The following is an 86970-nucleotide window of genomic DNA, read 5'->3' as shown; positions in this document are numbered from 1 at the left end:
CTGTGCACCGCCGGCCTGAGTGAGGCGGACAGCGCGCGCGTGCTGGACGCGCTGGCGTTCGTCGAGCCGCTGTACGCCGACAACGTCATCACTACCGGCCAGAGTACGCTCGACTTTTCGCAAGGCGTGGCCAGCATCCTGGCCTTGCTCGATACCGATGTCGAAACCCGCATCGCGGCCCTGCTGTTCGAGTTGCCCTTGCTGGACGCCAGCTATGCCGACACCATCGAACAACGCTTCGGCAAGGAAATATCAGATCTGGTCGGCGGCATCCGCCAGCTGATGCGGCTGCACGGCTTTACCTTCAGCTTGCCGCAGGAAGTCATGCGCGGCAAGAACGCCGCGCAACAGGCCGCCAGCCAGGTTGAAACCCTGCGCAAGATGCTGCTGGCGATGGCCACCGATATGCGGGTGGTGCTGGTGCGCCTGGCTTCGCGCGTTACCGCGCTGCGCTATTTTTCCGAACAAAAAATGGAAAACGAGCGCACCAGCCAGTACGCGCGCGAGACGCTCGACCTGTATGCGCCGCTGGCCAACCGGCTCGGCATCTGGCAGCTCAAGTGGGAGCTGGAAGACCTGTCGTTTCGTTTCATCGATCCGGTCACCTACAAGCGCATCGCCAAGATGCTGGAAGAGCGCCGCATCGAGCGCGAAGGTTTTGTCGATGCCGCTATCACGCGCTTGCGCAGCGAGCTGGCGGCGGCCGATATCAAGGCCGAAGTGTCGGGGCGGCCCAAGCACATCTTCAGCATCTGGAACAAGATGCAAGGCAAGGACCTGGATTTTTCCGAGCTGTACGACGTGCGCGCTTTCCGCGTGATCGTCGATGACGTCAAGACTTGCTATACGGTGCTGGGCATCGTCCACAACATCTGGGTGCCGATCCCGAAAGAATTCGACGACTACATCTCGCGGCCGAAGCAGAACGGCTATCAGTCGCTGCATACGGTGGTGCTAGCCGACGACGACCGTGCCCTTGAAGTGCAGATCCGCACCAACGAAATGCATCATTTCGCCGAATACGGGGTGGCGGCGCACTGGCGCTACAAGGAGTCCGGCAGCTCCAATTTCTCGGCGCAGAAATACGACGAGAAAATCGCCTGGCTGCGCCAGTTGCTGGCCTGGAAAAGCGAAGTGGTGGATGCCGTGGTGGAGCACGAGGATAGCCGTCGCGAATGGCTGGAAAAGCTCAAGCAAGCCACCCTCAATGATCATATCTACGTCCTGACGCCGCAAGCGCGCGTGATTGAATTGCCGAGCGGCGCCACGCCCATCGATTTCGCCTACTACCTGCACACCGACGTCGGCCATCGCTGCCGCGGTGCGCGGGTGGACGGTAGCATGGTGCCGCTGAACACGCCGCTGAAAAACGGCCAGACGGTGGAAATCATCACCGCCAAGAATGCCCCCGGCGGCTCCGGCCCCTCGCGCGACTGGCTGACGCCGGGCTATGCCGCCAGCGCCCGTACCCGTTCCAAGGTGCGCGCCTGGTTCAATGCCATCGAACAGCAGGAAACCCTGGCCACCGGCCGCAGCCTGCTGGACAAGACCTTGCAGCGCGAAGGCAAGACCGCGGTCAACCTGGAAGAGCTGGCGCGCAAGCTGGAGTTCGCCAAGCTGGAAGATCTGCTGCTGGCGCTTGGCAAGGATGAGTTCAGCCTGCGCCACGTCGAACAGGCGCTGCACGACGACCCCAGCATCAAGCCGCCGGAAAACAGCAGCGAGTTCGAAGAAGCGGCGATCACCCGCAAGAGTCGTGCCTCCAGTGTGGTGCATGGTGGTAAATCCGGCGTGCTGGTGGTCGGCACCGATGGTTTGATGACCCAGTTGGCCAAGTGCTGCAAACCGGCGCCGCCCGATCCGGTGGTCGGCTTCATTACGCGCGGGAAGGGCGTATCGATCCATCGCGAAAACTGCAAGAACTTCGCCGAGATGCGCATCAAGGCGCCGGAGCGGGTGATCCAGACCACCTGGGGGGCGCAGGAAGCGGAAACCGTTTATCCGGTAGACATCTTCGTGCTGGCCAGCGACCGCCAGGGCTTGCTGCGCGATATCTCGGAAGTGTTCCTGCGCGAAAAAATCAACGTCATCGGCGTCAGCACGCAAAGCGCCAAGGCCCATGCGCGCATGGCATTCACCGCCGAAATCGCCTCTACCGCCCAGCTGCAGAAGGCGCTGACGGTGATCCGCGAGGTGAAAGGGGTATTGGAAGCCAAGCGCCAGTAAATCCGGCGCAACAGGCGCGGAGAGGGCGCTCAGCTTTATCTCCGCGCCTGCTTTATTTTCCGGAAAGTTTATGTCATAATGGCGGCCTCTCCGGGAGGTTAGCTCAGGGGTAGAGCGATCGCCTCACACGCGATAGGTCACAAGTTCGAAACTTGTACTTCCCACCAGAATTCCTGTTTTAAATCAATAAGTTAAGCCAGTATTGAAAATCTCTGGAACAGTTCAGGGATATTTCATCAGCATGAGCGGCGATTTCGCTCATTTCTGTCATCTTCCTTGTAAAACATCTCCAAGTCTTTTGATGCTTCCATTTCTGGAGCGCTCGCTTGTTGCGACGCGAGGTCAAGCTCGAAAGCTTCCCCCATCCATTGAGCCGAACTGGCGCGATCCGCCTGATTGTTGCCGCTGAGCGGATGCACAGGCGCCCTTAATCCTGATGACGCGATGATGGGGTGAGCTGCCACAAAATTTTCCTTTGCAGCATGAACGACGTTGTCAGCACAGTTGGGGCGCGATAAACTCCTGCCATGTCCTCCCCAGCTCTTTTCATCATCGCCTCCCTGATCTGGGGCTCCACATTCTGGGCCATTACTTTGCAGCTGGGCGAAGTCGCGCCCGCTATCTCGGTCTTGTATCGCTTCGGCCTGGCTTCGGCCATCTTGTTCGCGTTGTGCTACCTGCGCGGGGGGCGTTTGCGCCTGCCCTGGAAAGCCCAGCGGTGGGTGATGCTGCAAGGCTTTGCCAGCTTCGGTCTAAGTTATATGTGTACATATAGCTCAGAACAGTATCTGGTGTCTGCACTCGTGAGCGTGTTGTTCGCACTGATGGTGTTCTGGACGCCGATTTGCAGCCGCATTGCCTTCGGCACCAGGCTGACCTGGCGCGTCTGGTGTGCGGCAGCTGTGGCGATATTTGGCGTGGCCTTGCTGTTCTCTCAGTCGATTGCTGCTGCGTGGCAGGAAATCATGGGCGGGGGCAGCGGCCATTTCCTGATCGGTTTCGCGCTGGCGCTGGCCGCCACGCTTGCCAGTTCGGTCGGTAATGCATTGGTAATCAAAGTACGGCAGCAATCGTCGAACGTGATGCTGACGATGGCGTGGGCCATGCTATGGGGTTGCGTGCTGGTAGCGGTCTGGGTCTTGGTGAGCGGCCAGCCTTGGCGTCTGCCGTCCAAGCCGCGTTATTGGATGGGCTTGTTTTATCTCGCCATTTTCGGATCCGTGATTGCGTTTGCTGCCTACTTCACGCTGATCGACCGCATTGGCGCGCAAAAAGCGGTGTATATCGGTGTCGTCACGCCAGTCATTTCGGTGCTGCTATCGATTCAACTCGAGCATTACCACCCAGGGCTGATCGAGTGGACCGGAATGATCCTGTGCCTTTCAAGCGTAGCCTGGGCGTTGAAATCGCCATCCATAGACCGCGCCGCACCGAAACCGGCCGGCGCCATCCCGTTCAACGCTTCCCGGGAAGCGTCTTCTATTTCTCCTGTATCCGCGTCGATAGAATAAGTCACTCCTCTACGACGTTGAAATCCTCCTGATTGATCGCACTGTCCGCAGATTCGATAATTTGTTGAAGTTCTTGCGCTTTCGTTTTCATACACACCTCCTGTTCTGAATCCGGCAAAGGCTTGTCCGGCAGACAAATGCGCCCATCGACATGTGGGGTTCCGGGTAAGGATCAGACATTCGTCTCGGATTACACATAATTTAACAAATGACCAAAAATTTTTGAGACAAATCCTATTTTGATAGATCCGCTCAAGAAAGATACTTCGTCTTCGCCGAATGTCAGACTTTTCTGACGTTATTGCTCAAAGATGAGCATGAACAGAAGTCATTCGGTGTCGTGGTCCATTTGTCCGGACTGCTTTCTGAAGTTATTTTTAATCGAGTGGAATCTTATTATCATGAAAAAATTAGTTGCTGCTACCGCTGTCATCGCTCTGTTTTCTTCCATCGCTCACGCAGCGCCAGCGACCGGCAATCCAGGCACCATCCGTTTTGTCGGCGAAATCGTTTCTGGCGCTTGCGGCATCGATCCTAGCTCGCTGGACCAGACTGTTTCTCTCGGCCAGGTGCCGTCGAACCGCTTCAAGGCCGTGGGCGACCGTTCCGACCCTACCAAGTTCGACATCATCCTGACAGACTGCGACACCTCGACGCAAAAGAATGCGCGCTTCACCTTCACCGGCACGCAAGATCCGGTTGTTCCGGGCTTATTCGCCACCACCGGCCTGGCACAGAATGTCGGCATCCGCCTGCAGGCTAGCGCCGGCGAGTTTCTCGATAACGGCACCGAGCAAGTTGCTCCGGTCTCCCTGCAAAACGGCAACAACACCGTGACTTTCGCCGCGATGTATGAAGCGACGGCCGCATCCGTGACCACTGGCGAAGCGGATTCCGTCGCCAACTTCACCGTTGCCTACAACTAATCGCCGATCAGTCGGATCTTGACCCAAAAAGGGGGCGTAAGCCCCCTTTTTTATCGAGCGCTGCAATCATTTCCGAAGGGTATTAGTTGTGTCATATCGCAAGTTCCTATTTGTAGCAGCGCTGCTTGCAAGCGATCAAGCCAGGGCGATCGAGTTCAATGCGACGTTCCTGAACATCGACGGCAACTCTGACGTCAATCTGGAGCAGTTCGCCCGCGCGAATTACACGACGCCAGGAAAATATCTGCTGGATGTCGCTGTCAACCGCCAATTTTATGCGCAGCAGTCGATAGAGTTCAAGCCGGATGACAACGGACAAGACAGCTACCCCTGCCTGCCACCGCAGCTGGTCGCCATGTTCGGCTTGAAGCCCAAGGTTTTCTCCGAACTGCCGCGTACCGGCGACGGCGCCTGTGTGCGCCTGGACGCCATCGACAGCGTCAGCATCAAGTACATCAAGAAAACCGGTCGCCTGGCGATCAGTATTCCGCAGGCGTCGTTTGAATATGACGATCCGAATTACATACCGCCGGCTGGCTGGAGCGACGGCGTCGACGGCCTGCTGCTGGATTATCGGGTGATTGCCAATACACGCCGCTCAAACCTGTATGGCAGCAGCAATCAGGTCAACACGCTGAGCAGCTATGGCACTGCAGGCGGCAATTGGGGCTCGTGGCGCTTGCGCGCCGATTACCAGGCGCAAAACAGTTCCGGCGACAAAGATTTTGGCTCGGACAACAAGCCGTTCCAGTTGAATCGGCTGTACGCCTATCGCGCGCTGCCGGCACTCCGTTCCGACCTTGCGATCGGCGACAACTATCTGAATTCCGACGTATTCGATACCTTCGCCTTGCGCGGCGCGACGCTGAGCAGCGACGACCGCATGCTGCCGCCCAATCTGCGCGGCTATGCACCGCTGATCAATGGCGTGGCGCGCACCAATGCCACGGTCACCGTGGCTCAGCAGGGCCGTGTGCTGTATTCCACCAAGGTCAACCCGGGCGCCTTCAGCATCCAGGATCTCAACAGCAGCGTGCAAGGCACGCTGGATGTGACGGTGCAGGAAGAAGACGGCAGCGAGCAGAAATTCACCGTCGCCACCGCGGCAGTGCCGTTCCTGTCGCGCCAGGGCGAATTGCGCTACAAGATCACTGCCGGCCAGCCGCGCCTGTTCGGTGCCCGCGGCATTACACCGGTTTTCACCGCTGCTGAAATTGCCTATGGCTTGCCGTTTGACTGGACCATCTATGGCGGCATGATTGCAGCATCTGGCTATACCGCGTTGGCAGGCGGCACCGGGAAAGACTTCGGCGCCTTCGGCGCATTGTCCGCTGACGTGACCACTTCACGCGCCAGGCTATGGTGGAACGGGCAGGCGACTTCAGGCAATTCCTACCGGCTGAACTATTCCAAGCATTTCGACAGGATCGATACCGATCTGCGTTTTTTCGGCTATCGTTTTTCCGACCGCAGCTTTACCAATTTTTCGCAGTTTTCCGGCGACCAGTCGTCCTATTCGCTGAACGCCGGCAAGCAGCGCTATTCGGTGACTTTGGCAAAACGGTTCGCCGGCGTGTCGACCAATTTGTCCTACGATCATTCGACCTATTGGGATGTGGCGCCGACAGACCGCTTCGGCGTGTCGCTGGCACGCACGGTGTCGATCGGTTCACTCAGGAACGTCAGCCTGAATTTTTCTGCGTATCAGAGTAAAGACTACACCGGCAGGAACTCGCAGATCTACGCTGGCCTGACCATCCCGCTGGGGACGATGTCGATGCTGTCGACCAGCGTACAAAGCACCAGTTACGGCGGCAGCTCGACTACGGTCGGCTACAGCGGGGATAACGGCGACGGCGCTAACTATCAACTATACGGCGGCGTAGCTGGCAGCAATCCTTCGCTGAGCGCCTATGTCGGTCAGAAGACTGCCTTCTATCGCGCGAATCTCTCCGTTTCCGCGGATGCCAATAACTACAGCGCTGCATCGGCTGAAATCGACGGTTCAGTGGTCGTCACCAAATTCGGCGTGACGCCGCACGGTAACGGCTCCAACGGCGACACGCGCCTGCTGGTGTCGACTGACGGCGTACCCGACGTAGCATTCTCAGGCCAAGTGCATTCGAACAACGCCGGCTACGCCGTGATTGATAGCTTGCCTGCGTTCCAGGCTTACGATGCGCGCATCAACATGAACAAGCTGCCGCTTAACACGGATGTGGGCAATCCAGTGCGCCACCTGGCCTTGACCGACGGCGCCATCGGCTATGTCAATTTTTCGGTGGAGCGGGGGCGCAACGCCTACCTCATCCTGACGCAAGCCGGCGGCAAGGACGTGCCCTTCGGCGCCTCGGTTCAGGATAGTAACAGCAACAAGGAAGTCGGCATTGTCGGCGAACACGGCATCACCTATCTGACTGGCGTCAAGGCAGATGCAAAGCTGGTAGCGCGCTGGGGAGACGATCAAAGCTGCGCGCTGGCCGCCTTGCCGGAGGACCAGGCTTTGACTGGAACGGCATCTCCGCTCGCTTGCCGGTCCGATGAAAATGAAACTACAAATCGTTGAAATGAAATCCAGGAAAACCAATATGAGTACCAATGCAGAAATCTTGCGAAATACCCGTCCTTTCATCCGTATCGGCGCTCGTCTTCTGACGCTCCTGGTCCTGGGCGTGCCGATTCTGGCGAATGCGGCGATCGTACCGGATCGCACCCGCGTCATCTATCACGAGGGCGAGCCGTCGGTGAGCGTGACGGTCAGCAACAAGAATCCGAAACTGCCGTTCGTGGTGCAGTCCTGGATTGAAGATGAGAAGAGCGTCAAGATTTCTTCTCCCTTCATGGTGCTGCCGCCTTTGCTGCGGATCGAGGCGAACGACAGCAACGTCCTGCGGATTGTCAAATTGCCAGGAGACGCGTTGGCGCAAGACCGCGAATCGGTGTTCTACCTTAACATCCGTGAAATTCCGCCGAAGAGTGAAGCGGTGAATGCGATGCAGATCGCCTTGCAATCCAAACTCAAATTTTTTTACCGACCCAAGGGAATACAGCCGAAACGCGGCGAAGACGTCGGCTTGCGTCTGAATCTGCAATACGATCCGCTGGCAAAAAAAATGACGATTGATAATCCTACGCCGTTCCACATCACCGTAGTCGGCTTCATGGCGGGAGTGGAAAAGAGCAAGGTGCCGATGGAAACCGTGATGATCAGCCCGATGAGCAAGGTTGAGGTGCCGCTGAATGCGCTTGCTGCCGGCAAGCTGTATGTCTCGCACATGAATGATTTCGGCGGCCAGACCGATTCCGAATTCAACTGCGCTGCGAATGCCTGCAGCGGCGTGCAGCCATGAGCACCTTGCATCGCTTGTTGCAGCTGGGGCTGTTGTGCTGCACCTGTCTTTTTGCACAGTCGGCCTTGGCCTTGCAATGCAGTTCCTTGACGGACGGCAGCTACCTGACGGAATCGATAGGTCCGGTATCTGTACCGGATTCTGTTCCAGACGGCACCATCATTTGGTATTCAAAGACGCATTCAATTCCTGCCAAATGCTGGAAAGTACGTGACCAGCATTTTGCCGAGGACGATCCCATTTATTTTTATGGCAATCCGGCAAATCTGAATACCCAGGGATGGGGCATAGAATTCGGTCTGCTATACAAAGGCAGCTACGCCTGGGATGGCGATTGGAGCTCGGTGCCGCGCGCGGGCGTATTTAGCGGATTTACTTCCCCTGGATGCCCGGATGCGGCCAACAATCAGGACATGCTGGCTTGTTCGCTGGTGCAGCCGGTCATCACGTTCCAGGTGGTGATCCGCAAGCGCGGCTTGCTGCCGTTCCAGCGTCCACCGCAAGATACCTACGACGTCTTTCAGTTCGACGGCGCCTATGGCTTGAATGGCGGACCGAGTAATCCGTTCGGCAATTTCCGTTATCAGCTCAGCGGTTTGCAGAACATTGTCGGTACGCCTTGTACGGTGGATGTGACCGTCACGCCGGAGCCGGGGATCATTGACTTTGGCTCGGTGCAAAAGACCAACGCCGGTTTTTCCCCAGCGGCGCCGACTAAACCGTTCAGCCTTGCGCTGGATAAGCAGTGCAATAGCCCGATCAGCGTCGGCGCCTATTTCAACACCGCCAACCAGAGCGGTCAGAATACGATCCTGCCGGCCAGCGACAGCCAGTTTGGCATCCAGATCAAAGACGGCAGCGGCAATCTGTTACCGGTAAACGAACCATTCCCGCTGGCTAATTTTGCCGCCGACGTCAGCCATATAGATGTGCCTTTCAGCGCCACCATGGTGCCCCTGGGCGATCCGAAAATAGGCCCGTTTGAGGCGGTAGTCGTGGTGCAGATCATTTATTTTTAGTGATTTTATTGTTAATTTATTTTCTCTTGTTTTAATTAACATTAAAAATCATTTCTCAACAGTCAATTGAAGTATAGTTTTATATAGGGAGATGTTGTTTATATTAGCCCCTGCGCGGCGCCGGCCGATGAATGTTATCCATCCATGTGCATGGGGGCGGCGCGGGTCATGGCTATTCAATAAGCTAGATAGAAAACATCATGCTCAGAACCGCCGAAAATCCGATTCGCCTCGCCTTGCTGGACGATCACGCCATCGTCCGGCACGGGCTCAGCAACAGATTTTCCAAGGAGCCGGATCTCCAGGTGGTTGGCATATACGCCACCGGCCGCGAAATGATCGGCGGTTTGCGCGTCACGCCGGCGGAGGTGCTGGTGGTCGATTACTCGCTCGGGCCGACCGAAATCGACGGCATCAATCTGCTGCAGGTGCTGAAGATCAAATACCCTTTGAGCAAGATACTGGTCGCTTCTTCGCACAATAATCCAGCCACGGTAGAGCTCATGATGCGCGCCGGTGCCAAGGGATTTGTCGCCAAGACGGAACCGCTTTCAGCCATGATTGAGGCCATCCGCGTCATTGCCGCCGGCGGCACTTACGCGCGAGGTGTCGAGGAAGATCTTCCTGAAGAGCCTGGATTGCCCGTGGCTCCGGACGAACGCGCCATCGATGCCACTGCGGTGCTGGAAGCGAAGGAAAAAAATCGCTCCTTGTCGCCACGCGAGCGCGAGGTGATCCGATGCTGCCTGGATGGCATGTCAGTCATCGAGATTGCGCAGAAATTTTCCAAGAGCCGCAAGACCATCAGCAACCAGAAGCAATCGGCGATGAGCAAGCTGGGCCTGCGCACCGACAGCGAGCTGTTCGAATTGCGGGAGCAGGGCAATGACTTCATTTAGTTATTGCTGCAGATAGCGGACGATTTATTGTTGCCAGAGATTTTTAATGGATGCCGGCTGGCGGAATTCAGACATATCCGATATCCAGCATTATTGAGCTCAGGCAAAATCATTCCTGTAGTTAATTTGCTGAAAAACCGTATTCCTAGTGGCTGCTGATCGACGCCAAGGCGCTGGTTCCCTACGCAGGGTGGGCGCAAGCCGGTTGGCGTCAAGGCCGTGCTGTGGCAATGAATTTATTGAGAGATTTTCAAGATGAACTGGACAGGAGCGACACCGCTGCATATCGCATTGCTGGATGATCACACGGTTGTACGTCATGGTTTGCTTGAGCTGTTGGGCGAAGAATCGGATTTTCTTGTCGTCGGAGCGTTCGCTAGCAGTCGCGAGCTGATCGCAGAATTGCGGACCACGCCGGCGGAATTGCTGTTGATCGATTTTGCACTGGCGCCAGACGATGTCGATGGCCTGAACCTGATACGGGCGTTGTCGATACGCTTCCCGGAAAGTAAAATCCTGGTGATATCCGCCCACTACAACCCGGCCACGGTAGCATTGGCCCTGCGTGCCGGCGCGCGCGGTTTCGTCGGCAAGAACCAGCCGTTGGCGGATATTGTCGGCGCCATCCGCACCGTCGCCCGCGGACACACTTATTTGAATCCGGCGCTGGAAGTCGAATTTGCCTACCTGTTGTCGGACGCAGCGATACAAGACGACCACACGGATGCGGTTTCTCCAGTGCTTGTACAAGACTCGTTTGCTGAATTGTCTCCTCGCGAGCGGGAAGTATTGCGATGCTGCCTGAACGGGCTTTCGGTGACCCAGATTGCCGAGAAATTCGACCGCAGCACCAAGACCATCAGTACCCAGAAGCATGCAGCGTTTCGCAAGCTGGGAATTCGCACCGATAATGAGCTGTTCAAAATGCATCGTCAGCTAGGAATGTTATGAGTCGACGGCTTCTGCGCCTGCTGTTCTGGATCACATTCGCGTCGTCGTTGATGGCGGCGGCCCAGTCTGCACATGCAGCGAAGAATCTGAACCTGTTCTCCGCCGAAGAACGCGCCTGGATCGCAGCGCATCCGGTGGTGCACATCGCCGTGGATCCGGACTGGCGCCCGCTTGAATACGTCGAAGACGGCGTGCACAAAGGCCTGACCTCGGAATATGTGGCGGCGATCTCGGCCGTTACCGGCATCCAGTTCCTGCTGGTGCCTGGCCAGCATTGGGCCGATGCGCGGCAGGCGCTGATAGAGGGACGGGTCGATATGCTGCCGGCAGTGTCGCGGCAGTTTGCGCCGCCTGCCTTGAGAGACATTGTGCTCTTCAGCGAACCTTATTTCGTCGGCTCCACCATCATCCTGACCACGCAAGCTGAACCCATCATCTTCGATGCCCGCAAGCTGAACGGAAAGGTGGTGGCGATCAAAGGCGGCGGCGCCTATGAGCGGCTGCTGCGCGAGCGCTATCCCAAGATCCGCCTGATGCCTTTGCAGAGTCCGGAAGCCGCGCTGCAGGCGGTTGCCGATGGCCGTGCAGATGCCGCGGTAGGCGTCGATACTGCCATGCTGCCGCTATTGCGCCGCAAGTTTCTCGGCACTTTGCATATCTCCGGCACCATAGGCGAAATGCCGGCGACGGTGTCGATGGGGGTGCGCAAGGAGCTGCCGGAACTGGCGTCGATTGTCGAAAAATCACTGGAGTCGCTCACCGCCAGGCAAACCGACGACATGATGGAGAAATGGCTGCAGGGAACCGACTATGGCGCTCCATCCATCAACACGCTGCTGAAATACTATGGCCCTCAGCTAGCCATGCTGGCGGCGGCCGTGCTGCTGATTCTGATATTTGCCCAGCGCGCCCGCTCCGCGCGCCGCGCGGCGGAGCAAAGCGAACAGGCGAAAACAAAATTCCTGGCCGTCATGAGCCACGAGATACGCACGCCGATGAATGCCATTCTTTCGTCAGTGGAGCTGCTGCAACGCTCGTCGCTGGATCGGCGCCAGCACCAGCTGGCCGACCTCGCGGGGTCGGCGGCGGAGACGCTGCTGAACCTGCTTGACGACGTGCTCGACCTGTCAAAGCTGGATGCCCACCGCATGCAGCTGGAAGAAGTGCCAACCAATGTTTCGGCGCTGACGCAGAACGCCATCGACATGGTGCAAATCAAGGCGCTGGAAAAGAAACTGGCGATTCAGCTGGACCTTTCCGTGCCTGAGGATACAGACGTCATCATCGATCCGACCCGGATCCGGCAGGTACTGCTCAATCTGCTGTCGAATGCCATCAAGTTCACCGATCAGGGTGGCGTTACGGTTTCTGTCCGTCTGTCGAACATTGCGCCGGCATCGCATTCGACGGCAACTCTGCAGGCGACGGTAGCGGATACCGGCATTGGCGTATCGGTCGAGCAACAGGCGCGCTTGTTCCAACCTTTCGTCCAGGCAGACAGTTCGACGACGCGGCGCTATGGCGGTACCGGGCTGGGCCTGGTGATTTGCCGCGAACTGATCGAAACCATGAAAGGCACCCTGGATCTGCATAGCGAGGTCGGGATTGGTACAGCGATTACATTTGCCATCCCGGTGACTACGCGGCCGCGCGAAGCCGGCGGCCCATCTGCGGTTGCGGCCGGGACGGCGGCCCCGACAGGTATCGCGGCCGCCAGCGGGCCTACGATTCTGGTGGTAGATGATCATCAGAATAACCGGCTGGTCATCCAGCGCCAGCTGGAAGAGCTGAACTGCGATGCCGTGCTGGCTGAAGACGGCCCCACGGCGCTGACCCTGCTGGATCATCGACAGTTTTCCATGATACTGCTGGATTGCTATCTCCCTGGCATGGACGGCTATCAGGTAGCGCGCACGATACGCCAGCGGGAGCAAGGCAGCCAGCGTCACCAGCCCATCATCGCCATCTCGGCGGCCGTCGATAGCGGCCACATGCAACGCTGCATGGAAAGCGGGATGGACGGCGTCCTGAAAAAGCCTTTGCGCCTGAATGAACTGCAATCCATGATCGAAGCCTGGTGCGATATCGAACTGACATTGCGGCGGCATCCACCGAGCTTGCCTGTGCACAGTTCAACGGAACTGTTCCGCGACGGCGCGCAGCTGGATCTGGACCAGATCCAGCGGGCGCTGGCCAGTGGCGACCTCGACCTGCTGACGCACTACGTTCACAGGATGAAAGGCGCGGCGCTGATTGCGGACATCCCGGCGATCGCCGAGGCGAGCGAGCGGATAGAAAGCCTGCTGCGCACCGGCTTGCCGGCCGACAAAGACAAGCTGAACGCCGCATGCGCCATGCTTGGCGCGCAGATTGCACAGCTTTAGCGTTTGTTTGCTATCCGCATTCGTGGCGCCGGAAAACGCGATGGTTTTCCATTGCTTTCAGACATTTCCTATATTGTCGTGCATCCAACGTCGATACAGTGCTGAACCTGTACTGCCAGTCCATTTCTGCCTTCTCCTGGATTCTCTGGGCAAGGCGACGAGAGGAAGGACGGGGCAGCAGACACTTTTTACAGGTGAACACGATGTATGAAATCAAGGAATGCACGATGCTGCTACGCAATGAACAATGGCGAGAATTAGAACCGCTGCTGACAGGAAGGCCGGGTGATCCTGGCGTCAGCGGCAAGAACAATCGCCTGTTTGTCGAAGCGATTCTGTGGATCGCGCGACATGACTGCGCATGGAATCGCCTGCCGCAGCATTTCGGAAAATCGCCAGCGATCTACATGCGCTTCCGACGCTGGAACGAGTGTGATTTTTGGCGCCAGCTTTTGCAAAGCGGAGTTAAAGACAAAGAGTTATTGCTGATGCTTGAACGGATCGTTATCTATGGCGATCAATATACCCGCCGCCTGACGCAGCGATTGACAAGACAGGTCAAGAAAACTGCTTATAAATCGACCTTGGGTGTGGCGGCCGATGCTGCTTCGCTGCGTTGCCTGCCGTCTGCGGATGAATCTACCCTGCATTGGGTCGGATTGGTCGCTTCTGAATAGTCCTGCACGAAATCCTCTGCCTCTCGTGGGCAACATTTCTTTCCCTCTGGCGGCATGCGGATTTAATGCGACAAGGGGAGGGCTGGCACCCGCCAGTTTTGTTGCCGAAAACATAGATTTCACCTGGGGAAGTGCGGATCCGGAGTGCATCTGCCGTGTTCTGAATCAAAGTGTTGTTGTAGGATCTTTCCGATTATTCTGTAGGATTATTTGGGACAAATCCTATATTGACGCTTGCGCGTTCTCGATAAAGTTCGATCCATACAAATTGTTTTGGATCGGGAATCGAAATGAACAGAATTTATCGGGTGGTATTCAATCATGTCAGCGGTACCTGGGTAGCTGTCGCTGAAACTGCTAAAGGCCGTACCAAGAGCAAGACGTCTGGTATTGCTAAATCGCTGGCGGTCGTGCTTGCTGTTGCGGCTGTTGCCGGCGTTGCGGTGCCGCGTCGTGCCGAAGCCTACGTGGCAGGTGCAGGAGCCGTGCAAGGCAACGCTGCCAATACCGTGATCGGCGACGGCGCTTCAGGTCCGACCGCTGCTTGCGTCAGCGGCAGCGGGATACCAGTTGCCTGTTCGACGGTTATCGGCAATGGCGCAAACACCACTTTTCAGAACAGCACAATCGTTGGCGACCATGCTAGTACGACGGGTGGCTTTTCGGTCGCGCTTGGTGCCTGGGCAACGGCTGGATCATACTCGCAGGCAATTGGAACCAATGCACAGGCCAGCGGCGACCATGCCACCGCCATCGGTCAAAGCGCGCTGGCGACCAAGACCGATGCTTCGGCCATCGGCACCAATGCCCAGGCCACTGGCCTGCGTGCAGTATCGATCGGTAGCGGAGCGAAAGCAATCGCTGATGATGCGTTTGCCATTGGCTGGGGCACAACGGCAAGTGGTGTCGGTTCTATGGCAGTTGGTAAGGGCGTGACGGTATCGGGCACCAATTCGATCGCCTTTGGCACCAGCAGCACGTCAGCCGGCAATGGATCGGTTGCCTTTGGCGGAAGTTCGAACGCAGCGGTAGATAATTCAACTGCAATCGGAACGAATGCAACAGCTGTTGGCACGCAGGGAGCTACCGCCATTGGCTGGAAAGCAAGTGCGGATTCCGGAATGACTACAGGAGCTTGGAGCGGAACTGCGGTTGGTACTAATTCCGGGACGCTGGGTGACGGCTCTGTAGCCGTTGGCGACTCGGCAAAGGCACTCGCCGACAGGGCCAGTGCCATAGGCCGCGGTGCCCAAGCAAGTGCGCAGAATGCAACCGCCATGGGTGCTGGTGCGGGAGCCAACGCAGCCAATACGCTGGCTCTTGGCAGCGGAGCCACCGCGACGACGGCCAACTCTGTGGCGTTAGGCGCCGGTTCGGTCACCAGCGCAACAGCGCCTGCCGGCGTCGGCTACTTGACGAATACTGCGGCACCGGCTTCTGAAGTATCGGTAGGCTCAGCCACGGCGCGACGCCGTATCACAAATCTGGCGGACGGCTCGGCCCCGCAAGATGCCGTCACTGTTGCGCAATTGAGTACCGGCGTTAACAGTTTGTCGACCGGCATTGCGTCCGTATCAACCGGTTTGAGTACAACCAACAGCAGCGTGACATCATTGTCGACCTCTGCATCGACCGGCCTGAGTACGGTTACCAGCAGCGTTGCGTCGCTGTCTACTGGACTGAGCTCGACCAACAGCAGTGTGAATTCCTTGTCGACCTCGGCTTCGACAGGCCTGAGCACGACCAATAGCGCGGTCAATTCGCTGTCGACTTCGGCCTCCACCGGTGTTGCATCCTTGTCGACCGGCCTGAGCTCGACCAACAGCAACGTGAATTCCTTGTCGACGTCGGCTTCGACAGGTTTGAGCACGACCAATAGCGCGGTTAGTTCGCTGTCAACTTCGGCTTCCACCGGCGTTGCGTCCTTGTCGACGGGCTTGAGTTCGACCAACAGTAGCGTGAATTCCTTGTCGACCTCGGTTTCGACAGGCTTGAGCACTGTCAGCAGCGATCTGGTCAAGGCTACCCGCTATTTCAAGGCCGACGGCAAGAACGATGGCAGCGATGACGCAAGCGTCGCCGCCGGCAGCAATTCGGTCGCCATCGGTGCTGGATCGGTTGCTACTCGTGACAATGTGGTTGAAATAGGCAGTCGCCAGATCAGCGGCGTGTTGGCGGGCACGGAAAATACCGATGCAGTCAACGTACAGCAATTGAAGGATGCCGGCCTGGTGGATAGCGGCGGCAATCCATTGGAAGCTGTGGTCTATGACGCCGGTTCCAGCAAATCGAGCGTGACTTTCGGCGGCGCAGCAGGTACGCAGTTGAAAAATGTTGCGGCCGGCGTGGATGGCAAGGATGCGGTGAACGTGGATCAGCTGACCTCGCTGTCGACCTCGACCTCGACAGGCCTGAGTTCGGTCAGCAGCAGCGTCACGTCATTGTCAACTTCGGCTTCAACCGGCCTGAGCACAGTCGCCAGCAACGTCGCATCGTTATCGTCGGGCTTGAGTTCAACCAACAGCAATGTGGCTTCGTTGTCGACCTCAACTTCGACCGGCATGAGCACGATCAGCAACAACCTGACCAACGCCACGCGTTACTTCAAGGCTGACGGCAAGAACGACGGCAGCGATGACGCCAGCGTCGGCGCGGGCAGCAACTCGGTTGCCATCGGTGCCGGTTCGATCGCGACCCGCAACAACGTGGTCGAGGTTGGCAATCGCCAGATCACTGGTGTGGTGGCGGGTGAGCAGGATACCGATGCAGTCAACGTCAAGCAGCTGAAGGACGCAGGCCTGGTCGATTCCGGCGGTAGTCCGCTAGAAGCCGTGGTCTACGATGCCGGTTCGAGCAAAGGTTCCGTGACCTTCGGCGGCGCGGCAGGTACGCAATTGAAGAACATCGCTGACGGTGTAGATACTGGCGACGCCGTCAATGTCGGGCAGTTGAATGCAGCCAAGACCGACCTCAGCAACCAGATCGGCGACGTCTCCAATAACCTTACCAATGCTACCCGCTATTTCAAGGCGACCGGAAAAAATGACGGCAGCGACGATGCGATCGCTACCGGTAATAACGCGGTAGCTGCGGGCTCGAACGCGCAGGCAAAATTCGATGACACCATCGCAATCGGCAACGGCGCAGCAGCCAATTGGACTAGCGCGATTGCCATCGGCTCCGGCGCAGCTGCGGCACAGGAATCCGTGGCTCTGGGTCACAATGCCAAGGCACGAAATTCCAACGATACTGCGATTGGCTCTGGCGCGACGGCAAACCTGCAATCCACAGCAGTTGGCGCCGGTGCGACAGCCATCTCGGCAGGTACAGCGCTTGGCCAGGGGGCACAAGTGCTGGGAGCAAATGGCGTGGCGCTCGGTGTTGGTGCGATGGTAGCGCCGACCATCAGCAATGCAGTGGCATTGGGCGCCGGTTCCATCGCTACCCGCAACAGCACGGTGGATGTCGGCGGCCGTCAGATTACCAGCTTGGCGGATGGCGTTGAAGCTAACGATGCGGTCAATGTGTCGCAGCTGAAAGGCGTGCAGGATCAGATCGGCGATCTGAACGCTCTGGCGGTGACTTATACCGATGCTGGAAAAACCGACATCAATCTCGGCAACGGCGCCGGCGGCACCACCGTGATTCACAATGTGGGTGATGGCGTGGCAGCGACCGATGCGGTCAACAAAGGCCAGCTGGACACCCAGATCGGCAACGTCACCAATAACCTGGCCAGCGCTACGCGTTACTTCAAGGCTGACGGCAAGAACGACGGCAGTGATGACGCCAGCGTTGCTGCAGGCAGCAACTCGGTGGCCATCGGCGCCGGTTCTGTCGCCATCCGCAGCAACGTGGTGGAAATTGGTGGTCGCCAGATCAGCGGCGTCGCGGCGGGTACTGAAGATACTGATGCGGTGAACGTCAAGCAGCTGAAGGATGCCGGCCTGGTCGATGCCGGCGGCAATGCGCTCGACGCGGTTGTTTATGATGCCGGCTCCAGCAAGGCTTCGGTGACTTTTGCCGGCGTCAACGGCACGGTGCTGAATAACGTTGCCGACGGCAATATCGCTGCCGGCAGCCGCCAGGCTGTGAACGGCGGCCAGATTGCGGCGCTGCGCGACAGTCTGCAGAATCAGATCACCAATGTCGACAATCGTGTCACCAACATTGAAAGCAATGGCGGTGGTTCCGCCCCCGACCCGCACTTCGTCTCTGCCGGCGACAAGAGCCAGGCGGCGGTGGCGACGCCAGGTTCAGCCAGCGTCGGCGTCGGCGAAAATGCCCAGGCGACCGCCAGCAACGCAGTGGCTATCGGGGCCAATTCGGTGGCTAACCAGGCCAACACGGTGTCGGTCGGCTCGGTCGGGAATGAACGCGCGATCGTCAACGTGGCGGAAGGCGTAGCCAGTACCGATGCGGTCAATGTCGGCCAGATGAACAACATGATCAACAACAGCGCGGCGCAGACCTTACAAAGCGCCAATGACTACACCGATCAGCGCTTTAGCCAGGTGAACAATGCGATCAATGAGGTTGACAAGGCCGCAAGTCGCGGCATTGCGGCGGCAGCGGCGTTGAACAACGTGACGCCTTATGTACCAGGCAAGACGTCCCTGAATGCAGGCATCGCTAGCTATCGCGGCAGCACCGCACTGGGGGTTACCGTATCGCGCTGGAATCAGCGCGGCAACGTCAACCTGAACGCCGGCTTCTCCAGCGCCGGCAACAACAGCACCATCGTCCGCGCCGGTGTCGGCGTGGTGTTTGGCAACTAGAGGGAGCAGTCATCGCATCGATTAACATGAGCGATGAATAGAGAAATTTGGTCTGCTGCCACAAGCGGCAGACCAAAATTTCCAAGATCAAGACGAATCTGCAAACCGCGTCTTGGAGTGATTTTTAGCAATATTTTCGGGGGTGGTTCGGTATTTCAGGGGGAATCCTGAATAGGTCCCTTCTACCGATGGATGCGTTGGTCAATAGCGGTCAATGGCCCTTTTCTAACCTTACTCCCACAACCAGTTCCAGAATCCGGGCAGGCGCACGGCTTGTGCGCTGTCACGTATGCTTCTTGCCAGGGCCGCACGTTCCAGCACCGCCTTGTCGTCGTAAAACGGCTTGGCGGCGGTCGGTAATTGGACCGCATGTGCGCAATCCATCAGTATCTGCAGATATTCCGCCATGTGATCGGCAGTGTAGCTGTTGACATCGTGAAAACTCACCACCACCGGAATACTGCCGTCGACCGTCGGCAACTCGCCCGCGGCTATCCGCTCGCGTACATCGGTCAACAGATGCAGCATGTTGGAACGTCTTCTCAGGCTGGCCTTGATGCCATATATCTTGCCGTCGTTCGCGCTCAGATCCGTCAGCAGCACGTGCATGCCGTGCTGCTGGTAAGCGGCAAAAGTGCGCTTGTCGTAGTTCCAGAATGGCGGCCGGACCAGTGTCGGCGCGCTGCCCTGGATGGTAACAATGTCGGCAATGCCATCGTTCAGCGATTGCTCGAATGCTTCGGGTTTGAGGAAGCGATGGTTGGCATGGTGTGGCGTGGCGGTGTGAAAGCCGAGCAGATGTCCTTCATCGGCTTCACGCCGCAGTATGCTGCGCCCGAATTCCGTCTCGCCGGCGCCGGATGAACGGGTTTGCACAAAAAAGAGGACCTTGATGCCGGGTTGCAGCGGGTTGTGGGCCAGCGTGTCCAGTATGGACAGCGTCGGATTGTCCGTCCTTGGCCTAGCCGGGCCATCGTCGAAAGTCAGCAGAAAGCGGATCGGCGCCTGGGATTTCAAGCGCTCGGCAGTTTGCGGCGACATGGGAACCGGTTCAATGGCACATCCCGCGGCACTTATTGTCAGGACAACCACGATCAGGCCGAGAGTGATCTTTTTGACATGCCGCGATGAGGGGCGGATTACGTGGCGCAACGGAGCTAATGAAACGGAAAGCGAAGACATACGGTGACAGACTAGGGCAGTGATTGGCTTGGGAGGGACGCAGCGCGAATGATACGCCCTCAACCGCCGCCGTTCGCCGGCTGTTACAAACAACTACAGTTCGTACGCCGTGCCCTGTTTTGCCGTTGCACCCGCTACGCCAGGCTCCCTGCCATAGCCGAAAAGCCGCAGCAGCGGAACCGTCATTGCCGTGGTTGCCAGCGCCATGATAAACAGCATCGTGTAGGCGGCAGGCGGCAGGATGCCGGCCTTCAGGCCGATTGTCAGGACGATAAGCTCCATCAGCCCGCGTGTATTCATTAACGCTGCAATTACGCTGGCATCGCGATGGCGGGCGCCCGCTATGCGCGCCCCCAGGTAGCTGCCGCCGAACTTGCCGGCGACTGCGCCGGCAAGGAATAAACCAAGCCACAGCCAGAAATTCGGCAAGGAAATGCTTCCCGTAGCGGCCTGGATGCCTGCCAGCGCAAAAAACACCGGCATCAGCAGCAACGCCACAAATCCCTCGAGCTTGGCGCGCCATTCAATTTTCAGCCCCGGCAGGTCGCGCAGCACCAAGCCGGCCATCAGGGCGCCGAATGCGCTGTGAAAGCCGATTTCAGCCGTGATCCAGGATGACATCAATACATAGCAGATCACGGCGGGCAGCATGCGCGGCGTCACGCTGGCGCTCGGCCCGCGGGCAATGATCCTGCTCCAAAGCGGCCGCGCGATCAGCATGGAGGCCGCAACAAACACCAGCAGGAGCGCTACATTGCGAGCGATATGCTCCCATGTGAAGCCGCCTGTCGAGATCGCTGTGATCGCTGCCAGCAGCAACCACCCAAGCAGATCCGTCAGGGATGCCGCCGCCAATGCCACTGTTGCGGTGTATGTGCCTTCCATCCGCAGATCCATCACGATGCGCGTCATCACCGGCATGGCGGAAATGGACAATGCCACCCCGCAAAACAGCACATAGCCGAGAGCGGGCACCTGCGGTGCGATCGCCGTCCTGGATGCGAGCGCAATGGCGCAGCCGATTGTGAACGGAACGACAATTCCTGCCAACGCGACAGCGACGGGCATGCGTATCGGCACGCGCCCCTGGAGGCTTTTCAGGTCCAGGTGGAGTCCGAGCTGGAACATCAGGAAGACCAGGCCGAGTTCCCCAAGCTGCGACATCATCGGCATTGCCGCATGGGAGAACAGGAGATTGTAGAAATCCGTATTGACTGCACCGAGGACCGCCGGTCCGAGCAGCAGGCCGGCAGCGATCTCGCCGACCACGCGGCTTTGTCCCAGCCGTTTGGCGAGGGCGCCGCACAGCAGCGTGGCGAGAATGATGATACAGAGTTGAACCGGCCAGATCGCCATTTTGAATCCCGATGATGCATTCGCCGCCGCCCCGTGTCGGAGGCATGCTGAAGCGGTTGAAACGAAAAAGAGGCATGCAATGCAGATGTCGAATGCGTTGGGATTTTACACTGCGGGCGGCCTGGCGATGACTTGTAAGCGCAGGTTTATGCGTCTTTTCAAAGCATAGTCGAAGCCCGCTGTTGCCGGTTCGCGCGGCGCCATGGATTTACCGCGAGGATGTAATCGAGGTATATTGCCACCGAGGTTGCCGGAGCAATATCTGACCAGGACAGCCGATTCGACGGACGCGAACCATGACACAGAAAATCTTTTGGCAAGATCCCTATCAGACCGAACTGAATACCGCTGTCGCTGCCGTCCGTGGCGACCAGGTGTATCTGCAGTCGACGATTTTCTTCGCTTTCTCGGGCGGGCAGGAAAGCGATGCCGGCACTCTGGGCGGCTATCCGGTGCTGGCGGCGGCCAGGGATGGGCTGGACATCGCCTACACGTTGCCGCCCGGGCACAGCCTGCAGGCGGGCGACGCGGTCGAGCTGAGGATCGACTGGGAGCGGCGCTATCGCCTGATGCGCTTGCATTTCGCTGCCGAGATGATCTTGCAGCTGGTGTACCGGCATTGCCCAGGCATCGAACGCATCGGCGCCCATATCTCAGCCGAGCGGGCGCGCATCGACTTTGCGCGCGACGACAGCATCGCCGTGCTGTTTCCGGCGCTTGAACAGGAAGCCGGCGCTCTGGTCACCGCCGGCAAGCCCATAGAAACGGCATTTTCCGATGAACCGTCCCAGCGCCGCTACTGGGAAGTCCAGGGCTTTGCCCGCATGGGTTGTGGCGGCACCCATCCCAGGTCGACCGCTGAAATCGGCCCGCTCACGCTGAAACGCAAGCGGCTCGGCAAGGGCAAGGAACGTATCGAAATCACTTTGTCTGCTCCGGCGGGGATTTTGATTTGAACGATGTGCGCTAGCGTACATACAGAAAAGCAGTGCCCCGGTAGATTGAAGTCTCTAACCGGAGGTCATCATGTCAAACCATCAGCTTCCATTTCCATCAATTCCCGCTTTATTCAAGCGTCAGGCCGTTTGCCTGACGGCGTTGCTGGCCTTGTGCATGTCGTTCTCGGCAATGGCCGCAGGCGATTCTGCCAGCGCAACCGCACGCTATCAAGCCGACCGGGCCGCTTGCAACAACGGCCGCTCGAACCAGGATCGCGCAACATGCCTGAGAGAGGCCGGAGCCGCATTGGCGGAGTCGAGAAGGGGACGGCTGTCCGACGATCCGGACAGGGACAGAGCGAATGCGTTGTTGCGTTGTAATGCGCTGCCGGCGGACGACCGCGATGCCTGCCAGCGCCGCATGAACGGCGAAGGCACGACCAGCGGCAGTGCGCTTGAAGGCGGCATCAGCCGCGAGCTGACCGTGCCGGACAGAAAATAGGATATGCTGCGCGCAACGTATCCTTACAGAAGACATTGCCATGGTTCAAACAAAGGGTTTTCCCTATAAGGGGAACGCCGTGTTCCCGTCGCCGGAAAAACAGGACAGCGGAAAGTATGCCGCATGCTTTACGATCCGCTCAGGAAAAGATGGCGCCGGCGAAATCCGCTACGCGCGCGCGATGCCGAGCAACGAATTCGACACCGAAGATGAAGCCATCTCGTACATCCTCGATTTCGCCGGCGACTGGATCGACCACAATCCGGCCTGACCCCTGGGTCTTGAAAGCCAGGCCGGCGCTTTGGATTACGCGCCCTGTTCTTGAAGCAGCATCAAGCCATCGCTGTCAACTTTGATGCGCACCGTTTGGTAGCTGTTGATCGATGGATGAGAGGTCGCCAGCGGATGGAAATGTGTCGCGGTAACTACCATCACCGTGGCGCCCGCAGCTTCGCCGGCAGCAATGCCCACAGCCGCATCTTCGAATATCAGGCAGTCGCCGGCGTCCACGCCCAGCTTGCTGGCTGCCAGGAAATAGCCATCGGGATGCGGTTTTCCGGCAGCGACATCTTCGGCCGTCACCAGGATCGCCGGAACGGGAATGCCTGCTGCCAGCATGCGCCGTGCCGCCAGGTCTCTAGGCGCGGAAGTCACGACGGCCCACTTGTCCGCCGGCAGCGAGCGCAGGAAGTCGGCCGCGCCGCTGACTTCTACTATCCCTTCGACATCGGCAATTTCCGCCTGCGTGATGCCTATCGCTTCCAGTTCCGGATCTACCCCGGGCAATCCCAGCCGCGCGACGGTATCAACCGCCCGCGCGCCGTGTATGGTCGGCAGAAAGGACGCCACATCGAGGCCATGGCGCAGCGCCCATGCGCCCCAGATGCGTTCTGCAGCTGCGATAGAGTTAAGGATGGTGCCGTCCATATCGAACAGGAACGCACTATAGCGGCCTGTGGCTGCCGTTGAATCGCTGCCAGACATTTTCTGTTTCCTTCAAGTGTTAACCAGGTTGTCATTATTTCTGATGCCGCTGAAACCGGAGCGTTACTGATCCAGTTTGATGCATGCAGGCTGCGCCGGCATGAAGCGCGGATTGACGCTTGCCGTCTGCACCGGCCTGCCGGCCAGTGCGTTGAGCGCTTGCTGCAACTGCCAATCCTTGCTGCTGCCGAATTCCTTTTGCGGCAACGCGCTCCTGAGCGGATCCGGCTTGGCTTTGGCGCGCTGGTCGCGCCGGCGCTGGCGCTCCTTGCGCACATCGGCGAAGGGATCGGGGTTGGGCTTGTTGGCGTAAGGCGCGCGCGGGATGTCGACTTCGCGGTAGAGGAGCAGGACGCCCTCCATGTCGGCATCCCTGCGCGGCCCGACGATCCAGTCCGGCACCACGCCGTAACCCTCCATCGGACAGCCATTCGGCCGCAGGTTGCGGGCGTTGGTCCAGTTGAGATAGGTGCCGTCGCGCGTGCCGATGCCGGTTTGCGCCATGCCTTTGCCGTAGGTCGGGGTGCCCAGCAGCCGGGCGCGGCCGAGGTCTTTCAGGGCGGCCGCGGTAGCTTCTGCAGCCGAAGCGCTCTGACCATCGACCAGCACGATCAGCGGCACGCTGCGCCACCAGCTATCGGTTTCCAACGGTGCGAGCGGATCCTGGCCTTTCAGCACCGGCAGGTCGTAGTCCGGCCAGTTGGTGCTGATGCGGTGCTGGATCTTGTCGTCGCGCTGCAGCGTGACCATCGCGGTTTTATTGCGGCCGGTGAAGAGACCGATGATGCCGATGGAGGCGTTCAAGGCGCCGCCGCCATTGAGGCGCAGATCGAGAATCACGGCCTTGACCGGCGCACCGTCTTTCCGTGCTGCCTGCACCGTGTCGATGTAGTCGCCGATGGCAGGTTCTGGAAAGCTGCTCATGCGCGTGTACAGGATGTCGCCGGGGAGACGTTTGGCGCTTGCCGGCCGTTGCTTGATAATGGCGCGCAGCAGCGTGAATTCGAGTCGTTGCTGTTTCGGGCCGCGCAGCAAGGTCAGCTTGAGCGGCGTACCGACGTCGCCGCCGGCGTATTTGGCGATGTCGGTATTGTTGATGCCGGCCATGCTGTTGCCATCCATCGCCACCACCACGTCGCCGCTGCGCACACCAGCCTGGGCTGCCGGCGCGTCCGGCGTGACGTCGATGATATGCAAGCCGTCCGCCAGCGTCTCGAAAATGATGCCGATGCCAGGCGTGCCGTTGCGCGTGCGCTCGTCCTTCTTGATCTGTTCTTGCTGTTCCGCGGCATTCATGAACTTGGCGTAAGGCAGGGTCTTGACGCCCAGGCGTATGGTTTCGTCGAGAAAGGCGGGGACGTCGATTTCCGTCAGGTGATCTTTCTTGAGTATTTCCACCACCGACTTCAGCTGGCAGATCTGGGGTTCCCAGTCCGGCGGGCATGGCGTGGGCTCGGCGGCTGGCGCCGGGGTGGAAAATGCCAGGGTGGCGAGCAGGCCGGCAAACGCGCTTGCAAGGCGGCTGGGTGGGGCGATGGCGGCCGGCTTAATCTGACGGGCCGTCGCTGCTAAAGAAAATTCGCCTGGTTCTACCGTCATCTGCTTTACACCCCCTGGAGATATCGCCCATTCTAGCGTTATTCCACGACCTGGGTCTGCTCCTTGTCAAGCGCCGCGCGTACGCGCGGCAGACTTTCCGGATAGTCGCGGGCGATGAAGCCAATCATGGCTTCGCGGATGGCGCAACGCAGGTCGAAGGCGCTGCCGGAATCCCTGGCGCTGACCAGCAGGCGCAATTGCATGGCGCGATCGCTGGCGTCTGTCACATGCAGTACGCAGACGCGGCCATCCCACTGCGGCGATGCCTTGCAGATGCGTTCGAACTCGGCGCGCATGGCCGGCACCGGCACGCCGAAATCCAGCCATAGGAAGACGGTGCCGAGGATGGTGGAGGAGGTGTGGGTCCAGTTTTCGAAAGGATTTTCGATGAACCACTGCAGCGGCACGATCAAACGTCTTTCATCCCAGATGCGGATCACCACGAAGGCGCCGGTGATCTCTTCGACGCGGCCCCATTCGCCCTGGACGATCAGGACGTCGTCGATGCGGATCGGCTGGGAAAAAGCGATCTGCATGCCGGCGATGAAATTGCCCAGCACCGGACGGGCGGCGATGCCGGCCACCAGGCCCGCCACGCCGGCCGAGGCCAGCAGGCTGGCGCCGAACTGGCGCGCCCCGGGCAGCGTCAGGAGGACGAAAGCGAGGCCGAGCAGGGCGGCAATGAAATAGGCGCTGCGCGTCAGCACCCTGGTCTGGGTCAGGACGCGCCGTGCTTTCAGATTGTAGGCGACGGTGGCGGGGTTGAGCTGGGTCACCGTGGCGCCGAAGGCGGTAATGGCTTGCATGGCCAGCCAGGTCAGGGCGATGATCAGCGCCACTGAACTCAGGTAGGAGAGCGGCGCCAGCCAGGGCGTGTCGTCCGGCGCGCCGGTCAGCACCAGGCGCACGGCGAACAGGACCAGGCACATCCTGCTGGCGCGGTAAGCCATGAAGCTGAGATTGTTGAGGAATGGCCGGCTCCCGCTCAGGCGGCGCAGCAGGGCGATGCCCGCATGGTGCACGACAACGGCCAGCAACGCCGCCAGTAGCGCGGCGCCGAGGACATACAGCCCCAGGCGCAGGTATTCCAGGTCAGGAAAGATAGACAGGTTCATCCAGGCGGCTCCGGTTGGTTGATCAAGCGCAGGGCTGCGTTCTTCGCGAAGAGATCAGATTGCCAGTAAAGATCGACAGCATTCCAGAGCCCGAGTTCGCAAAGAAAATCTTGCAGCGGCTGCATCGATGAAGCCCCGGGGAGGGGGGATGGATGGCGGAGTTGTCGTTTTGAGCAGTGCTTGCGGCTTTTCGCTGGCCCGGCCGCGCTGCCGCGCACGCACTGTCGTAACGATTAGTTCAATAGAGGCTGGCCTGCACCCGCGCCGGCAGCTCGCGGTCATAGGTTTCGGCGTCAAAGCCAGCCTGGCTGAGGCGCTTGAGCATGGCGCCCGGGCTGGGGAAGCTGGCGTGTTCGGCTTGCTGTGCAGGATCCCACAGCTTCGAACGCACCAGCGCCTTGGAACAATGGAAGTAAGCGGCCTCTATCCTGACGACGATGACCGTGCGCGGCAGCTTGCCGTCGACGGCGAATTTTTCCAGCATGGCCGGCTCCGCGGAAATCTCGGCGCGGCCGTTGACGCGCAAGGTTTCGTCTATGCCCGGCACGATAAACAGCAGGCTGATGCGCGCATCCCTGATGAGGTTGCGCAGGGTGTCGATGCGGTTGTTGCCCGGACGGTCGGGGATCGCCAATGTGCGCTGGTCGAGGAGCTGGACGAAGCCAGGCCGGTCTCCCTTGGGCGAGCAGTCCATGCCTTCCGGACCGCAAGAGGCCAGCACCACAAAGGGCGAGGCGTTGACGAAGGCCTGGTAATCCTGGTTCAGGTGGTCGATTTCCTTCCACAATGAACGTTCATGGGGCTTGCCGTATATTTCCTCGAGCTGGGCGACGCTGGTCAGCATTGGTGTTCTCCAATGGTGGATTTGCGGCAATTTTACCGGGAAATCCTGCTGCCCGCCGTTGGCCGGCAGGTGTGGACAGATGCTCGCGGTTGGACAATGGACACGGCATGGGACTCGCAAGTACACTGTGTTGGTTTTGGGCAATCACGGCCTGGCAGCATTCAACGCAGGGAAAATCGCCGGCCACGGTAAAACGGCGTAGGCTGGAAATCTAAAGGCAAGGGGACACCATGCGTCGTTTGGCTGTGATGTTGTTATCGAACCTGGCTGCAAGCCTGACGCTGGCAGCACCGACGCCGCCAGCGGGAGAGGCCGAGCAGCAGGCGCTGCTCGACCAGGATATCCCGCAGCTGCTGGAACAGGATGCGATTCCCAGCGTCTCTATCGCTCACATCAGGAACGGCAAGGTGGTGCTGTTCGCCGCCTACGGCGAACAGAGCGACGGCGTGCCGGCCACGCCCGCCACGCTGTACAACGCGGCCTCGCTGACCAAGCCGCTGACAGCTGAAATCATCTTGCGGCTGGCGTCGAAGGGTGAAATCGAACTGGACGAACCGATGGACCGCTACTGGCTGGATCCGGACATCGCCGCCGATCCGCGCCATGCCTTGCTGACGCCGCGCCTGGCGCTCAGCCACCGCACCGGCTTTCCGAACTGGCGCGACAGCAAGGAAGGCCTCAGGATCCTGCGCCAGCCTGGCGTCAAATGGGGCTATTCCGGCGAAGGTTATCAATACGTCGCGCACTTTGCCGAAAACAAGAGCGGCCAGGATTTCGAAGACCTGGCGCAGACCTATCTGTTCAAGCCGCTGGCCATGACCGAGACCTCGTATAGCGGCAAGGACTGGTTCAAGGGCCGCGTCGCAGTGCCGGTGAATGCCGCCGGCGAGGCCTTGCAGCCGCAGCTTGCCAGTCGTTTCAATGCCGCCGATCTGCTGTACACCACCGCCTATGACTACGGCCTGTTCATGGCCGGCGTGCTGGCCGACCAGGGTCTGAGCCCGGCCGTGGCGCGCGAGCGCGGCAAGATCCAGGTCAGCATGATGGATGAAATGTGCCAGGGCAAGCTGGCCGAAAGCTGTCCGCCCAATGCCGGCTTTGGACTGGGCTGGCAGATACTGGCATTCAAGGATGAGACGCTGCTGATGCATACCGGGAAGGATGAAGGCGTTTTCACGTTCGCCTATCTGAACCGCAGCAGCCGCGACGGCGCGGTCATTCTGACCAATAGCGATAACGGCTATAAGATCGTGCTGCCGGTGCTGGAGCGCCTCAACAGCAGCCCGGCTTTCCTGCGCTACCTGCGCGGGCAGATACAGTAAATTTCTCCAGGCGGCGTCGAGCTGAAACGGCTGCCGGCGCTAGGGCTGCGCGGCCGGGGTGTCAGCTTGCGCACTGATCCAGGCGCAGGCTGCTTGCACCTGTGGATCGCTCTCCCTGCCTTCCGGATACACCAGATAGAAGGCATAGGTATTGAGCACCGGACCGAAGGGCTGCAGCAAGACGCCGCTGTGCAATTCCGCTTCGATCAGGGAGGTGCTCAGCAGCGCCACGCCCTGGCCGGCGATGGCGGCCGAGATGGCGTGGCTTTCATCGGAAAACATCATGCCGGCGCGGCTCTCCAGCTGATCGATGCCGGCCGCCCGGGCCCAGGCGCGCCAGGTCGACGGCTTGCGCAGCGTGCTTTGCCATTCGCAATGAATCAGGGTTTGCTTGAGCAGGTCGGCCGCTTTCTTTACCTTGAGCCGTGGGCTGCAGACCGGCGCGATGCGATCGTCAAAAAGTTTTTTGGCGACCAGCCCGGGCCATTTTCCAAGGCCGTAGCGGATGGCGATGTCGGCGGTATTGCCGTCCAGCGCCGCAATTTCCACCGATGTGTGCAAGCGCAGATCCTGGTGCGGATAGGCGGCGCGGAATGCGCCCAGCCGCGGCAGCAGCCAGCGTGCCGCAAGCGCTGGCGTGGTCGAGATGGTGAGCGCTTGCGGCGTTTCTCGGGCCTGGATACGGCTGACGACGGCGGCGAATGCATCGAAGCCGTCGCGCAGTACTGCGTACAGCTCGGCGCCGGCGGCGGTCAGGTGCAGTTGCCGCGGCTGGCGCTGGAACAATGCGATGCCGAGCGTTTCTTCCAGGCGCCGGATCTGGTGGCTGACAGCCGTCGGCGTCACCGAAAGTTCCGCCGCAGCGGACTTGACGCTCACATGCCGCGCTGCCGCTTCGAACGCTTTCAGCGCTGCCAGCGGTGGCAGGCGGCGCGCTTTCGAGTTATCCATATAGATGAGTTTTATTTTTTAATTCACCACGAAAATTGTCGTTTATCTCAATAATTATAGGCATTTACAGTGGATCCCAAGATTGATGGATAAGATTAATTCACATTGATGAAGGGTAACTGAAAATGACGACGATATTGCATCTGGATGCCAGCGCCCGTAGCGGACGCTCTGACCGGCAATTGCATGGCTCCCATACGCGCCGCCTGTCGCACCGTTTCGTCGGACAATGGCTGCAGCAACGTCCCGGCGACCAGGTGCTGGTGCGCGATGTCGGCCTGAACCCGCCGTCGCCGGTCACCGGGGCCTGGATACATGCGGCATTTACCGCTGTCGCGCAACGCGAACCATGGATGGATGAGACGCTGGCGGAAAGCGACGGCTTGATCGATGAAATACTGGCCGCCGATATCTTGCTGTTGGGCGTGCCCATGTATAACTTCAGCGCGCCGGCCCAATTCAAGGCCTGGATCGACAATATCGTCAGGGTGGGGCGCACCTTCGGCTTCGACCGCCAGCGCCAAGGGGAACCCTATTGGCCGCTGCTGAAAGACGCCGGCAAGCGGGCGGTGCTGCTGTCCTCCCGGGGCGACTACGGCTACGCCACAGGGCAAAGAATGGCATCGATGAACCATGTCGAGCCAGGCATTCGCAGTGCACTCGGCTACATCGGCATTGAGTGCCTGCACAGCATCGCAATCGAATACGACGAGTTCGGCGATGTTCGGCTGGGTGAGTCGATTGCGGCGGCGGAGGCGGAGGTCAGCAAGCTGGTGAGCAGTTTGATAGTCGGCCTGGACTAGTGGACTGTTACAGTTCACTAGTGTCGCTGGGTTGCTTTATGGTAATTGTGTGGGGTAGGATCTGCTTTCTACACGCCAAGGAATCCAGATGCCGTCTTTTAAAGTTCGAACCCCTGCCATTTTGCGCTTTTCCATGTTTGCGCTCGCCGGTTTTTCAATCCCCGTTTTTGCTGATCCGCTGCAGCCGGCGGCGCCAGCCTGCCTTACCGGCGCCTACCGCTCGTCGGCCGGCGAGATTGTCACCTTGACCCAGCGCCCGGGCTTTCCGCAGACACTGTTGGCGACCGATTTCAAGGGCCGCAGCGGTGTCTTTGAAGCGGCTGGGGAGAACGCTCTGAACGCGGCGCCCGATGTCGGAAATCCAGCCAGGCTGGCCGGACGTTTGAGCTATGCGGGATGCCAGGCCGGCGCGATCGGCTTGCAGTTTTCCGGCGCTGAAGAACAGCAATGGACGCGTCTGCCGCTGCGCATCAGCCGCACACGTTTCATGGCAGGCACGGTGCAACTGAATGGCGAACTGATAGAACCGATGGCGGCCGGCGGCAAGCCGCCGCTGTTCGTGCTGGTGCATGGCTCCGAATCGACCGCCGCGGTCGATTCCAGCAATCATGCGTTTCTGATGGCCAGCCAGGGCATCGCCGCGTTCGTGTTCGACAAGCGTGGCACCGGCGCGTCAGGCGGCGCCTATACCCAGGATTTTGAAGTGCTCGCGGATGATGTCGCCGCCGCGGTAGGCGAGGCGCGCAGGCTAGGCGGCGATCGCATCGGCCGCATCGGCGTGGCCGGTTTCAGCCAGGGCGGCTGGGTCGCGCCGCTGGCCGCCAGCAAGGCGCAGGTGGATTTCCTGGTGGTCGGCTATGGCGTCATCGGCACGCCGATCGAGCAAGACCAATGGCAGGTGGATTACCAGCTGCGCCAGCTCGGCTATGGTGAAGACGTGATCGGCAAAGCGCGTACGCTGACCAAGCTGGCCGGCAACGTGGCAGCCTCGAATTTCTATCGCGGCATGCCGCAGCTGCTGCAGGCCAAGGAGAAATACGCGAACGAGCCTTGGCTGGCGAAAGTCGATGGCCAGTACAGCGGCGAACTGCTGCGCGGCGAGGTGGAACGGGCGCGCAGTGAAAGTCCACAGGTGATCTGGCATTACGATTCGTTGACGCCGTTGCGCCATCTTGCCATTCCGCAGCTGTGGGTGTTTGCGCAAGACGATTCGGTTGCGCCCAGCGCGCCGACGATTGCCCGGCTGGATGCCTTGCGCGGCAGCGGCAAGGACATCGCGATTGCGGTTTTCCAGCAGTCGGATCACGGCATCCGCTCCTTTGCTCTGATGCCTGACGGTAGCCGTAAATATCTGGGCTACGCGGCCGGCTACGACCAGCTGCTGGTGGACTGGATCCTGCAGAAGCCCTTGTCGCCGCAGCTGCAGGAAAGGATGCTGGCGCCGTCCGCGCTCAGGTTTTGAACTTGTTCTTGAGTGCGTCCAGCTTTGAGCTGGATGCGGCCGGGCTGTCGCTTGCCTCGCTATGCCAGTCTTCCTGCTCATCCTCGGCGAATTCTTCCGCCAGGTCTTTCCAGCCTTTGCTGGCCGCGAACGCATTGAATTCTTCCGGCGCTTCCAGCACGATCAGCTTGTCGTCCTGGAGGCCGAGGTCGCCGTGGCCGAAGTCGGGACCGGCATAGCCGATCTGGCGCAGCCTGGCCAGCACCTGGGCTATCAGTTTCTGGTCCTCAAACAGGCGCTCCTTGCCGATTGCCGCGGCGAAATCGACGTAGACGTCGATGATTCCATAGCCTTCGTCGAAGATGCGGATTGCTTGAATGTCATGCTTGCGGCCGGCAGCATCGGTGACGCTGAAGGGGCCGCTGAGTTGGATATCGGTTTCGCTGTTCATAGATGGCAGGATACACCAAACGGTGCCGCCTGAGCAGGGCCGGCATGGCCTCAAAAGGTCACGGTAGCGACCACGGTATCGGTAAAAGTGGCGGCGATGCCGGACTGTCCGGACGGCACGCGCGCATACACGGTGAGCGGCGTGGCGCTGCCGGTGGCGCTGGTGGCGGCGGGCGCGGTGGCCGTGGTATTGCCCCAGGTGGTGGTGCGGCCGGTATCCGAAAACAGTGAATAATTGAGATAGGTCGGCGTGGCGCCGCCAGTGGAGAGGCGCCGCAGCGGCACGGTATCGGTCGAGCCGGTGTTGGCGTTGGCGCCTTGCCCCAGCGTGATCACAGGCAGCGCACCCGGCGTGCAGGTGGTGCTGACGCTGGCGGTGATGTCCTGGTTGGCGGTGGCGTTGACCACGATCGGATCATAGGTCGTGGTGAAGCCGGTAGTGACGATGGTGCAATCGTTGCCGATGGTGACCGTGTTGGTCATGGTGGCCGTTGCGGTCGCTGCAAAAGCGCTGCTTGCCGCCGCAATGCCGATGATGACGGTAATGATCAAAATGCCATGTTGCATAGACTTCTGCATGACGAATCTCCCGATTGCCACTTCTGTTATTCAAGTCCGGCTGATTGATTGTCGCGTGTTGTTGTATATCTATAGCACAAAGATTTCCACATGGAAATATTAATTTGTTAATAATAATGCTAGCAGTGGGGGGATTTCAGGAAGCAGCTTGCGCGGAAGGTCGCGCAAGCTGTCGTGGGGACTTAGAGGGTAGGCAGCTGCAGGGTCGATTGCTGGGCAGGATTGAACTCAAAGCGGACGCCAAAACGCTCGCCCGGATTGACCGGCGAGGCGTATAGGCTGTCGGCGGTGTCTAGCACCACGCCGATGTGATGGCCGGCCGGCACGTCATAGGCAGTGGCCGAGAATTCGATCGGGAAATCGATGGTCTGCCCCGGCGTTGCCCAATGCAGGGTGGTGGCGCCATGGGTGATCAGGATGCCGGTGCCGATGGCGTCGACGTCATACAGATAGGCGACCACCTGCGCCCGCGCCTGCGATGGCGTGACTCGCAAGTTCAGTTTCGGAATGCCCCTGATTTTCTGTGTCGCCGACAAGGCTGGCGCTTCGTAGCGTACGCCGGCTGCCAGGCTGACTGTCAGCAGCGAATTGACCACCGGCAGATTGACGGTTTCGCCCAGGGTCGAGAGGATAGGGATCAGGCCGCTGGTGGCGGTGGTGTCGAAGAAATTCTGGATGGTGTCGGCATCGCTGCTCTTGTTGGCTGTGGCGGAAATGGTGCCCTTGTCGCCCTTGCCGCAGAAGCAGCCGAGGTCGAAGCGGACCGGGCCGCGTGGGCCGAGGTAGTAGGTTTGATTATTCAATTCTGGCGCGGGCCAGTTGGAGAACGATTCGCGGCGATCGGTGAACTTGATTTGCATGGTCACCTTCGGTTCGGTATCGACGCCGTTCTGCTCGCCTTTCAGCCAGCGGTTGAACCAGCGGTGCGCCTGGTCATAAGGATAGTTGGGCGCGCCCAGCAGGGCGCCGGTCAGTTCCGCGGAAGCATGGATGCCGGCGTTGAGCAGTATCTTCTTCGGCCCGGTCAGCGCCGCGAACATCGCCAGCGACGAGTTCGGCGTGAACATGTCGTCCTGGAAATTCTTGCTGAGGAAGACCGGCGCCTTGCGCTGATTGATGGCAGCGATGTAGCTGGACGGCGAGCGTGGCTTGGCCCAGGTGGTGATGCCGGCGATGGTGGCGGCGCTGCTGTTCGGATCAAGCAGCGCGAGGATGTTCTGATTCACCTCGGGCGCAGGGCGGCCAGTGACGCTGCCAGCCAGGCCGAGTACGCTGGCCCAGGTCAGGTTGGGCGAGCCGGCGGTGTACAGCTGGTCGGCCAGGGTGGCCCAGCCGGACAGCGCCACGGCAGTCTTGAAGCGCGCGTCCTGGCCGAGCGCGATCAGCGACAGGCCGGCGCCGTAAGAGATGCCGCTGGCGGCGACGTTGTTGATATCGATAGGCGCATTCGCCTGCAGCCAGTCCAGCAGCGAGGAAACATCGCGCACGTCTTCCGGCGCGGCGACGTCGACCTGGCCGCCGGACAGGTAGAAGCCGCGCGCGGTGTAGCTCACCACCACGTAGCCGTCCTGCGCCAGTTTCTGCTGCTGGCCGATATATTCGACGCGGCCGGGAGCGGCCCAGCTGGCAATCATCACGATCGCCGGAAATTTCTGGTCTGCGCTGCTGCGTTTGGGCAGGAACAGGTTGGCCGCCAGCTTGGTGCCGTCGAAGCTGGTGATGGTCATGGCGGGAATCCAGCAGGTGCCGTCGATCGGCGAGACGATGCCGGGCGATTGCATGGGGCTGGCATAGCTGGCCGCTTCAGCAGCGCTGGCGCTGCGGCACAGCTCGGCGTTGGCGGCGGCTGAAGCCAGGCTCAAGCCCAGCGTCAGGGCAATGCCGGGCAGGGATAAGAAAGACGGGATGCGCATGCGACGTTCTCCTAAACATTATTGATTATTTTGTGCCAAAGTAGGCATGCGATGAGCAGGCTGTTGGCGCGAGAAACCATGTTGCAGGGATGATGATTGTTGCGATAGTTCGAACTGCGGATTGCGGCACAGCGGATGGTAGTGATCGATCAATATCTGGCCGGACGCCTGCTGGTGCATGTGGGGCGGCGGCAGATCTGACGAAATGATTTATAAGTGAACGATCGTTCTTTTATTCTGAAATTATTAAGCCACGCATCGCGATGCAGCATCAATTAAAAGATTAGAAGTCCGTGCCTAACTATCGCGGTGCACTGTGGGAAGGCGAAAATTAACAGGAGGTAGCGTGTTAAAACAGGTCGATGCAGGTGTTCTCAATGTTACCTACGACGAGCACGGCGACAGCGCTGCCCCCGCGGTTTTTCTGCTGCACGGTTTTCCCTACGATATCCATGCGTATGACGAAGTGGTTCCTGCGTTGACGGCGGCAGGCTGCCGGGTGATCGTTCCTTATCTGCGCGGTTACGGGCCGACCCGTTTTTTGGCAGCCGACACGGCGCGCTCCGGCCAGCAAGCGGTACTTGCCCATGACCTGCTGGCGCTGATGGACGCGCTGGCGATTCCGCAGGCGCTGCTGGCGGGCTACGACTGGGGCGGCCGCGCCGCCTGCATCGTTGCCGCTTTATGGCCGCAGCGCGTACGCGGCCTGGTGTCCGTGGGCGGCTACAACATCCAGGATATTGCCGGCGCCGCCAGGCCGCAGTCGCCGGAAAACGAATTGCGCTACTGGTACCAGTACTATTTCCATGGCGAGCGCGGACGGGCAGGGCTGACGCAGAACCGCTACGAATTCTGCAAGCTGCTGTGGCGGCTGTGGTCGCCCAACTGGCGCTTTGATGAGGAGACTTACCGGCGCAGCGCCGTTGCTTTCGATAATCCCGATTTTGTCGACGTGGTGATTCAGTCTTACCGCCATCGCTACGGACTGGCGCCTGGCGACCCGGCAGTCGAGAGTACTGAACGGCTGCTGGCCGCGCAGCCAAGCATCGGCGTGCCAGCCATCGCGCTGGATGGCGGCGGCGACGGCGTCAGCTTGAGCGGCGGTTCGGAGCAGCACGCGCGCTTTTTTAGCGGGCCCTACCAGCGCCGGGTGATTCCGCTGATGGGACACAATTTGCCGCAGGAGGCGCCCGCCGATTTCGCGGCGGCGATCCTGGCGCTGGTCTGAACGGCAGGCTGCGCTACGACTAGCGCGGTTCCGCTTCCATCTTCCCCAGCAGCCACTGCAGGCCCGCCAGATGCTGCTGGTCGTGGCTGCACAGATAGTGCACCAGGCTGCGCAGCGTCAGGGCGCCGTAGCCTTCGAATTCTGCTTTGCGATCGAATTGTTCCGGCGCCAGGCCAGCGATGAGGGAGATCGTTTTGGCGCGGGCGGCGCGGAACGAGGTGAAGACTTCGGCCGGGTTGGCGCTGGCGTAATTGCGCTGGCTGGCAAGGATGTCGCTGTCGATGGATGGCAGCAGCGGGTTGTGCTCGTCGAGGGTACGCTGGAAGCGCAGATGATAGCCGTCGATCTCGATATCGCGCACATGGCAGATCTGCTCGATGGCGCTGAACGGTTCGCTCGGCACGCCTTCCCAGGAGGCCGGTTTCCAGTTTGCGTAAAGGTGCGGGATGGCGGCGTAATGCTGCTCCAGTTGCAGCGGAAAGGCGGCGAGTGTGCTCAGGGTGATCGGATTCATGGATGGATGGCCGGATGCGTTGGTTGCAATCGGGTAATTATATGGCAGGCCGCGCAATCCGTTGCGCGGCCCCCCCGATTGCTTGCCGCCATCCGCCAGCCGCAGCGCCAACCCGTGTTTCAGGACGCTTTCTTCTTATCGCCCAGGAACGAAGACAGCAAGTCCATCGGCAGCGGAAACACTACCGTGGTGTTCTTGTCGGCGCCGATCACGGTCAGCGTTTCCAGATAGCGCAGCAGGATGGCCTGCGGCTCCTGCGCCAGCACGTGGGCGGCCTGGTAGAGTTTTTCCGAGGCTTGCAGCTCGCCTTCGGCATGGATCACCTTGGCGCGCCGCTCGCGTTCCGCTTCGGCCTGGCGGGCGATGGCGCGTATCATCGATTCGGTCAGGTCGACCTGCTTGATTTCGACGTTGGAAACCTTGATGCCCCAGGAGTCGGTCTGGGCGTCGAGCGCTTGCTGGATATCGAGGTTCAGCCTTTCCCGTTCCGCCAGCATGTCGTCCAGCTGGTGTTTGCCCAGCACCGAGCGCAGCATGGTCTGCGACAGCTGGCTGGTGGCGTTGAAAAAATTGGCGACTTCGACGATGGCCTTGCGCGGATCGACCACCTTGAAATACACCACCGCGTTGACCCTGACGGAAACGTTGTCGCGCGAGATGACATCCTGCGTCGGCACTTCCAGCACCACGGTGCGCAGATCGACCCTGACCAGCTGCTGGATCGCAGGAATCAGCAGCACCAGCCCCGGGCCGCGCACGCCGGAAAAACGTCCCAGGGTGAAGACTACGCCGCGCTCATATTCGCGGAAGATGTAAATCGATGCATTCAGCAGGATGAGCGCGACGAAGATCAGCGCCACCAGTCCGAACCAGGCGAAATTCAAGGGCATTTTGTGCCTCCTTCCTTGTCGAGGACGACCTGGCGGGATTTGCCGAAGTAGGCGCAAGCCGGGTTGGGAAAGCATCGCGCAGGTCGTCTAACCAGTATAGGCGACCGTACGACACATAGACATCTCCGCGGGAGCGGCGGGGGTGTGCTAAATTGCTGTTTCTTAAATCATAACAAGCTGGTTTATATGGCCGTAACGGAGCCTGGCCGCCAGCACTGCCGACTCTTAGACTTTGACGCTCGTTGCGATCAGGAGAAAACCATTCATGGAACTAGCGCACACCATTCCCATCATCCGCGTATTTTCAGTCGGAGGGTGGGCAGATTTTCTGCCCACGCTGAGCGCACTCCTCGATTGACCGATGTTCCGCGTGGGCACAGGTGCCCACCCTACCATCCATGACGCTCGTTGCTATCAGGAGAAACCATTCATGCATCTAGCGCATCCCATCCCCATCTTCCGCATATTTTCGGAATCCAAGGCCAAAGAGTTTTATCTGGATTTTCTCGGCTTCACCCTGGAGTGGGAACACCGTTTCGAGGAAAATTTCCCGCTGTACGCCGAGATCAAGCGCGGCGACCTGACGATACACCTGAGCGAACATCACGGCGATGCGACGCCGGGCTCGGCCATGTTTGTGCCGGTGCAGGATATCGATGCCTTGCAGCGCGAGCTGCTGGCCAAGAACTACACTTATGCCAAGCCGGGCGTCGAAGTTACGCCTTGGGGTCGCGACATGGAGATCGCCGATCCTTTCGGTAACCGGATTCGTTTCAGCGAGCGTTCAAGCGCCTGAGCGAATAGTCGTCAGGCCGGCCGCCGGCGGAACCATCCGGCCAGGGACATGCGATCGCGGGTCGCAGGCAGCACTTCGTGCAACATGTCGGCGGACAGGAACAGCACCAGCCGGCTGCCCAGCGGCGCAATGTCTTCGCTGTCTTGTCCGGCCGGATGCAGGCGCAGTGCGCCGCCTTGTTCCGGCAGCCAGTCGTGGTTCAGGTAGATCACCACCGAGACGGTGCGGCTGTCGTCGTCGCGGAAACGGTCCAGATGCGGATGGTAGGAGGCGCCCGGGGCGTAAAAGGCGAAGTGGCTTTCGTACTCGTCCAGTCCCAGAAACAGGGTGCGGTTCAGCATCACGCGCAGGGTTTCCATGATCAGCAGATAGCGGTCGCATGCCGCCGATTGTCCGGCCTTGAGCCAGAGAATCCGGTCGCCGCGGATATCGCTGCGCACGGCTTGCGCCGCGCCGCGGCCGACGGCAGCAAGATTCAAGGCGCCGACCAGCTCCAGCGCACGGCATTCCGCGGCCAGAGCCAGGGTCAGGTCAGCCGGCAGGAAAATGTTTTGCTGCGACCAGCCATGCGCGGTCAGGCTATCGGCCATGCGGCGCAGCAGCGCCTGGTCGAGACGCTCGGGGGATTCTGACAACATCGCTGCAACTCTTCCTGGGTACGTGCATTCGCTACGAATCGTCAATATCCCGGAAACGTTGTTTCAACGATGCCGCCATGCAGGGGAGAGGTCCGCGGACCCGTAATGCATGGCTGGCAAATCAGTGTAACACTTGCGCCTGACAAGCATCAGCTTGAGGGAGGAGCGGGCGGGCGGAAACCTGCTTCAGGTCTCGCTCCATTGCCGCATCAGGTTGTGATAGCAGCCGATCAGGCTGCGCCGCGCGTTTTCGTCGGCATTGGTCTGGTTGAGTGTCTGGATGGCGTTGTCCATCTCGAACAGCATGCTGCGCTGGCCGTCGTCGCGCACCAGGCTTTGCACCCAGAAGAAGCAGGCAGTGCGCAGGCCACGCGTGATCGGCGTGACCTGATGCAGGCTGGTGGCGGGATACAGCACCATGTCGCCGGCCTGCAGCTTGACGGCGTGGCTGCCGTAAGTGTCGTTGATCTGCAGCTCGCCGCCATCGTAGGACTCGGGATCGGACAGGAACAGCGTGGCAGAAATATCGGTGCGCAGCTTGCGGCCGCTATGCGGATCGATGCGCACGCTGCCGTCGACATGGGCGCCGAAGGTCATGCCCTCGCCGTAGCGGTTGAACATCGGCGGATAGACGGTATTCGGGAGCGCCGCGCTGATGAAGCGCGGGTGGCGCTCCAATGCCGCCAGGATGATCTGCTGGCATTGCTGCGCCACTTCCGAGCGCTCATCGATCTGCTGGTTGAACTTGACCGCCGCTCCCTGGTAGCCGGCGGTGACGCGGCCATCCACCCATGCCGCGCCGGCATGGTCGAGCAGCTGGCGTACTGCTTCCAGCTGGTGAGCATCGAGTACCTTGGGAATGGCGATCAGCATGGGCGTTTCTCTGATTACATACGATAGTTGAGCGACAGCATGGCGGTACGGCCGGTGCCTGGCACGGAACGGCCGCCATCTGACTGGATCAAGGCATCGTAATACATCTTGTTGGTCAGGTTGAACAGATTCAGGCGGATATCGTATTTCGGTTGCGTATACGCCACCGTTGCATCCCAGCGCGTATAGCCGCCGGCCTGCACCGTGTTGGTCGGGTTGGCGAAGCGCGCCGACATGTAGCTGGCGCCGCCGCCGACTTCCCAGTGCGGCGCAACCTTGTAGGTGGTCCAGCTGGTCAGCGTATTCTTCGGCGTGTTGACCGGGATCTTGCCCAGCGTGCCGTCGAGGCCGGACGACTGGATCACCTTGGCGTCCAGGTAGGTGTAGCCGAGCGCGACCTGCCAGTCCTTGCTGAGGTGGCCGACGGCGCCGGCGCGCGCGCCGTTGACCCTGACCGTGCCGTCCAGTACATAGACGCCGGTGCTGACCTGGCTGCGCGCATTTTCCTTCTTGATCTGGAAGATGGCGGCGTTGAGCGACAGCTTGTCGTTAAGCATGTCCCACTTGCCGCCCAGTTCGTAGGAACGGTTCTTTTCCGGATCGAGGTTCTGCTGGCCGGTGGTGCCGGTCAGCTGTTCCAGCGATGGATTGAACGAAGTGCCGTAAGACAGGTAGTAGGACTGCGCCGCGCTTGGCTGCCAGATGCTGCCCAGGCGCACGCTGGTGAAGTTGACGGTTTGCTGGGCCGAAGGCAGGGTGGTGTTCTTGGCCGCTGCCGGTGCTGTCTGCGAGTTGAGCGAGTTGGTGATGCTGGCGATGTAGCGGTCGAAGCGCAGGCCGCCGACCAGCTTGAATTGATCGGTGAGCGTCGCGGTGTCGTTGAGGTAGGCCGCGACCGTATTGGCGGAGCCGCCGGCGCGGTTGCCGGCCTGGCTGACGACATTGCTGCCGGCAGTGCTGTAGCTCGGATTGACCAGCGGCACGCAGTCGTTATAGCCGGCTACCGTGGACGGTGCATTCAAGGCCACGCCGTTGCAGCTGCCGTTGCGGTAGTAACCCTGGTTGTCATAGCCGTCATGGCCGACTTCAAAGCCCGCCAGCAGCTCATGCTTGACGCTGCCGGTGCTGAGTTTGGCCGACAGTTCGGTCTGGTTGAAAATCGAATAGTCGCGGATGTCGCGGTCATGGCTTTGGCCGCGCACGTACAGGCTGCTCAAAGGCAGCGCGCTGACGGCCGAAGTCGGCAGCAGCGTGAAGCCGGCGGCGGACACCGTGCCGATGGTGTTCGGTGCGGTTTCTACCGCATTGGTGTGCACATAGTTGAACTGCGTCTGGTTGCGCAGCACGATGTCAGGGGTGATCTTGTGGCGGATCGTGCTGTTGAGCGACACCACGTCCTGGTTGGTGCGGTCGCTATCGAGGCCGTAGGCGGTATCGCGGCCGACCGGCGCTGGATGGCCGTTGAGCGGCGGCAGGCCATAGTCAGGCATGTCATGATTGTGCTGGATCAGGGCCGACAAGGTGATTTCGGTCGGGGTGCCGATGCCGAACACATACGAGCCGGCCAGGCCGAAGTCCTGGACGTCGGTCTGGTCGCGCGTGGTGGCCTTGCCGCTTTGCGCCATCGCCGACAGGCGGAAAGCCGAAGTGTCAGACAAGGGATGGTTGTAATCGGCGGTGGTGCGCACCAGGCCGTTGGTGGTGGCAGAGGCCGATACTTCGGCCGATGCATGCAGGTTGGCCTTCTTGGTCACCTGGTTGATCACGCCGCCGGTGGAGCCGCGGCCGAACAGCATCGACGACGGCCCCATCAGCACCTCGACTTCATCGATGGCGAAGGTGTCGCGGTAATACTGGCCGCGGTCGCGGAAGCCGTCCAGATAAATGTCGGTGCGGGCCGAAAAGCCGTTCAGGTTGATGTTGTTGCCGATCTGGCCGCCTTCCGCGCCGCCCAGCGTGATGCCGGCAACGTTGCGCAGGGCATCGGCCAGCGAACTCGCGCCTTGCGACTGCATCAGCGCCTTGTTCACCACCACCACCGATTGCGGCACGTCATGCAGGTCGGCCGGCAGTTTGGTGAGGGAAGTGCCGTTGGCGTTGAAATCGCCGCGGCTGCCTTCGACCACGACTTCCTGCAGTACTGCAGGGCTGGCATCTGTTTTGGGGCTTGCGGCTTGTTGCGCGTATGAGGACAGGGGGGCGGCGAACACTGCGACCAGGGCAGCGGCAATCGGGTTGAGGCGGTTCATTTTTATAGTTAGCAAAAGATTTGGCTGGCCGGCTTGTGCGGCGAGCGGAATTTTTGGCTGGCTAATACGGCGAATGATCCCGTTTGGCTGGCTGATGGCATTGCATCTAAATGAGAGTGATTGTGTAATCGATTCTTATTTAAGGTTAATTAGCGCGCCAATTATAGATGAGGAGTTTTGTTGCGGCTATAGCGAGGAATTGTAAAAACGCGTAAAAAACAACATCTTGTCAAAACGCCCATTGCCTTCCTTTACAAATCTTTTAGATCTCAGAATGTTATTATTTTGTTAAATATTGTTTGATCGATGGAGCAATCCCCGTAACAAAGAATGCGGGCTAAATGTGTTTTTTGATTAATTAACGCAACGTGAGCGACGCTACGGCGGCCGGGTTTTGCACGATCAGCATCGGGCCGGCGCTGATCGCTGGCCGGGAGCGCAACGAGCGCCTGGTGAATCCGGGCAGCCTGGCGCCGAACCCGGATTGATCCCCCTTAGCGTTCTTCCAGCAGAAAATTGCGCGTGGCTGGCGCCGGCAGTCCGCCGGCGGCTCCGGTTTCATCCTTCAGCTTGACGCCGGAGAATTGCCGCTGGCGTGCTTGCGTCAACAGATAATGCAGCTTGAATGCCGCTTCGTCATACGACAGGCCGGCGGGACGCACATTGGAAATGCAGTTGCGGCTTTCGTCGGTCAGGCCGATACGCGGCGCCCAGGTCAGGTATAGCCCCATGCTGTCGGGCGAACTCAGGCCCGGGCGCTCGCCGATCAGGATCACCACCACTTTGGCGTTGAATAGTTCGCCGACTTCATCGCCCACCGCGACTCGCCCCTGGCGCACGATGGCGATCGGCGCCAGCGTCCAGTTTTCCGGCGCCAGCTTGCGCATCAAGGCTTCCAGGAAAGGTTGGGCATTCTGTTCGATGGCCAGCGCCGACAGGCCGTCGGCAATTACGATGGCGAGATCGTAGCCGGCCGCCGGTTGATGGCTTTGCTGCAGTTCCTGCAGTATGGTGCGCGAGGCGGCGTCCAGTCGCCGCCCGAGGTCCGGGCGCTGCAGATAGGTGTCGCGGTTTCCGGCCGCACTCGACAGCGTGACGCAGTGCGTGCCGCCGGCGAAGGAGTCGCACAAACGGCTGCTCAGCGCCTTGGCGTCCAGCGCCAGATGCACCGCATCGCGCGCCTGCGCGTGCGCCAGCTGGAACTCCAGCTGGGCCGAGGTCGGCAGGCTGACGCCGCTGCGGCCGAGCGCAATGCGGGCCGCGGTGAATTTGCGCAATGCCTGCCAGGGATTGTTGACTACGGTGGCATCCGGTTTGCTCATGCTGGCGTCCTCAGGATAAGCGCAGCAGCGCTTGTTTGAATATCGACGGCAAGGCTGTACCCAGCCTGACCTGCTCGCCTTCGCCGAAAATCTGCATGTGCTTCAGCCAGGCGTCGAATTCCGGCGCCGGCTTCGATCCCAGCAGGCGCCGCACATACAGGGCGTCGTGGAAAGACGTGGTCTGGTAATTCAGCATGATGTCGTCCGAGCCGGGAATCCCCATGACGAAGGTGCAACCGGCAGTGCCCAGCAGGGTCAGCAGCACGTCCATGTCGTTCTGGTCGGCTTCGGCGTGGTTGGTGTAGCAGACATCGCAGCCCATCGGCAGGCCCAGCAGCTTGGCGCAGAAATGATCCTCCAGGCCGGCGCGGATGATCTGCTTGCCGTCGTAGAGGTATTCGGGGCCGATGAAGCCGACCACCGAATTGACCAGCAACGGCTGGAACTTGCGCGCCACGGCATAGGCGCGCGCTTCGCAGGTCTGTTGGTCGATGCCGTGGTGGGCGTTGGCCGATAGCGCGCTGCCCTGGCCGGTTTCGAAATACATGACATTGTCGCCGACCGTGCCGCGCTGCAGCGACAAGGCCGCGGCGCGGGCCTCCGCCAGCAGCGCCAGGTCGAGGCCGAAGCTGAGGTTGGCGGCCTCGGTGCCGGCAATCGACTGGAAGACCAGGTCCACCGGCGCGCCGCGGTTGATCGCTTCTATGGTGTTGGTGACATGGGTCAGCACGCAGGACTGGGTCGGAATCTGGTAGCGCTCGATGATGTCGTTGAGCATGCCGACGATCTTGATCACCTGCGGCACGTTGTCGCTGGCCGGATTGATGCCGATCACCGCATCGCCGCTGCCGTACAGCAGGCCGTCGAGGATGCTGGCGGCGATGCCGCTGGCGTCGTCGGTCGGATGGTTCGGCTGCAGGCGGGTCGACAGGCTGCCAGCCAAGCCGATGGTATTGCGGAAGCGGGTCACCACCCGGCATTTTTTTGCCGCCAGGATCAAGTCCTGCACCCGCATGATCTTGGCCACGGCGGCTGCCATTTCCGGCGTGATGCCGGGCGCCACGGCAGTCAGCACGTGTTCATCGACGGCATCGCTCAGCAGCCAGTTGCGGAAGTCTCCCACTGTCAGATGCGAGATGCGGGCAAAGGCGGCGGCATCGTGGTCGTCGACGATCAGGCGGCTGATTTCGTCCTGCTCATAGGGAATCAGCAAATTGCTGAGGAAGGTGCTGAGGGGCAGGGCGGCCAGGGTCATCTGCGCTGCCACCCGTTCTTCCGCGCTGGCGGCGGCCAGGCCCGCCAGGTAGTCGCCGGAGCGTGGCGGCGTGGCTTTGGCCATCAGATCCTTGAGGTCGCGGAAGATGTAGCTCCTGGCGCCGACCATGTGGCTGAACGGATGCTTGCTGCTCACTGATGCGGTCCTCCATGCAAGTTGTCGGATTGGCTCACGCCACTGCACTCGGCTCAAGTGTACGACTATTCTTGGTCATCAGGAAAACCACATAGCCGCAAGCCAGGAAGGCCGCGAAGATGCCGAAGATCAGCAGGTTGTAGTAGATCATGGTGGCCATGCAGACGCAGGCGCCGGCCAGCGCGAACGCTGGAAACCACGGATACAGCGGCGCGCGGAACGGCCGCAGCATGTCGGGCGCGCTGCGGCGCAGGCGGAACAGGCTGAGCATGCTGATGATGTACATGGTGATGGCGCCGAAGACCGACATGGTGACGATGTTGGCGGTCAGGGTCTGGCCGCCGAGGGTGATCAGCTGGTCGCTGTAGATGGCAGCGATGCCGATCGCGCCGCCGGCCAGGATGGCCCGGTGCGGCGTGTGGAAGCGTGGATGGATCTTGGCGAAGTAGCCGGGCAGGTAGCCGTCCCGCGCCAGCGCGAAAATCTGCCGCGAATAGCCGAGGATGATGCCGTGGAAGGATGCGATCAGGCCGAACAGCCCCAGCCACACCAGCATGTGCAGCCAGCTGCTGTGCTCGCCGACAATCAGCTTCATGGCTTGCGGCAGCGGATCGTTGATGTTGGACAGCTTGGTCCAGTCGCCGGCGCCGCCGGCAAACACCATGACGCCGATCGCCAGCAGCACCAGCGTGATGATGCCGGTGATATAGGCGATCGGGATCGAGCGCTGCGGGTCCTTGGCTTCCTCGGCGGCCATCGCCACGCCTTCGATCGCCAGGAAAAACCAGATGGCGAAGGGGATGGCGGCAAACATGCCGGGAATCGCGGCCAGGCTGAAATGGTCCTGGCCGGACCAGCCGCCCTTGACGAAATGCGCAATCGAAAAGCCGGGCGAGACCACGCCCATGAACACCAGCAGCTCGAAAATCGCCAGCAGGGTCACGCACAGTTCAAACATGGCGGCGATCTGCACGCCGACGATATTCAGCGTCATGAACACCAGGTAGGCGCCGACGGCAGCGGTTTTCGGATCGAGCGCGGGAAACTGGACATTCAGATAGGCGCCGATCGCCAGCGCAATCGCCGGCGGCGCAAACACGAACTCGATCAGGGTGGCGGCGCCGGCAATATAGCCGCCCAGCGGTCCGAAGGCTTTCTTGCTGTAGGCGAAGGGACCGCCGGCATGCGGGATCGAGGTGGTCAGTTCGGTGAAGCTGAAGATGAAGGCGGTGTACATGGCGGCGATGAACAGCGCCGTCACGGTAAATCCCAACGTCCCGGCCGAGGCCCAGCCGTAGCTCCAGCCGAAATATTCGCCCGATATCACCAGGCCGACCGCGATGCCCCACAGCTGTATGGTGCCCAGGGTCTGCTTCAGGGCTGGGGCGCCGGTTTTTGCATTCATGATTTTTCTCCACCAGATGATTTCAGCTGCACGAAAATCCAAAAAAATTCTGTTGCCCGATCGCGGCGCGTTGCCGCGCCACTTTGGTTCGCCGGTGAAAGAAAGCGGTGCGGCGGTGGACGGAACGCTTGCGCGAGACCGATCCTGAATGCTGAAAAGCAAATTGCGTGCCCTTGTGGTGCACAATGCTTCGCCGCCACCTAAGACAGCAAACTGCCCAAGCCTGCACGAAACTGAATGTAAGAAAACGCGCGATGCGAAAGATTGGTAAATTAGTGGAATATGTGGGAGGGTATAGGCAGGCAGTGCAAACGATTGTGCTCCAGGCGTCCGAAATGCAGCTCAGGACGACAAGCGACCGATAACCATCTTCAGGAACTATTCATGCAAAACAAGATAATCACGCTGGCCCTGCAGGGCGGCGGTTCACACGGCGCATTTACCTGGGGTGCGCTGGACCGCTTGCTGGAAGAGCCGCGCATCGATATCGAAGGCATCAGCGGCGCCAGCGCCGGCGCCATGAATGCGGTGGTGATGAGCTACGGCCTGGCGACCGGCGGGCGTGACGGTGCGCGCCAGGCGCTGGCGGACTTCTGGGACAGCGTCAGCACCCGCGACCTGTACAGCTTCATGCGGCCGGATGCCTTGAGCGAAGCGGGCATTGCTTCGCAGGCGACCTCGTCGGCATTGCTCAAGCATATGTTTTCCGTGACCCGCATGTTCTCGCCTTACCAGCTCAATCCCTTCGATCTGAACCCGTTGCGCGACATCCTCGGCAAGCAGGTCGATTTCGACAGGCTGCGGACGGAAGGCAAGATCAAGCTGTTCATCGCCGCCACCCAGGTCAGCACCGGCCGCCTGCGCATCTTCCGCAACGAGGACCTGACGCAAGACGCCTTGCTGGCGTCGGCCTGCCTGCCGTCGATGCACCATGCGGTCGAGATCGACGGCGAAGCCTATTGGGATGGCGGCCTCACTGCCAACCCGCCGATTTTCCCTTTGCTGCATTTGTGTAACTCGCCGGACGTGCTGGCGGTGCTGCTGCATCCGTTCCGGCGGCCGCTGACGCCCACCAGCACCGACGAGATCGGCCAGCGCCTGAGCGAGATCAGTTTCAGCTCGACCTTTTTTACCGAGCTGGGCGGGCTGGCGCTGGCAAAACGCGAAACCCAGGCCGATCCCGAGGCGCGCGGCAAAATGCACGAGCGTCTGATGGAGCTGCAGATACACGTGATCGATTCCGATGCCTTGATGAGCCAGCTGAGCGTGGCCAGCAAGCTCAACACCAAAGCCTCCTTCATCCATGCCTTGCGCGATGCCGGACGTACGCGCGCCGAGCACTGGCTGCAGGAAGAGTTTGCCGGCGGCGAACTGAAATCCAATTTTGATCTTGGCCAGTTCCTGGCATAACAGCCATCCAGGCACGCAACCCATACAATTTCCATGCCGATGAAACTATCCCGTTCCGAATTCCTTCCTTTGCGCGGCCTGCGCTATCACATCCGCCACTGGGGCCGCGCCGGCGCTCCGAAAATTTTCATGATGCATGGCTGGATGGATGTCTCCGCCTCGTTCCAGTTCGTGGTCGATTGCCTGCAGCGCGACTGGCATGTGATCGCGCCCGACTGGCGCGGTTTCGGCCTGACCGAAGGGCCGCCGGTGGACAGCTACTGGTTCCCCGATTACCTGGCCGACCTCGACGCCATCCTGCAGCACTATGCCGGCGATGCAGCGGTCAACCTGCTCGGCCACAGCATGGGCGGCTATGCGGTCGGCCTGTATGCCGGCACGCGGCCGCAGCGGATCAAGGCGCTGATCAACCTGGAAGGGTTCGGCGGCGCGCACCTGGCAGCGGACCAGGCGCCCGTGCGCTACGCCAAATGGCTGGATCAGCTGATTGAAGCGGCGGCCTTGCAAAGCTATCCGGATGCGGCGGCGGTGGCGGCGCGCCTGCAGAAAACCAATCCGCGCTTGAGCGACAGCCGGGCCGCCTTCCTGGCGCAGCACTGGGCGCGCCAGAATGACATGGGACGCTGGGAGATCCTGGCCGATCCAGCGCACAAGATCATCAATCCGGTCTTGCCGCGGGTCGAGGAAATGCTGGCCTGCTGGCGCAGCACGACGGCGCCGGTGCTGTGCGTCGAGGCTGCGGAAACCAATATGTGGCAATGGATGGGCGGCCAGGAAACCATGCGCGCGGAGGTCGACCGCCGCATCGCCTGCCTGCCGCATGCCAGGATGGCGTTCATCGCCGAGGCCGGCCACATGCTGCATCATGACCAGCCGCAGGCGCTGGCGCAGCTGATCGAGGATTTCCTGCTGGAGCAGGGCGCGGCCTGAGGACGGCTGCGGCGCGGGGAAATGTGCGTTTGCAGCATAGAGCGGCCAAGAGGCGTACAATCTCTACATCAGGCCGCAGCCCGGCGGCTGACTGGCTTTCCCTGGTAATCCCCTGTAGGACTAATGATGTTGAATGCTGATCTTCATTGCCACTCCAATGTTTCCGACGGTACGCTGACGCCGATGGCGGTGGCGGCGCGCGCCAAGGAAAACGGCGTCGACCTGTGGGCGCTGACCGATCACGATGAAATCAACGGCATCGCCGAAGCGCGGGCGGCAGCGGCGGCACTCGATCTGCCGTATGTCGCCGGCGTCGAAATTTCGATTACCTGGGCCAATCACACCATACACATCGTCGGCTTGCAAATCGACGAAACCGACCCGCAACTGGTGCAGGGCCTGGCGACGACCCGCGGCGGCCGTGAGCGGCGCGCGCATGAAATGGCGGCGCAGCTGGCGACGGTGGGGATTCCCGACGCCTTCGAAGGCGCCTTGAAGCATGTCGGCAATCCCGACCTGATTTCGCGCACCCATTTCGCCCGCTACCTGGTGGAGATCGGCCGTTGCGCCGACACCAGCGAAGTATTCCGCAATTTCCTCACTGAAGGCCATCCCGGTTATGTGCCGCACCGCTGGGCCTCGCTGGCGCAAGCAGTGCAGTGGATACGCGGCGCCGGCGGCGTCGCCGTGGTGGCCCATCCGGGGCGTTACCAGCTGAGCGACCTGGCGTTCGACGCCTTCTTCAGCGAATTCAAGCAACTGGGAGGCGCCGCGATCGAAGTCATGACCGGCAGCCACACGCCGGATCAGTATGACTATTACGCCAAGCTTGCCACGCGCTATGGTTTCCTGGCCTCGCGCGGTTCCGATTTCCACAGCCCGGCGGAATCGCGCATCGACCTCGGCGCCTTGCCGCCCCTGCCTGATAGCGTTACCCCGGTCTGGCATAACTGGTAAACCCCGCGGCCGCCAGGCGGCATGGCTGCTGCGTCGCAGCATAGTTACTGCCTTTGCATGTCCATGATTCTGTACTACCCTGAAAGAGAGTCCTGCGCGGCGTGTGTGTGATGTTTCTGCGCCGGTCTGGCGCCGTCGCGGCTGTTGCCACGGCGTAGCCGCTTGCTATCGCTTTCAGGAGGTCATCATGGAACTTCACATGCATTCGCATCACATGGAGCATCGCTTGCCGGACTGGCCGGCAGCGGCAGTCTCCGGTTTTGCCGCCGGTGCGGTCGTGATGGTGCTGGAACTGCTCTGGTCTTCCATCTTCACCGACACCAGCCCCTGGGCGACTTCGCACATGATTGCCGCCATCGTGATGGGGCAGGATACGCTGCAATCAACCACCTTCAGCGTCGGCATCGTCGCCGTGGCGCTGGCCACCCATTATGTGCTCGGAATTGTGCTGGCCCTGATCCTGGCGGCCATCATCGCGCCTTTCCACTTTGACTCCAGCATCGGCATGATATTGCTGACCGGCGCCGTGTTCGGCCTGGTTGTCTATCTGTTCAATTTTTACGGCATGGTCCGCTTCTTCTCGTGGTTTGCCGATATGCGCGGCTGGGCAACGCTCGCCGCCCACCTGATATTCGGCATGTCGGCCGCGATCATTTACTGGAAGCTGGAGCGGCCTTTGGGACAATAGCGGTGTGCGCTGGGTTGTCTGCTTAACCATCATTTGCCGTGAGTGCCGACGGATCAGGAGAACAGCCCTGATCCGTTCGCGTACTCATACGCATCAAGACGGCAGGGGGGCTGAGCACGAAGCGTGCTCGCGGCTATCGTTGTAAGCATTCAGAGAGTACTTCATTGCATTCGCATCACTTCCGCGGCGCGTTCCGCAGGAAAGAGGATAGCTATGGCCATGGCAGTCGCACTCATCCTGATCGTTGTCGCTTCGGTGCTGTTTCATTTCTTCAGCCCCTGGTGGGCCACCCCGCTGGCCTCCAACTGGCGGCAAATGGACGATACGCTGACCATCACCCTGATCATCACCGGCATCTTCTTCGTCGTCATCAACCTGTTCATCGTGTATATCCTGCTGCGCTTTCGCCACCGCGAAGGGCGGCAGGCTGCCTACAAGCCGGAGAACCACAAGCTGGAGCGCTGGCTGATCATCGCCACCAGCGTCGCCATCATGGGCCTGCTGGCGCCGGGGCTGTTCGTGTATGCCGCCTACGTCACCGTACCGGCGAACGCGCGCGATGTCGAAGTGATCGGCCAGCAGTGGCAATGGCGCTTTCGCTATCCCGGTCCCAGCGGCAAGCTTGGTCGCTCCAGCGTGGCGCTGATCAGCGCCGCCAATCCCTTCGGACTGGATCCGGCCGATCCGGCCGGCCAGGACAATATCCTGATCAACAACAACGAGCTGCACCTGCAGGTCGACCAGCCGGTGCGCATGCTGCTGCGCTCGCTCGATGTGCTGCACGATTTTTACGCACCGCCGTTCCGCGCCCGCATGAACATGGTGCCCGGCATGATCACTTCATTCTGGTTCACGCCGAACAAGATCGGCCGCTATGAGGTCTTGTGCGCGCAGCTGTGCGGCGTCGGCCACGCCGGCATGCGCGGCTATGTAGTGGTGGAAGACGCCGCCAGCTACCAGAAGTGGCTGAAGGCGCAGCCGACCTTTGCCCAGAGCATGGCGCCGCCGCCAGCGGCAATCGTGGATGTTGCCGCCGGTGCCGCCGTGGCTGCCGCCGGCGACGTGCTGGCGCTGCAGGGCAAGGCGCTGTCCGAATCCAAGGCTTGCGTAGCCTGCCATACAGTGGACGGCACGCCGCGCGTCGGCCCGACCTGGAAAGGCTTGTATGGAAAAACAGAGACCATGGAAAACGGCGCCACCGCGCTGGTGGACGAGGCTTACCTGAAAGCCTTCATCCGCGATCCGCAGGCACGCGTGGTGAAAGGCTTTGCGCCGATGATGCCGAAGATCGAAATGAGCGACGCCGAGCTGGCGGCGCTGGTGGCTTACATCAAGTCGATAGGGGCGGCGCCTGCAGCCGCACCGAAACAGCAGGCGCAACAATAAACGTCAACAGCACATCAAGGAAAGCCATGGCCTACACCGACGATAGCGCGCACCACGACCATTTGCCACAGGGTTTCTTCCGCAAATACGTCTGGAGCCAGGATCACAAGGTGATTGCGATCCAGTACGCCAGCGTCGCCATCCTGGCCGGGCTGGTGGGGGTCGGGCTGTCGAACCTGATGCGGCTGCAGCTGGGTTTTCCCGGCAAGTTCGCCTTCATCGATGCACCGCACTATTATCAGTTCATGACCATGCACGGCATGATCATGGTGATCTACCTGCTGACTGCCTTGTTCCTGGGCGGCTTCGGCAATTACCTGATTCCGCTGATGGTAGGCGCGCGCGACATGGTGTTCCCTTATCTGAACATGTTGAGTTTCTGGGTCTACCTGGTGTCGGTGATCGTGCTGATGGCCAGTTTCTTCGTGCCGGGCGGACCGACCGGCGCCGGCTGGACGCTGTACCCGCCGCAGGCCATCCTGCCGGGCACGCCGGGTTATGAGTGGGGCATCATCCTGATGCTGGTATCGCTGCTGATCTTCATCGTCGCCGCCACCATGGGCGGCCTGAATTATGTCACCACGGTGCTGCAGGCGCGCACCGAGGGCATGACCCTGCTGCGCATGCCGCTGACGGTATGGGGCATTTTTGTCGCGACCATCCTGGCCTTGCTGGCGTTTCCGGCGCTGTTCGTAAGCGGCGTCATGATGCTGCTGGACCGCACACTGGGCACCAGCTTCTTCATGCCGGCGCTGGTTTCGATGGGGCAGGTCAGCAATTACAAGGGCGGCAGCCCCTTGCTGTTCCAGCACCTGTTCTGGTTTTTCGGCCATCCCGAGGTGTACATCGTGGCCTTGCCGGCGTTCGGCATCGTCTCCGACCTGATCAGCGTGCATGCGCGCAAGAGCATCTTCGGCTACCGCACCATGGTGTGGGCGATCCTGGCGATCGGCGTGCTGAGCGTGGTGGTGTGGGCGCACCACATGTTCGTCAGCGGCATGAATCCGTACTTCGGCTTCTTCTTTGCCACCACCACCCTGATCATCGCCGTACCTACCGCCATCAAGGTTTACAACTGGGTGCTGACGCTGTGGAACGGCGACATCCATCTGTCGATACCGATGCTGTTCGCGCTGGCCTTCGTCAGCACTTTCCTGATCGGCGGCCTGACCGGCCTGTTCCTCGGCAATGTCAGCGTCGATATTCCGCTCTCCAATACCTATTTCGTGGTGGCGCATTTCCATATGGTGATGGGGGTGTCGCCGCTGCTGGTGATTTTCGGCGCCATCTATCACTGGTATCCCAAGATCACCGGCCGCATGCTGCACGACGGGCTGGGCAAGCTGCACTTCTGGGTGACCTTCCTCGGCACCTACGCGATCTTTTTCCCCATGCATTATCTCGGCATTCTCGGCATGCCGCGCCGCTACTACGCTTTCGAAGGCTATAAATTCATTCCGGACTCGGCGCAGACCATGAATGCTTTCATTACCGTGATCGCCCTGTTCGTGGCGACGGTGCAGCTGACCTTCATTTTCAATATGGTGTGGAGCGTTTTTCATGGCAAGCGCGCCGGCCCCAATCCATGGCGCGCTGCATCGCTGGAATGGCAGACGCCGGAGACGCCGCCGGGCCATGGCAACTGGGGGCCGCATCTGCCGGTGGTGTATCGCGGTGCCTACACCTATAGCGTGCCGGGAGCGAAAGAGGACTTCATCGCCCAGAACGCGCCGCCGGTGCCTGGCGACGCCGAGTCGCGCCTGCCGCGCGATAAGGAGGCGCTCGCATGAATCAGGCCGCCATCTTGAAAAGTGCCGGCGGCGGCTACGGCAAGCCCGCCGCGGACAATCCGCTGGAACGCCGCTACGCCGCCATCAGCGTCGCCCTGTGGCTGTTCATGGCGGTCGCCAGCGCCTTGTTCCTGCTGTTCATCGCCGCCTACATCATGCGCATGGACGCTGCCGACTGGTCGCCGCTGGCGATGCCGTGGCAGCTCTGGCTGAGCAGCGCGATACTGGTGTTTGCCAGCGTGCTGCTGCAGCTGGCAGTCTCGGCCGCCGGCAGCCACCAGATAGAGCGCGCCCGCAGCCTGCTGTTGCTGGCGGGTGCCTGCAGCATCACCTTCCTCGCTGCCCAGCTGTGGGGCTGGCAGGCGCTGCAGGCGATCCACGTGACGGCCAGCGGCAATCCGGCCGGCAGTTTCTTCTATTTGCTGACCGCCATGCACGCCCTGCATGTGGCCGGCGGCCTGGTCGGCTGGGGCATGGCGGCCGCCGGCTCCTGGCGCCAGGAGCAGCGCCGCCTGGCATGGCGCATCCGCCTGTGCGCGCGTTACTGGCACTTCTTGCTGGCGGTCTGGCTACTGCTGTTTGCTGCACTGGGCTGGCTGACGCCGGACTTCGTACGCATGGTGTGCGGCACCCGTTGAAGGGGGACTTATGAGCATCGCAACTTCGCCGGCAAGCACGGCTGAACCATCCGGCCGCTGGCGCCAGCTGGTGGCGGACTGGTCGTCGGACCAGCGCGCGTTCCAGGTCTCCTGGGGCAAGGCGATGATGTGGATCTTCCTGCTGTCCGACACCTTCATCTTCAGTTGTTTCCTGACTGGCTACATGACGGTGCGGATTGCGAGCACTATTCCCTGGCCCAATCCGAGCCTGGTGTTCAGCCTGAAGATCGGCGGCGCCGAAGTGCCTTTGCTGCTGATCGCCATCATGACCTTCGTCCTCATCAGCAGCAGCGGCACCATGGCGATGGCGGTCAACTTCGCCTATCGCCGCGAGCGCGTGAAGGCAGCGCTGCTGATGTTTGTCACTGCCGCCTTTGGCGTCTGTTTCGTCAGCATGCAAGTGTTCGAATGGAGCAAGCTGATTTTGCAGGAAGGCGTGCGGCCCTGGGGCAATCCGATGGGCGCGCCGCAGTTCGGCTCAACCTTTTTCATGATCACCGGCTTCCACGGCCTGCACGTGAGCGCCGGCGTGATCTACCTGATCACGGTCGCGGTGCGTTTGCTGAAAGGCCGTTATGACGGTCCCGGCGGCCCCGGCAGCACGGGTGGCAACTACCAGATCGTTGAAATCGCCGGCTTGTACTGGCACTTCGTCGACCTGGTCTGGGTTTTCATTTTTGCCTTGTTCTATCTCTGGTAGGTGCGCTCATGACTTCCGCCACAGGACAACAACATCCGATCAGCCTCTACCTGAAGATCTGGGGGCTGCTGTTCGTGCTCAGCACGCTGTCTTACCTGGTCGACTATTTCAATTTCCACGGCTACCTGCGCTGGACCCTGATCATTGCCCTGATGCTGATGAAGGCCGGCCTGATCGTCGCCTTCTTCATGCACATGGCCTGGGAACGGCTGGCGCTGGTGTTCGCCATCCTGCTGCCGCCGCTCTGCCTGCTGGTGCTGGTGGGGCTGATGGCGACCGAGGCCGACTACACTTTCCTCACCCGGCTGTTGTTCTTCCGCTGACCGCCAGCGCTACAGCTTGAGATAGCAGCGCCGCTGGTCCATGACATAGACAATCAGCCACCAGAGGGCGACGAAAGCCACGGCAAACGCCAGCGATGCAATGTGCGGTCCGGCCAGCGGAGTGATCCAGCCGGCGAACCCGTGCTGGTAGAGCGCTTCCTGCCAGCCCAGGCCGGGCAGCAGGATCTGCATCAGTTCGGAACCCGCGTAAGCGGCAATGGCATTGACGCCGAAACGGCGCCCCACAGCCGGCCAGCCGCGCCGATCGATCAGCCAGTGGAACAGCAGCGTCGCCAGCGCAGCCCAGCCGGCGCACCACAGCACGAATGACGAGGTCCACAGATTCTTGTTGAGCGGCAGCGCCAGCGACCATACCGCGCCCAGCGCGATGGCGACGACGGCGCCGATGAACAGCGCTTTGAGCTTGTCATCGCGCAGCCAGCGGCCGGCGCACAGGCCGAGCAGGCAAGTGGCCAGCGACGGCAGGGTGGCGAGCAAGCCTTCCGGGTCATGGCCGCGGCCGCTGAGCGGGTCGATCTGATATACCAGCGGACCGAAGATGGCGCTGTCGCTGCGGCTGGCGAGGTTGACCCACGGCGCTAGCGAGCCGCCCAGCGCCAGCAAGCCCCAGTAGCCCAGCAGGATGGCGACGATCGCGGCCCATTGTGTGCGCGGCCGGGTATGGATTGCAAACAGCGCGGTGGCGGCAAAGCACAAGCCGATCCGCTGCAGCACGCCGGGTGCGCGCAGGTGCACGCCCGGCATGATCAGCCAGGCCAGGACGTTGATCGCCAGGCCCAGCGCCACGATGCGCAAGGCCCGCAGCAGCGCTGCCCGCGTCAATGCCGCCCGCTGGCCGTCTTGCGCCGCGCGGGGTTCGATGCCGAGGGCAGTAGAGAGGCCGACCAGGAACAGGAAAAACGGAAACACCAGGTCGGTCGGCGTGCAGCCGTGCCAGGCCGAATGTTCCAGCGGCGCGTAGACATGGCCCCAGTCGCCCGGGTCATTCACCAGCAGCATCGCCGCCACGGTGCAGCCGCGCAAGGCGTCGACCGATGCCAGGCGGCGCGTCATGGATGGACAGTTTGCTGCATGACGAGGCGCGGCGATGAACAATGCATAAGGTCTCCAATAGTTTCTTTGTGGCAAGAATAGCAGAATTCCGGGCCTGTCCGTGCTGCCGGATCGTTATCACGGCGAGAAGGCATCTGTGTTATTTTATTGCCACTGAATTTTTGCAGGTAGCCAGACTTGAAGCCGATTTTGTTCACTTTCCGCCGCTGTCCCTATGCCATCCGCGCCCGTCTTGCCGTCAAGGTCAGCGGCGTCGAGGTCGAGATGCATGAGGTCAGCCTGAGGAGCAAGCCGCAAGCCATGCTGGAGCTGTCGCCCAAGGGTACGGTGCCGGTGCTGGCATTGGCGGACGGTGCGGTGCTTGAGCAAAGCCTCGACATCATGCACTGGGCATTGGCGCAGAACGACCCGGAGCAATGGCTAGGTAGCGATCCTGAAGCCGCGTGGCAGGCGCAGGAGCTGATCGCGCAGAATGACGCTGCGTTCAAGGGCTTCCTGGATCGCTACAAATATCCGGAACGCTTCCCGGAACATCCGGCTGCCCATTATCGTGCGCAGGGAGAAGCCATCCTGGCGCAGCTGGATGAGCGCGTTGCCGCCCATGGTTTCCTGAATGGGGACAAGAGGAGCCTGGCCGACATGGCGATTCTCCCATTCGTACGCCAATTCGTGGCGGTCGATACGGAGTGGTTTTATGCCAGCCGCCACAAGAACCTGGCCGGCTGGCTGGACGGCTTGCTTGCATCGCCGCTATTTCAATCCGTGATGCAAAAGTGATTTCCGCGGCATCCGCTGTCCCTAAGCCAGCAAGCTCCAGGCGATCAAGGCCGACAGCAGCAGGAACGGAAACGAATAGAGATGGAAGCGCAGCCACAGATGCCGCTCGGGCGCCATGCGCAGGGCGATGATGTTGGCCATCGAGCCGATCGCGAGGCCGAAGCCGCCGGCGTTGACGCCATAGGCAATCACTTTATAGGCGTCGGTATAGTTGACCAGCAGGATGGTCGCCGGGACATTGCTGATCAGTTGCGAACCGAGCAGGGCGGACAGGAACAGTTCCAGCTGTGAGAAGTGCGGGATGGCGGCCACCCAGCCCTGGATGAAATCGAGTTGCGTCAGCAAACGGATGTCGATGAACATCAGGATGAAGACCAGGATCAGGCTCCAGTCGACCTTGGCGATCAGCTCGCGGCAAAACAGCAGGGCTGCTGCCGCCACGCCGAGCAAGCCCCAGCCAGGATGGCCCAGTTCCACGCTGGCCAGGAAGGCGATGTAAAGCAGGGCGCAAGTGCGCAACAGCCCTACGCGGTAGGAGCCGGGCTCATCCTCCAGTTCGGCATGTATGGTCTTGCCGGGAAAGCACAGCCAGGTCGCCAGCAGCAACAGCAGGAACACCGCCAGCGCCAGCGGCGCCATCTGCCAGCTGAAGCTGGCGAAGGACAGCTGGGAACGCTGCCACAGCAGGATGTTTTGCGGATTGCCGATCGGCGTCAGCAGCGAACCGGCATTCACCGCCAGCGCTTCGAAGATCACCAGGCGGCCGACCGGCAAGCCGCCGATGCCGCTCAGGCCGACCGTCAGCGGCACCACGATGAACAGGGCGATGTCGTTGGTCAGCACGGTCGATAGCAAGGCGGATGCTGTCATCAGGAACAAGGCCAGCGCGCGCTGCTGGCCGAGGCGGTTGATGATCGCACGGCCTATGTGATCGAGGTAGCCGCTGGTTTCGATGCCCTTGGTGAGCAGCAGCATGCCGGCCAGGGTGGCGATCGTGTTCCAGTCGACCCAGCCCGGATAACTGGCAGGCGGATTGGGCGATAAAAACGAAAGCAGGATCGCCGCAAGCAGCAGCAGGTGCATCAGGCGGTCGTGCAGGAACGGCTGGCAGATTTTGTGGAAGAATGAAGTAGGACGACTGGTTTCTCTGGCGTTGGGCATGAATATTGTTTAATTGCTTTGTTTTTTGAAGCGGGCTGTCTGGCATAATTGGCCGCCGCACTATTGAAATTTGCGTCGGCGGCCTTATTTTAAAGACACTTTCTTCCCATTTTGGAGTTTTCCACATGAAACGTATTTTCTTGTTCCTGGCCACCAATATCGCAGTGATGCTTGTCATGAGCGTCGTGCTGTCATTGCTGGGCGTGGACCGTTTCCTGACTCGCGCCGGCCTCAACCTGCCGATGCTGATGGTGTTTTCGCTGGTGGTCGGCTTCACCGGCTCGATCTTCTCGCTGCTGATCAGCAAGCAGATGGCGAAATGGTCGACCGGCGCCCGGGTGATCACATCGCCTTCGAATTCGACCGAAATGTGGCTGGTGGATACGGTCGGCAAGCTGGCGCAGCGCGCCGGCATCGGCATGCCGGAAGTGGCAGTGTATCAGGGCGAGGCCAATGCGTTCGCCACCGGCGCTTTCAAGAACTCGGCGCTGGTTGCGGTATCGACCGGTTTGCTGGAAAGCATGACCAAGGAAGAAGTGGAAGCGGTGCTGGGCCATGAAATCGCCCACATCGCCAATGGCGACATGGTCACCATGACCCTGATCCAGGGGGTGGTCAACACCTTTGTGGTGTTCCTGTCGCGCATCATCGGTTATGCTGTCGACCGCGCCTTGTCGCGTGGAAATAATGATGGTCCTGGCATCGGCTATATGGCGACTGTGTTGGTGTCGCAGATTGTGCTGGGCATAGGCGCATCGATGATCGTGGCCTGGTTCTCGCGCCATCGCGAATTCCGCGCCGACGCCGGCTCCGCCAAGCTGCTGGGCAGCGCCTTGCCGATGCAAAAGGCGCTGGCGCGCCTGGGCGGCATTGAACCGGCGACCTTGCCGGAATCGATGGCGGCCCTGGGCATCAACGACAAGCCGGGCTTCATGGCGCTGTTTTCCAGTCATCCGCCGATCGAACAACGCATTGCAGCCTTGCGCAATCCGCAAGTCACTGCACTGTAATTTCTTTTGAATTGGCGGCGCTAGCCTTCGGGTTAGCGCCGTTTTTCATTTTTTTGAGCTGAACCGCCATGAGCCAGTTTTTCCAGATCCACCCGGACAATCCGCAACTGCGCCTGATCAAGCAGGCAGTCCAGATCATCCAGGCCGGCGGCATCGTCGCCTTGCCGACCGACTGCTGCTATGCGCTGGTCTGCCAGCTGGACAACAAGGATGCGGTCGACCGCGTGCGGCGCATCCGCGGCGTCGACGACAAGCATCACCTGACCATGCTGTGCCGCGACCTGAGCGAGATCTCGCTGTACGCCAAGGTCGACAACCGCCAGTTCCGGCTGCTGAAAAGCGCGACGCCTGGCGCTTATACCTTCATCCTGGAAGCCACCAAGGAAGTGCCGCGCCGCCTCAGCCATCCGGCGCGCAAGACCATCGGCCTGCGCGTGCCGCAGCACAGTATCGTCAGTGCGGTGCTGGAGGAGCTGGGCCAGCCGCTGATCGGCACCACCCTGATCCTGCCGGGAGCGGAGCAGGCTTTGACCGATCCGGAAGAGGTGCGCGACCAGCTGGAAAAACAGATCGAACTGGTGATCGACGGCGGCGCCTGCAGCCTGGAACCGACTACCGTGATCGACCTCAGCGGTGATGAGCCGGAGCTGATACGCCAGGGACGCGGCGACGCCGGTTTGTTTGGTTTCTGATTCCTGGCGCCAGGGCGCCGCTAGCAGCGCCCATATTGTCTTTTTGAAAACCTTCTTGATCAAACCATCCTGTAGCGGATCTTTTACGGTCCCCGCGCCGGATGCCAACGCTGCTCTGATAGAATCCCGCCCATGAATGATCTTATCCAAACCGTCGCAGTGTATGCGCTGCCCGTGTTGTTCGCCATCACGCTGCACGAAGCCGCGCATGCCTACGCCGCCAAGTATTTCGGCGACTCCACCGCCTACATGCTGGGCCGCATGAGCCTCAATCCGATCAAGCACATCGATCCGTTCGGGACTATCCTGATCCCGATCCTGCTGTATTTTTCGACCGGCGGCGCCTTCTTGTTCGGCTATGCGAAGCCGGTGCCGATCAATTTCGGCCAGCTGCGCAAGCCCAAGCGCGACATGGCCTGGGTAGCGCTGGCGGGACCGGCGGCGAACTTCGTGATGGCGCTGTTCTGGCTGCTGGTGCTGATCGGACTGGCGGCGTTCAAGGTGCAGGAAGATTTCTTTGCCTTGATGGCGCGCGCCGGCATCCTGACCAATCTGGTGATGTTCGCTTTCAATCTGTTTCCGATCCCGCCGCTGGATGGCGGCCGCATTCTGACCAGCCTGTTGCCGAACAAGTACGCTTATAAATTTGCCCAGATCGAACCCTACGGCTTCTTTATCGTCATGGCGCTGGTGCTGTTGAAAGTATTGTATTTCTGGATGACGCCCGTGATGTCGATTGCCCAGACCGCGCTGCAATGGATAGTCTCGCCGCTGCTGTTGTTGTTAAACTGAGTTCGCCCCTTTTCTGACCGCTAATACTAACTATGTACCCTGACCGCGTTGTCTCTGGCATGCGCCCGACTGGCGCCCTGCATCTTGGCCACTACCACGGTGCGCTGAAGAACTGGGTAAGGCTGCAAGCTGAATTGCCTTGCCTGTTTTTTGTCGCCGACTGGCATGCGTTGACCACGCATTACGACGATCCGAGCGTGATCGAAACCAGCGTCTGGGACATGGTGGTCGACTGGCTGGCGGCCGGCGTCGATCCCTCGCAGGCGACCCTGTTCATCCAGTCCAAGGTGCCGGAACACGCCGAACTGCATCTGCTGCTGTCGATGGCGACGCCGCTGGGCTGGCTGGAGCGGGTGCCGACCTACAAGGACCAGCAGGAAAAGCTGGCCGACCGCGACCTCGCCACCTACGGCTTCCTCGGCTATCCGCTGCTGCAGGCGGCCGACGTCCTGATCTATCGCGCCAGCCAGGTGCCGGTGGGCGACGACCAGGTGCCGCATATCGAAATGATGCGCGAAATCGCGCGCCGCTTCAATCATCTGTACGGCAAGGAAAAGGGCTTCGAGGAAAAGGCTCAGGAAGCCGTCAAGAAGCTGGGCAGCAAGCGCGCCAAGCTGTACAACGAGTTGCGCACCCAGTTCCAGCAGCAAGGCAGCGAGAACGCGCTGGAGCAGGCCAAAGCCATGCTGGACGACGCCCAGAACCTGTCGATGATCGACCGCGAACGCCTGTTCGGCTTCCTCGAAGGCAGCCGCAAGCTGATCCTGTCGGAACCGCAGGCGCTGCTGACCGAGTCCTCGCGCCTGCCGGGACTGGATGGCCAGAAGATGTCCAAGAGTTATGGCAATGCCATCGCCTTGCGTGAAGAAAAGGATGTGGTCAGCAAGAAGGTGCGCACCATGCCGACCGACCCGGCGCGCGTGCGCCGCACCGATCCGGGCGACCCCGACAAATGTCCGGTATGGCAGTTCCACGTCGTCTATTCCGACGACGCCACCCGCGAGTGGGCGGCCAAGGGCTGCCGCAGCGCCGGCATCGGCTGTCTTGAATGCAAGCAGCCGGTGATCGACGCCATCATCCGCGAGCAGGAGCCGATGCACGAGCGCGCCCAGCAATACCTGGACGATCCGTCGCTGGTGCGGGCCATCGTGGCGGACGGCTGCGACCATGCGCGCAAGCTGGCGCAGGACACCATGCGCGACGTGCGCGAAGCCATGGGCCTGGGTTATAGCTGATCTGGAATCGTCAATGAGCGCCCCGGCCAGCACCGCATCTAGTCCCATCTCGCCCTGGATCAGCCGCTTCGGCCGCCTGTTGCCGGCCGGCGCCGTGCTGGACCTGGCTTGCGGCACCGGCCGTCATGCCCTGTGGCTGGCCAGCCTGAGCCAGAACCTGAGCGTGCTGGCGGTCGACCGCAATCCGGCCGCGCTGGCCGAGATCAATGCAGTCGGCGTCGCTACCCTCCAGGCCGACCTGGAAAGCGGCGACAACGAAGCGCTGGCGCAGCTGTTCCGGCCCCATCGTTTCAGCGGCGTGGTGGTCACCAATTACCTGCACCGCCCCTTGTTTCCGCTGATTCTGGACAGCATCGCGGCGCAGGGCGTATTACTCTACGAAACATTTGCCGCCGGCAATGAGCACTTTGGCAAGCCTGCCAATCCCGATTTCCTGCTGCAGCCGGGCGAACTGCTGGCCCTGCTGGCGGCCGACAGCGACAGCCGCTGGCATGTGCTGGCCTATGAGGACGGCTTCGTCGAGCAGCCGAAGGCGGCCATGGTGCAGCGCATTTGCGCCATCAAACAGGCCAGCGGCGTCGCTTCGACGCGGCGCATTGCCTGAAACCCTGGCGGCTCCTCTGCTTGGTTGCCGCAAGGTAATAGTATTTGTACCTTGTTTTACAAGCGGAAATACCCCACAGCCACTGTGATCCGCTACAATCAGTCTTTTATTTTTTCGCATTCACGATCATGATCAAGGGCAGCATTGTTGCAATCGTTACTCCCATGCATACCGACGGCAGTCTCGACTTGCCGGGTTTGCGCAAGCTGATTGACTGGCATATCGCCGAAGGCACCGATGCGATCGTCATCGTCGGCACTTCAGGCGAATCGCCGACTGTCACGGTTGAAGAGCATTGCGCCCTGATCAAGCTGGCGGTCGACCACGCTGCCAAGCGCATTCCTATCATTGCCGGAAGCGGCGGCAACTCCACAGCGGAAGCGATTCAGCTGACCCGCTTTGCCAAGGAAGCCGGCGCCGATGCCTCGCTGCAGGTCGTGCCTTACTACAACCGGCCGACGCAAGAGGGCATGTACCAGCATTTCAAGAAGATCGCCGAATCGGTCGACTTGCCTATCATCCTGTATAACGTCCCTGGCCGCACCGTTGCCGACATGAGCAACGAAACCATCTTGCGCCTGGCGCAGGTGCCGGGAATTATCGGCGTCAAGGATGCCACCGGCAATATTGGCCGCGGCTCCGACCTGATCCGCCTGGCGCCGCCTGAGTTTGCCGTCTATTCCGGCGACGACGCCACGGCCATGGCGCTGATGTTCTGCGGCGGCAAGGGCAATATTTCCGTTACCGCCAACGTCGCTCCGCGCGACATGCATCTGCTGTGCGTGGCGGCAATGAACGGAAACGTCGCGGAAGCTGTCAAATTGAATAACAAGCTTTTGCCTTTGCATAACAAGTTATTTGTGGAGCCGAATCCCTTGCCCGTGAAATGGGCGCTTACCGAAATGGGCATGATGGCGGACGGTATCCGTTTGCCGTTGGTGCCGCTGGCAGCCGAATATCATGAAACCGTCCGCGCGGCGTTGCGTGAAGCGGGTGTATTACAATAAGCTGCGCTGACAGGCGTTTTTCCTAGAACTTCCTTCGTCTTTTTGATCCTGTATCCACATGACTATTCGCAAGAACATTCCATCGACTCAATTCAGTTTCCCGCAACGTGGCATTGTTATCGCTTTGGCGCTGGCCGGTCTGGCAGGATGCTCTTCGATCAATTCGGTGCTTGAACCGGATCGTATCGATTACAAAAGCGCAGGCAAGGTAACGGCGCCGAAGCTGGACATCCCGCCCGACCTGACCCAGCTGCAGCGTGAAAACCGCTACGCCATTCCTGATACGAATGCAGGCACTGCCACGGCTTCCGGCTACAACCTGGAGCAAGGTGCACGTCCCGCCGCGGCATCCGCGGCTGTCGCGCCGAATGCGGCGCCGGACATGCATATCGAGCGCGACGGTTCGCAGCGCTGGCTGGTAGTCAACGCAACGCCAGACAGCCTGTGGCCTAAGGTCAAGGATTTCTGGCAGGATTCGGGCTTCCTGATCAATATCGAAAATCCGGAAACCGGCGTGATGGAAACCGACTGGGCTGAAAACCGCGCCAAGATTCCGCAGGATTTCGTGCGCAACACCCTGGGCAAGGTTTTTGATTCGCTGTACTCGACAGGTGAGCGCGACAAGTTCCGCACCCGTCTGGAACGCGGCCCGAACGGCACTACCGAAATCTACATCAGTCACCGCGGCGCCGAAGAAGTCTTGTCCGGCGCGCAAAAGGAATCCAGCATCTGGACCTCGCGTCCCGCCGATCCGCAGCTGGAAGCAGAATTCCTGTCGCGCCTGATGGGTCGCCTTGGCGCCGATGAAGTCAAGGCCAAGGCCGCTGTCGCCAATACGCCGTCGCTGAACGCGCGTTCCAAGCTGGTCAAGAACGCCGCCGGCGATTTCGTCCAGGTCGATGAAGGCTTCGACCGCGCATGGCGCCGTGTCGGCCTGGCGCTGGACCGTGTCGGCTTTACCGTGGAAGACCGCGACCGTACACAAGGCGTGTACTTCGTGCGTTACGTTGACCAGGATGCGGATGCCAAGGACAAGAAATCGGACAAGGGTTTCTTCGCCAAGATATTCAGCAGCTCGGACAGCGACAAAGCGAAGAATGCAGCCAGCTACCGCATCGCAGTCAAGGGTTCGGACACTGGCAGCCAGGTCACCGTACTCAACAAGGACGGCAAACCTGAGTTGTCGAAGACATCCGACAAGATCCTGGCATTGTTGAATGAGCAGCTGAAGTAAATAATCTGTTTGTCCCGAACGATTGCAGTGCGTTTCTTGTGCTTAGGCTCCGTCAGGAAATAACTTGAACATTTGGGCGGCCGTAGCTGGCGCGTTGCTGCCGCTGTTACGTTCGCCGCCGCTTGCAGTGCTCGCACTGCGGCGCGTCGGGCGCCTTGCATCGCATCCAGCTACGGCCGCCCAAATGCCCAACTTATTCCCTAACGGGACCTAAGGATCTATCCTTGAAATTCGCAAGCTTGGGTAGTGGTAGTGAAGGCAACGCACTGCTGATATCGGCAACTTCTGCCGGCAGCACGACTAATGTCATGCTCGACTGCGGTTTCGGCATACGCGAAACCGAAAGACGCCTGGCCCGCCTGGGCCTGGATGGCGCCTCCCTCTCTGCCATCGTCGTCACCCACGAACATCAAGACCACATCGGCGGCGTTTTCAAATTCGCCCGCCGCTATCGCTTGCCGGTCTGGCTTACCTACGGCACCTTCCAGGCGCTGCGCCAGGACTGCTCCGGCGTGACAGTCGGCTTTTGCCGCGACGGCGCAGCGCTCGCCATCGGCGATCTGCAATTGACTCCCTATACGGTTCCGCACGATGCGCGCGAGCCGGTGCAATACGTCGCCACCGACGGCAAGCACAAGCTGGGCGTGCTGACCGACGCCGGCAAGCTGACCGATCATCTGGTGCAAGCCTTGGGTGGCAGCGATGCGCTCGTGCTGGAGTGTAATCATGACCGTGAGATGCTGCGCAATTCGGCCTATCCGCCTTCACTCAAGCGGCGCATAGGCGGCGAATACGGCCATTTGTCGAACCAGGCGGCGTGCGAAATTCTGAAGGCGCTGGACCAGTCGCGCTTGCGCAAGGTGGTGGGGGCGCATCTGAGCGTGCGTAATAATTTGCCGGAGCTGGCTTACGCGGCGTTATGCGATGCGCGTCACAATGAACAGGTGGAGATTACGATCGCTTGCCAGGAAGAGGGATTCAGCTGGATCGAGATTTGAGTGCTTGCGGCTAGTGGCATGACATGACGCTAGAGCAGCACGCAAGGCAGGTTTGCTGCGAAAATACAGGCAAAAAAAAGCCGACCAGAGGTCGGCTTTTTCTACGCAACCAATGATTACTTGGAAGCAGCAGGAGCGGCAGCAGCTTTAGCAGCGTCAGCAGCAGCGTCAACAGCTGTGTGAGCAGCATCAGCAGCAGCGGAACCAGCGGCAGCAGCAGCGGAACCAGCAGCAGCGCCAGCATCGGCAGCAGCGGAACCAGCAGCAGTTGCAGCAGCAGCAGCGTCGGATGCAGCGGAAGCAGCAGCGTCAGCGGCAGCAGGTGCAGCCATTGGAGCTGGAGCAGCAGCGTCAGCAGCAGGAGCTTCGTCTTTTTTGCCGCAAGCAGCCAGAGTCAGAGCCAACAGGGATGCGATCAACAGTGTTTTTTTCATGAATGTTCCTTCAGTAGTAATCAAAATTTTTGCGATGAATAATTACCGGTAATTATCGCTCTACAGGATGTTTTCGCAGTGCTTTGCCGGGACTGCGCATCGCGATGCAACAAAAACTTTCCAGCTCAGGATTATAGCCGGAATTTGTTAAATATGACATTGACGGTTTGCTATTTGGTAAGAATTTGTATCAACGCAACAGCGCTTTTCAATCTTACGGGAGCCGCTTCAATTCCATGGGTGATGCATGAGTGCTGCCAACTGTCAGAATTACAGTTGAAAATCGCGACGCGATTGCGGTCCGAACGGTGATTATGACATTCGTCGTTTTCTGCCGTAGGGACTTCGTATTTGTTAAATACTGTCAACCGTGAATAATATTTAAGCAAACTGGTAGTAAATATTAATTTAATGTTTGTTTTATTATTAATTACATTTAACGAATTTCTATTTGATTCTATGCTGCTATTTTATGTGCCGATTTCTTCGCCTTTAGCCGCCATTCAAATATCTTAATCGCGATAATGAGGTCGCGATCTTTTTTTTCGGGGTTGGAAACGGATGTTTTCGGAGCATGTCACTTTTCCGGAAACATCTCGTCACAATCAGCCCAGCGTAACCCAGCCGTCTTCATACCAGGTGTACAGCGCATCCAGCACGTCGGTCGATACTTTGGCAGCCGCTGCGCCGTCCAGCCGGCGCTCGTCTGCCAGCAAGGTCAGGGATGCCTTGTCGGCGCGGCCGATGGCAAACGATTCGCCATTGATAAACACATGCTTGCCGCGGTACAGCATCTGGGTCTTGCGCGAGAGCGCTACGCCGCGCTTGTTCAATGCCGCGGTAAAGCGCGCCAGCGTCAGCGGCTTGGCGGGCGATTCGAAAAATACGCTGGCTTTCGGTTCGGACAGGTACTGGCCAACGAAAATGGCGATGTCGTCATCGGTAAAGCGCACTTTATTCAATTCGTCTGAAATCTGAGTCAGCATGCTGGCGCTGATTTCCGCCGGATGCTTGCTGGTCTCCAGTTGCGGATCTGCATAGCGGCCGGGCAGATCGATCGAATCGGCCATGAACTGCAGGAAGGCTTCGCCCAGTTCTTGAAACGGCGGCGCACGGAAGCCGATGGAGTAGGTCATGCATTCGCCGACGGCGACGCCATCGTGCGCATATTGCGGCGGCAGGTAGAGCATGTCGCCGGGTTCGAGCACGAACTCGTCCTCGTGCTTGAAATTCTTGAGGATCTTCAGGGCGCTGCCTTCCACCAGGGTCAGGTCCTGGGTAGCGCCGATTTTCCAGCGGCGCTGGCCATGCGCCTGCAGCAGGAACACGTCGTAAGAGTCGAAGTGCGGACCGACGCCGCCGGTGTCGGTGGCGTAGCTGATCATCAGGTCGTCCAGGCGGGCGTCGGGAATGAAGCGGAACTGGCGCAGCAGAGCGTCGGCGTTGTCGTCATGCAGGTTGACGCCTTGCACCAGCAGGGTCCAGTCTTTTTGCGCAGCGGTCGGCAAATCGGTCAACGGACCGTTGCTGACTTGCCATTTCTGCTTGAAGTGAGTGACCAGCCGCGATTCGACGTCGTCGCGGCGGGCCAGTTCAAACAGGGCCTCGGGCGACAGCAGCGGTTTAAAGCCGGGTAAGGCTTGGCGTATAAGCAGCGGCTTTTTGTGCCAGTAGTCGCGCAGGAATTGTGCGGGCGTCAGTGCGCCCAGGAGTGTGGAATTTTTCATGCGCGTATTATATCGGGTTGCTTGCCGTAAAATTAGGCAGGATCGTGGATTCCGTGCACTACCGGTATTTTCCAGCGGCCTGGGCTGACGTTGAACGAGTAAATTTTGCGTTCCCGGCAAGGCTGAGCCATTCCGGCGGGTATAATCCCAACGCATGTTAAATGAAAGGAATGATCATGAAGATTGCCAAAAATACGGTAGTGACTGTACGCTACAAATTGTCAGATGCCCAAGGCAATCTGATCGAGGAAAGCAGCGAGCCGATGGTGTATTTGCACGGCGGTTATGAAAACACGCTGCCGAAAATCGAAGAAGCACTGGATGGCAAGGAAACCGGCTACCACACCGAACTGCAGGTCGAGCCGGACGACGCCTTTGGCGAATACGATTCGAATCTGGTCAAGATAGAGCCGCGCAATCGTTTGCCGACACCGCTGGAAGTCGGCATGCAGTTCGAAGGCACGCCAGACAATGAAGATGAAGAAGAGCAAGCCCTGATTTTCACGGTGACCGATATCGCCGACGACAAGGTCGTGCTCGACGGTAATCATCCGCTGGCCGGCATAGCCTTGCGTTTCGATCTGAACGTGACGGAAGTCCGCGCCGCGACAGAAGAAGAAATCGCGCATCAGCATGTCCACGGCGCCCACGGTCATCATCACGACGACCAGGATGAAGACGGCGCGGACGACCATTTCCGCAGCCATCCTATCCACTAAATCGCCGGGCGGTGATTGCCGCCCATGCGACCCCGCTCCGGAAAATGCCTAAGCCTGTGATTCAGGCCTAGGTGAACAAAGCTTGCGCTTCACGCCGCATTTCCGGGGCCAGCTGGCCAGCCCCCTTGGCCAGGTTGACTTGCTTGGCAGCCCTTGCCACGGCAACCATCGTTTGCTCCAATTGATAGCCGCCTTTCCACGCTAGCCACGCAAAGATGTCAGCCAGATGCCAGATGGCGACGTTGCCATCATGGATCGGGGCTGGGAAACTGGCGTTGTTAACCATCAGCTTGCGCATGTTCTGGCGACTCACTCCCAGTAATTCCGCGACATCGGTCAGGCCGACGAAATCGGGCGTCGCCTCGATCAGGCTGGCGCCGGGAATGGCGCGCTTGACGTCTGCCAGCGCGCTCAGCGCCGCTGTCTCGGCCGATGCCGATTCGCGGGTGAAGGCGAGGGCGATGCGGCGCACCTGGCCGACGCCGACCAATGCATCGTCGCAGCCTGCTGCGCCCAGGCGTTCCATCAGCTTGTCGTGGTCGCAGTCGCTGGGGGAAAGCTGGTATTTCAGGGTGAAAGTGTATTCCATGGCCTTACTCCCGATCTTTGCTTGATATCTGTTGCCCGTGCGTAGTGCAGTTGTCCACCACGCGTTTTAATGCGCGGGCATGATTGCCTGGATTCCTCGGCGTGCTCCAGATGCAGGTGATGCAGAATTCTCCGCAACGGCATTCCGCATCGTTATATGGGCAATAAATCTTGCCCCAGGCGTGGCTGCCGCCGATTTTTATCCGCCAGCCCTGGCTTTCTGCGTGTTTCAGAGACGCTTCAACTTCCTTGTGCGGATGGGCGGGCGAGTCATGAATGTCTCCAGTCTAGATGGAAGAATCAAGGGTGTCAAGTGACAACCATGTTATTGCTGTTTTGGCATGTAAACAAACAGACTTTATCTTCGCAGGAGAACGTGCTTAAAAATGGCTTTTTTGTCAATCAATGCGGAATTTAGGCGTGTCCTTAGAATGCGGTTTCCAAGGCGGGGATTAAAAGTTTAGCGGCGCGACAGCTTGGCCTGGTCGGCGCTCTTGCCTAGATCGAACAGTTTGGGATTGGCAGGGTCGACACTGACTTTCAGCCAGCTGCCGCTGACCTCCAGGTCGCCCAGGTTACGCTGCCAGACGATAGTCGTCGAGTTCGGTGCATCGGCGCCGTGCGGGCCGTGGATGATCAGCACCTTGCCGCCAAACTGGCTGGCGTGGGCGCTGATGCGCTGACGGATTTCGGCAAAGCCGTCACGCTTGACGTTAAAGTCGAATACCCGGTGGCGCTGGGTAGCCAGCGGATCGCCGTCGCAAAACAGGACGACTGCATCCGCCTTTTTTTGCGTCGCATTCAGGAAAATCCGCTGCAGCCATTCGCGGTTGGCGATCTGGCGGTCTTCAAATTCGCTGTTGCGGCCGCCTTCCGCCATGTAGTGGTTGTTGCTGGCCGGCAGATTGATGGTGGCGAACACCACATTGCCGATTTCCCACCTGGCGTTTTCCACATAGCTGTGGAATTTTGGCGAAGTCGATTGCCTGATCAGCGGGATCTTGCTGTCGCCAAAAGAAAATTCGTCGGAAAAGAACAGATCGCGTACCCGGTTCAGGCGTTCGATTGCAGCCGAGCGGTCGGCCGCGGTACGGCATGCCACCCAGTCGCTGGCAGAGAGCGACACGATCAGGCCGTTCTTTGCACTGCTCAGCAAGGTCTTGCGCTGGCTGTACAGCTGGTCTGAGCACGGTTCGCTGCCAGCCTTGATGCCATTCGCCACCACAAACGCCAGGTTGTCGGCGTCGGTTTCGGTGATGGCGTTGCGCAGCGTGGTCTCGTCCGAATCGCTGCGAAACGCATGGGCGATCACGCCAAAGCTGAAGCTGGTGGTGTCTGCCAGCGCCATACCGCAATTCATCGTCAGCGCCGCCGCCAGACTGAGCAGCAGCATCAGTCTGGACGGCAGGAGTGGCGGTGAGTTGCGTTGCGGCGCGGCTTTCATCAGTTTTTTTGCGCAGTCGTCAGATGTTTCAGGCGGTACAGCTGTTCCAGCGCTTCGCGCGGCGTCAGGGCGTCGGGGTCGATGCTGTCCAGGGTTGCGATCAGCTCGCCGCCCAGGGCCGCGCTGCCGTCGCCGTCGTCAGCTTCTTCCTGCGTGCCGATGCTGGCGGCCTGCGCAAACAGGTCGAACTGCGGCGTCGCCTGCATCGATTGCGATTCCAGCAAAGCCAGGTGCTTGCGGGCAGCGCGGATCACAGGCGACGGCACGCCAGCCAGCTGCGCTACCTGCAAGCCGTAACTTTGCGAAGCAGGACCGGCCTGCACCGCGTGCAGGAACACGATGCTGTCCTTGTGCTCGACCGCCGACAGATGCACATTGGCGGCCGACGGATGCAAGTCCGGCAGCTGGGTCAGTTCAAAATAGTGGGTGGCGAACAAGGTAAAGCTGCGGCTGACGTCGATCAGATGGCGTGCAATCGCCCAGGCCAGTGCGAGGCCGTCGAAGGTGGAGGTGCCGCGCCCCACTTCGTCCATCAGCACCAGCGAATTCTCGCTGGTGCCGTTGAGGATGGCGGCAGATTCAGTCATCTCTACCATGAAGGTGGAGCGGCCGCCGGCCAGGTCGTCGGCGGCGCCGATACGGGTGAAAATGCGATCGATCGGTCCCAGCACTGCGCTGTCGGCCGGCACATAGCTGCCGACATAGGCCAGCAGGGTGATCAGCGCGACTTGCCGCATGAAGGTCGATTTACCGCCCATGTTGGGGCCGGTGATCAGCAGCAGCTTGCGCTCGGCCGAGAGCTGGCAGTCGTTGGCGATGAAGCGTTCGATCTGCTTTTCAACCACCGGATGGCGGCCTTGCACGATCTGGATCGCCGGTTCCGCCACCAGCTGCGGCAGGCACCAGTCGTGGCGTGCGGCATGATCCGCCAGCGCTACCAGGGTGTCGAGCTGGGCCAGCGCGTGGGCGATATTCTGCAGGGTGCCGATGTGCGGCGCCAGGTCTTGCAGGATCTGTTCGTACAGCATTTTCTCGCGCACCAGGGCGCGCTCTTGCGCCGACAACGCCTTGTCTTCAAACGCCTTCAGTTCCGGCGTGATGTAGCGTTCGGCGTTCTTCAGCGTCTGGCGGCGCCGGTAATCGTCCGGCACCTTGGTGGTCTGGCCGTGGGTGACTTCGATATAGAAGCCATGCACCTTGTTGTATTCGACCCGCAGGTTGGCGATGCCGGTGCGGGCCCGCTCGCGCGTTTCCAGATCGACGAGGAACTGGCCGGCGTTTTCAGACAGCCCGCGCAGTTCGTCCAGTTCGGCGTCGAAGCCGGTGGCGATGACGCCGCCGTCACGCACCATGGTCGAGGGCTCCGCGGCAATCGCGCTTTGCAGCAGCTGCAGGCAGTCGGTCGGAGTTGCCAGCGCAGTTTGCAGCTCGCGCAGCAAGGGCGCCGGGCTGTCGCTATCGCACAGGGCGATGTCGGCGCGCAGCGCATCGAGCTGCTGCAAGCCGTCGCGCAAGCCGGCCAGGTCGCGCGGCCGGGCCGAGAGCAGGGCGATGCGGGCGGTGATGCGTTCGATATCCGGCACCGCGCTCAGCGTGCTGGAAATGGCGCTGCCGGCATCCGCCGCGATCAAGGCGCCGATCGCCGCATGGCGGCCGCGCGCCACGCTCTGTTCGCGCTTGGCGTGATGCAGCCAGTGGCGCAGCAGGCGCGAACCCATCGCGGTGCGGCAGTGGTCCAGCAGGGAGAACAGGGTCGGCGCGCCGGAAGCGGCATCCTGGCCGCGGATGGTTTCCGTCAGCTCCAGGTTGCGGCGGGTGGCGGCGTCCAGCCCGATGAATTCATTTTCGGTTTCCACAGTCAGCGTGCGCACGTGCTGCAAGCCCTTGCCCTGGGTCGACTGGGCGTAGCGCAGCAAGGCGCCGGCCGCGCCGATGGCTGCGCTCAAGCCCTCGGCGCCGAAGCCGCTCAGGGTGCTGACGGCGAGCTGGTCGAGCAGCGATTTCTGGCCGTGGGCGATATCGAAGTGCCATTCCGGCACCGTGGTGGCCTTGTCGACCACGCCCTTGGCCAGCATGGCGTCAACCATATCGGCTACCAGCACCTCGGCCGGCGCGATGCGCTCCAGCTCCTGCTTCAGCAGGGTGTCCAGGGTCGCCGCTTCGCAGGCGAATTCCATCATCTTGAGGGCGCCGCTGGCGAGCGACAGCCAGGCCATGCCGACCTTGAGCGTCTTGCGCTGCTGGGTGACGAACAAGGACAGCAGCGGCTGGTCGGATTTTTCCGGCAAGAGGTTGGAATCGGTCAGGGTGCCGGGCGTGATCACGCGCAGCACTTTACGGTCGACCGGGCCCTTGCTGGTGGCCGGGTCGCCGATCTGCTCGCATAGCGCGACCGATTCGCCCAGCTTGATCAGCTTGGCCAGGTACTGGTCGGCCGAATGGAAGGGTACGCCGCACATCTTGATCGGCGCGTTGTTGTAAGTGCCGCGCGAGGTCAGCGTGATGCCGAGCAGGCGCGTGGCCTTTTCCGCATCTTCGAAAAACAGTTCGTAGAAATCTCCCATCCGGTAGAACACGAGCGTGTCCGGATAGTCGGCCTTGATGCCGAGATATTGCTGCATGCCGGGTGAAACTTTTTGTGCCGCTACCGTCATTGGGCGGCTCGCTGATAAAAAACTGAGTGCATTAAATGGGTTCTTTCTCAGGCGCCGCTGGCGCCCGACTGCAAGGGTATTCGGGTCTGGTGGGCTGTGACAGTCCACTAGCCGATATTGTAAGCGGAAGCAGGCCCAGCCGCCATTTCTTTGCGGTTTCGACAATCATGACGAGGCAGGCAGAGGCGGCGCCTGGCCGCCTGCGGCTGTCAACGTGGCGGGGCGCTGTCCTGGTAGAACATTTCCCGCATCAGGAACTGCTGCAGTTCCTCGGTATCCTTGAGGCGCGCGCTCAGGGTGATCACGCGTCCCAGCCGTTGCGAGCGCCAAGGGATGTCGGTCTGGGTCTTCTTGCGGATCATGTCGATCATCTTGTTGACGATGGCGGCTTCGATGCTGATTTCGCCGCCGCGCTCGACCGGGATGTATTGGGTAGCGCTGCGGTTGTTGTCGGTGCTCCAGCCGTGGAACACCAGGTTGGCGCGGAACGGCGTCTTGTCGCGCACCTCGAAGATGCCGCCGTTCTTTGCCTTGTCTATGCCCATCCAGCCGCGTTGCGCCTGGATGTTGGCCTTGGCGATGTCGTTGGGCGACTGCGGCGCTTCCTCGCTGGGCGAATCTTCGCCGGCCATGGCGCGTTCCTGCGCCTGCGCGGCTTCACGCTGCTCGCGCCGGGCTTGCAGCTGCGTGGAAAAATCTTCCTGTACCGATTGTGCATACTTGGGAGCGTCCGGTTGCGGCGTGACTATGGTGCGCGGGGCCTCCGGCGTGACCGGCATGCGTTCCTGGGCCACCTTGGGCGGAGTGCGGCGCGGCTTGGCCGGCGCCGGCGCTGTCTTGGGCTTGGCCGGCGGGGTCTTGACCGTGGGTTTCGGTGTGCTGCGCGGCGCCGGCGCCAAGGTGATGCTGACGGCGCCCATGCTGCCTTGCGTCGGGGATGTCAGTTCGACCGGCAGCTGCGTCAGCAGATACCAGATGCCGGCCACGTGGAACAGGATGGAAATCAGTATGCCAACGATCTTGGGGATGCGTTGCTGATTGGCGCGCCGCTTGTCCAGCCACGACAGTTTGCCTCGTTTTACACTCCCTTCCTTCATCGGTTCAGCCTTGTTTGGTCGACTTGCATGCAAGTCCGCCGGCAGCGCCTGGCGCTGCCGTATTGTTCATGAATAAAAAGCCAGCACTTAAGGGGGCCAATAAGGTGCCCGACAAGTTGCACGGTAAATGGCTCATTTTACGGTAACCAGTTCAAAACGCCATGGCCGGCCACCCGTCCGGATGCCAGGCAGGCGGTCAGCAGGTAGCCGCCGGTGGGGGCTTCCCAGTCGAGCATCTCACCGGCGCAAAACACGCCCGGCAAGGCGCTCAGCATCAGTTGCGGATCCATGCTCTCAAACGCTACGCCGCCGGCGCTGCTGATGGCTTCGTCGATCGGACGCGGCGCCAGCAAGGTCAGCGGCAATGCCTTGATCGCATGCGCCAGGCGCAGCGGTTCGATGAAATCGGCGGGCGCCACCAGTTCTCTCAGCAAGCCAGTCTTGACGCCCTTTAGCCCGAGCCGGCTTTGCAGGTGGCTGGACCAGGAGCGGGCGCCGCGCGGCCGTGCAACTTCGTCGATCACGCGCTGCAGCGGCCAGTCGGGCAGCAGGTCGATGTGGATCGTCGTACCTGCGTTGTCCGCGGCGATGCTGTCGCGCAGGCCGGCCGAGAGGGCATACACCAGGCTGCCTTCGATGCCATCGGCGGTGACTACAAATTCGCCTTGTTTCCGTGTCGCTGGCTGAGTGTCGTCGGCGCCGGTCAGGATGGCGACCGATTTCAGGTGCTGGCCGGCGAAGCGGCTGCGGAAATATTCGCTCCAGCCAACGTCGAAGCCGCAATTGGACGGCCGCAGCGGCGCTACCTGCACCGCGCGCTGCTGCAGCAGCGGCACCCATCTGGCGTCGGAACCGAGCCGCGCCCAGCTGCCGCCGCCGAGCGCCAGCACGACCGCATCGGCCTTGACGCTTTGCTGGCCAAGTGGGGTCTCGAAAGCGAGGGCGTCGTGCTGGTCCCAGCCCAGCCAGCGATGGCGCATGTGGAACTGTACGCCAGCCTGGCGCAGGCGCTGCAGCCAGGCGCGCAGCAGCGGCGCCGCTTTCATGTCGGTCGGGAAGACGCGGCCGGAGGAGCCGATGAAAGTATCGATGCCCAGCTCTTGCACCCACGCGCGCAGCGCATCCGGGCCGAACTGATCGAGCATGGGCGCGATCTGCGGGCGGCGTGCGCCATAGCGCGAGACAAAGGCGGCATAAGATTCGGAATGGGTCAGGTTCATGCCGCCTTTTCCGGCCAGCAGAAATTTGCGGCCGACCGACGGCATGGCGTCGTAGAGGTCTACCTGGACGCCGCCGGCGGCCAGCACCTCGGCCGCCATCAGGCCGGCCGGGCCGCCGCCGATGATGGCAACATGCCGCGCCGTGCTTGCTGCTGTTTGTAATTCGGGGTTATTCAACGAAGTCATCTATAGCCGGGAAACTGCCGGACGCAAAGCCGCTCGGGCAGGGGTTGCAACTTTACCATATGGCGGGCTTGCTTTAGGCAGGGAACAAGTGCCGGATGCGGGGGCAAGATGGAGGTTCGGCGCGGGATTGATCAAGGCGCTAGCCCGGGAAAACACGAAAAAAAGCCTCGGCTGCCATCGATCCAGGGGATTTTGCCGCGTCTTTCGCGTTATTTGCAGATATGTTTTTCCAGAATAATAACAAATCAAGATGAAAAAAGAGGCCGCTTTGCGGCGGCCTCTTTTACAGAGAGTTACATTTTTCTTGCCAGATAAACGCTATGAAACAATCGCGTATACCGGCCGCTATTTAACGTTTCAGCTGGCTGATATCGCGCACCGCGCCGCGGTCGGCCGAGGTCGCCATGGCGGCGTAGGCTTGCAATGCCTGCGACACGTAACGCTGGCGGTTGACCGGCTTCCAGGCGTCCTTGCCCTTGGCTTCCATCGCCGCGCGCCGTTGCGCCAGATCGCTGTCGCTGATCTTCAGGTGCATGCGGCGTTCCGGGATGTCGATTTCGATGATGTCGCCTTCTTCCACCAGGCCGATAGCGCCGCCTTCCGCCGCTTCCGGCGAAGCATGGCCGATCACCAGGCCGGAGGAGCCGCCGGAGAAGCGGCCGTCGGTAAACAGCGCGCAGGATTTGCCCAGGCCCTTGGATTTGATGTAGGAAGTCGGGTACAGCATTTCCTGCATGCCGGGACCGCCTTTCGGTCCTTCGTAGCGGATGATGACGACGTCGCCGGCGTGCACTGTGTCGCCCAGGATCGCTTCGACGGCATCGTCCTGGCTTTCAAAGACGCGGGCGCGGCCGCTGAACTTGAGGATGCTTTCATCGACGCCGGCGGTTTTGACGATACAGCCGTTTTCCGCCAGGTTGCCGTACAAGACCGCCAGTCCGCCGTCTTGCGAATAAGCGTGCGCCTTGTTGCGGATGCAGCCGTTGTCGCGGTCGGTGTCGAGGCTGGTGAAACGTTTTTCCTGGGAGAACGCGACCTGGGTCGGCACGCCGCCGGGAGCCGCGCTGAACATCTTGTGTACAGCGGGATCCTGGGTTTGCGTGATGTCGTTGTTGGCGATGGCGTCGCCCAGCGTCTTGGCGTGAATCGTCGGACGGCCGGTGTCGAGCAGGCCGGCGCGCGCCAGTTCACCCAGGATGCTGATGATGCCGCCGGCGCGGTGCACGTCTTCGATATGGTATTTGTCGGTCATCGGCGCCACCTTGCACAGGCACGGCACGTGGCGCGAGATGCGGTCGATGTCGGCCATCTTGAAATCGACTTCGGCTTCCTGCGCCGCCGCCAGCAGATGCAGCACGGTGTTGGTCGAGCCGCCCATGGCGACGTCCAGCGTCATGGCGTTTTCAAAGGAGGCCTTGGTGGCGATGCTGCGCGGCAGGACCGAGTAGTCGTCCTGTTCGTAATGGCGTTTGGCCAGTTCGACGATCAGGCGTCCGGCGCGCAGGAACAGTTCCTTGCGGTCGGCGTGGGTGGCGAGGATGGTGCCGTTGCCGGGCAGGGCCAGGCCCAGCGCTTCGGTCAGGCAGTTCATCGAATTGGCGGTAAACATGCCGGAACAGGAGCCGCAGGTGGGGCAGGCCGAGCGCTCGATTTCGGCAATGTCGGCATCGCTGACGGAGGCGTCGCCAGCCTTGATCATGGCGTCCACCAGGTCGATCTTGAAAATCTTCTGGTCGATGACGGCCACGCCCGGCAGCTTTTCAACCACCTTGCCGGCTTCCATCGGGCCGCCGGAAACGAACACCACCGGGATGTTCAGGCGCATGGCAGCCATCAGCATGCCTGGCGTGATCTTGTCGCAATTCGAGATGCAGACCATGGCATCGGCGCAATGGGCGTTGACCATGTATTCGACCGAATCGGCAATCAGTTCGCGCGACGGCAGCGAATACAGCATGCCGCCATGGCCCATGGCGATGCCGTCGTCGACCGCGATGGTATTGAATTCCTTGGCGACGCCGCCGGCCGCTTCGATTTCGCGCGCAACCATCTGGCCCAGGTCCTTGAGGTGGACGTGGCCAGGGACGAACTGGGTGAAGGAGTTGACCACCGCAATGATCGGCTTGTCGAAATCGCCGTCTTTCATGCCTGTGGCGCGCCACAGTGCGCGGGCGCCGGCCATGTTGCGGCCGTGGGTGGTGGTGCGGGAACGATATTGCGGCATGATGTGCTTCTCCGGGAAAATGGCTTCAGGGCTGACGATAGAGTGCCTTGCCCATAACGCTGTGTCAAATATATGATTTATGCTCTATTAATATGATTTGCATATATATCGAGGAAAGGGCATTTATCGATTTTTCACTATAAAAATATGCTTTATTGTTTTTATTTTCTAAAAATTAAATAAAAAATGGAAAATTATTCTAATAAATTATATTTTTAAGAAATTTTTTGCAATAATTTTCCACGTTCACACTCCTACAATAGACACAGGTAATCACGCCGTACAGTCATTTCTTGGAGGCCCCATGTCTAACCATCCTACTTCCGGTTCCCCGGCCACGCATGTCGACACGCAGCTGCTCCATTGCGGCCGCGAACCCGCGCGCTTTGGCGGGATGGTGAACACGCCGGTGTTCCGCGGCTCGACCATCATCGCCAACAACCTGGAAGACTGGGAAGCCGCGCGCCAGATCGACAATCCGATGTCCAACTACGGCCGCTTCGGCACGCCGACCACGCGCTCCTTCGAGCAGGCAATCGTCACGCTGGAAGGTGGGCACAATTGCCTGGTGTTCCCGTCCGGCCTGTCGGCCTGCACCCACAGCATCATGGCTTTCGTCAAAAGCGGCGACCACATCCTGGTCACCGATAGCGTGTACGGCCCGACCCGTACCTTCGCCGATCGCGTGCTGCGCCGCATGGGCGTCGAGGTGGAATTTTTCGATCCGCTGATCGGCGGCGACATCCGCCACCTGCTGCGGCCGAACACCAGCGTGGTGTTTGTCGAATCGCCGGGTTCCTGGACTTTCGAGGTGCAAGACATTCCCGCCATCGCCGAAGAAGCACATAAGGTCGGAGCCTACGTCCTGCTCGACAACACCTGGGCCACACCCTTGTTCTTCAAGCCCTTCGAGCATGGCGTCGATGTTTCCATCCACGCCGCCACCAAATACATCGTCGGCCATTCCGATGCCTTGCTGGGAGTCGCCAGCGCCAATGAGCGGGCCTGGAACATTCTCAAGAACGGCGCCCACGATTTCGGCCAGACCGCCGGCCCCGATGATATCTACCTGGCCTTGCGCGGCATGCGCAGCATGGCGGTGCGCCTGCGCCAGCACTCGGAGAGCGGCATCCAGCTGGCCGAGTATCTGCAGAGCCAGCCGCTGGTGGAGCGCGTGCTGCATCCGGCCTTGCCGTCCGATCCCGGCCACAAGCTGTGGCAGCGCGATTTCCTCGGCGCCAGCGGCCTGTTCACGATTGCGCTGAAAGAAGTCGGCCGGCCGGCGCTGTCCAAATTCTTCGACGGCCTGCAGCTGTTCGGCATCGGCCTGTCCTGGGGCGGCTTTGAAAGCCTGGCTTTGCCGCTGGACAAAGCGCCGACCCGGGTAGCGTCGAAGATCGTTTACCCGAATCCGCTGGTGCGCATCCATGTCGGCCTGGAAAACATCGATGACCTGATCGCCGACATGGGACTGGCATTCAAGCGCATGGAGCAGGCAATTTAAAGTCAATCCAGGCCGGCGTAGTCCAGCGGCAAAGCGGTAGTGTGCTTGATCTGCTCCATGGCGAAGCTGGCGTTGACATCGAACAGGGCATTCGACTGCGTCAGCTTCTGATACACCGTGTCGTAGGCGGCGATGTTCGGCACCACCACCCGCAGCAGGTAATCGATATTGCCGCTCATGCGGTAAAACTCCACCACTTCCGGGATCAACTTGACGGTATTGCTGAACTGGGCATACCAGCCGGCGTTATGCTGGCTGGTCTTGATCGAGACGAATACGGTCACGCCGACATTCAGCTTGTCGGCATCCAGCAGCGCCACGCGGCGCAATATCACGCCATCTTCTTCCAGCTTCTGGATGCGGCGCCAGCATGGCGTCGACGACAGGTTGACCTTTTCAGCGATTTCCGCCACCGGCGTGCTGGCGTCTTCCTGCAGGATGGCGAGAATCTGTTTATCTATTTTGTCCATGGTCGGCTTGAGTAGGAAATGGGCTGGCCGCTGCCGCGGCGCGCGAGGGTACAAGCGAGTGTAGCGCCAGTCGCTGCGCCAGTGTGATTTTGGAGTGTTTTGCCTATGCGGCTGATTGACTTTGGCGGCCGAGTGGCCGATATTGAGAGCGCAAATCTATAAATACAAGAAGGAGACATAATTGCGCATATCTTTATCTAAATCATTCCGTCTGAAACCAATGACGCGGGCGCTGACCCTGGCGACCCGCGCCGCTGCATTGATCGGCGCCGGCTTCATTGTCAGTGCCCCGGCCGGCGCCGCGAATTTTTCCCAGATGGTGTTCTTCGGCGATTCGCTGACCGACAGCGGCTATTTTAGCGGCGTCGGCCAGCAGCGCTCGTTCACCACCAATCCCGATCCGGTCTGGGCGCTGCTGCTGGCGCACAAATACGGCAACACCGCCAATCCTGCCGCCATCCTGACGCCGACCGGCGTACAGGCTGCCGGCGGCACCGACTACGCGGTCGGCGGCGCCCGCGTCACGGCGCAGAACGGCTGGCCCGATGCGGCGACAGCGCCGCTGGTGCCGACCGTCACCAGCCAGGTCAACGGCTACCTGGCGGCTAACCCGCGGCTCGACAGCAAGGGTTTGTACTCGGTCTGGGCCGGCGCCAATGACGTGTTCGGCTACACCAGCACCAGCGCCGGCGCTTTGCTCAATCCGGCGACGCAAGCGGCGACCGCCGCCTTGGTGATCCAGCAAGTTACCGGCGAAGCTACCAACGTGGTCGGACTGGTGCGGCAACTGCAGCAGGCCGGCGCGGGCACCGTGCTTGTGGTCAATCTGCCGGATGTCGGCAAGACGCCTGAAGGAATGGCGATTCCGGCGCTGGCGACCTTGTGGACGGCCTCCTCCAACAGCTTCAACGCGGCTCTGAATAATGGTTTGAACGGGCTGGGCGGGAATATCGTGGCAATCAACGCCTTCGGCATGCTGCGGGAAGTAATCGCTAATCCGTCCCTGTACGGGTTCACCAACGTCACCACGCCGGCCTGCACCACATCGTCTTCGGGCAATTGCACGACGGCGACGCTGGTTGCGCCCGGCGCCAATCAAACCTATCTGTTTGCCGACGGCGTCCATCCGACCGGCGCCGGCCATGCGGTGCTGGCGCAATATATTGAATCGGTGTTGCAGGCGCCGGGCCAGATCGGCATGCTGGCGGAAGCACCGCTGGCCGGCGCCCAAAGCTTCACCCGCGTCATCGACGACCGTCTGCGCCTGACGCCGCGCGCCGGCCAGGTGGAAGCTTTTGCCGCCTATGACAACACCCATCAGAGCCTGGATCACAATGGCAACAACCCGGGTCTGGACGGTTCGGCCAACAGCCTGACGGTCGGCGTCGATTATGCCGTCAATCAGAATGTGACGGTCGGCGGCGCCTTCAGCTTCGCCCATAACCGGGCGAATTTCGGCAATGACACTGGCGGCTTCAAGCTGGACCAGGCAATGTTGTCGGGCTACGGACAATACCGCGACGGCGCCTGGGCGCTCAACGCCATCGGCATGGCCGGCTCGCTGCAATACAACGACGTTACCCGCAACATCGTGCTGGGCGCCGCTACCCGCAGCGAAAGCGGCAGCGCCAACGGCCATCAGTTCCTGTTCCGCGTCGGCGGCCAGTATGACTTCGACCTCGGCGCGGCGACGCTCAGCCCGGTCGCCAACCTGACCTGGCAGCAGGTCAATGTCGGCGGCTATACGGAAAACGGCAACGACAGCACCGCCATGAATTTCCAGTCGCAGCGGCGCAATTCGCTGGTATCCAGCCTCGGCGCGCAAGTCACGAGCAAGCTGACGCTGGGCAGCTATACGGTGCAGCCGTTTGCCAAGCTGGCCTGGGAAAAAGAGTTTGAAGACAGCGAGCGCGACGTCCGCGCCAACCTGGTCGGCATGGCTGGCAGCTTCGGCCTCCCTGCCTATCAGGGCCCAAGCAACAGCGCCAGGCTGGAGCTCGGGGCCAGCATTGCGCTGGCCACCGATTTCACGGCCTACGCCAGCTATAACGGCCAGTTTGCGGGCGGCAACAAGACCAATTCCTTCCAGCTGGGCTTGAAAAAGGCGTTCTAACGTGTCTTGAGCGGCGGCCTATCATTTCGCCGCCCGATAAAAAAGCCGCTGGCGCAATACGCGCCAGCGGCTTTTTTCATTGCCGCAGCAGGTTCTATTCCTGCTCGGCTTTTACCGCCGGTTTGGTCGGCAACGCCGGCTTGTCGTCGAAATCCACTACCGGCAAGCCGCCGTCGAGGCCGAGGTAGTGCTCGATCAGGCCAAAGAAGCGGTCGTAGAACAGCCCGGCGGGAATCGTTTCGCTGGCGACCTTCACCAGCGAATCGGAGCTGCTGCCGATCGGCATCGACACCGAACCCAGCACGCTCAGGCCGACGCTGGCGGAATTGTTGGTTTTCTTGAGCGCGTAGCGGTCCTGGGTGGCGCTGACGAACAAGGTCGTGCTTTTGCCATTCTTGTCGTTGGGCGCGCACACCACGTGGAATTCGATTTCGACGTGCACGTCCGGGTCCGGCTGGAAATGCTTGTGGCCGTCCACCAGGTCGGCCTTGGCCTGCTTGATGATATAGCCCTGGCTGAGCAAGGTGCGGCGCGCCGCTTCACAGGTAGCTGAGCTGGAAGTGGCGAAATCGTGGGAAAACGTGCTGGTGTCGCTGAACTCCTCGCCCTGGTAGACGGTGGGCTTGGTGGTCGAGCAACCCGCCATGGCCCCGGCCAGCAGGACCGGCAGCAGGGCAGGCGATAAGCGGAACATCCTGGACATGAACGAAAACTCCTTGTTTCGACTAAATGAATGCAGCGGATCGCATTTTAGTCTATCCGACAGAGGCGGCGGAGTTTCCTTGCATTTTGCTGCAGTATGGCTTGCCTAAGCCCGTAGGGTGGGCCATTGTGCCCACGCGTGAATTCACTCAGTGCGCGGACTTGTTTCCGTGCCGGGTGGGTCTAGTACTCTGGATATCACGGTCACGCGTGGGCAGAAAAACCTGCCCACCCTACGCGCCTTTCAAGCCGCGCACGATGCTGTACTGCGCGGCATTGGCGGCCAGCCATTGTTCTGCCAGTTCGCGGTTGTCATGTTGCCATGGGTGAAAATCGCGTTTCAAGTAGTCGAGCAAGGGCCTGGTGCTGAGCCAGACCAGGCCGTGGCGGCCGAAAAAGAAGCTGGCCGCATCAAGCCAGATGCTGGGCTTGAACAGCACGCGGTCATGCCACAGGTTGTTGACGGTTTGCCGGGTGGCCATGACGGTGAAGCGCATCATGGCGAACATGTACCAGCGTACCCGCGTCTGGTAGCTGCCGTTCAGTGTGCGGTAAAGATCGAAGGCGACCGCCTTGTGCTCGGTTTCTTCCACCGCATGCCAGCGCCACAGGGTTTGCAACATCGGATCGGCGCCTTGCATCACTTGCGGATAGCGCAGCGTGAGGTCGGCCAGCACCGCGGTATAGTGCTCGAAGGCTGCGGTGATCGCCAGCTTGCTGATAGGCGGCACGCCGCGCTTGCGCCCCAGTTCGATCAGGTTGGCGGCCCAGTATTGCCAGTGATTGACCAGGCCTTGTTTTTCCAGCTCGGCGTTATACAGCGCATGGACCCGGCGGTGGGTGGCTTCCTGGCCGATGAAGTCGCGGATGGTCGCCTGCAGTTGCGCGTGCTCGGCACCGTCCGGCAAGGCCAGCGCGGCTTCGCGCACGGAATCGATGAACTCTTGCTCGCCGACCGGAAAGCTCATCGACAAGGCATTGAAAAACTGGGTGCGGAAGGCTTTGCCTGCCAGCCAGTGGCGCGGAAAGCCATGCGACAGGTCGACTAGCAGTTTTCTTACCAACAATGGACTGGATGTATTCACTGGCCTATCTCTGGTGATTAACGATAGAACCAGTATACTGAGCATTATTCAGTTTTTAAACTCGCAACTTGCTCAGTTTTTCCAAAGGCGCCGACATGGTCAAGCGAATTCCAGGTTCTCCCTCTGAAACGATGCGAAAATTGCCGACCCAGGAGCGGGCGCAACGCACCATAGAAACCATTTTCGAGACGACTGCTCAGATTCTGGAGAGCGAAGGCGAAGCTGGCCTGACTACCAACAAGGTGGCCGAAAAAGCCGGTTTTTCGATCGGCACCCTGTACCAGTATTTCCCCAGCAAGGATGCCATCCTGACAGCCTTGATCGCACGTGAGCGGCGGCGCGTGATGGACGAGCTGGATGCCTTGATGGAAAGCGCCGAAACCCAGATCGGCCAGCTCGATCCGAAAGCCTTCTTGCGCCAGTTCATCCGCATCAATATAGAAGGACTGGGCAGCGGCCGCAGCGCCAAGCGGGCGATGATCCGCTTCGCCTGGCAGCATGATCACCACGAAGACATCACCCAGGCCCTGCGCGAGACGGCGGAACGGATTGCCATCAGCATGCAGCGTATCCATCATCCCAACCTGCGGCCGCCGACGCCGGCCATGATGTTCGTGGTGACGCGCGCCGTGATCGGCGCCATCCGCAGCGCCTCGCTGGAGAAGTCGCCGCTGCTGGGCAGCGTCGAATTTGAAGATGAGCTGGTGCAGCTGGCGTGGGGCATGCTGGCGCGCCCGGCCGAGTTTTGAGACTATCCGCGGGGAGCCCGTGAAAATGCCGGATAATGACGGTTCCGGAGCAGCGCCAACCAATAGAAAACGCGAATGAAATACCCAGCATTGCTATCGTTTGAAGAAGTGTTTCCCCAGATCAGGCAGTTCGACACCATCATCGATGCCCGCACGCCGGCCGAGTTTGCCGAAGACCGGATTCCGGGCGCCATCAATTGCCCGGTGCTGAGCGACGCCGAGCGCGTGCAGGTCGGCACCCTGTACAAGCAGACCAGCGCATTTGAAGCCAAGAAGCTGGGCGCGGTGCTGGTGGCCCGCAATATCGCCCAGCACATCGAAACCCTGTTCATCGGCAAGCCGCGTGAATGGACGCCGCTGATCTATTGCTGGCGCGGCGGCAACCGCAGCGGCGCGATGGCGCATATCATGGCCAAAATCGGCTGGCCGGTGGTCCAGCTGGAGGGCGGCTACAAGGAATTCCGCCGCTATGTGATCGGCAGCCTGGAGCAGTTGCCGCGGCAATTCAGCTTCAAGGTGATTTGCGGGCCGACCGGCAGCGGCAAGAGCCGTTTGCTGCAGGTGCTGGAGCAGCAAGGCGCGCAAGTGCTCGACCTCGAGCAGATCGCCGCCCACCGCGGCTCGGTGCTGGGCAACCTGCCGCAAGAAGCACAGCCGTCGCAAAAGGCCTTTGAAAGCAGGATCTGGGACAAACTGCAATACTTCGATGTGCGCTATCCGGTATTTGTCGAATCGGAAAGCAAGAAGATCGGCAACCTGCGGATTCCCGAGGCTTTGATCGAGCAGATCCGCAAGTCTTCCTGCATCGCGCTGGCGCTGCCGCGGGCCGAACGGGTCAAATTGCTGATGGAAGATTATTCCCACTTCGTCGTCGACCCGGCTTTGCTGAATACACAACTGGCTTGCCTGGCCTACCTGCACGGCCGCGAAAAGATCGGCGAGTGGCAGCAGATGGCGTCGGCCGGACAGATCGAGCCGCTGGTGGATGAGCTGTTGCTGAAGCACTATGATCCAGCCTATGCGCAATCGATCAGGCGCAATTTCGGCCAGTTCTCGACAGCGCAGATACTCGACCTCGAGGATATTTCGACAGAAGCTTTCTTGCAGGCTGCCAGGCAGTTGCATCAAGACCGATAACAGGCCGGCCAGGCGCATGCCGGCCGCTAACCGACGCCTGCAGCAGGCGTCATTGACCCAGGAACCGTATGTCCGATCTCTCCGCAAGCAGCATCAAACTCACTTCCTTTTCCCATGGCGGCGGCTGCGGCTGCAAGATCGCGCCCGGCGTGCTGGCGCAGATCCTCAAGGGTTCCAGCGGCTTTCCGGTGCCCAAGAAATTGCTGGTCGGGATTGAAACCGCCGACGATGCCGCCGTCTACCTGCTGAACGACGAGCAGGCGCTGATCGCCACCACCGATTTTTTCATGCCCATCGTCGACGATCCTTTCGATTTCGGCCGCATTGCCGCCACCAACGCCATCTCCGATGTGTACGCCATGGGCGGCACGCCGATCATGGCGCTGGCGCTGGTCGGCATGCCGATCAACAAGCTGCCGCTGGAAGTGATCGCCAGCATCCTCAAGGGCGGCGAGTCGATTTGTGCGGAAGCCGGGATTCCGATAGCTGGCGGCCATACCATTGATTCGGTCGAGCCTATCTATGGCCTGGTGGTGCTGGGCCTGGTCCATCCGTCCAAGGTCAAGCGTAATGCCGGCGCCAAGGCCGGCGACCAGCTGGTGCTGGGCAAGCCGATCGGCGTTGGCGTGCTCTCTGCCGCGCTGAAGAAAGATGCGCTGGACGCTGCCGGTTATGCTGCGCTGATAGACAACACTACCAAGCTCAACAAGCCAGGCAGGCTGCTGTCGGAGATGGCTGCAGTGCATGCGCTGACCGACGTCACCGGCTTCGGCCTGCTCGGCCATACGCTGGAACTGGCGCGCGCAGCCGGCTTGTGCGCTCGCCTCAGCATGGCTGCCGTACCCCTGCTGCCAGGGGTGCAGCAGCTGGCGGAGCAGGGCTATGTCACCGGCGCCTCGCCGCGCAACTGGGATGGCTACGGCCATGAAGTGACGCTGGCAGCATCCATCACAACTGTCCAGCGCGGCCTGCTGACCGATCCGCAAACGTCGGGCGGGCTGCTGGTCTCTTGCGACCCAGGCGCGGTGGACGAGGTGCTGGCCTTGTTCCGGCGCGAAGGCTTCGCCGATGCTGCCGTCATCGGCGAGATGACGGCAGGCGCCACGGGTGTCGAAGTGATTGCCTGACGGGGTTCAGGCACGCTTCTTGAAAAACAGCGTATCGCCCAGCCACACTGCAATCATGCTCACACCCATCAGGGGGAACAGGATGCCGAGCAGCGCCATATAGCCTTTCCAGCGCGTGATGGACGGCGGCGGCTGCAATACGCGCTTGGGCGCGCCGAGCGAATTTTGCGGACGGCGCAGCCACCACATCACAAATCCGGTAAGCGCCATGCCCAGCAGCGCCAGTGAAATCACCGCGCACAGCAACTGGTTGACAAGGCCGAAATATTCCCCCATGTGCAGCGCGACCCCTAGCGTCACCAGCTTGGAGACCGGGTTGTAGTCGGCAAAGCGCAAG

At 60.5% G+C, this 86970-nt stretch carries 78 protein-coding genes, 1 tRNA gene and 1 pseudogene; 46 read left to right on the top strand and 34 right to left on the bottom strand.

Going from position 1 to position 86970, the window contains the following annotated elements:
- Together VNZ65_RS24620 and VNZ65_RS24615 are read left to right on the top strand one after the other, a co-directional pair.
- Positions 1-2226 (top strand): bifunctional (p)ppGpp synthetase/guanosine-3',5'-bis(diphosphate) 3'-pyrophosphohydrolase, encoded by a 2226-nt coding sequence (locus VNZ65_RS24620; protein WP_325673803.1) that lies wholly within the window; start codon positions 1-3, stop codon positions 2224-2226.
- 92 nt (positions 2227-2318) lie between these two features.
- Positions 2319-2393, top strand: a tRNA-Val gene (locus VNZ65_RS24615).
- Between the two features lie 69 nt (positions 2394-2462).
- Here VNZ65_RS24615 and VNZ65_RS24610 read toward each other — a convergent pair.
- Positions 2463-2690 carry a hypothetical protein gene (locus tag VNZ65_RS24610; protein ID WP_325673802.1) on the bottom strand — a complete coding sequence of 76 codons (228 nt, stop codon included), beginning with the start codon at positions 2688-2690 and terminating at the stop codon, positions 2463-2465.
- A 63-nt stretch (positions 2691-2753) separates the two neighbouring features.
- Between VNZ65_RS24610 and VNZ65_RS24605 the strand changes: the two genes are divergently transcribed.
- From VNZ65_RS24605 to VNZ65_RS24550, 11 genes and pseudogenes are all read left to right on the top strand, one after another.
- Positions 2754-3737, top strand: coding sequence for a DMT family transporter (locus tag VNZ65_RS24605; RefSeq protein ID WP_325673800.1), 984 nt, complete (start codon positions 2754-2756; stop codon positions 3735-3737).
- 401 nt (positions 3738-4138) lie between these two features.
- The gene (locus VNZ65_RS24600) at positions 4139-4663 is read left to right on the top strand and encodes a fimbrial protein (RefSeq protein ID WP_325673798.1); all 525 of its coding nucleotides are present in this window, start codon (positions 4139-4141) and stop codon (positions 4661-4663) included.
- 88 nt (positions 4664-4751) lie between these two features.
- Positions 4752-7229: a fimbria/pilus outer membrane usher protein gene (locus tag VNZ65_RS24595; RefSeq protein ID WP_325673796.1), complete on the top strand. Its 2478-nt coding sequence runs from the start codon at positions 4752-4754 to the stop codon at positions 7227-7229.
- A 22-nt stretch (positions 7230-7251) separates the two neighbouring features.
- A complete protein-coding gene (locus VNZ65_RS24590; RefSeq protein ID WP_325673794.1) occupies positions 7252-8013 on the top strand; it encodes a molecular chaperone in 762 nt (253 codons plus the stop codon).
- Positions 8010-9032 carry a fimbrial protein gene (locus VNZ65_RS24585; protein ID WP_325673792.1) on the top strand — a complete coding sequence of 341 codons (1023 nt, stop codon included), beginning with the start codon at positions 8010-8012 and terminating at the stop codon, positions 9030-9032. The genes VNZ65_RS24590 and VNZ65_RS24585 overlap by 4 nt, the downstream gene beginning before the upstream one ends.
- A gap of 200 nt (positions 9033-9232) precedes the next feature.
- Entirely contained in the window at positions 9233-9931 is a 699-nt protein-coding gene (locus VNZ65_RS24580) for a response regulator transcription factor (RefSeq protein WP_325673790.1), read from the top strand.
- Between the two features lie 255 nt (positions 9932-10186).
- Entirely contained in the window at positions 10187-10882 is a 696-nt protein-coding gene (locus VNZ65_RS24575; protein ID WP_325673788.1) for a response regulator transcription factor, read from the top strand.
- Complete coding sequence (locus VNZ65_RS24570) at positions 10879-13266, top strand: ATP-binding protein (RefSeq protein ID WP_325673786.1); 2388 nt, start codon at positions 10879-10881, stop codon at positions 13264-13266. Before VNZ65_RS24575 ends, VNZ65_RS24570 begins: the two co-directional genes overlap by 4 nt.
- Positions 13267-13469: 203 nt before the next feature.
- On the top strand, positions 13470-13943 hold the full coding sequence (locus tag VNZ65_RS24565; protein WP_325673784.1) for a transposase: 474 nt from the start codon (positions 13470-13472) through the stop codon (positions 13941-13943).
- Positions 13944-14233: 290 nt separating this feature from the next.
- A pseudogene (locus tag VNZ65_RS25405) lies at positions 14234-15481 on the top strand (ESPR-type extended signal peptide-containing protein); the annotation flags it as partial.
- A gap of 453 nt (positions 15482-15934) precedes the next feature.
- Positions 15935-18721, top strand: a complete 2787-nt coding sequence (locus tag VNZ65_RS24550; RefSeq protein WP_325673779.1) for a YadA family autotransporter adhesin — start codon at positions 15935-15937, stop codon at positions 18719-18721.
- Between the two features lie 231 nt (positions 18722-18952).
- Here the strand turns inward: VNZ65_RS24550 and VNZ65_RS24545 are convergent, their stop codons facing one another.
- Both VNZ65_RS24545 and VNZ65_RS24540 read right to left on the bottom strand, forming a co-directional pair.
- Positions 18953-19762 (bottom strand): polysaccharide deacetylase family protein, encoded by an 810-nt coding sequence (locus VNZ65_RS24545; RefSeq protein ID WP_325673777.1) that lies wholly within the window; start codon positions 19760-19762, stop codon positions 18953-18955.
- A gap of 234 nt (positions 19763-19996) precedes the next feature.
- A complete protein-coding gene (locus VNZ65_RS24540) occupies positions 19997-21259 on the bottom strand; it encodes a cation:proton antiporter (protein WP_325673775.1) in 1263 nt (420 codons plus the stop codon).
- A gap of 296 nt (positions 21260-21555) precedes the next feature.
- On the opposite strand from VNZ65_RS24540, the gene VNZ65_RS24535 reads away from it, so the two are divergent.
- The 3 genes from VNZ65_RS24535 to VNZ65_RS24525 all read left to right on the top strand — a co-directional run bounded on the left by VNZ65_RS24535 (position 21556) and on the right by VNZ65_RS24525 (position 22970).
- Positions 21556-22215 (top strand): alanyl-tRNA editing protein, encoded by a 660-nt coding sequence (locus VNZ65_RS24535; RefSeq protein ID WP_325673773.1) that lies wholly within the window; start codon positions 21556-21558, stop codon positions 22213-22215.
- Between the two features lie 70 nt (positions 22216-22285).
- Positions 22286-22699 carry a hypothetical protein gene (locus VNZ65_RS24530; RefSeq protein ID WP_325673771.1) on the top strand — a complete coding sequence of 138 codons (414 nt, stop codon included), beginning with the start codon at positions 22286-22288 and terminating at the stop codon, positions 22697-22699.
- Positions 22700-22739: 40 nt separating this feature from the next.
- Positions 22740-22970 carry a hypothetical protein gene (locus VNZ65_RS24525; RefSeq protein WP_325673769.1) on the top strand — a complete coding sequence of 77 codons (231 nt, stop codon included), beginning with the start codon at positions 22740-22742 and terminating at the stop codon, positions 22968-22970.
- Positions 22971-23005: 35 nt separating this feature from the next.
- On the opposite strand, the gene VNZ65_RS24520 is transcribed toward VNZ65_RS24525, so the two are convergent.
- The 4 genes from VNZ65_RS24520 to VNZ65_RS24505 all read right to left on the bottom strand — a co-directional run bounded on the left by VNZ65_RS24520 (position 23006) and on the right by VNZ65_RS24505 (position 27241).
- On the bottom strand, positions 23006-23683 hold the full coding sequence (locus VNZ65_RS24520) for an HAD-IA family hydrolase (protein ID WP_325673767.1): 678 nt from the start codon (positions 23681-23683) through the stop codon (positions 23006-23008).
- A gap of 63 nt (positions 23684-23746) precedes the next feature.
- Positions 23747-25282 carry a S41 family peptidase gene (locus VNZ65_RS24515; RefSeq protein ID WP_325673765.1) on the bottom strand — a complete coding sequence of 512 codons (1536 nt, stop codon included), beginning with the start codon at positions 25280-25282 and terminating at the stop codon, positions 23747-23749.
- 38 nt (positions 25283-25320) lie between these two features.
- Positions 25321-26397 (bottom strand): mechanosensitive ion channel family protein, encoded by a 1077-nt coding sequence (locus VNZ65_RS24510; RefSeq protein ID WP_325673763.1) that lies wholly within the window; start codon positions 26395-26397, stop codon positions 25321-25323.
- 238 nt (positions 26398-26635) lie between these two features.
- Positions 26636-27241 (bottom strand): pyridoxamine 5'-phosphate oxidase family protein, encoded by a 606-nt coding sequence (locus VNZ65_RS24505; protein ID WP_325673761.1) that lies wholly within the window; start codon positions 27239-27241, stop codon positions 26636-26638.
- A 230-nt stretch (positions 27242-27471) separates the two neighbouring features.
- Between VNZ65_RS24505 and VNZ65_RS24500 the strand changes: the two genes are divergently transcribed.
- Positions 27472-28563: a serine hydrolase domain-containing protein gene (locus tag VNZ65_RS24500; RefSeq protein ID WP_325673759.1), complete on the top strand. Its 1092-nt coding sequence runs from the start codon at positions 27472-27474 to the stop codon at positions 28561-28563.
- 39 nt (positions 28564-28602) lie between these two features.
- On the opposite strand, the gene gcvA is transcribed toward VNZ65_RS24500, so the two are convergent.
- The gene (gene gcvA, locus VNZ65_RS24495; protein ID WP_325673757.1) at positions 28603-29514 is read right to left on the bottom strand and encodes a transcriptional regulator GcvA; all 912 of its coding nucleotides are present in this window, start codon (positions 29512-29514) and stop codon (positions 28603-28605) included.
- A gap of 125 nt (positions 29515-29639) precedes the next feature.
- On the opposite strand from gcvA, the gene VNZ65_RS24490 reads away from it, so the two are divergent.
- The gene (locus VNZ65_RS24490; RefSeq protein WP_325673755.1) at positions 29640-30317 is read left to right on the top strand and encodes an FMN-dependent NADH-azoreductase; all 678 of its coding nucleotides are present in this window, start codon (positions 29640-29642) and stop codon (positions 30315-30317) included.
- 133 nt (positions 30318-30450) lie between these two features.
- Positions 30451-31779: an alpha/beta hydrolase gene (locus tag VNZ65_RS24485; protein WP_325673753.1), complete on the top strand. Its 1329-nt coding sequence runs from the start codon at positions 30451-30453 to the stop codon at positions 31777-31779.
- Here the strand turns inward: VNZ65_RS24485 and VNZ65_RS24480 are convergent.
- The 3 genes from VNZ65_RS24480 to VNZ65_RS24470 all read right to left on the bottom strand — a co-directional run bounded on the left by VNZ65_RS24480 (position 31769) and on the right by VNZ65_RS24470 (position 34700).
- Positions 31769-32209, bottom strand: a complete 441-nt coding sequence (locus VNZ65_RS24480) for a hypothetical protein (protein ID WP_325673751.1) — start codon at positions 32207-32209, stop codon at positions 31769-31771. The two genes, VNZ65_RS24485 and VNZ65_RS24480, sit on opposite strands and share 11 nt — an antisense overlap.
- A 50-nt stretch (positions 32210-32259) precedes the next feature.
- Positions 32260-32787, bottom strand: a complete 528-nt coding sequence (locus VNZ65_RS24475; RefSeq protein WP_325673749.1) for a spore coat protein U domain-containing protein — start codon at positions 32785-32787, stop codon at positions 32260-32262.
- Positions 32788-32969: 182 nt separating this feature from the next.
- Positions 32970-34700: a CocE/NonD family hydrolase gene (locus tag VNZ65_RS24470; RefSeq protein ID WP_325673747.1), complete on the bottom strand. Its 1731-nt coding sequence runs from the start codon at positions 34698-34700 to the stop codon at positions 32970-32972.
- A 346-nt stretch (positions 34701-35046) separates the two neighbouring features.
- Between VNZ65_RS24470 and VNZ65_RS24465 the strand changes: the two genes are divergently transcribed.
- Entirely contained in the window at positions 35047-35928 is an 882-nt protein-coding gene (locus tag VNZ65_RS24465) for an alpha/beta hydrolase (protein WP_325673746.1), read from the top strand.
- Positions 35929-35947: 19 nt separating this feature from the next.
- Here the strand turns inward: VNZ65_RS24465 and VNZ65_RS24460 are convergent, their stop codons facing one another.
- On the bottom strand, positions 35948-36442 hold the full coding sequence (locus tag VNZ65_RS24460) for a DinB family protein (RefSeq protein WP_325673744.1): 495 nt from the start codon (positions 36440-36442) through the stop codon (positions 35948-35950).
- 119 nt (positions 36443-36561) lie between these two features.
- Positions 36562-37332 carry a slipin family protein gene (locus tag VNZ65_RS24455; RefSeq protein WP_325673742.1) on the bottom strand — a complete coding sequence of 257 codons (771 nt, stop codon included), beginning with the start codon at positions 37330-37332 and terminating at the stop codon, positions 36562-36564.
- A gap of 430 nt (positions 37333-37762) precedes the next feature.
- Between VNZ65_RS24455 and VNZ65_RS24450 the strand changes: the two genes are divergently transcribed.
- A complete protein-coding gene (locus tag VNZ65_RS24450; protein WP_325673740.1) occupies positions 37763-38128 on the top strand; it encodes a glyoxalase superfamily protein in 366 nt (121 codons plus the stop codon).
- Between the two features lie 11 nt (positions 38129-38139).
- Here the strand turns inward: VNZ65_RS24450 and VNZ65_RS24445 are convergent, their stop codons facing one another.
- The 6 genes from VNZ65_RS24445 to eat form a co-directional block, all read right to left on the bottom strand.
- A complete protein-coding gene (locus VNZ65_RS24445; protein WP_325673738.1) occupies positions 38140-38766 on the bottom strand; it encodes a 2OG-Fe(II) oxygenase in 627 nt (208 codons plus the stop codon).
- A 186-nt stretch (positions 38767-38952) separates the two neighbouring features.
- Positions 38953-39639, bottom strand: coding sequence for a Fe2+-dependent dioxygenase (locus tag VNZ65_RS24440; RefSeq protein WP_325673736.1), 687 nt, complete (start codon positions 39637-39639; stop codon positions 38953-38955).
- Between the two features lie 14 nt (positions 39640-39653).
- On the bottom strand, positions 39654-41888 hold the full coding sequence (locus VNZ65_RS24435) for a TonB-dependent siderophore receptor (RefSeq protein WP_325673734.1): 2235 nt from the start codon (positions 41886-41888) through the stop codon (positions 39654-39656).
- Between the two features lie 494 nt (positions 41889-42382).
- Positions 42383-43210: an ethanolamine ammonia-lyase subunit EutC gene (gene eutC, locus VNZ65_RS24430; RefSeq protein WP_325673732.1), complete on the bottom strand. Its 828-nt coding sequence runs from the start codon at positions 43208-43210 to the stop codon at positions 42383-42385.
- Between the two features lie 10 nt (positions 43211-43220).
- Positions 43221-44594 carry an ethanolamine ammonia-lyase subunit EutB gene (locus VNZ65_RS24425; RefSeq protein ID WP_325673811.1) on the bottom strand — a complete coding sequence of 458 codons (1374 nt, stop codon included), beginning with the start codon at positions 44592-44594 and terminating at the stop codon, positions 43221-43223.
- Between the two features lie 61 nt (positions 44595-44655).
- Complete coding sequence (eat, locus tag VNZ65_RS24420) at positions 44656-46026, bottom strand: ethanolamine permease (protein WP_325673729.1); 1371 nt, start codon at positions 46024-46026, stop codon at positions 44656-44658.
- On the opposite strand from eat, the gene VNZ65_RS24415 reads away from it, so the two are divergent.
- The 10 genes from VNZ65_RS24415 (at position 46025) to VNZ65_RS24370 (ending at position 54869) form a co-directional block, all read left to right on the top strand.
- A complete protein-coding gene (locus VNZ65_RS24415; protein ID WP_325673727.1) occupies positions 46025-46174 on the top strand; it encodes a hypothetical protein in 150 nt (49 codons plus the stop codon). The two genes, eat and VNZ65_RS24415, sit on opposite strands and share 2 nt — an antisense overlap.
- A gap of 236 nt (positions 46175-46410) precedes the next feature.
- Positions 46411-47436 (top strand): patatin-like phospholipase family protein, encoded by a 1026-nt coding sequence (locus VNZ65_RS24410; protein ID WP_325673725.1) that lies wholly within the window; start codon positions 46411-46413, stop codon positions 47434-47436.
- A gap of 33 nt (positions 47437-47469) precedes the next feature.
- Positions 47470-48366 carry an alpha/beta fold hydrolase gene (locus VNZ65_RS24405; protein ID WP_414649213.1) on the top strand — a complete coding sequence of 299 codons (897 nt, stop codon included), beginning with the start codon at positions 47470-47472 and terminating at the stop codon, positions 48364-48366.
- Between the two features lie 126 nt (positions 48367-48492).
- Positions 48493-49323, top strand: coding sequence for a 3',5'-nucleoside bisphosphate phosphatase (locus tag VNZ65_RS24400; protein WP_325673807.1), 831 nt, complete (start codon positions 48493-48495; stop codon positions 49321-49323).
- A 187-nt stretch (positions 49324-49510) separates the two neighbouring features.
- Positions 49511-50011: a hypothetical protein gene (locus VNZ65_RS24395; RefSeq protein ID WP_325673723.1), complete on the top strand. Its 501-nt coding sequence runs from the start codon at positions 49511-49513 to the stop codon at positions 50009-50011.
- A gap of 213 nt (positions 50012-50224) precedes the next feature.
- Positions 50225-51397, top strand: coding sequence for a cytochrome c oxidase subunit II (locus VNZ65_RS24390; RefSeq protein ID WP_325673720.1), 1173 nt, complete (start codon positions 50225-50227; stop codon positions 51395-51397).
- 26 nt (positions 51398-51423) lie between these two features.
- Positions 51424-53187 carry a cytochrome c oxidase subunit I gene (locus tag VNZ65_RS24385; RefSeq protein ID WP_325673718.1) on the top strand — a complete coding sequence of 588 codons (1764 nt, stop codon included), beginning with the start codon at positions 51424-51426 and terminating at the stop codon, positions 53185-53187.
- Positions 53184-53825 carry a bb3-type cytochrome oxidase subunit III gene (locus tag VNZ65_RS24380; protein ID WP_325673716.1) on the top strand — a complete coding sequence of 214 codons (642 nt, stop codon included), beginning with the start codon at positions 53184-53186 and terminating at the stop codon, positions 53823-53825. Before VNZ65_RS24385 ends, VNZ65_RS24380 begins: the two co-directional genes overlap by 4 nt.
- A 10-nt stretch (positions 53826-53835) precedes the next feature.
- On the top strand, positions 53836-54546 hold the full coding sequence (locus tag VNZ65_RS24375; RefSeq protein ID WP_325673714.1) for a heme-copper oxidase subunit III family protein: 711 nt from the start codon (positions 53836-53838) through the stop codon (positions 54544-54546).
- An 8-nt stretch (positions 54547-54554) separates the two neighbouring features.
- The gene (locus VNZ65_RS24370) at positions 54555-54869 is read left to right on the top strand and encodes a cytochrome C oxidase subunit IV family protein (protein WP_325673712.1); all 315 of its coding nucleotides are present in this window, start codon (positions 54555-54557) and stop codon (positions 54867-54869) included.
- A gap of 9 nt (positions 54870-54878) precedes the next feature.
- Here VNZ65_RS24370 and VNZ65_RS24365 read toward each other — a convergent pair whose 3' ends face one another.
- Positions 54879-55943, bottom strand: a complete 1065-nt coding sequence (locus VNZ65_RS24365) for an acyltransferase family protein (RefSeq protein WP_325673711.1) — start codon at positions 55941-55943, stop codon at positions 54879-54881.
- A 177-nt stretch (positions 55944-56120) separates the two neighbouring features.
- On the opposite strand from VNZ65_RS24365, the gene VNZ65_RS24360 reads away from it, so the two are divergent.
- Positions 56121-56720 (top strand): glutathione S-transferase, encoded by a 600-nt coding sequence (locus VNZ65_RS24360; protein ID WP_325673708.1) that lies wholly within the window; start codon positions 56121-56123, stop codon positions 56718-56720.
- A 21-nt stretch (positions 56721-56741) separates the two neighbouring features.
- Here VNZ65_RS24360 and VNZ65_RS24355 read toward each other — a convergent pair whose 3' ends face one another.
- Positions 56742-57881, bottom strand: coding sequence for an SLC13 family permease (locus VNZ65_RS24355; protein ID WP_325673706.1), 1140 nt, complete (start codon positions 57879-57881; stop codon positions 56742-56744).
- A 125-nt stretch (positions 57882-58006) separates the two neighbouring features.
- Between VNZ65_RS24355 and htpX the strand changes: the two genes are divergently transcribed.
- The 8 genes from htpX to VNZ65_RS24315 all read left to right on the top strand — a co-directional run bounded on the left by htpX (position 58007) and on the right by VNZ65_RS24315 (position 65453).
- On the top strand, positions 58007-58891 hold the full coding sequence (gene htpX, locus VNZ65_RS24350) for a protease HtpX (protein WP_325673704.1): 885 nt from the start codon (positions 58007-58009) through the stop codon (positions 58889-58891).
- 68 nt (positions 58892-58959) lie between these two features.
- Positions 58960-59583 (top strand): L-threonylcarbamoyladenylate synthase, encoded by a 624-nt coding sequence (locus VNZ65_RS24345; protein ID WP_325673702.1) that lies wholly within the window; start codon positions 58960-58962, stop codon positions 59581-59583.
- Positions 59584-59715: 132 nt separating this feature from the next.
- Entirely contained in the window at positions 59716-60375 is a 660-nt protein-coding gene (locus VNZ65_RS24340) for a site-2 protease family protein (protein WP_168230096.1), read from the top strand.
- 32 nt (positions 60376-60407) lie between these two features.
- The gene (locus tag VNZ65_RS24335; RefSeq protein WP_061939804.1) at positions 60408-61610 is read left to right on the top strand and encodes a tryptophan--tRNA ligase; all 1203 of its coding nucleotides are present in this window, start codon (positions 60408-60410) and stop codon (positions 61608-61610) included.
- 13 nt (positions 61611-61623) lie between these two features.
- Positions 61624-62214 carry a class I SAM-dependent methyltransferase gene (locus VNZ65_RS24330; RefSeq protein ID WP_325673697.1) on the top strand — a complete coding sequence of 197 codons (591 nt, stop codon included), beginning with the start codon at positions 61624-61626 and terminating at the stop codon, positions 62212-62214.
- A 128-nt stretch (positions 62215-62342) separates the two neighbouring features.
- Entirely contained in the window at positions 62343-63221 is an 879-nt protein-coding gene (dapA, locus tag VNZ65_RS24325; protein ID WP_061939808.1) for a 4-hydroxy-tetrahydrodipicolinate synthase, read from the top strand.
- A 58-nt stretch (positions 63222-63279) separates the two neighbouring features.
- A complete protein-coding gene (gene bamC, locus VNZ65_RS24320) occupies positions 63280-64455 on the top strand; it encodes an outer membrane protein assembly factor BamC (RefSeq protein WP_062116473.1) in 1176 nt (391 codons plus the stop codon).
- A gap of 224 nt (positions 64456-64679) precedes the next feature.
- Positions 64680-65453: an MBL fold metallo-hydrolase gene (locus tag VNZ65_RS24315; RefSeq protein ID WP_325673694.1), complete on the top strand. Its 774-nt coding sequence runs from the start codon at positions 64680-64682 to the stop codon at positions 65451-65453.
- 116 nt (positions 65454-65569) lie between these two features.
- Here VNZ65_RS24315 and VNZ65_RS24310 read toward each other — a convergent pair whose 3' ends face one another.
- Complete coding sequence (locus VNZ65_RS24310; protein ID WP_325673693.1) at positions 65570-65887, bottom strand: hypothetical protein; 318 nt, start codon at positions 65885-65887, stop codon at positions 65570-65572.
- Between the two features lie 605 nt (positions 65888-66492).
- Entirely contained in the window at positions 66493-67614 is a 1122-nt protein-coding gene (locus VNZ65_RS24305; protein WP_325673691.1) for a cupin domain-containing protein, read from the bottom strand.
- A gap of 176 nt (positions 67615-67790) precedes the next feature.
- On the opposite strand from VNZ65_RS24305, the gene VNZ65_RS24300 reads away from it, so the two are divergent.
- Positions 67791-68333, top strand: coding sequence for an FKBP-type peptidyl-prolyl cis-trans isomerase (locus VNZ65_RS24300; RefSeq protein WP_061946072.1), 543 nt, complete (start codon positions 67791-67793; stop codon positions 68331-68333).
- A 67-nt stretch (positions 68334-68400) separates the two neighbouring features.
- Here VNZ65_RS24300 and VNZ65_RS24295 read toward each other — a convergent pair whose 3' ends face one another.
- From VNZ65_RS24295 to ilvD, 7 genes are all read right to left on the bottom strand, one after another.
- Positions 68401-68922, bottom strand: a complete 522-nt coding sequence (locus tag VNZ65_RS24295; protein ID WP_325673688.1) for a DNA-binding protein — start codon at positions 68920-68922, stop codon at positions 68401-68403.
- A 4-nt stretch (positions 68923-68926) separates the two neighbouring features.
- Positions 68927-69199: a hypothetical protein gene (locus tag VNZ65_RS24290; RefSeq protein WP_325673805.1), complete on the bottom strand. Its 273-nt coding sequence runs from the start codon at positions 69197-69199 to the stop codon at positions 68927-68929.
- Between the two features lie 182 nt (positions 69200-69381).
- A complete protein-coding gene (locus tag VNZ65_RS24285; protein ID WP_325673686.1) occupies positions 69382-70365 on the bottom strand; it encodes a hypothetical protein in 984 nt (327 codons plus the stop codon).
- Complete coding sequence (gene mutS / locus VNZ65_RS24280; protein WP_325673684.1) at positions 70365-73019, bottom strand: DNA mismatch repair protein MutS; 2655 nt, start codon at positions 73017-73019, stop codon at positions 70365-70367. The genes VNZ65_RS24285 and mutS overlap by 1 nt, the downstream gene beginning before the upstream one ends.
- 209 nt (positions 73020-73228) lie before the next feature.
- Positions 73229-74116 carry a hypothetical protein gene (locus tag VNZ65_RS24275; protein WP_325673683.1) on the bottom strand — a complete coding sequence of 296 codons (888 nt, stop codon included), beginning with the start codon at positions 74114-74116 and terminating at the stop codon, positions 73229-73231.
- Between the two features lie 137 nt (positions 74117-74253).
- Positions 74254-75522, bottom strand: a complete 1269-nt coding sequence (locus tag VNZ65_RS24270; RefSeq protein WP_325673681.1) for a TIGR03862 family flavoprotein — start codon at positions 75520-75522, stop codon at positions 74254-74256.
- 349 nt (positions 75523-75871) lie between these two features.
- Positions 75872-77746 (bottom strand): dihydroxy-acid dehydratase, encoded by a 1875-nt coding sequence (gene ilvD, locus VNZ65_RS24265; protein WP_325673679.1) that lies wholly within the window; start codon positions 77744-77746, stop codon positions 75872-75874.
- A gap of 304 nt (positions 77747-78050) precedes the next feature.
- On the opposite strand from ilvD, the gene metC reads away from it, so the two are divergent.
- The gene (gene metC, locus VNZ65_RS24260) at positions 78051-79250 is read left to right on the top strand and encodes a cystathionine beta-lyase (RefSeq protein WP_325673677.1); all 1200 of its coding nucleotides are present in this window, start codon (positions 78051-78053) and stop codon (positions 79248-79250) included.
- A gap of 2 nt (positions 79251-79252) precedes the next feature.
- Here metC and VNZ65_RS24255 read toward each other — a convergent pair whose 3' ends face one another.
- Positions 79253-79720 (bottom strand): Lrp/AsnC family transcriptional regulator, encoded by a 468-nt coding sequence (locus VNZ65_RS24255; protein ID WP_325673675.1) that lies wholly within the window; start codon positions 79718-79720, stop codon positions 79253-79255.
- Positions 79721-79940: 220 nt separating this feature from the next.
- Between VNZ65_RS24255 and VNZ65_RS24250 the strand changes: the two genes are divergently transcribed.
- Positions 79941-81833: an autotransporter outer membrane beta-barrel domain-containing protein gene (locus VNZ65_RS24250; RefSeq protein ID WP_325673673.1), complete on the top strand. Its 1893-nt coding sequence runs from the start codon at positions 79941-79943 to the stop codon at positions 81831-81833.
- A gap of 94 nt (positions 81834-81927) precedes the next feature.
- Here the strand turns inward: VNZ65_RS24250 and VNZ65_RS24245 are convergent, their stop codons facing one another.
- Complete coding sequence (locus tag VNZ65_RS24245; protein ID WP_325673671.1) at positions 81928-82536, bottom strand: DUF2242 domain-containing protein; 609 nt, start codon at positions 82534-82536, stop codon at positions 81928-81930.
- A 232-nt stretch (positions 82537-82768) separates the two neighbouring features.
- Positions 82769-83620, bottom strand: a complete 852-nt coding sequence (locus VNZ65_RS24240; protein ID WP_325673669.1) for a metal-dependent hydrolase — start codon at positions 83618-83620, stop codon at positions 82769-82771.
- Between the two features lie 131 nt (positions 83621-83751).
- Here VNZ65_RS24240 and VNZ65_RS24235 point away from each other — a divergent pair, with 131 nt between their 5' ends.
- The 3 genes from VNZ65_RS24235 to selD all read left to right on the top strand — a co-directional run bounded on the left by VNZ65_RS24235 (position 83752) and on the right by selD (position 86633).
- A complete protein-coding gene (locus VNZ65_RS24235) occupies positions 83752-84369 on the top strand; it encodes a TetR/AcrR family transcriptional regulator (RefSeq protein ID WP_325673667.1) in 618 nt (205 codons plus the stop codon).
- A gap of 75 nt (positions 84370-84444) precedes the next feature.
- Entirely contained in the window at positions 84445-85506 is a 1062-nt protein-coding gene (gene mnmH / locus VNZ65_RS24230; protein ID WP_325673665.1) for a tRNA 2-selenouridine(34) synthase MnmH, read from the top strand.
- 68 nt (positions 85507-85574) lie between these two features.
- Positions 85575-86633, top strand: a complete 1059-nt coding sequence (selD, locus tag VNZ65_RS24225) for a selenide, water dikinase SelD (protein ID WP_325673663.1) — start codon at positions 85575-85577, stop codon at positions 86631-86633.
- Between the two features lie 6 nt (positions 86634-86639).
- Here selD and VNZ65_RS24220 read toward each other — a convergent pair.
- Positions 86640-86970: PepSY domain-containing protein (locus tag VNZ65_RS24220; protein WP_325673661.1), on the bottom strand; the 331-nt coding region annotated here is incomplete at its 5' end.

Origin of the sequence: Collimonas sp., from assembly GCF_035566555.1 — a bacterium.
Classification (GTDB): domain Bacteria; phylum Pseudomonadota; class Gammaproteobacteria; order Burkholderiales; family Burkholderiaceae_D; genus Collimonas.
The sequence above is the reverse complement of the archived record's forward strand: the minus strand, read 5'-3'. Positions and strand labels throughout refer to the sequence as shown.

Coding starts and splice junctions, on each gene's coding strand:
- VNZ65_RS24515 (WP_325673765.1), bottom strand. CDS start 25,282: ATGACGGTAGAACCAGGCGAATTTTCTTTAGCAGCGACGGCCCGTCAG.
- VNZ65_RS24405 (WP_414649213.1), top strand. CDS start 47,470: ATGCCGATGAAACTATCCCGTTCCGAATTCCTTCCTTTGCGCGGCCTG.
- VNZ65_RS24335 (WP_061939804.1), top strand. CDS start 60,408: ATGTACCCTGACCGCGTTGTCTCTGGCATGCGCCCGACTGGCGCCCTG.
- VNZ65_RS24500 (WP_325673759.1), top strand. CDS start 27,472: ATGCGTCGTTTGGCTGTGATGTTGTTATCGAACCTGGCTGCAAGCCTG.
- VNZ65_RS24485 (WP_325673753.1), top strand. CDS start 30,451: ATGTTTGCGCTCGCCGGTTTTTCAATCCCCGTTTTTGCTGATCCGCTG.
- VNZ65_RS24570 (WP_325673786.1), top strand. CDS start 10,879: ATGAGTCGACGGCTTCTGCGCCTGCTGTTCTGGATCACATTCGCGTCG.
- selD (WP_325673663.1), top strand. CDS start 85,575: ATGTCCGATCTCTCCGCAAGCAGCATCAAACTCACTTCCTTTTCCCAT.
- VNZ65_RS24445 (WP_325673738.1), bottom strand. CDS start 38,766: ATGTTGTCAGAATCCCCCGAGCGTCTCGACCAGGCGCTGCTGCGCCGC.
- VNZ65_RS24490 (WP_325673755.1), top strand. CDS start 29,640: ATGACGACGATATTGCATCTGGATGCCAGCGCCCGTAGCGGACGCTCT.
- VNZ65_RS24245 (WP_325673671.1), bottom strand. CDS start 82,536: ATGTCCAGGATGTTCCGCTTATCGCCTGCCCTGCTGCCGGTCCTGCTG.
- VNZ65_RS24605 (WP_325673800.1), top strand. CDS start 2,754: ATGTCCTCCCCAGCTCTTTTCATCATCGCCTCCCTGATCTGGGGCTCC.
- VNZ65_RS24590 (WP_325673794.1), top strand. CDS start 7,252: ATGAGTACCAATGCAGAAATCTTGCGAAATACCCGTCCTTTCATCCGT.
- VNZ65_RS24310 (WP_325673693.1), bottom strand. CDS start 65,887: ATGAAAAAAACACTGTTGATCGCATCCCTGTTGGCTCTGACTCTGGCT.
- eutC (WP_325673732.1), bottom strand. CDS start 43,210: ATGAGCAAACCGGATGCCACCGTAGTCAACAATCCCTGGCAGGCATTG.
- VNZ65_RS24390 (WP_325673720.1), top strand. CDS start 50,225: ATGGCCATGGCAGTCGCACTCATCCTGATCGTTGTCGCTTCGGTGCTG.
- VNZ65_RS24305 (WP_325673691.1), bottom strand. CDS start 67,614: ATGAAAAATTCCACACTCCTGGGCGCACTGACGCCCGCACAATTCCTG.
- VNZ65_RS24355 (WP_325673706.1), bottom strand. CDS start 57,881: ATGCCCAACGCCAGAGAAACCAGTCGTCCTACTTCATTCTTCCACAAA.
- VNZ65_RS24345 (WP_325673702.1), top strand. CDS start 58,960: ATGAGCCAGTTTTTCCAGATCCACCCGGACAATCCGCAACTGCGCCTG.
- VNZ65_RS24540 (WP_325673775.1), bottom strand. CDS start 21,259: ATGGCGATCTGGCCGGTTCAACTCTGTATCATCATTCTCGCCACGCTG.
- VNZ65_RS24415 (WP_325673727.1), top strand. CDS start 46,025: ATGATTTTTCTCCACCAGATGATTTCAGCTGCACGAAAATCCAAAAAA.
- VNZ65_RS24525 (WP_325673769.1), top strand. CDS start 22,740: ATGGTTCAAACAAAGGGTTTTCCCTATAAGGGGAACGCCGTGTTCCCG.
- VNZ65_RS24580 (WP_325673790.1), top strand. CDS start 9,233: ATGCTCAGAACCGCCGAAAATCCGATTCGCCTCGCCTTGCTGGACGAT.
- VNZ65_RS24565 (WP_325673784.1), top strand. CDS start 13,470: ATGTATGAAATCAAGGAATGCACGATGCTGCTACGCAATGAACAATGG.
- ilvD (WP_325673679.1), bottom strand. CDS start 77,746: ATGCCGCAATATCGTTCCCGCACCACCACCCACGGCCGCAACATGGCC.
- VNZ65_RS24400 (WP_325673807.1), top strand. CDS start 48,493: ATGTTGAATGCTGATCTTCATTGCCACTCCAATGTTTCCGACGGTACG.
- VNZ65_RS24380 (WP_325673716.1), top strand. CDS start 53,184: ATGAATCAGGCCGCCATCTTGAAAAGTGCCGGCGGCGGCTACGGCAAG.
- metC (WP_325673677.1), top strand. CDS start 78,051: ATGTCTAACCATCCTACTTCCGGTTCCCCGGCCACGCATGTCGACACG.
- bamC (WP_062116473.1), top strand. CDS start 63,280: ATGACTATTCGCAAGAACATTCCATCGACTCAATTCAGTTTCCCGCAA.
- VNZ65_RS24575 (WP_325673788.1), top strand. CDS start 10,187: ATGAACTGGACAGGAGCGACACCGCTGCATATCGCATTGCTGGATGAT.
- VNZ65_RS24470 (WP_325673747.1), bottom strand. CDS start 34,700: ATGCGCATCCCGTCTTTCTTATCCCTGCCCGGCATTGCCCTGACGCTG.
- VNZ65_RS24545 (WP_325673777.1), bottom strand. CDS start 19,762: ATGTCGCCGCAAACTGCCGAGCGCTTGAAATCCCAGGCGCCGATCCGC.
- VNZ65_RS24510 (WP_325673763.1), bottom strand. CDS start 26,397: ATGAACCTGTCTATCTTTCCTGACCTGGAATACCTGCGCCTGGGGCTG.
- VNZ65_RS24275 (WP_325673683.1), bottom strand. CDS start 74,116: ATGAAGGAAGGGAGTGTAAAACGAGGCAAACTGTCGTGGCTGGACAAG.
- VNZ65_RS24385 (WP_325673718.1), top strand. CDS start 51,424: ATGGCCTACACCGACGATAGCGCGCACCACGACCATTTGCCACAGGGT.
- VNZ65_RS24410 (WP_325673725.1), top strand. CDS start 46,411: ATGCAAAACAAGATAATCACGCTGGCCCTGCAGGGCGGCGGTTCACAC.
- VNZ65_RS24375 (WP_325673714.1), top strand. CDS start 53,836: ATGAGCATCGCAACTTCGCCGGCAAGCACGGCTGAACCATCCGGCCGC.
- VNZ65_RS24395 (WP_325673723.1), top strand. CDS start 49,511: ATGGAACTTCACATGCATTCGCATCACATGGAGCATCGCTTGCCGGAC.
- VNZ65_RS24600 (WP_325673798.1), top strand. CDS start 4,139: ATGAAAAAATTAGTTGCTGCTACCGCTGTCATCGCTCTGTTTTCTTCC.
- VNZ65_RS24285 (WP_325673686.1), bottom strand. CDS start 70,365: ATGAAAGCCGCGCCGCAACGCAACTCACCGCCACTCCTGCCGTCCAGA.
- VNZ65_RS24235 (WP_325673667.1), top strand. CDS start 83,752: ATGCGAAAATTGCCGACCCAGGAGCGGGCGCAACGCACCATAGAAACC.
- VNZ65_RS24425 (WP_325673811.1), bottom strand. CDS start 44,594: ATGGTCGGCGCCAGGAGCTACATCTTCCGCGACCTCAAGGATCTGATG.
- VNZ65_RS24270 (WP_325673681.1), bottom strand. CDS start 75,522: ATGACTTCGTTGAATAACCCCGAATTACAAACAGCAGCAAGCACGGCG.
- VNZ65_RS24535 (WP_325673773.1), top strand. CDS start 21,556: ATGACACAGAAAATCTTTTGGCAAGATCCCTATCAGACCGAACTGAAT.
- VNZ65_RS24475 (WP_325673749.1), bottom strand. CDS start 32,787: ATGCAGAAGTCTATGCAACATGGCATTTTGATCATTACCGTCATCATC.
- VNZ65_RS24505 (WP_325673761.1), bottom strand. CDS start 27,241: ATGCTGACCAGCGTCGCCCAGCTCGAGGAAATATACGGCAAGCCCCAT.
- VNZ65_RS24480 (WP_325673751.1), bottom strand. CDS start 32,209: ATGAACAGCGAAACCGATATCCAACTCAGCGGCCCCTTCAGCGTCACC.
- VNZ65_RS24340 (WP_168230096.1), top strand. CDS start 59,716: ATGAATGATCTTATCCAAACCGTCGCAGTGTATGCGCTGCCCGTGTTG.
- eat (WP_325673729.1), bottom strand. CDS start 46,026: ATGAATGCAAAAACCGGCGCCCCAGCCCTGAAGCAGACCCTGGGCACC.
- dapA (WP_061939808.1), top strand. CDS start 62,343: ATGATCAAGGGCAGCATTGTTGCAATCGTTACTCCCATGCATACCGAC.
- VNZ65_RS24295 (WP_325673688.1), bottom strand. CDS start 68,922: ATGGAATACACTTTCACCCTGAAATACCAGCTTTCCCCCAGCGACTGC.
- VNZ65_RS24455 (WP_325673742.1), bottom strand. CDS start 37,332: ATGCCCTTGAATTTCGCCTGGTTCGGACTGGTGGCGCTGATCTTCGTC.
- VNZ65_RS24450 (WP_325673740.1), top strand. CDS start 37,763: ATGCATCTAGCGCATCCCATCCCCATCTTCCGCATATTTTCGGAATCC.
- VNZ65_RS24300 (WP_061946072.1), top strand. CDS start 67,791: ATGAAGATTGCCAAAAATACGGTAGTGACTGTACGCTACAAATTGTCA.
- VNZ65_RS24585 (WP_325673792.1), top strand. CDS start 8,010: ATGAGCACCTTGCATCGCTTGTTGCAGCTGGGGCTGTTGTGCTGCACC.
- VNZ65_RS24250 (WP_325673673.1), top strand. CDS start 79,941: ATGACGCGGGCGCTGACCCTGGCGACCCGCGCCGCTGCATTGATCGGC.
- gcvA (WP_325673757.1), bottom strand. CDS start 29,514: ATGGATAACTCGAAAGCGCGCCGCCTGCCACCGCTGGCAGCGCTGAAA.
- VNZ65_RS24365 (WP_325673711.1), bottom strand. CDS start 55,943: ATGACGCGCCGCCTGGCATCGGTCGACGCCTTGCGCGGCTGCACCGTG.
- VNZ65_RS24530 (WP_325673771.1), top strand. CDS start 22,286: ATGTCAAACCATCAGCTTCCATTTCCATCAATTCCCGCTTTATTCAAG.
- VNZ65_RS24330 (WP_325673697.1), top strand. CDS start 61,624: ATGAGCGCCCCGGCCAGCACCGCATCTAGTCCCATCTCGCCCTGGATC.
- VNZ65_RS24460 (WP_325673744.1), bottom strand. CDS start 36,442: ATGAATCCGATCACCCTGAGCACACTCGCCGCCTTTCCGCTGCAACTG.
- VNZ65_RS24435 (WP_325673734.1), bottom strand. CDS start 41,888: ATGAACCGCCTCAACCCGATTGCCGCTGCCCTGGTCGCAGTGTTCGCC.
- VNZ65_RS24370 (WP_325673712.1), top strand. CDS start 54,555: ATGACTTCCGCCACAGGACAACAACATCCGATCAGCCTCTACCTGAAG.
- VNZ65_RS24255 (WP_325673675.1), bottom strand. CDS start 79,720: ATGGACAAAATAGATAAACAGATTCTCGCCATCCTGCAGGAAGACGCC.
- VNZ65_RS24440 (WP_325673736.1), bottom strand. CDS start 39,639: ATGCTGATCGCCATTCCCAAGGTACTCGATGCTCACCAGCTGGAAGCA.
- mnmH (WP_325673665.1), top strand. CDS start 84,445: ATGAAATACCCAGCATTGCTATCGTTTGAAGAAGTGTTTCCCCAGATC.
- htpX (WP_325673704.1), top strand. CDS start 58,007: ATGAAACGTATTTTCTTGTTCCTGGCCACCAATATCGCAGTGATGCTT.
- VNZ65_RS24520 (WP_325673767.1), bottom strand. CDS start 23,683: ATGTCTGGCAGCGATTCAACGGCAGCCACAGGCCGCTATAGTGCGTTC.
- mutS (WP_325673684.1), bottom strand. CDS start 73,019: ATGACGGTAGCGGCACAAAAAGTTTCACCCGGCATGCAGCAATATCTC.